The following is a 115,343-nucleotide window of genomic DNA, read 5'->3' as shown; positions in this document are numbered from 1 at the left end:
TTTTCGGGCATAAAAAAATCATGGAGTACCCGAAGCGGTTGACTAGACATGTGGGACAGTAGTTGCAGGCTTATCTCCCGGAGTTCTTCATAACGTTCCCTATGATACTCATCATCGGCATATACCAGACCAGTGTCTGCCAATGCTTTAATACGTTTGATCAATTCAAGATCCTGGTTATCTTTCATTGACCAATATTACATATTTTCCAGTAATTGGATGAGGGTTGGGTCACCCCCGCTTTTTGCATGGTCCAATGCGGTAAGACCCCGAGCATCCTTAAGAGAGACATCGGCACCATGCTCTATTAGTACCTTAGCAACATCGACCTTGCCAAAAGTTGCTGCATAGATAAGGCAGGTGGCCCCCACTGCATTTTGCTCATTGATATTTGCCCCCTTAGCTATCAATTTTTTAGCTACATCGGTATATCCTTTAAAACAAACCCCCAACAAGGCCGTATTACCCGATGCGTCCTTTGCATCGATTTTCGCTCCTTTTGCCAACAAGAGGTCGGTAATTTCCTGCTCATCGTAGTACGTAGCCATAATCAATGGTGTAGAACCTCGATCATCCTTACTATTCACAAGCATAGGATTCTTCTCTAACATGGCCTTTACAGCCTTAAAATCACCATTTCTAATTTCGCTAAAAAAGAATTCGTTCATAGTGTTTTCCAATGGTCATAATAAATGTATGAAAAAACCGTCACATCTTTTCATTTCAGATGTAACGGTTTGCAATGTTAACTGGTATTTTAATTTAGCAGTCGATCCAATACGTTGAAATCAACCCAAATCAAAACGATCCAGATCCATAACCTTATTCCAGGCTGCTACAAAATCCTTAACAAATTTTTCTTTATTATCATCTTGTGCATATACCTCGGCATAGGCTCTCAAAATAGAATTTGAACCAAAGACCAAGTCCATACGGGTAGCAGTCCATTTTAAATCCCCTGTTTTTCTATCCCTGATCTCATAGAGGTTTTTGTTCGTGGGTTTCCAAACATTGCCCATATCAGTGAGGTTTACGAAGAAATCATTGGTCAGCGCACCCTCATTATCGGTAAACACACCGTGTTTTGTGCCCCCGTGATTGGTTCCCATAACACGCATTCCGCCAACCAAAACGGTCATTTCCGGGGCTGTAAGTCCCATTAATTGTGTACGGTCTAACATCATTTCTTCTGGACTAACGACGTAGTCCTTTTTCATCCAATTGCGATACCCATCTGCCAATGGCTCAAGTGGGGCAAAAGAATCGGTATCGGTCATTTCATCTGTAGCATCGCCACGACCAGTACTAAAAGGAACTTTGATATTAAAGCCAGCTTCCTTAGCCGCTTGCTCTACTCCTAAATTTCCTGCCAAAACAATAGTATCTGCCACGCTTATGCCAAATTCCGCCGCAATGGGTTCCAGAACGGATAAAACACGTGCCAAACGCTTAGGTTCATTACCTGCCCAATCTTTTTGAGGGGCCAGTCTTATCCTTGCTCCGTTTGCCCCACCACGCATATCTGAACCTCGGAAGGTTCTAGTGCTATCCCAAGCGGTGGCCACCATATCTGAAATAGACAAACCGGTTGCTCTAATCTTTGCCTTTACAGCCTCTACATCATAACCCGTTTTTCCTGCAGGAACCGGGTCTTGCCAGATTAAATCTTCTTGAGGTGCATCTGGACCAATATAACGGGATTTAGGTCCCATGTCCCTATGTGTAAGTTTAAACCAAGCCCTAGCAAAAGTATCTGAGAAATAGTCTTGGTCTTCCATAAACTTTAAGCAGATTTTCTTGTAGATCGGATCCATTTTCATAGCCATATCCGCATCTGTCATAATTGGGTTTTGACGGATGGCTGGATCTTCCACATCTACAGGTCTATCCTCTTCCTTAATATTTACAGGTTCCCACTGCCAAGCCCCAGCCGGACTCTTACGGAGTTCCCAATCGTGATTAAATAGCATTTCAAAGTAACCCCCATCCCATTTTGTGGGATGCGTTGTCCAAGCACCTTCCAAACCAGAAGTTACGGTGTAGCGCCCTACTCCTGTTTTATGTGGATTAGCCCATCCCATGCCCTGAGCTTCTACTGGCGCGGCTTCTGGCTCTGGGCCTAAGATCGAAGCATCTCCATTGCCGTGGGTTTTACCAACCGTATGCCCACCTGCAGTCAATGCCGCTGTTTCTTCATCGTTCATGGCCATACGCGCGAAAGTTTCACGTACCTGAGCTGCGGTCTTTAATGGATCCGGCTTGCCGTTTACCCCTTCTGGGTTTACATAAATAAGTCCCATCTGTACGGCAGCCAATGGATTTTCCATAGTCTCTGGACTATCAACATCATCATAGCGTTCATCACTAGGTGCCAACCATTCTTTTTCTGCACCCCAGTACACGTCTTTCTCCGGGTGCCAAATATCTTTGCGCCCAAATGAAAAACCAAAGGTTTTAAGTCCCATACTTTCATAAGCAATGGTACCCGCCAGGATAATCAAATCTGCCCAGCTCACTTTATTGCCATATTTCTTTTTGATAGGCCAAAGTAAACGTCTCGCTTTATCCAAACTAACATTGTCTGGCCAGGAATTCAGTGGTGCAAAACGAAGGTTTCCTGTTCCTCCGCCCCCTCGACCATCCGATATTCTATAGGTTCCAGCAGCATGCCAAGACATACGGATCATAAGTCCACCGTAGTGTCCCCAATCTGCCGGCCACCAATCTTGGCTATGGGTCATCAATTCATGTAAATCTTTCTTTAGTGCCGCTACATCCAATTTCTTCAACTCTTCGTGATAATCAAAATCCTTTCCTAAAGGATTTGTTTTGGTATCATGCTGATGCAAAATATCCAAATTGAGTGCGTTTGGCCACCAATCCATTACCGATGTTCCGGTTACTGTGTTTCCCCCTTGGTGAAATGGGCATTTTCCACCTATTCCATTCTCATTGGGGGACGAATTTTGTTTGTTAGTATCCATAATTAATTTTTTTTAAGCTTTGCGAATGTGCAATAAACGGTTAGACTTATTCCTTTAAAGATACAAAATACAAAAGGTCTTGTTTTAGATTTATATCTATAATTATTATTAAATTATAGACTTTAATTATAATACCTCCAGTGCGTTATAGGGTCGATTACAAAATATCCCATTTTAAGTGTAAATTTCATGTAACTTGTACGTACTAAGGTATGTGAAACAACCATAAAAAAATATCAATTTAAATCTTTCGAAAATGAAAAAGTTTATTTTGCCTATTGTAGTCTTAGCAATTGTTGGTTTTGGTGTCGTAAACAAAGGGCTGACCGATGAAGAAAGGGAATTCGCGGCAAATCATATGCGCGACTCAAAAGAACATTTATTAACGGTTGTGAAAGGGCTTAGCGAGGCCCAACTCAATTTTAAAAGTTCACCTGAATCCTGGTCTATCGCTGAATGCGTGGAACATCTGGCTATTTCTGAGGAAATGATCGGAGGAATGCTTCAAGGTGCATTGAAAACCCCTGCAGATCCTTCAATGCGCGATTCCGTAAAAATATCCGACAACGATTTATTGGGGATCATCTCAAGTCGCGACAAAAAGGTTAAAACAGGGAAGGCTTTTGAACCTTCAGGTAAATTTGGCTCCTATGCCAATGCCTTGGTAGCCTTTATGACAAAACGTGCCGAACATATAGCGTATATCAGAACTACCAAGGACGATCTTAGAAACCATTATGGACAATTGCCATTTGGAACGATCGATGGGGTACAAATTCTATTATTCATGAGTGGTCATACCGAAAGGCATATACAGCAAATAGAGGAAGTCATGTCGCATACCGACTTCCCATAAACCTACATCCGGTAATTTAAGATCGTGCAAGCTGCTTTGGGCAGCCTGTACGATTTATACGCTTCTTGAACCTTTTTTTAACGCTTCGCTCCAGTGTTAAATCCGCTTGTATATGTGCATTGATTAGTGGTGTACAAAGCGCTCGTACAACATTAATTTCATAATCCATACCCATACACACGTCCCTCGAAGCCCTGTGCTAAATAAGGCATCCGTGAATCCAAGGATCTAGATTATAACATTCAGATAAACAATATTGGCTTATTGAACAAGGGCCCAAATTGAGTGTTCATATTTTAACTAATTTAGAGGCGATTCCTAAACAGAAAAATAGGTTACAGTTACTATACATTTGTTGTATCCCATTTATCAATGATTCCAGGAATCGACTAAACCCCAGATTACAAAGGAATAAAAAGCTATAAAAAAATGGATATTGGTGATTTCATTTCAAATATTTCAGCACATTTAAAAGTGGATAAAAATTCCTCCCCTTGGGAACTGACAACCAACTTAAAGGAAATTCTTGTGGGAATACTCCCGAATCTTGACGATAACTTCAAAATTTGCGATGGCATCGCCATTCATAAATCTACGGTCATCGAAAAGGGAGTTACCATTAAACCTCCGTTTATTGCCATGGAAAATTGCTATATCGGAGCGAACGCAAATTTTCGGGAAGGTGTGTTTTTAGACAAATCCGTTAAAATTGGACCCAGTTCTGAAATAAAAAGCAGCATTATTTGCTCTAGGACTGCAATTGCCCATTTAAACTATATCGGTAACAGTATAATAGGGCAGCATGTGAATTTTGAGGCAGGTTCAATTGCGGCCAACCATTACAACGAAAGAGTGGATAAAAGGATCTGGGTTAGATATAAGGATGAATTAATAGATACCGGAGTGGAAAAATTCGGGGCCTTGGTCGGTGATAATTCTAGAATTGGTGCAAATGGCGTTTTATCTCCCGGGACTATTCTGACAAAGAATTCCATAGTTAAAAGATTGGAATTAATTAACCAACAGCATGGAAATTAATACCCAAAATCGTATTGATTTTTAAGTGCGTCTGAAATAAATAGGCTTGCAAAACAAAGTTCTATATTGCACAACCATACCTCCAGTAAAAACCTTTGTTTAGTTCCCTTAATTTAATATAAGCGATTGAAATTTTGCTTAAATTAGGGGTGTTTTCTAGATAGAAAAATGGGATTTCGTTATCATACCTCGACCTTATACCCGCATGAAAAATGACTGGTGAAAAACTGAAAAATAATGAACTACATTTTGATCATTGGGATATTTCAGGCACTATTTCTAATTCTATTACTATTTAACAAAAAAGATAAGGTCAAATCTGACGTGTATTTGGGAATTATCATTGCATTGTATGCCCTAACCATTCTATTAGCATATATTGAATTACATAACATTCAAAACGATTTCCCCTTCCCACAAGCAATAAATCTAAATTGGCTCATATTGTTTTTACATGGGCCGGCATTATGGTTTTACATAAAATCATTAGGCAATCCAAAATTCACTTTTAAGCCTTTTTATATATTACATTTTTTGCCATTTATTATTTTTCTGGTAATACATTATATTCGCTTTATCAGCTTACCTGAAATTGAAAAAATAACTATTGTAAAAAATGAACTTTTCACAGATCAGGTTTTCTATAAAATTTCTATTCTGAGCATAGGGATTTCCACAATTACCTATAACCTGTGGGCCTTAAATCTGATTAAGACATATCAGCGAAAATTGAATGATTTTTTCTCAAAAACAGATAGTTTTGATTTAAAATGGTTGCGAATCCTTACTATAGCCTCATTATCGATCTACCTTGTGAATGTAGCTCTTTTCAATCTTGATATGATATTTCATATCGCACCTTATAAAACCTTAATGATTATTACTTACAGTTTTGCTTCTGTTTATGTTTTGATAATCGGATTTTTTGGTGTGCAGCAAAAAAGCATTTTTATCGGATTTCCGAATAAGGAACATCTTCTGCGTAATAATAAAAAATACGCCCACAATGATGAAAGGGGTTTTATTGAAAAATTACAACTCTTCATGAATGAAGAAAAACCGTTTTTAGAACCTGAGTTAAATCTATTAAAGCTTAGTAAATTATTAAATGTAAAAACTGAATACCTTTCCGAAATACTAAACTCGCATATGGATCAAACTTTTTTCGATTTTATCAACAAGTACCGGATAGAAGAGTTCAAAAAACAATGTATTTACGAAGAAAACAAACACTTTTCCATTATTGGAATTGCCTATAACTGTGGTTTCAATTCAAAAGCATCTTTCTACCGTGCCTTCAAAAAATTTGAAGGTGTATCCCCAAGCCTCTACATTCACAGTGTCTCATGAAAAAGTGAGACTTCATTTTTAGAAAACGAAACTACTGTACTTTTTAGTGAGACGTTATTCTTATGCCTTGCTATTAGGTTTGTATAAACTTTTAAAAATGAATAAATATGAAGTCTCGTGAATTAATAGTACTAGCAATGTGCGTACTGCTTTCGATAAGTAGTATCGCACAAGAAAACGAAAATCGCTTTGGTTTTGAATTAAGTAGTGGTTTATCTATCGCTACCGACAAACTCAGTGATGCAGAATTAAAGCTAGGTTTCGGGTATGAAGGTATTTTCCATTATCGCTTTATCCCACATTTAGGATTATATGGCGGTTGGGCTGGAACCAGTTCACTTCTGAAAATTCATTTGCTGGTAAAAATGTAAACTTTGAAGAAACAGGTTATGTATTCGGTTTACAATTCCAAGATGCGATAGGTAATTCTGCTATTTCCTATTACCTAAGGGGAGGCGGTTTATATAATCACATTGAAATTGAGGATGTCGACGGTGAGCTAATTAATGACAGTGGACATGGCTTCGGATGGCAGGCAGCTGGAGGAATCGACATCAAATTAGGTTCAAACTGGAGTCTGACACCCGGAGTAAAGTTCAATTCACTCTCTAGGGATACCGACTATGACAGTGTCGTAAGAAAGATGAACCTCGACTACTTTACACTTCGTATTGGAATTCTTAAATCTTTTTAGATGATATATGGATTTTGAGTGGGATACCTATGATAGCATTGTAACCAGCAACTATTTAAAACTATGTCGCTACTAAAGTTTTTTAATTCGAAAATCTATTGTTAAGTACCAATTCAATAAATAGTGAAAATGAAAGTCCTAATTGCCATACTGATCTTTATACACGGAAGTATTCACCTGTTTGGTTTCGCAAAAGCGTTTAAACTAACCCAGATTGAACAATTTAGTACTCATATATCAAAGCTCCAAGGGGTATTTTGGTTTATAACTTTCTTAATGTTCGCATACACAGGTGAGGCCCTCCTAGTAGAAAATGCTTTTTGGCCATGGACTGCATTTACCGCTGTTCTACTATCAACCCGTCTGATTTTCACCGTCTGGAAAGATGCAAAGTATGGGGTCATTCCGAATGTTATCATTCTTCTTGCAGCCTTGTTCCATTATTTATCATAAGGAAATTTTTACAAAATGAAACCAACACTTGATTATACAGCTAAAGTAACTTCAAAAGAACAGTTAAATAGTTTGCCATTTATAATGACACCTAGGCTAGATGTTTTTGATGATGCCATCGAAGAAATGCTACAAAATACCCCTGAGAAATTGGAAGCGGGTTTGGAAAATGAAGATAAAGACTGGTATGGATGCATTTGAAAATATAATAGAATAAATCAATCACTAAATAATTCGTATGAAAACGATAATAAATGGGGAAATGAAAAAGTGCATTCTTCTTTTCTGCTTGTTTTTTGCGGTAATAAATGTCCAATCGCAGGAAAAGATTGTTTTGACTTCCGATAATGTCGAACTGTACATAAACGTAAGGGGCAAAGGCCCGGCATGTTTGTATATTCATGGTGGGCCTGGCTCTGGTGGCTATTGGCTGGAAAAATTCATGGGTGACTCTCTCGAAAAACATTTTCAAATGATCTATCTGGATCAACGCGGTGTTGGCAGATCCTCAAGTCCGGTAGACAAAAATTATTCTATGGATAGAATAATCAAGGATTTTGAGGAGGTTCGTGAATCAATGGGGATAAAGCAATGGTTAACACTGGGGCATTCCGTTGGCGGCATTCTGCAAATGGGGTATGCAACAAATAATCCCAAGGCTATTTCTGGTATGATTTTTATTAATTGCACGCTATCCTATGAAGATAGTTTTGGAAAGAGTTGGTTGCCAAAGGCTATTGAATTGGCGAGCGATGAGGTACCGGCTATCTGTCTTGATACATCGGTATCATTGCATGAAAGAATGCTGGCCATTATGCCCATATTACAGAAGAAAGGGGTAATGTGGAAGCTATTCTTCGCTTCTGAGGAAGATAAAGATAAAATTAATGAAACATACAGCAATTTTGATAGTTGGAATAGCGATTATAGTGAAAATGCGATGGAGGTTTCCGACTACTGGAAAGATTTCAGTTTGCTCACTTCAAAAATTGAACAACCCGTTCTTTTTTACTACGGCACCAATGATTGGGCTATTGGACCTGAACATTATAAAAGAATGGCATTCCCCAATATCTTGCTATGGGGCAGTGATCTTGGGCATATGCCTTTTTTAGAGAATAAAGATGATTTAATGAAAGCAATACGCGCCTTTAAAAATAGATATCGCTCTATTTATTAAGGATGAAATGAAAATTCGAAAACTCGTGTATAATACTTTTAGATTATGAAAAAAATACTAATTAACCTTTTGAAAATTATACTGTTGACCATAATTTATGCTTTAACAGTTACATTAATATCGGGAATAATGATCTCAATTGGATTTGATTTTCCTGAAATGGAAATAGATGAGGGAAGTTCATTTATACAATTATTATTTGCAGGATTACTTAGCTCACTGTTCATTACATATGTATCACTTCGATATATTCAACTAAGCAAATCGCATTTCTTTATTATGGTTTTCTCTATACTGTTTTTATCGAATATATCTGTTGCCATTGAAGGAACGTTATTTACTCCAGAATTAATTACAAAAAGTGTCTTCTTAACGCTAAGTATTCAACAATTATTAATCAGCCTTGTATATTCCATGATAAGTTTATTTATGCTTAAAAGAAAAAATAGCATAAATCAAGCATCTTTTAGGCATTCGGAGAGGATAACAAATATTTCGAAATTGATTCCTAAATTGTTTTTGGGTGGATTGGTCTATATGATTATGTATTATACTTGGGGGTGGCTAAATTACAATTTGTTTACAAAGCCCTTCTATGATTCTGGGGTTGGTGGTCTTGATATACCGTCTACTTTTAAACTAATTGAAAGTATCTTATTTAGGGGAATTCTTATAACACTTTCAATAGTCCCATTTTTACTATTCGCCCTGCCAAACAACAGAACCAAAATGTACGAAGTTGGGATGATTCTATTTGTTTTTGGTGGACTCTTACCGCTTTCGCTTTTTGTTTCCGTTTTTCCTTTAGAGTTCATTGCTTATAGCTTAGTTGAAATATTTCTTCAAAACTTTATAACGGGTATGATTATCTACAGAATATATATTACGGATAAATTATTACTAACCACATAATGTTGAAAAAAATTGAGGTATAAAAGGGATTTCTGCCGTTACGTTTTCTTCAAACACCTTCAAGTGGTCAAGAACGTGTCGATGGAATGTTTGAATTAATAGATTAACGAATAAACCACATGAGCAGTTAAAAATTAAACCAAAACTCAACTATTGATCCGTTTTAGTACTTTAGAGCAAGACATTTTTTAAAAACAATGTGAAGTGGGAAAAGTCATAATTTTAGGAAGCGCGAGAAAAAATGGCGAAACGAAAAAAGTCGTTACCGAATTAATGCGAATATCCGATTGGGATTTGATCGACCTGAAAGATTATGATATCGGGCACTTTGATTACAAGCATTTGAATAGAAATGACGATTTCATTAAGCTAATAAAAAGAATAACCGACAATTATGATGTCTTGATTTTTGCAACGCCTGTGTATTGGTATTCGATGAGTGGTATCATGAAGGTCTTTTTTGATCGGCTGACCGACCTATTGCGTATAGAAAAAAAGTTGGGGCGAAAATTACGGAATAAATACATGGCCGTTATTAGTTGTTCTAATGGCGATAATCTAAAAGATGCTTTTTGGCTTCCCTTTAAAAAATCGGCTGAATATTTGGGAATGGAATACATTACCGATCTACATACGTTTCAGGATAAACTCGATATCGAAAAAATAGCCGAATTTGCCCAAATAATAGATAAAAAAACAACGCCATAAAAGGGTGTTTGGTAAAAAGCATTGGTCCAGGTCCTTTTAGTTGAAATAAACCATCACTTATCAATTAATTTATAACTTAGTTCTATACATGGGATAACATCATTGATGTTATCCTAATGTTGTATGCCATTTGCAAGCACAAACACCACTCTATACCCAAATAGACAACCTTTCCTTAAAAAGTATTCGCTTTCCCTTAAAATATATACATCTGAAAGTATTGGTTTTTAGAATTTTGCCCTATAATTTATTAAAAACCACAAAATGAACAATTCAAAAATTATAGTTATCACAGGCGCATCTTCCGGTATTGGTAAAGCAACAGCTCTTTATCTATTAGAAAAAGGACATAAAGTTTATGGCTTGGCCAGGAGAGTTGACAAAATGGGCGATATCATTAAAAAAGGTGGCGTTGCTAAAGAAATGGATGTAATCAAGCATCAACAAGTTAAAGAAGTAATCTCATCCATCATTAAAACAGAAGGTAGAATTGATGTTTTAATAAACAATGCAGGTTATTCCATTTACGGCCCAATAGAAGACACCAGTTATGAAATGGCAAAACAACAGTTTGAAGTAAACCTTTTTGGTTTAGTTGAAGTTACCAAAGCTGTACTTCCCATAATGAGAAAGCAAAAAGCAGGCATCATCTTTAATATGAGTTCTATGGGAGGAAAAATTTATATGCCACTTATGGGCTGGTATGGGGCTACAAAATGGGCCCTGGAAGGTTGGAGTGATGTATTGAGACTTGAAGTGAAACAATTTGGTATTAAAGTAGTCATCATTGAACCAGGCATGGTAAAAAGTGAACTTGCCGAAAACACCTTACTTCACGCGGCTGAGAGTAAAAACAGTGCGTATTCGGAACTTAAAAAAACAATTTTAGCCGGACTTGTTAATACATTTAACCCTGATGCATCGAGTGATCCTATTGTTGTGGCAAAAGTGATAGAAAAAGCTATGGATTCCGCAGATCCCGAAACTCGCTATCCGGTTGGAAATATGGCGAAAGAAAATATTGAAACCAGGGCTTCCATGAGTGATAAAGCATACGATGCGCTGGTAATGGAACAGTTGCAAACTGCGGCAAATCTATAAGGATCTAAGATTCAAAATATATTGAAATTCACGAAAAAGTATTCATTCTTCCTTAAAATGTGTACGTTAGAAAATACCTCTTTCTAGAATTTTGTACTATTAAAACAATATGAGACAGAAATGAATACAAATCAATTGGGCAATCAAGGGTGGACACCCGAAAGAATAGGGAATTTAAATGGCAAAACATACGTCATAACAGGTACTACAAGCGGAACAGGATTTGAAGCGGCGAAAATATTGTTGTCAAAGGGAGCAAAAGTGGTGATGCTTAATCGAAACCCAAAAAAAACAGCGGACACCATCGCTACTTTAAAGCAAGAGCTTAATAATAATATAAATGTATTGTCCATACAAATGGACTTGGCAGAACAAGCTTCTGTAAAAAGGGCCGCAGAAGAGGTTCTTAAGACAGTTCCTCAAATCGATGCGTTGCTATGTAATGCTGCCATTGCCCAAGTGCCAACACAAACGTTTACGGCTGATGGTTTTGAAAGTCAGCTGGGTGTAAACCACTACGGTAACTTTCTGCTACAGGGACTGCTCTACCCACTTATAGAAGAATCCAAAGGACGAATAGTAACCGTAGGTAGTATGGGCTATAATTTAGGTATTAAGACCATACAATTTGACGATATGAACTGGGATAAAAACTACAGTCCTAATAGTGTATATAGCCAGAGCAAATTGGCCCAGATCATGTGTGTCTATGAATTACAGGATAGACTAAAAAAGGAGGGCAAGGCCAATGTTAAAGTGTATGCTTGTCACCCTGGAGCTTCCTCAACATCGTTAATTAAGACCAGCGGGAGTTTAATGACCCGCTTCGTTTGGCAAATAATGAAGTTGACACCATTGGTGCAATCGGCTGAAAAAGGATCATACCCAGAATTGATGTGTGCCACAGAACCTGACTTAGATCAAAATGGATTCTATGGCCCTACAGGACGAAATTATTGGACTGGTCCAGTTGGCGAATGCAAATTAGAGCCACATGCAAAAGATAAACCTGTGATGGAGAGGTTGTGGGAAGTATCAGAAAAGGCTACTGGTTTTCAGTGGAATTTTTAAATTAGAAGATTCAAAATTAATAAGATATGGATATTTTAAAAACTGCAACAGAATGGGCAAGAGCCGAACTTTTTTCAACACCTTTCTTCATTCTGTTTGGAGTGCTATTTATGGCGGCAAGTCTAGGGTTTTGGCAATTGGGAAAAACTGATATGGCAAGAGCCTACATCATTCCCACCTTAGTGGCAGGAGCCTTACTAACAATCATTGGTCTTGGATTATTTTTTACCAATAAATCAAGAATAGCACAATTTGAAACGGCCTACAACACAGATTCCACGGCTTTTGTAATATCAGAAATTGAGCGTACAGAAGCAACATTAAAGGAATATAAAAACGTGGTTTTCACCGCCATTCCGTTGATTATCGTGGCATGTGCACTGGTTATTTTCTTTGTTAACACCCCAATTTGGCGGGCGAGCATGATTACAACTATTGCCATGCTTGTGGTTATTTTGTTGATAGACGGTACTGCCTATGCCAGAATTGAAGCCTATAATGAACAACTGCAATTAGCAGAAAAAAAGAACTGATTTTAAAATTATGAAAGACATCATTAACATAGATAGCATTAGTAGCATTCATAAAGCGCTTGGTTTATCAAGTCCTGCACACCCTTTAATCTCTGTTATTTCAACGAGGGAATTGAAGCAAAAACTACAAGTTTCTGCAGGCAAATTCAGTTTTGACTTATACATTATTAGCTTAAAAGAAATTGGTGTAGGCGCTTTTCAATATGGTCGAAAATCGTATGACTATCAAGACAGTAGCTTGATATTTACAGCACCAGGGCAGGTGATGCAATTTGAAGAGGACCAAAACCAACGAATACAAGATGGTGAAGGTTGGGATATTTTTTTTCACCCCGATTTTATAAGACACTCACCTTTGGCTAGTACAATTTCGGACTATTCTTTTTTTGAATATGAAAATAATGAAGCCTTACACGTTTCAGAAAAAGAAAAGAAAATTCTATTGGATTTTGTAACCAATATCGCCAACGAGATAGACCAAAATATTGATAAGCACACCCAAGAATTGATTATCATTAATTTGGAAAGTATTTTAAAATACAGCAAGCGATTTTATGACCGTCAATTCTATACGCGCAGTAACTATAACCATGACTATTTAGTTAAATTCGAGAAATTCTTAAAAAACTATTTTACTTCACATCTATTGGTCGAAAGCGGTTTGCCTACCGTGCAACAATGTGGGGAAGCACTGCATTTATCGGGCTATTATTTAAGTGATCTACTTAAGGTTGAAACAGGAAAAACGGCAAAAGAACATATTTTACTTCATATGGTTAAAGAAGCGAAAACCAAATTGTTGAACTCAAACTCTTCGGTAAGCGAAATTGCCTACGATTTTGGTTTTGAGTATCCGCAACACTTCAGTAAAGTGTTTAAATCAAAAACAGGGTTCAGTCCTTCTGAATACAGAAATTTAAATTAAAACTTTAATGAAAGTTATAATAACAGGATCAACGGGTATGGTTGGTAAAGGGGTGTTGTTGGAATGTATAGATGATGCAACCGTTGAAAATGTTTTACTAATCAATAGAAACCCAATTGATATTTCACATCCTAAAATAAAAGAGATTATACATCAAGATTTTACTGATTTTAGCCCTATCCAACATGAGTTTACAAATTATGACGCCTGTTTTCATTGTATGGGTGTAACATCGGCTGGTTTAAATGAGGAAGCCTACTACAAACTAACTTTTTCAATTTCAGAAGCCCTTGTAAATGCAACCTATAACGCAAATCCTAATATGCTTTTCACATACGTTTCAGGTGCGGGAACAGACGGCAGTGAACAAGGTAACTCGATGTGGGCACGAGTTAAAGGTAAAACCGAGAATATGATTTTAAACAAGGGGTTTAAAGATGCTTATGCTTTTAGACCAGGAGCTATTCTACCGGTACGTGGCGTAAAATCCAAAACCAAATTGTACAATTCCTTATATATCATAACCAAGCCGATTTTTCCTGTATTAAAAAGAATGAAATCGGTAACAACTACTTCAAACATAGGGCGTGCAATGATTAATTTGTACAGTAGCCCTCAACTCTTAAAACACCTTGCAGGAGCTGATATAAACAAGATTGCCCAATTATAAAGGATAAAAATGCGGATGCACAACAACGGCTCCTTTGTTAAGCCTTAGTCTAGTTCCTTAAAATTGTAATAATCGATGACCGGAATATTTTGGGTTTATAAAGTTTTGAGTTAGTTCCGAATTCCCGGCGTAAAATCAGCTGGGGCATTTTGGGGTTGGTTGATGGTTCCTGCAGCGCCCGTGTCATTATATAAAATCCATTCCTCGAAATTATAATTGGCATTTGCCTCAAAGATTTCTGGCTTTCTCAGCGCCCGCCCATCCTCGAATTCATGGTTGGTGCCCGAGCCATCTTCCCCTATAATCCCAAAAGTATCTATTACCGTACCAAAAGGATCTACCAGTTGTAGATTGTCATCCCCATTGGAATCTGCCGGACTATTGGTGCCAACAACAACATCAGGGGCAAACCCATAGACCGTTTCAAACTCAGTGGCATTGGGTGAAATAAGCAAGGTGCTTTCGGGCCCAATTTCAAAACCAGATAAATCGACTGTTGAGCTGATTTCCATATTATCGTTGGTGTATCGGTTCAAGTTCCAACCTTTTAGGGATACACCTTCCGTCCTGGCATTGTAAAGTTCTACAAATCGGGCGCCTGAATTGTTGTCGGGATCGGCCAATTCTGAAATGAACACTGCATTCGAGGTAAATTCATCGATAACCTCCGCACACCGCTCCTCTTGAAAATCGATATCGTTCAGGTCGCGAATGACGAGCATATATCGGCTAGTTTCCTTCAATAAAACGCCTACGACTGAACCACTCCCCTCTGGGAGTAGGGTGGATTGAAAATCGGAATACCCACTGTTCAACAATACGATTTCATTATCATCACAATCAATAAGGGTCCGCTCCGTTTCTTCCCGGACCTCGGCAAAAGGAAGCCCCAATTCATCGTCAATGATCTCTACATTCTTAAGTTCCACTATGGTGTTGACCATATGTTCTTCCAACGCATCTATACGTGCCTCTATAGGGGTTATGGAAACCGGATCGCTACACGATACATAGAGATGCTGGGAAACAACATTTGCAGGTAACCTGCCAACAGATAAGTTACCAAATGAGGTAAAAACCCCACCCAGTTTATAAACATCTTTTTGCTTTCCCAGATAGAGTCCTTTGAGTTTAACATAAATTTTACTGCCGATAGGATAGAACAAATGGGAGTCCCTTACGTCAAATTCCAATTGAAGTCCTTCTGCCGGATTTCCGGGATCATCTTGAAAGTGAAGGGTACTGAAAAAATTGCCTGCTTCATCCGATGAAATGACATACCCTTCTATAACCAGATCATCCTGTATCTGGACCGTACCATCTACATAAAGGTTCTTTACATCAGTAAATGTGGTATTGACCTCCAAATCCACCTCACAGCTTTTCTTGGGGGCATCAAAATTTTGGTCCTTGACGCAACCGATTAGGGCCGCCAATACAAAAATACCGGTTGTTGTTTTCAATGTAAAGGATGTTAAGGTCATTTCAATCTTTTTTCAGTAACCTGCAAGGAACCCAGCTTTCACCAGGATACCCTGTCGGATATTAAAAACTATAGGCCACATTCAAAAAATAGGTGCGCCCATAGCCATACCAATATTTTGGGGCAAAGGAAGGATTACCGCTAAGGTTGTCCTGTTTTAATTGTCCATAGTTTCCATTTCTGCTCTGTTCATATCCTCCCGTTCTAAAAACGGTATCGAATACATTATTGATGCTCGCAAAAACACTGATGTACTTCCCTTTTTTAAGCCAAGATTTACCCCCAACCAAATTCAATAGATAAAAATTATCCAACCGTTCCTGTTTTAATAATCGGGCCACGTTTTCTTCCGTAGCATCCGGAAATGCTTGTCCGGTTTCGGGGTCAATATAAAAACTTGGTGTTCTTGTGATCATTGAAATATTGGCGTAGTTATTGGCCAAATAATTCGCCGTACCACCTACCCACCAATATTTTGGGTCGCGATACTCAATCCCAACGGCAAATGCCTTTTGAGGGCCTTGGGCCAATTTATAGTCCTTGATTTTGGCTATTCCCAGGTCTTTAACGCCCTCAAGATTTATCAAATCTTCCTCGGCCCCTGCGGTATCGAAGTTGATGGTTACATTGGGGTCACTGGCATATAAATATTTGCCTAGGGCGGCCACAGCCGATAATTTTACCGACGATGATACTTCATATTCCAATCCCAGCTCTGTGCCCATATGCAGTTTATCGAGATCGGTGATAACCTCTTGCACAAAATCAGAGCCCACCCCGGCATCCACATAGAAATAATTTACATCGGTAGTATGTTGAAATCGGGTATAAAAACCGGTTAACCTACCTGTTAATTTCGGAAGACGAATAAAGTAGTTAATGTCTGTACTCGTAACGGTTTCACTTTGAAGGTTTGGAACAACATCATTATTTTCCCGAGGATTTACGAATGCGTTCTGTATAACCGCTGGCCTTTCGACCATGGCCCCATTTACGCTGAGCCAATGCCGTCCCGTAATTTGGTACGAGAGGCCCCCTTTATATCCAAAGTTGGAGAAAGTCAGGGATGCACTTTTGCCTTGCGAATTGTCGATATAACGTTCGTTTTTGAAAAGTCCGTTTCTTTGATATACCGAACTGGAAAATTGGGCAGCCATAAAAGCACGCCATTTCTTATGGGAATATTCAAGTTGGGAAAAAACATTCCAATAATCCGCAGTCAACGTATAATGATAATTGAAAATGTCATTTTCATATCGATCGGAACTTTCGTCCAGATTATTGGCGGTATTTGAGAATGGGTCTATATCTTCATGGAAATCAGCGCCAAATAGGTCTTTGATTTTGGCATAATTATCCGAACGTAATTGTTTAAAACTTAGACCAACATTCATTTTTATAGGGTCGGAGAATTTGATGTTCCCAACACTATTAACGGTCAATTGATCGTCTTCAACTACATCGTCGTATAATACATAGGCCGCCTTATCATTAAAATTGGCTGCATATATCGCCTCCCAACGCATTTGAGGGTTTTCCAAAAATCCCAGTCTGGCCATATCGGCGCTTATAAAATTTGCGCCGATGGGACTGTTGATATAAAAACTTGGCAAATATCGATAATAAACCGGATCCGGATTTGGGGCATTATAGTATCCTAATCTACTTTTTGAATGAATTCCTGATTGATAGGAAATTCCCGAATTCAAAGAGAACTTATCCGATTCAAAATAATGGTTCAACATGAACATCGGTTCCGCTATTTTGCGTTCCCTGGAATTTCGAATTTCCCCATTTTGGATTCCCCAGTAAGGGTTATAACCATTGCCGACCAGTTCCTGTACTTCTTCGGTAATGGCAGCTGAACGGCCACGTCGATTTGAAGCCCATATGGCCGTTGCCATTAAACTATTCTTAGCATCGATTTGATATTCCAATGCTCCAAAAACGGAATAGGCATCATAAAGCGTACCATCAATATAACCCTCCTTGGCCCATCTACGTGATGAGGAAATCGTATATTTTAATCCGTTACTTTTCGTTGGGGAGGTATAGGTAGCCATTAACCGACCTGCGTAGGTTCTATTGGAAGCCGAAGCCGAAAATCGAAATCCAGGCCTTAAACCAGAAGGTCTGGTATCTAAATTTGTGTTTCCTAAAATACCCCCAAAAGTATATCCCGAAGGGTCAAGTCCGTTCGAATATTCTTGGTTACGTGTTACATCGTTAAGTCCGCCCCAGTTGTTCCATTGTGGTCGGCCATCAAATAATTTATTCATTGGTAAGCCATTGATCATCACCGTCCCATTCCTAGAATCGTAACCCCTTACCCTAAAAAAGGCTTGGCCAAAATCGAAGGCCGCCCTTCTTAAAAATACATCCCTCGTAGCTTGCAACAATCCTGAGGTGACCATAGAACTTTCTTCATCAGAAAATTCGGCATCGGTAAGGGTGACGAGATTATCGGTCTGATCATACGCAATATCCCGTTCAAGTAAAATATTCCCTAAATCTATTCGGCTATCCTCCAAAAAAATAGGAATCCTTTTGACCAAATATCCTGAAGCTGTAATATTCAGTATAAAATTCCCAGAGTTAAAAATGGAAATCTCAAAAAAGCCCACTTGGTCCGTTTTTATGGAAGTAGCACTTCCTTCAAAGGTAATCAGTCCATCTGCTATAGGTTCTTTTGTATCGGATGTAAGCACGTATCCAGAAACCAAATTCGATTCCTGTCCATTGATAATCAGGCATATGCACATAGAGAAAAATGAAACTAAAAAAAATCGCATTACTAAGGCATGGTTGATGTACTTGTTAAATATATTAAGAATACTCTTTTTTTTGTAGCGTATTACCTATATTTTACTACTTTTTAGATGTATTACTAGGATTATCTATGAATAGGAGACTGTTTTTTCTGACCCTTTTTATTCCTTTTATCATATTTTCCCAGAAAGGAAACACTTATAAAATCAGGACAATAGCGTTTTACAATGTGGAGAATCTTTTTGACATTGAGAACGATTCCCTAACCTTTGACGATGACCGAACCCCGGAGGGCAAAGATCAGTGGACCAAAGAAAAGTATCATCGTAAAATTGAAAATATCGCCAAGGTCATTTCGGATATTGGCCGAACACATGTGCGAACATCACCCGATCTTATCGGTCTATGTGAAATAGAGAATATGACCGTTCTGGAGGATTTGATAAACCATCCCAGCCTACAAAAAATGGATTATCGCATAATACACTTTGATTCCCCGGATGAGCGAGGTATCGATGTAGCGTTAATTTATAAGCATTCAGCCTTTCTCCCAACAAGTTTTCAAAGCCGTAGATTACTTTTGCGGAATGAAGCTGGGGAACGTGACTATACCCGGGATCAATTGGTTGTCGGGGGTTTATTAGATGATGAACAGATCTATTGTATTGTGAACCATTGGCCATCGCGCAGTGGGGGTGAGCAAAGGAGTAAACCCAATCGTTTGGCAGCAGCAACCTTGAATAAAAAAATCATAGATTCGATTTTAAAACAGGATTCTTCGGCAAAGATCATTAGCATGGGCGATCTGAATGATGACCCGGTCGATGATAGTCTTAAAAAAATCCTGAATACCCAAGGGAAGAAAAGGAAATTAGAAGAAAATACCCTATTTAATCCTATGGAAAAACTATATAAAAAAGGTGTTGGATCTTTGGCCTATAGGGATAAATGGAATCTTTTTGACCAGCTATTTTTCACAGCCAACTTTTTGGACCAAAAACAAGAAGGCTACCGATTTTGGAAAGCGAATGTCTTTACAGCACCCTATCTATTTACCCAAAAGGGACCATACAAGGGCTATCCCTTTCGTACCTATGCGGGAGGCAATTATACGGGCGGGTATAGCGACCATTTTCCGGTGTACTTATTTCTAATTAAGCCCGTTCAATAATCGTTACTGGGGCAAGGCTACCTTGATGTTTCTCCATTTTACCTTTATACCGCCCCCATCATGTATTTGTAGGGCAATGGAGCCTTCACCTGCGCCTATTTTTTGATCGCGAATGGTGACCATCTCAACCCCATTGAGCCAAGAAGTAAGTTTGTCTCCGTAGACCCTTATTTTCATCTCGTTCCATTCACCCACTTTCAAGGCCTCGTCCTTTTCGGGATCCGGTTTTATCAACCAACCCCTACCGTACGATTCATAGACTCCACCTGTACTATGGCCCGCAGGGGCTACTTCTACTTGCCAACCACTTACTTTAGTGCCATCAACCGTAGAACGGATGAAAACTCCACTGTTGCCATCGGCCTCTTGTTTAAACTCTAGGGTTAGCGTAAAATCCTTATAGTGTTTATCGGTAGCCAGATACCCATATTGTTTGTCCGGTCCACTTTCACAAACCAACAGACCATCTTCTACATACCACTTTTCGGTGCCGTAGACGGTCCAACCCGTTAAATCGGTTCCATTGAATAAGGCTATTTCCTGGGCGAACGTTGCTGTGGTCGAAATTATCAGGATCGCAAGTGTCAACGTAAAAAGGTTTCTCATAATAAATTGTTATTGCTATTGTTTGTATTTTATAAAATCCATTGAGGGTTTATTCCATCGGGATACTTGCATAGGAATGTAAAACACCAATGTTTAATTAATTAAGCCATTGGCCCCAAGGGATCCTACTCAAGATAAGTACCAACCCAAGGCCATAAAAAATGGCGATACTTTTGAACTTTTTCTTCCCTTCCAAAAACTTCTTATGTCTTGACCACCCTACAGTAATAAGGATAACCGCAAGAATATTAACGAACGGATGCTCTACGGCCAATAAACGTGCTGCGGAATCCAATCCTCCCATGCCAAATTGCTGAATGGCATTCAACCCAGTCGGGGATAAAAAATAAAGGACAAGACCCGCCAATAACATCAAATGGGTCAAAATCAATGCGAAAAGACTAAGTCTATAATCTTTGCCTAGGGTAGCAAACATTTTATTACCGGCTAAACCCATAATCGCATTGGCGACCGCCAAGAATAGAACGGCCAATGCCACATAGGCTAAATACGAATGCAATTCCAAGGCCCACTGATAGGCTAGTCCAGCTTCTTCCATAGTTGTTTTGGTATTAGTGACTCAAAAATACTACTTTTTAACGATAAAAAAATAAGAACCGTGCCTGATGGTGCAAACCCTCAAAAACAGTAATTTTGCATTTCATTTCGCTTATCGATGAACGTCAAGGACAAGCTTAAACAAACCGCAGATCTTTTATTGGATATATCCTCCCTATTAATGGTGTCTGGAGCCAATACAAACAGGATTAATTTAAGTCTTACCCGATTTGCTTCAGCCTTAAATTGCCAAGCTTATAGTATGGTTACCCATATGTCCTTGGTTTTGACCGTTACGGATATTGAAACCGAGGAAACATTTACCAGGGTAAAGAAAATACCTAAGTACCAAATAAATTTTTCTACAATTTCCGCCATTAGCAAGGCGAGCTGGAGTGCATTGAGGGATGATTGGACCCTAACCCGGATTAAAGAAGAATTTGACGTTATAAAAACAAGAACCAGGTATCCCAAATATATTGTGCTTATAGCCGTGAGTTTTGCTGGAGCTGGGTTTTGCAATATTTTCGAGGGGGATTATATCAATATGCTCGTAGCATTTATTAGTACCTTATCTGGCCTATTTATTCTTCAAACTGCCCATGGCCGAAAAATCAATGGTCATATCGCGACTTTCCTGGCCTCTTTTTGTGCCTCCTTTTTAGCTTCAATAGGCGTGTTTTACAATTTAGGGGAGCACCCACAAGCTGCCTTGGCCACCTCAGTATTGTTTTTAGTGCCGGGTGTGGCCCTCATAAATTCTTTTACTGATTTTTTAGATAACAACATACTTAATGGGATGGTGAGATTCGCAAATGGGACGATGACCGTTCTATCTATTGCGCTAGGCCTTTTCGTTGCAATGTTACTATTTCAATTGAATTGATGGAAGAAGCTATAATTAAATTATTGGAAGTATCAATATGGTCGGGTATTGCGGCTGTTGGGTTTGGAATATTGTTCAATATTCCCCGAAAAACTATTTTAGTAGTGTTTTTCTTGGGTTTTGCTGCTGGACTAATAAAATTCCTGCTCATTGATTTTAAGGTCAATATCGTATTGTCAAGTTTAATAGCGGCCAGTTTTATTGGCATTATCAGTAGTCCATTGGCACATAAGGTGCATCATCCGCCTGTCGTTTTTTCGATTCCTCCTATTATCCCGATGATTCCGGGGTACTATGCCTATGAAACCATGTTGTCTATAATGAACTTTACTTTTATGGAAAAAGGGAATCCTGAAAGGGTTGTATTGATCGATGCCATATTCTTTAATGGTTTTACCATGTTGTTCATTCTTATTTCCATTACCATAGGCGTGTCTTTACCCCTTTTACTTTCAAGAAAGGAAACGGTTAAGAAAAACATTGGCAAATAATTCTTAGGTATCAGGTTATGATATTTAGATGAATTCTTTAAGCCTATCAAAAATCAGTGACTTTTAGGTATAAAAAAACCCCGACGATAACGTCGGGGTTCTTTCAAATCCTATATTTAATCTCTTACATTAGAAATCGTATCGTAAGGTAACATTCCAAGTTCTACCCCATCCAAAATAACCTTGATTGGAAACCGCAATGCCGTCATAAGTTTCATCGCCGGCTTCTACAAAATTAGCGGTAGTTAAATTTGAGAGATATTCCTTATCAAGAACGTTGTTCATATTAGCCCTAATTTTTAAGGATTTCATCTTGTTCGCACCCAAAGGAACCCTAAAGGTCACCCCTGCATCCAAAAGTCCATAAGAGGGTAATTCAAGATTTTCTTTAACCGCACCGACATCGGCATACAATTTATCATAGTATCTCCAATCGGAATCGACCGAAAACATATCATTGATCCTATAAGTGGCTCCAAGACCTCCTGAAAGTTGGGCAGCACCACCTACTTTACCACCATCAAAATCGTTGGTTTCGGTACTGAGTACATTACGGTCTTCATCGGTAACCTGGGTTACGGCTTCGCCTTTATATACCCAATCCCCAAGTGATGCAAAACCGTTAAAGGATAGCCCTGGTGCTGGTCTTAGTTTAAAGTCTAACTCAACACCGCTATGCAATTGCTCTGTTCCAAAATTAGTTTCAAAAGTAACCACATCATCAACAATATCAGAACTAGTAACAACCCTATCTTTCCATGAAGTCCTATATACATTGACATTCGCAGAGAAAATGGAGCTATTAAAACCATAACCGGCCTCTAAACCAAAAATCTTTTCATTTTCGGTTAAAGGATTAATTTGATTGGTAAAATTCAAATAGATGTTATCATGGTACGGTTGACGATCATAGTACCCCGTATTAAAATAAAAACTATGTGCCTCAGTGGGTTTGTAACTAAACCCTGCCTTGGCATTATAACCGAAATTATTCACTTTTTCAGAATCCACGCCGTCGGTAATTCCCGGAGGTAATGGTACCCCTGTATTTTGTGATGATGTACCATCGATTAAGGACTGATCGGCATATTGATAGAAATCGAATCTTTGATGATATTGGTTAGAAACCGAACCTTGGAAAAAAGCTGATACTTGATCCGTGGAATATTCCAATTGGGTAAATAACCCCCCATACGAAATTCGCTCATCGTTACTATAGGCAATTTTCTGATCTTCTGGGTAAGTATCAAAAGCAGCAGCCCAACCTGATGGTCTAAAACTTTCTGTCGCGGTTACAAATTTATACTCCCCGAAACCGCCGTAAGTGTCATGGTTATTGTTTTGATCTCTTAAACGGATATCCTCTGTCCATGAATTCAACCCATGAAAATCAGAGACCACCCTAAAGTGTTTGCCATAGTAGGTCCTTAAATCGAACCCTACATTCCAACTAAGATTATCAGTAAGCTGCTTTTCAAAATTGGTGATTAAACCGTACCAGCTATGTAGGTTCATTGAGGCACGTGTTACATAGGCGTCTTCTGATCCAAAATAAACACCGGCACCATCGGTTACTGCGGCATTTTGGGCGTAAATAGCGTCATAATCGATACGTCCTTCGTCGGTTCTAATCCTAACTCCACGATTCCCTGTTCCTCCACCATTACCCCATGAGGCATAAAGAACTGTTGATAAATCTGTAGTTTCATTGATGTTCCAATCCCAGTTCAAATTAGCCACAGGTTTATGGTAAAAGTTTCTTCGTTCCGTTTTATATTGACCATTATAAGTACCCCAGTTATTATTATAACGCAGACCATACTCTAAATAGTCGGAAATTGATTTCGTAAAGTTTTGATCATGGAACTGTGGGGCTCCAGTGATCAAGAAATTGAAATTGTGCTGATCGTTAGGTCTAAACCCTGCAGATATAAAATAGGTCTGACCTTCACCAAAATTCCCTTCATTATAACCATCCCCTTGCCAGTGAGAAAGCATAACGCTTAGACCCCATCCTTTTTCAGAAATACCTGTATTGTAGCCCGCTGAAGTTTTAATATAGTTGTCATTTGCTATGGTAGTGTAAGCAAACCCACCTTGATTCATGTCCGTGGCCTTGGTAACAAAGTTAACGGTACCTCCAACAGAGGAAATTGCTAATTTCGAAGAACCCAGACCCCTTTGAATCTGAACCCCGCTCGCGATATCGTTTAATCCCGACCAGTTAGACCAGTACATTAAACCATCTTCCATACCGTTAATTGGCTGACCGTTCAATAGGTATGCCGTATTATCCTGATCAAATCCCCTAACTCTCATGTTAGTGTCTCCGAACCCACCTGATTGCCCAGACACATATACAGAAGGCGTGTTCACCAAGGTCATCGTAACATCTTGGGTACCGATCTTTTCCTGAATGATCTTAATAGGTACAGAGGAAACAGCGATAGGTGTTCTTCTATCGCTGGCAAGGTCAATAATCCCTGAACCTACTACGACAACTTCTCCCAATTGTTCAGCATCCGGCTGCAACGAAATTGTTCCGACGCTTCCAGGACCTGTAAACTTAACATTGGTGCTAACATAACCGATATATGAAATAACCAATGTGCCTGAACTTTGAGATATGTTCACGGAAAAATTCCCGTCAAAATCCGTAGTTGCTCCTGTAGTTGTTCCTCTGACAACAATACTTGCACCCGGTAATGGAGTGCTAGTTTCACCGTCCACAATTGTACCGGTAATGGTTCCTTGGGAAAATGCCAGAATAGTCATTAAAAATGCCGCTAAGGCCATGTACATTTTTTTCATTTTTTGAGTGTTTAATTTGGATTAATACAAAGTGCAAATGTGATCTTTTTTAATGGACCTTACATTAAGCCTATGTTAAATTTAATTTGTTAAAATTAACATAAAAAAACACTAATGCCAGCTGATAAACAAGAAGTTATCAACCTTTATTAAGAAATGAAAACTAGATGGATTATTTCTTAAATAATTGCAAAAGTCGCAATGTAGAGGAGTCGTGATCAGTCAATCCTGAATCGTCTATGTCCTTGAGTATATTCGTTGCCAATTGTTTCCCGAGCTCAACACCCCATTGGTCATAACTGAAGATGTTCCAAACAACACCTTGGACAAATATCTTGTGTTCATAGGCCGCGATCAAAGCACCTAGACTTTTGGGCGTTAGTTGATCTATCAAAAAAGTATTTGTGGGTTTATTTCCCGTGAAAATCTTAAAAGGAAGTAAATTTGATATTTCAGCTTGGGACAGGTTTTTCTTTTTGAGTTCATAGAGCACCTCATCCCCAGTTTTACCATTCATAAGGGCTTCGGTCTGTGCAAAAAAATTGGCCATTAACTTGTTGTGGTGATCGGTATCGCCATGTAGCGATTTCTTGAAACCAATAAAATCAGCCGGTATCAATTTTGTTCCCTGATGGATCAATTGAAAAAAGGCATGTTGGGCATTGGTTCCAGGTTCGCCCCAGATTATCGTACCTGTTTGGTAATCGACAGGATTGCCATTACGATCAACACGCTTGCCATTACTCTCCATAATACCTTGTTGTAAATAGGCTGAAAACCTGCTTAAATATTGGGTGTAGGGAATAATAGCCTCGGTTTCGGCCTTATGGAAATTGTTGTACCAGATGCTCAACAATGCCATAATCACTGGAATATTACTATCGAATTCAGTGGTTTTGAAATGGTCATCCATGCTATTGGCTCCTTTTAAAAGAGCATCGAAATTCTCATAGCCCACGGCCAAAGCAATGGTAATACCCACGGCACTCCATAATGAAAATCGACCACCTACCCAATCCCACATAGGAAAGACATTATCGGCCGCAATTCCGAACTCCGCTATTTTTTCGGTATTCGTGGAAACGGCGGCAAAGTGTTTGGCTACATCTTCTTGTTTTGCGGTTTTAAGAAACCATTTCTTTATTGTTGTGGCATTACTCAAGGTTTCCTGGGTGGTAAATGTCTTCGAAACTACTACGAACAAGGTCGTTTCCGGATCCAGCTCTTTTAAAATTTCATGCACATGGTCACCATCGACATTACTTACAAAATGGGTTTTTAGATGATTCTTATAAAAACGCAAAGCCTCCACTACCATAGCCGGCCCAAGATCAGAACCTCCAATTCCAATATTGACAACATCGGTAAAAGCTTTACCGGTATATCCTTTTTTTGTGCCTGAAATAATGGCCTTTGAAAATGATTTGATATGTTCTTTTACCTTGTAGACCTCAGGGATCGCGTTTACACCATCTACAATAACCGAGTCGGTTTTCTTCGCCCGTAATGCAGTGTGTAATACTGCCCTATTTTCAGTTTGGTTAATGGCTTCCCCTCCAAAATATTTTGTGATGGCATCTTTTAAGTTCACCTCATCGGCCAACTCCAACAATAAGGAAAGGGTATCTTTTGTTACCCTGTTTTTGGAAAAATCAAACAAGAAATCATCCCAATGTATGCTTAAATCCTTGGCCCTTTCGCCATCCTCTGCGAACAACGCCTTTAAATGTACATCCTTCGTGGTCTTATAATGTTGTTCAAGTTTTTTCCAAGCTTGTGTTTTTGTGGGGTTAGTGCTCTCTAATGCCATATTACTCGTTAAGTGTTAACAATTCTTCTTCTTTTGGCTTCTCTATATATTCAATACAATCCAATTGTTCCTTTAAAGGGGAAATGAATTCAAAATAATCGGGCCTTAATGTTTCTGCCAATGGTTCTGCTTGCGGCAATTCTTCCCGTAGTGGATCAACCTGCCGTCCATTCTTCCAAAAACGGTAGCATACATGTGGGCCTCCCGTATTTCCGGTCATGCCCACCCAACCAATGACATCGCCCTGACGAACAAATTCACCTCTTTTCACATTTTGCTTTTTCATGTGAAGGTATTGGGTCGAATAGGTACCATTGTGCCTTATTTTTACGTATTTACCATTACCGCCCTTTCGTGTTGATTCTGTAACCGTACCATCGGCCGTTGCCATAATGGGTGTGCCGATAGGTGCGGCATAGTCGGTGCCTTTATGCGGACGTAATTTGTATCCGTAATACCGAATGCGTCTTTTAAGATTGTACCTTGAGGATATTCTACTGAATTTAACCGGTGCCCTAAGAAATGTTCTCCTTAGGTTATTGGCCTCTTCATCAAAATAATCAACGATGTTCTTTAGGGAGTCATTTTCATAGGCAAAGGCATATATGGGTTTCCCGTTATGCTCAAAGTAAGCTGCCTCTATAGGTTCTGCCCCGGCATAAATAGAATCATTGATATATTTTTCCTTATAAATAACCTTGAATTTATCACCTTTTTGAAGCCTGAAGAAATCGATAGTCCAAGCATAGATCTCAGATAGATTATTGGTGACATTATAATCGATACCTTGTTCGAGTATTGCCTCTGACAAAGAGGTTTCTATAATTCCGGAGGCTTCCCTCTCCACATATTTCACTTCTTTTTTATTCTTGTAGGCCACTACGCTGTCGCGTAAATCGACAACCGTATAGTTTATGGCATCATTTTCATATATAAAAACTTGGGCCTGTTGTGTGGTGTCTTTTGATTTCAGGATAACATAGGGTTTGCCTACGCGAATTTTCCTTACATCAAAGGTGTCTCTAAAGTCTTGGGAGATCTTGGCTATTTTCGGGTAGTCGACCTTGTTGTTCAGCATTAGTTCGCCAAAGCTATCACCATATCTTACGGTGTCGTGCTGTACCGTAAAATCATCAAAATTAAAACCATACCGTTTTACGATAATAGGTTCTAACACAACTGCCAAATCATCCTTGTTTTCTTCGTTTGAAGGTTTTGCATTATCCTCCTTGCAGGATGCGAGTAGGATCAATGCCATAAAAATGCCCCAATATTTATGCATTGCCTTTATTTATTTTATCTGGATTAAACATATGGTCAACCCATTGTTTCCCCCAGTCGTTCAACTCTTCTTTTGAATAGATTTCTGGAAAAAATACGACTTTTTGAAAACTTGGCGGCAAATATTCCTTCCAATTCGTGCCCCCTGTGGCCGCAACCTGCCCGCTTTCCCTTCCTAAATACCTATGGGCAGAACCCATATGTACCAACGGCCAATTTATGTTCGCATTGATATCCAATGTTCTTAACGCTTGGATGAGTATTTTATTATTCCTTTTATCTTCCGGTAACCCTAAATATTTATGGTATATAGTGTTGTTTTTCACTTGTTTTGCAATTCGAATTAATCTGGGTGTGTACCTATACTCAAATTGTTTTAGGGTCAAGGTTTTTTCCCCTGTGGAAATATCTGTGGCTCCTTTTTTCCAATAGATATGTTCGTAGAGCTCCTCAATGGCATTTTTTGATGAAAATTGTTTGCGCTCATCAAAGTGCACCAAATTCTCAAGTGGTGTTGCATATACTTCGATCATCCGGTACTGGACCGATTGAAATCCGCTTGCAGGCAACAGCGCCATCCTGTACTTTAGAAACTGTTCACGCTCCATACCCTTAATCATTATACTAAAGGAAGAAATCAAGGTTTCAAAATAACTATTGATGCGCCTGGCCTTTTCAATATAGAATTCGACCTCCTGTGCTTTATGGTCCACGAATTGCTTTAGTTCATGAAGTATGAGCTTAAAGTACAATTCGGTTATTTGGTGGTACATGATAAAGATTTCCTCATCGGGGAAATAGGTACGTGGTACTTGAAGGCTTAATAGTGTATCTAGGTGAATATAATCCCAATAGGTAAGATAACGTTGATAAAGCAATCCGTCTAAATAGGAGCTTAGATCTTGGCCAGAATCCTTATATTTTTCTTGTAGTTTTACTATCTGGGATTCAATCTGATCTTTATTCTCCATGGTGAAGTCAATCCATTAGTATTTTAAACTGGTGCTTTAGTCCATTAAACCCATCCAAATCGGCCTTTATTGAGCCTACGGCCAAGTCGGCCTTAATACGTATAGGTATCCTATTTTTATCTTTGGAAACCCATAGTGTAAGGCTTTCCTGTTCCTTGAACACCCTTCCGGATTGCACCAATGGTCTAAATTTATAACATTCAACCATACCATATTTGGTCTTGATTACCTCAGCGCCCAAATACTTGAGTTTAAAATTGAAAATACCATCATCATCGTATAGTAATTTCAAAGTTATGGCTTCCCCTTTCACCAAATCCTCAGGTTCATAATTGTTCCTTAGATAATAAAAGGCGGAAATAAGGTCCTGAATGCTATCTTGCAGTGCAAAATTAATCTTTTTCTTGTTTTTTTTGTCATTAAGGACGGCTTTATCCTTTTCATGGTAAAAATTGATTTCAACGTCCTTGGTATAACCTCCTTCATCTATTTTACGTACAAATCGATAAGGCTTTCCATCTTTTTTATCAAAATAACTCTCATACCTATCATCAACCTTAAAAAAGATACTTGCAAAGCCAGTGGTCTTGCCTGTACCTACGACATGATATACCTGTTTTCCATCAATATTGGCCGAATTTACTTGTAAGGTGGCATAGCTCGCATTCAACCAACCATAGTGCATTCGAAACTTCAACCATTCGCCTGGTTCAAAGACCGAATCACCGTTTTGGGCATTAACGCCAAGCACCATGATCAGAAACAATGTTGTAATCGATAACCTCATACCTAAGAGTAAAACTAATAAAAGAGAATCAATCTATTTTAAAATTTACAATTACTTAAACAATTTTTATTCCAAAGTATTGTGTAAAAAAAAAGCCCAGTCTAACAACTGGGCTTTTCCTAAATAACCAACCAAACTTTAAATTATGAAAAACCAATACTTAAAGTTGTAAGGGAACCACCCCTTACTTGAGTAAATTTAATACATACCAATGGTCTGGAAAACCCTTTTAACGTACTTTAACTAAACCCTTAACACTTATTAAGGGATGCCTAGTGAAAATTAGCAAATCCTTAAGAAAAAATGCCCCATGTTTAAAGCGTTCCCCGTGATTCCTGTTCTCTTTCTATGGCTTCGAATAATGCTTTAAAATTTCCTTTCCCAAATGACTTGGCCCCTTTTCTTTGTATAATTTCGATGAACATCGTAGGTCGATCCAATATGGGTTTTGTGAATATTTGCAGTAAATACCCCTCATCATCCCTATCTATAAGTATACTCAACTCTTTTAAGGGCATAAGATCTTCGTCGATTTCGCCGACCCGATCCAACACATCTTCATAATAACTGGCCGGTACGGTTAAGAATTCAATTCCCCGATTTTTAAGCGCGGTAACGGTTTCGATTATATTATCGGTAGCCATTGCCATATGTTGAACTCCTGCCCCATTATAAAATTCTATATATTCCTCTATTTGCGACTTTTTTCTGCCTTCTGCCGGTTCATTTATGGGAAACTTGATCCTTCCATTGCCATTGCTCATAACTTTACTCATCAATGCCGTGTATTCGGTCGAAATATCCTTATCATCGAAAGAGATTAATTGGGCAAAGCCCATTACCTTTTCATAAAACCGACACCATTTGTCCATTTCGTTCCACCCTACATTCCCGACCATATGGTCAATATATTTTAGGCCTACCTCAGGCGCTTTATAATGTGGGTTCCAACTAATGTATCCGGGCAAAAAGACGCCATTGTAATTACTTCTTTCGACAAAAATATGCACGGTTTCCCCATAGGTGTGAATGCCGGATAAAACCACTTCGCCATCTTTGTCCTTTAGCGTCTTGGGTTCCAAATAACTATCTGCGCCCCGTTTGGTGGTTTCATGATGGCTTTTTGTGGCATCATCAACCCAAAGGGCAATCGCCTTTACCCCATCGCCATGTGCATCGATATGTTTATTGATGGGTCCTCCCGATCGTAAGGGCGATGTAAGTACCAACCGTATTTTATCTTGTTGTAAAACGTAGGAAACCTTGTCCTTTAAACCAGTTTCCAAGCCTGCGTAGGCCAAGGGTTGAAAACCCCATGCGGATATATAATAATGAGCGGCCTGTTTGGCATTACCCACATACAGTTCTACATGATCCGTTCCCAACAGCGGTAAGAAATCTTCAGCTCCAGGGTTTTCTTTTGGTAATTGTAAGGAGGTATTATCTAAGATAGCCATGATGTTGTTTGTTAAGTTAAAAATTGAAATTGATATCGAAAGAGAGCTTTTCGTGAACTGAACATTTATAAAAACCTTACCACATTGCCCTATCGTGGGCAGTTATATCAATTCTTGATTTTATCATGTGCTTTGCTTTATAACAAATATCGTAAAAACCTATCTAAAAAACTGTTAAGACCTTCAAAACCAATAGCCTAAACTAATAAAGAACCTTCCTGATCCTTCTGGGGACCACGAATACATCATCTGTAATGGACCCATAAACGACTCTAGTCCGTATCCAATACCATAACCAGAATAATCGGGAGTGGTAAACCATTCGCCAGTCCTAAAAATATCATCATCGACATTTGCAATATTCGCGGTCAAGAGTAGATGGTTTTTAGGTGCAATCTCTAGGTCAAGTCGCCCGTATGCCTTTACATAACTGTTGCCTGGAAGTGACAAAAAATCATATCCGATAAAAGGGGTGAAATTATTGATCAGGTTATTACCATATCCTCCTAGCACAAAATCGAAGGTCGTTACGCCCGAAGTACCTAATTTGAACCCCCCTTCGGTCTCAAGATTCAACGATAGATTTTTTGCCAAGTGAAAAGCTGTGCCCATTCTCGCTTTCGCAATTGAAAACTCCTTGAAATTATCATTAAAATCGGAGGAAAACAGGTAAAAGTGAAAATCCCCATCAAAATACAATCCCCGGGTAGGAAAGTATTTGTCGTCATAGGTATCGAGCTTCAAGGTGCCATATGTACTGTAAAAATTACTTTTTTCAAAATAGGTGCGTTCATCAGTCGAATTATCATCGGCCAATGCCCCTAAAGTTCTAGTGCTATATCTCAAATACTTATGTTCAAGACCTATGCCAAAGGCGAACTCCTCTTGCAGAACGGTCTGTATATAGATTTGATTGGTCACGTCCAAAATATCCATATTTAAATTATTGATGTTGATCTCAGGTGGAAGTGGAAAATTACTTTCAATTAAATCATAATTTATTTCCTTTTCAAAAGCATTGAACCTTGAATCAAAACCGAAACTCCAATACGAACCTTTATCGATATAATATTGCATATTATAACGCACTTGATCCCCTAAAATCAAATCAAAAGAAGCCACATCATCGCGAAAAAACATGTTTTTACGGGTAAGATTTATTATAGCTGCACTTTTGTATAGATCATCATAATGGGCTCCTATTTTTAAAAACGTTTTATTTTGGGTTTCATTCAAATTTAGTATAAGATCTTCCCCATCACCGTCGGACAAAAGTTCATATCGTATCGTTTTGAAATTTCCGGTTGCTGCTAAATTACTAATGCCCCGTTGCAATTTTTCGAAACTGGTTTTATCGCCTAGTTTAAACCTCAATTTCCCTTTGACGTACCCTCGCGTGTAGTTTTCACTTTCCCCCCTAAGAATCAATCTTGTGATCAACAGGCTATCAACCGGTGTAATTGTTTTTTGTTGTTTGAAAACCTGGTTTTGTTTCAAGGCAATTTTTTCCAATTCCCCATATTTCTCCTCAGCCGCAGTTTTACCTTTTTGGATTATTTGATCTCCAAAAGAAAAATCCATAACAGAAAAGTCGGCCATATCAGGTTTAATATAGATATCGGTCATTAAAGATTTCTCGGTCATATCCTTAACCGTCCTGAAATTATTGATCTGTAATAAAATACCCGTGGCTGAGAGAAGTTCATTCCTATCCCTAAGTCCATGTTGTACATCAACACCAATGATAATATCGGCACCCATATTCCTAACCTCTTCTATGGGGTAATTATTTACAACCCCTCCATCTATCAACACCATACCATTGATTGTCGAAGGTTCAAATAAAGAGGGTAGGGTTCCCGAAGCCATAATGGCCTCTGGCAAATAGCCGCTTTCGAGTTTAACCTGTTTTCCTGTCTCTACATTGGTGGCTATACATACAAAAGGTATGGGCAGTTTGTTAAAATCTTCGATATCCTTAACATGATATAAGTGCTTCACCAGTTCGTGATAAATGTTCTGACCTCCAGAAAATCCTTGTGGTATGGAAATCCGGAAATTGTCAAAAGGAAGATTCAATGCGTATCTTTCGGAATCTTCTTTTTCATAAAAGGTCTTTGTCCCCCTGGGAAGAACATCCCCTATGAGTCTATTAAAGTTGATGTTTTTGAATATTGAATCGAGCTGGCTGGCCGAATAGCCCGAGGCATAAAGTGCCCCGACAATGGCTCCCATACTTGTGCCTCCAATATAATCGATTTTGACACCGGCCTCTTCAATAACCTTAAGCGCCCCAATATGGGCCATGCCCTTAGCACCACCCCCACTAAGCACCAATCCCACCTTTACCTCTTTTTCCTGCTCTGGATCTTGGGCATTGACCTGAACTACAAGGAATAGTACTAGAAGGAAAGGAATAATTCTCATAGTTATAATACGTCGTGATTTTCAATGAAAAGTTTCATATATTTTTTTTGCCTTTGCAATTCCTACCACCGCGCTCAAATTTTCAAGGGATGCTTCCTTGATCCTTTTCACCGATTTGAATTTTTTCAACAGTTCACCCGCAGTTTTTTCACCTATCCCATCGATATTCTCCAATTCTGAATTTATAGCCGCCTTGCTCCTCTTGTTCCTATGGAAGGTAATGCCAAATCGATGGGCCTCATTCCTAAGTTGTTGGATAATCTTAAGACTTTCGGATTTCTTATCCAAATATAAGGGTATGGAATCTTCCGGGAAATAAATCTCCTCTAATCTTTTGGCAATACCCACAATGGCAATCTTGCCCCTTAACCCAAGAAAATCCAAACTTTTCAAGGCAGAGGATAACTGACCCTTCCCCCCATCTATGATGATCAATTGTGGTAAAGGTTGCTCTTCGTTCAATAATCTTTTATAACGTCTTAGGACCACCTCCTCCATAGAGGCAAAATCATCAGGTCCTTCCACTGTTTTTATATTATAATGACGATACTCTTTCTTTGAAGGTTTTCCGTTCTTGAATACAACACAGGCAGCTACCGGGTTACTACCTTGCATATTACTGTTATCGAAGCATTCGATATGTCTGGGTTCTTCGGATAGCCGAAGGTCTTTTTTCATTTGGGCCATTATCCTTTTCGTATGCCGCTCAGGGTCTACGATCTTGATTTGATTGAATCTTTCCTGTCTAAAGTATTTGGCATTGCGAATGGAAAGATCAAGGATCTTACGTTTATCCCCTAGTTTTGGAACGGTAACTTTTATATCGGGCCCTACAGTTACCTTAAAGGGGAGATATACCTCCTTTGATTCCGAATTGAACCGTTGACGTAATTCAATAATCGCCAATTGCAACAAATCCCCGTCCTTTTCATCCAACTTCTTTTTTATTTCCATGGTATGTGACCTTATAATAGATCCATGCGAAAGTTGTAAGAAGTTGACATAAGCAAAAGTATCATCGGTAAGGATAGAGAAGACATCGACATTATTGATTTTCGGATTTACTATGGTCGTTTTCGATTGATAATTTTCAAGGATCTCGACCTTGTCCTTGATTTGTTGAGCCTCTTCAAAACGCATATCGTTAGCGAGGGCCTTCATCTGGTCCTTAAAGGATTGCAAGGACGATTTGAAATTACCTTTAAGGATCTCACGAATATCATTCACTTGTGTGTCATATGAAGTACTGCTTTGCAGCCCCTCACAAGGCCCTAAACAGTTCCCTAAATGATATTCAAGACATACCTTATATTTTCCTGCCTCGATCTTTTCCCGGGACAAATCGTAATTACAGGTTCGTATGGGATAGATATTACGGATAAGATCCAATAAGGTTTTGACCGTTCCCATACTTGTATAGGGGCCGAAATATTCAGAACCGTCCTTGATCATTTTACGGGTTGGGAATATTCTTGGGAAACGTTCTTTCTTGATACAGATCCATGGGTATGATTTATCATCTTTGAGCAGTACATTATAGCGGGGCCTGTATTTTTTTATCAGATTATTCTCCAACAATAGGGCGTCAGACTCCGTTGACACCACAATATGCCTTATACTTACTATTTTCTTAACCAGCATACGGGTTTTACCGTATTCATGGTTCTTGGTAAAATACGATGAGACCCGTTTTCTAAGGTTCTTGGCTTTGCCAACATATAAGATCTTATCCTCAGCATCATAAAACTGATAAACCCCGGGGCTGTTCGGCAATGTACTGATCTGTATTTTTAAAGGCAATTGGGGCATTGATGAAGTATGGGAATTTAACGGCTTATGCTCCCTGTTAAATTACTATGTTTTTGATCAAATGTAAGCAGTTTTCCATATTTTTTGCTTCCCTGTACGACTATTCGGCAATCGTAATGGCAAAGTTCATGCTAATAAGTTCAAGGAAATGAAATAATACTTATATTTAGGAAATTCATTTTATATTTTTCATTATATTTAGCCATATCCAGAGTAAATTGGGTTACTGCATCAACCAAAGTTTCCTTCCTAGTGACATACGTACTGTTACGTATTCCAAAGCAAAATTTCAACTTCTTATCGTTATCAAATTGTTAAAATTTCAATAAAAAGTGTATTTCATCGATAAAAAAGTGCACTTTATAGATTTTGTAATATTTTTTTCGTTACATTTAGAGCATCAAAATCGCATTACGCATGGACAATTATATTATAACCCTCGGCACCTACTTGATATTAATGTTGTTTTTTAAGATTTATATCGCAGTAGCTGCGAAAGAATAAGAATCACTTAGTATCTTTAATCGTAAATGTTCAACCTCCCCTCATGTTGAAGGCTGATTTACGATTGCTTTATTCCCAGCGAAGGAATCAAATACCCCCGGAAAAGATTTCTGATGCCAGTTTATTGATATCCAATAAAATATTGGATATACCTATTTGGGATTACGATTATTACCATATTTTCTTGCCAATTCTCCACAAAAAAGAAATCGACACAGTTTTTTTATTATCGATACTTCAAGGAAGGGATAAACATGTCATAATTCCAAAAATGGACGGGGATTCATTATCCCATTTTTTACTTACTGACAACACAAAGTTCAAAACCAACAAATGGGGGGTACCCGAGCCCGTTGATGGCATTGAGGTACAACCCGATAAGATTGACGTTGTGTTCGTTCCTTTACTTGCTTATGATAAAAGCGGAAACAGGGTAGGTTACGGCAAGGGATACTACGACAAATTTCTTTTGCAATGTAAGCCCGAGGTAATCAAAATAGGCCTTTCCTTATTTGATGCCGAAGAAGAAATCGAGGATGTCCTTGAAAGTGATATTCCTTTGGATTATTGTATCACACCAAATCAAATCTATAGGTTTTCCAAATCCTGATTTTCCCCTAATGGGTCTTCATCGGATTTTTGGCCAAATGCCTTTTTATTGAAAACCAATAATATACCTACACCGGTGCTTATGGCCGTGTCGGCTATATTGAAAACTGGATCGAAAAAACTAAAACTCTTTCCCCCAAAATAAGGTATCCACGCAGGCAAAATCGTATCGATCAAAGGGAAATAAAGCATGTCAACAACCTTACCGAAAAATAAACCTCCATAAGGTTCATCTGAAAAAAGGGTGGCAATCTCATTTATACTTTCATTGAATATCATCCCATAAAATACAGAATCGATGATATTGCCCAATGCGCCGGCAAAAATCAAAGAGACCGCAATTACCAATGTCCTGGACGCATGCTTTTTTATACTGTCATACAGCCAATACCCAATTCCCGCAACAGCAAACAAACGGAATATGGTCAATATGATTTTGCCCGTATTTTCTGAAATCGGTAAGAAATCATTCAACTTTGCGCCCCATGCAGCGCCGGAGTTCTCAATGAAATGTATTTTAAACCACTCAAAAACCTCATACGACTCCCCAAGGACAAAATGGGTTTTGATATAGATCTTACTGACTTGATCAACAAGCAATACCAAGACAATAAGCAATACAGATTTTTTTATACTCATTTTTTATTTACTATAGATGGGCAAAAATAGGGATATTATTCGGATGAAAGCACACACTTATTTCGAGTGAATTCCCCTAAATGCCGAATTTGGCCAATAGATCATTTGGATATTCACCATCAATATGGACCTGGAATACAACGCCCTTTGTTCCCAAAGTTGAAAGCTCGACTTATTAATAGTTCTGAGCATCTATTATACTATATGTTTAAGGGTAAGGAACTGATTTTTTAATTACTCTAAGGGCACTCAACAAACCAAACCGATTACGAATAAGACAATAAGTAGCCTTCTTCCCATGTGCATAAAAAAACGCCCTTTCGGGCGTTTGGTTTATTTTTGCATATTTTTCGCCTCTATGCTCAGCGTTGCATGGGGAACCAATTTTAATCGTTCCTTATTGATCAGTTTACCGGTTACCCGGCATATGCCATAGGTTTTGTTCTCTATGCGCAATAAAGCATTCTTTAAATCGCGAATGAACTTTTCTTGTCTGATCGCCAGTTGGGTATTGGCTTCCTTACTCATGGTTTGGGACCCTTCTTCAAAGGCCTTGAACGTAGGTGAAGTATCATCCGTTCCATTATTCCCGTCGTTCATATAGGAGCTCCTGAGCAAATCCAAATCACTTTTCGCTTTAACGATCTTGGCCTCTATCAAAGATTTGAATTCTGCCAAATCCTTATCCGAATATCTTACTTTTAAATCTTCTGCCATTTTTTTAATGTTTTTCAATAAATAATTTAGTGTTCACTTGGTCAAAGGCAATTGCCGTGCCATTTTCCAATATATCCTCAAAAACAAGTTCTGCTGTCAACGTTTCATCCTTAATATATGTAAGGTTGCTCTCAACGGCATTTTCCACGAGTCCGTCTTTTAGGATTTTTATGTCAATTTTATCGGTTACTTCATAACCTGATTCCTTTCTAATGTTCTGAATCCTGTTTACGAGTTCTCGAGCTATCCCTTCCTTTTTTAGATCTTCGCTTATAGTTACGTCCAAGGCGACTGTCAATGGCCCTTGGCTGGCGACCAACCACCCTTCAATGTCTTGGGAAGTGATCTCTACATCCTGTAACTGTAATTTAATAATTTTATTTTCGATGGGGAAAGAAATTTCGCCCTCTTGCTCAATTTTTTGGATATCTTCCTGTCCTAAGGCACTTACTCGCTGTGCTATCATTTTCATATCCTTACCAAATTTTGGGCCTAAAACCTTGAAATTCGGTTTAATTTGCTTCACTAGTATTCCCGAAGCATCATCCAATAATTCAATTTCCTTTACATTCACTTCTGTTTTGATCAGATCGGCAACAGCTTCGATTTCTTTCCGTTGTACTTCATCCAATACTGGGATCATTATCCTTTGCAAGGGTTGGCGCACCTTGATTTTTTCTTTTTGGCGTATGGACAATACCAAAGAGGAAATCGTTTGAGCTTTGGCCATCTTACTTTGCAAAGCCGAATCGATCATCGATTCGTCATACTTCGGAAAATGTGATAAATGCACACTTTCAAATTTGTCGATAGACGTCGTATTGGTCATATCCTTATACAAACGGTCCATAAAGAAAGGTGCAACCGGGGCCGATAATTTCGCTACGGTAATCAAACATGTGTACAATGTTTGATAGGCCGAAATCTTATCCCTTTGATAATCCCCTTTCCAGAAACGTCTTCTACACAATCGAACATACCAGTTACTCAGGTTTTCCTGAACATAATCGGAAATAGCCCGCGTGGCCTTGGTAGGTTCATAATCGGCATAGGCCTCATCGACTAATTTGATCAATGTATGTAATTCCGATAAGATCCAACGGTCAATTTCTGGCCGTTCATTTAAAGGAATATTTTCCTCGGCATAAGAGAATTCGTCTATATTCGCGTACAAAGCGAAAAACGAATAGGTATTATAGAGTGTCCCAAAAAACTTTCGTTTTACCTCAACGATTCCTTCGATGTCAAATTTGAGATTGTCCCATGGGTTGGCATTTGAAATCATGTACCAACGTGTGGCATCTGGCCCATGCTGGTCCATAGTCTCAAAAGGATCAACAGCATTCCCAAGGCGTTTCGACATTTTCTTACCATCCTTATCGAGTACCAGTCCATTCGAAACCACATTTTTATAGGCTACAGAATCAAATACCATGGTTGCAATGGCGTGTAAGGTATAAAACCAACCACGTGTTTGGTCAACACCCTCTGCAATAAAATCTGCAGGGAAACTCTCGCCCTTATCTATCAAATCCCGATTTTCAAAAGGATAGTGCCATTGGGCATAGGGCATGGACCCACTATCGAACCAAACATCTATCAAATCACTTTCCCGTTTCATCGGCTTTCCTGACGCTGATACCAAGATAATTTGATCCACGATGTTTTTATGAAGGTCTATTTTTTCATAATTCCCTTCACTCATATCGCCAACGACAAAATCGTTGAAAATATCCGCTTTCAAAACCCCAGCTTCAACAGCCTTGGCCATTTCTGCTTTTAGTTCCCCGACTGAACCGATGATCATTTCTTCAGAGCCATCCTCTGTACGCCAAATCGGTAATGGGACGCCCCAATATCGTGAACGGGAGAGGTTCCAATCATTGGCATTCGCCAACCAGTTCCCAAACCGACCCTCCCCTGTGGCCTTGGGCTTCCAGTTTATGGTCTGGTTCAATTCGAACATACGATCCTTAATGTCGGTAATCTTTATGAACCAAGAATCCAAAGGGTAATACAAAATAGGCTTATCTGTGCGCCAACAGTTGGGATAACTATGAACGTATTTTTCAACCTTAAAGGCCTTATTCTCTTCTTTTAGTTTAATCGCGATTTCAACATCGACAGAACGTTCGGGAGCCTCTCCATCTTCGTAATATTCGTTCTTAACGTATTTACCGCCCAACTCCTTCATTTCGGGCCTAAACCTGCCTTGCAAATCAACCAAGGGTACTGGGTTTTTATTCTCATCCAACACCAACATGGGTGGTACTTCCGGTTTCGCCTGTTTGGCTACCATGGCATCATCAGCACCAAAGGTTGGTGCCGTATGTACGATACCGGTACCGTCTTCCGTAGTAACAAAATCACCTGCGATGACCCTAAAGGCATTTTCTGGATTTTGATAAGGTAAGGTATAAGGCAGTAGTTGCTCGTACCGAATTCCGATCAGATCTTTCCCAGCTACTTTTTTGATGATCTTATATGGGATTTTCTTGTCATCACTGGAATAATTTAAAAAATCACTCTCCTCATTTGACTCAAAGAACTTTCCACTAAACTGTTTGGCCACCAGGTTTTTGGCCAATACCACATGTGTAGGCTCAAAGGTATATTGATTGAATGTCCTTACCAGAACATAATCGATTTTGGGGCCTATTGTCAAGGCGGTGTTTGAAGGAAGTGTCCAAGGTGTAGTGGTCCACGCCAATATATGGATATCACCTATTACATCATCCCATATGCCAGGCAAAGTCTCTTTGATTACCTTGAACTGGGCGGTCACGGTCGTATCGGTAATATCTTGGTAGGTGCCGGGTTGATTCAGTTCATGCGAACTTAATCCTGTTCCTGCCTTGGGGGAATATGGCTGTATGGTATATCCCTTATAAATCAAGCCTTTGTCATAGATCTGCTTTAAGAGCCACCAGACAGATTCCATATATTTGGACTTATAGGTAATATAGGGGTCTTCCATGTCTACCCAATAGCCAATTCGTTCGGTCATTTCGTTCCAAACATCGGTATATCGCATCACGGCTTTTTTACAGGCCTCATTATAGGCTTCCACAGAAATCTTTACTCCGATATCCTCTTTGGTGATACCCAATTCTTTCTCTACTCCCAATTCAATGGGAAGGCCATGGGTGTCCCAACCCGCTTTTCGTTTTACTTGGAAACCCTTCATGGTCTTATAGCGTGGAAAGATGTCCTTTATCGTTCTAGCGATCACATGATGAATACCGGGCATGCCATTTGCCGAAGGTGGTCCTTCATAAAATACATAGTTAGGATTACCTGCCCTACTGGATACACTTTTTTCGAAAATGGAGTGTTCTTTCCAGTATTGGAGTTCTTCCTTTGCGACTCTTGGTAGATCCAAACTTTTGTATCCTTCAAACTTCATCTTATCTCTAATATTGCATTTTTAATAAGGCTGCAAAATTATAAATTTAGATTGAATTAACTCCATATTATACCAAATGAAATACAGGTAGTTAGGGTGTTATGCGGCAAATGTTAAAATAAAGCATCCAAAAGTCACTATCGTACGTATATCTTAAGAATTGAAATTAAATACATAAAATCCAAAACAAAATGAAAAAATTAGTTTTAAGTGCAATTTTAATGATCGCCATGAGTGTATCATTCGTATCATGTAGGGAAACCGCTGAAAAAGCGCAGGATGCTACCGAAGAGGCTGGTGAGGCCATGGGTGAAGCTGCTGACGATATAATGGATAAAGCTGGTGAAGCTGCCGACGATGTTATGGAAGCCGGTGAAAATGCAGCTGAAGAGGTTAAGGACGCTGCCGATGAAGCCGCTGACAAAGTAAAAGCAGCTGGTGAGGACGTAAAAGACGCCGCTAACGAAGCTGCCGATAAAGTCAAAGAAACGGCTAAAGAAGTAAAAAAAGAGATTAAAAACTAGGTGTATAACCTAATCGTACAAAACCCTGACGTTACCGTCAGGGTTTTTTTTGTTAAAAACTATAGCTAACACCAATGATAAGATTGGTGCCCGGAGCTGCTATCCCCGAGGAATAGGATCTATATCGTTGATTGGTTATATTCTCTAGACTACAGCCGATACGCCATTCCTTGTTCAGCTCGTATTGGGTACGAAAATTCAAAGTGTACCATGACGGGGCATAGGGCAAGCCGTTAGCATCCTTGGCATAGATATAGGTTTTTTCCTGTTCAGAGGTAGCCAAATCATCATTCGTTATTTCACCATTATAATTCAAAAACAAATCTGTTTTTAGATTTTGATTTCTAAAAATAAGATGAACATCACCAAATGTAGGGGGCACATGCCTTGCAGGTGAATCGGTGCCATCCGCTTCCTCTTCGACACCTTCGGTCAATGTAAGGTTTGACACCAGGGATATATTTTCGGTCAAAACGGCTTCCAAACCAAATTCGAAACCATATACATACGCCTTGGCTGCATTTTGCATGGCCTGAACATTGCTCAATTCGCCATTGTACTCAATTTGGGGTTCCCCATTGAATAGGTAATCCCTTCTTACCAAGGCATCTACCAAATAGGTGTAAAATGCTGCCCCTTTAAAAACCAATTTGTCTTTATAATTCTTCTTTATTCCAAGCTCCATATTATAGGCATATTCGGGCTCCAAATCTGGGTTGGGAACCACAACAGAGCCCGGTTCAGAGTCGAAGACCTTTCCTATATCATCGATATTTGGGGACCGAAAACCAGTTGCCCCATTTAGCGTTATCTGCAAATTGGCCCTAGGAAACCAGCTAAAACCTATACTTCCTGTAAGAGCCCCTGTACTTAGATCGGCATCATCAAAAGGAAAAGGATAAAAGGTTTTGTCAAATTCGGCATCGATCCAAACATGGCTGTATCTCAATCCTGAAAGTAGGGAGAAATTGGGCATTGCCTTATATTCCCCAGTCAAATAAGCCGCAGCCGTTTGCCATGACGAACCATCGGGATAGCGGGAAGGTGCATCAGAAACCACATTCGTGCTAATGTCTTTCTGGCTCCCACCTGAATTCACATTGTTATAAATATAAGATGCTCCATAGTACAATCGAAGGTCACCTATTTTCTTGTTCTCAAAATCGACATTGGTCGAAAGGGCATTGACCATTTCCTTCGTAGAATATAAAATGGGGTCTTGAAATCCTCGATTGTTTCTGCTTTCCTCAAAATATTGATACGCAGTGGTAATTCTAAGTCCGTCATAAAACTTGCCCTTTCCTTTTTTGTTCAACTGTACATTTCCCATAAACCATTTCTGGGGTCCGTAGTACCATTCAGCAGAGTGGAGGCCATTGCCTTCACTGTTCGGTCCGATCAATCTGTCGTAGCGTGAATAGTCGGAAGTTTCAGAATAGAACAATCCTATATCCAGATCCCAATAATTGTTGGGCTTATGCGTGATTTTCTGCATAAGGTTCCACTGATCATATCCTGTAGGTACCTGTTTTTGAGGGTTGTTGTTTGTTACCAGGGCATCGACCCCGTCCTGGGTGCTAACATAAGCGTTTCTTAGATAAGCCTCCGGGCCATGGGATCCCATCTTCAAATCATCAAAAGTACTATAGGAAAAACTGGTTAAATAAGCCCATTTTCTTTTTCCTAAATTGAAATCTATATGTGTGGTTTTTTCATTATTGGCCGATGAATATCTTAAGTTGGTATTCCCTGTGAACAAAAGACTGTCTTTCGTGGATAGTGTTGCTTCTTTTGAATAAAAGTTCATGACCCCACCCAAGGCATCGCTTCCATAAATAACCGAACCGGGACCAAAAATAACTTCGGTTTTCTTTATAGTAAAGGGATCTATAGAGATGACATTTTGAAGATTTCCGCCACGGAAAATGGCATTGTTCATGCGCACACCATCGACGGTCAACAACAATCTATTGGTCGCAAAGCCCCTGATCATTGGGCTCCCCCCCCCTAGTTGGCTTTTCTGCACAAATACCTTTCCGCTATTCTGGAGTAAATCCGCAGAGGTTTGTGGGTTGGTAAATGCTATGGCCCTAGCATTTAAAGAAACTATTTTATGGGGAATGTCCTTTTTCTGCTGTTCCCATTTCGAAATTGACATGACTACTTCATCTAGCTGCTCAGGTTTTAAAACCATCAATACAAGGGAATTGTTCTTTAAAATCTGTGATTTGGTGACCTTATAAACCTCATAACTCAAATGTTTGAAGGTAATTCGTTCATTGGTGTCGAAATGTGAAATATCACATTTGCCATCAAGGTCTGAAAGTGCTGTTTTGGACTTGTCATTATTGAATACGGCAACGTTCACAATTGCCTCCTTGGAATAATAATCCAGAATCTCGACCTCTTGTGCTGAAACGGTAGTAAAAATCAAGAAAAACAAGATGTATACTACTTTGTTCATGCTAACTGAAAACTTGATTTAAAATAGCGAGTGACTTGGGTTTTCGAAAACCCTGCAAATGTAGTTCAAAATAAAGGACTATAGTCTGCAGTAACTGCTGTCTGTTGGCCTTCTTCATCTTTACTTTATGAATATCCTCAAAATTTATGCCTAAAAACCTTTTGAAGAAAATTAAATTTTCGCCAGTGATCATTGGGTTTAAGGTAGTGGTATCGGTGAATTCCCCCTCCAACAGGTCAAAATGAATCTTGGATAGGTTTGTAACATCAGGATAGAAGCCCAAATACTTCGTGAGATCTATCAAGAAATAAATGTGGAAGTTGGTGATTTCGATATTAGCATCAAGCCATTGAAGGGCACTTTCCACATAATGGAAAAGTCCCTCGTTACATTCTTCTTCCTGTATGCTGTTTGTCAACATTTCTGCTAAAAAAAGGGTTATGGCATTCTTTGAAATCTCGGAATGCAAGGTTTGATAGTGATAGGATACCCTAACTTCCCTTATCGATTCCAAAGTACCTTTGTTCTTATGGTTAGCGACTAATTCCAACTGCGTCAAGGGTTGAAAATAGGCCGATTTTAATTTTCCTCTTTTGGTTGTAAGCACCCCTTTGAGCAAGTATGTTTTTAGTCCATCGGATAGTGTAAAGGCCTTGACGATCAGGCTCGTGTCACCATATTTTAAGACCGATAAAACAATAGCTTTTGTAGTTACCTGCATGATGGGTTATTAGCAAAACCCAAAGATAAAGTTATCTAAATGAAATAGACATAAAAAAGACCTTCCAAAAATCACCATAGCAGGGATATGTAATATTATACTTAAAAATGTATTTCAAATAAAAAAGGGAAGTATCCTCACGGAAACTTCCCTTTTATCAATTGTTTTGGACTATGATTTAAATCACTCCTTGGGCTAGCATGGCATCGGCTACCTTAACGAAACCGGCGATGTTCGCTCCTTTGACGTAATTGCAATAACCATCGTCCTCTTTTCCGTATTCGATACAGGAATCGTGAATGTCTGACATAATCCCTTTTAAACGTTCATCGACCTCTTCGCGGGTCCAGCTGATACGCAATGAATTCTGTGACATTTCCAAACCTGAAGTAGCCACCCCGCCCGCATTGGAAGCTTTCCCTGGGGCAAATAAGATCTTGGCATCATGGAAGGCGTGGATCGCTTCGGCCGTTGAGGGCATATTGGCCCCTTCGGCAACACAGCGACATCCATTTTTCATGAGTTCTTTCGCGTGCTCAAGATTCAATTCGTTTTGGGTAGCACAAGGCAATGCGATATCGCATTTTACACTCCATGGTTTTTTACCCTTATGGAAGGTTGCCGATGAATATTTCTCAGTATATTCTGAGATACGTCCACGTCTGTTATTTTTTAAATCCATTATAAAGGCCAACTTATCCGCATCAATGCCCTCTTTATCATGAATATAACCACTAGAATCTGACATTGTAAGAACTTTACCTCCCAATTGTATCACTTTTTCAGCAGCATATTGGGCCACATTTCCAGAACCGGAAATAACTACGGTTTTTCCCTTTATATCATCATTCTTGGTATTTAACATACTTTGAGCAAAGTAAACCGTACCATAGCCTGTGGCCTCGGGACGAATTCTTGAACCTCCCCATGAAAGACCTTTGCCCGTCAATACACCAGTAAACTCATTTCTTATTTTCTTGTACATCCCGAAAAGGTATCCGACTTCCCTTGCGCCTACACCAATATCACCTGCAGGTACATCTGTGTTAGGGCCAATATGCCTATTCAATTCTAACATAAAGGCATGGCAAAAGCGCATTACCTCATCATCTGATTTTCCTTTAGGGTCAAAGTCAGAGCCTCCTTTACCTCCACCCATCGGAAGGGTGGTCAAACTGTTTTTGAAAACCTGTTCAAAGGCCAAAAACTTCAGGATACTTGCATTTACCGTTGGATGAAAACGCAACCCGCCCTTATATGGTCCGATTGCAGAGTTCATTTGAATTCGGTATCCCCTATTCACGTGGATTTCACCTTTATCGTCTACCCAAGCAACCCTAAAAGAAATCAGTCGTTCTGGTTCGACCATTCGCAAAAGAATGTTTTTACCGTGGTAAATCTCGTTATTCACGATGTACGGAATCACTGTTTCAGCAACTTCCTGAACAGCTTGTATGAACTCTGGTTCATGACCATTTCGGGTCTTTACCTCGTCCATGAATGTTTTGATTATTGCCTCCATATAGAATCAATTATACTTTTAGTTTTATTGAATTTAGAATATAACGGCAAAATTATAATATTCCTATAATTTAAACCCTGTTTTTTTAAAAATACTGTAAAAATGTTTTAGTTTGTCGGATGCCAATTGTATAATGTTCAATCCTTCTGGTTAATGAACGGTCTGTCGGTGTCTGAAAATTTATTAATACGTTACATCAAAGCCTGTTCTAGATCGGCTAAAAGGTCATCCTTGTCCTCAATACCCACACTCAAACGGATCAACTCATCTAAAACCCCAACTTTTTCACGTTCCTCCTTGGGAATACCGGCATGCGACATGCTAGCGGGATGACCGACCAGGCTTTCGACCCCTCCCAATGATTCTGCCAAGGTGAACAATTTCAATTTTTCCACAATTCTTATGGTTTCATCAATATTGCTTCCTTTGGGAATAAAGGAAATCATACCACCGAACTCCTTCATTTGTTCTTTGGCGATATCGTGGTTTTGATGATCTTTGAATCCGGGCCAGTAGACATGCTGAATTTTAGGATGCTTGTTTAGATAATTAGCAACATAACTGGCATTTTCACAATGTCTTTGCATACGAACATGCAATGTCTTTATTCCTCTCAGCACCAAAAAACTATCCATGGGGCCACAAACCGCTCCACTCGCATTTTGAATAAAATAAAGCCGATCTGCCAGAGCCTTCCCTTTTACTATAAGTCCCCCTGCAACAACATCACTATGCCCGCCAAGATACTTGGTTGCGGAGTGCATTACAATATCGGCTCCTAAGTCCAAAGGTTGCTGTAAATAGGGAGTAGCAAAGGTATTATCGACCACAAAGAGCATTTGGTATTTTTTCGCAATTGCCGCGACCGCCTTAATGTCTATGATTTTCATCATAGGGTTGGTCGGGGTTTCAACCCAAATCAGTTTTGTTCTTTTATTGATATAATGCTCCAAATTCCCAGGCACTTGCATATCCACAAAATGAAACACAATACCGTACTTCGAGAATATCCGTTTAAAAAGACGATAACTGCCTCCATAAAGATCATTTGTACACACTACTTCGTCCCCCGGATTTAGTAATTTAATTACGGCATCAATAGCAGCCAAGCCACTAGCAAAGGCAAGTCCGTATTGTCCGTTTTCAATACTGGCCAATGCGTTCTCCAATGCCGAACGGGTAGGATTTGCACTACGGGAATATACAAATCCTTTATGCCCTCCAGGCGTAGTTTGGGCATAGGTCGAAGTTTGGTATATCGGAGGCATTACCGCACCATAAGCCTTATCGGGGTATTGGCCCCCATGAATGGTTTTGCTATTGAATTTTAAATCTTTTGTTCCCATAGGTAATAATTTACTATATAAAAGTATCGTTATCTTTTGGAGATTGCAATGAAGCTGTAATTTAGCACCTTGAAACCCAAGACACTTATGAAAACCTCAATATCCTTAATACTTTGTATACTCCTTTTTCTAGGGTGCAAAGAGGAAAGTAAACTTACTTTCGAACCTTTGACAATTTCGGACGCTGCGTGCGAAAAATGCCCCCAGATAGTCATCGAGATTCCAAAAGCCATAGATCGTACGAGGCTTGCAGAAACCATAAATACGGCACTAGAGGAGGAATTGATTACCCTTTTGGTCTATGATGACGAAATCAAAGCATCAACCGTACCCGAAGCCATTCAATCCTTTAAAAACGGGTTTGACGAGTTGCAAAATTTATACCCGGATGAAACGGCGAAATGGGAGACCAAAATTACAGGTACTGTTTCCTATGAGGACAAAAATATTCTAACGGTTGCACTTAATTCATACCTATTCACCGGAGGTGCCCACGGGTATACGACCCGACGGTTCTTGAATTTCAACAAACGTAAGGGTTCTGAAATCGAAAATTGGGAACTTTTCAAAGACCGAAAGCACTTTGAACATTTTGCCGAGACTAAATTTAGAATCCAAGAAGCTATTCCCCAAGACGATGCCATAAACAGTACTGGATTTATGTTTGAGCAAGATACGTTTTACCTCCCCGAAAATATTGGTTTTACCCAAGAGGGTTTGGTTTTGCTATACAACCAATATGAAGTTGCTTCCTATGCCGATGGAGCCATTGAACTGATCTTGCCCTTTAACGAGGTGAAAAGCTATTTGACCACAAGAATCAAATCGTAATCCTAGGCCCCACCCAGCAGCATCTTTTCTAGCGATAGGATCACCCCTAAATGCAATCCTTCATGGAACATATTGAAGGCTATAGCATCGTCAATATCTTTTAAGGTGACATTCGCACTGGTAGTATACTCCGTGAAATTCTTGAAAATGCCTTTTTCATAATCTTCCTGTGCCCATTCGATGGTGGAAAACAAGAATCCTTTGATCAGATCCAATTCCTCTTTGGTAGCAGTACCATCGGGTACGGTACCCTTCCTGAATTTATCGACCAACACTTTCGGCACCTTCATAGGTAAACCACTCAAAGCATAGACCAATAGTTGTTGGGTTACCAAGACATGGGCAATATTCCACCAGATATTGTTCCGGTATCCGCTAGGGATTTTCAATAATTGCTCTTCAGGTGTATTGGTGAGGACCTTATATAATATTTTTCGATTCTCAAGCGTAATGTTGAATAACTTTTCCAATAGTAGATTTTTATATGGGCATAAAAATAGAACTTTTAAAGCGGAATGGGAATCCCATTTAATTGAATAATCAGTACTCGATTGCCTAAAGTAACCCAGCTTCAGCTACTTTTACAACTATCGTTACTTTTATCGTGTGGACCTGAAAAATTATAGACCCTTGAAACAAAGTCGTACGTCAAATTTGTTGTATTTTTCTACATATAAAAGTATAAAGCCCTTGAAAAGATTTTTTTTATTTACCGCGCCAATGGCCATGATGTTTTTCTTATTTCATTCATGTTCCAACGATACTACAATTGAAGTTGTAGGTGAAGTGGCCAATTGCTCCGATGGCATTCAGAATGGCAATGAAACGGGGATTGATTGTGGTTGGGCCTGTTCCAATACATGTGAAGCCAAAAACGGATTGGAAGGTCATATTGTTTCAAGGGTCATTCTTGACAATACGGTGGAATACAAGCTAATCGGCCCCTTGATCATTCGCGATGGTGGCGAGCTTGAAATAAGGGAAGGAACGGTAATTAAGGCCCATAAAGATGTTAACGCCTATATCGCGGTAGCACAAGGAGGTAAAATCTTTGTTTACGGAAAACCCAATGCACCCGTTGTCATTACTTCGGATGCCGATACTCCGGCCCCTGGGGATTGGGGAGGTCTTATTCTTTGCGGAAAGGCGCCAACCAATAAGGGAGGGAATGCGAGATCAGAATTAGGGGACCTGTTTTATGGGGGTAATGAAATTGAAGATTCTTCGGGTACCATCCAATACCTAAGGGTGGAATATACAGGGTCATCCTTTGAGGAAACAATGACTTTCAATGGGATTACCCTCTTTGGTACAGGAGCCTTAACGAGTCTGGAATATATACAGTCATTCAAGGGTAAGGGCAATGGTTTTGTTTTTTATGGTGGAAACGTGAATCCTGAACGGCTTATTGCCAGCGGGCACCAGGGGCATGGGGTTACCGTATCGGATGGATGGATGGGGAATGCAGATTCATTCCACCTATATAACAACGCGAAATCAGGTATTAAAACTTCCAATAATGCAACTGACGGATTAGTTGCTCCCATTACTGCGGGAACTATCAAAAATGTCTCCATCTTAGGCCCGGTAAGTGAAGGGGCATTGCTCTTTGACCATGGTGGCGGTATCGGGACTATCTACAGCCTATATACCAATAGCCTACCCTTGGGAATCAACATTGATGGCCCAGTGGCTACTTCAAGAATCGATAATGGGGAATGGCAGGTAAACACCATTCAATTTGATTCTATGGACGAAGGTTTTTCCGAGACAAACTATACAGGTCCCAATACTTCTTTCTATACCGAGGGTATAACATCGGGCTCGGGAAACAGGGCAGATTTTCCCGATTGGGCGAATGGTTGGGCCAGGGAAGAATAGTTTTGGGTCATTCCACAAAAAAAGTTTCCCGTATTGAAACCGGTTTACCACTATTCAAGAACCCCTCTAGGCATATTTCGAATTCGCCGGTAACATCCGAGGTGAAAAATTCAATGGTATTTGCATTTCCATTCATTATCATTTCGGGCATCCAAAGTAATTGCAACCGGTCATCGGGTAAACTGAACGCTGTCGAATCGCTTTCCGCGTTATACCGCTGTGTAAAATAATGCTTTCGTAGCTGAGGTTTGAGCATTTGAAACCGCTCAATGTATGGGTCATTGACATCTTGGGTATAATTCGATTTCTTGGTCTCGAAAACAAGGGCCCCTTGGAAGATTTGTGGTCCAAAAACATATTTATCCCTAAAGACCCGAATGGAACTCAAGTTTCTGGCATCATACTCCAATAACCTGCCATGATCCTGGACAATAAGTCCATCGACGATTACCAAAGGTAAAAGGTCAGGGTTAGAAACCAAATCCATACTCTTCACTTCGATCTCTTCCTCATTTTCGGTGTTTCGACGAACCCATGCAGCCTTGATAATCTCCAATAGCGCCTCCCGAACTGATTTAAAATCGGTATATTCAACCATATCATAGTTTCGAACATTTTGATCGGCAAATGGCAGAACATGGGTGGCAGGCAAAATCGAATCTGGCTTAAATTTAAAATAGGCACTCTCAATCTGATTATGAATACTTCTTTCTTGAATACTTGCGGCATTACCTTGATCTATTTTCAATTTTTTAAATTCCAATTGTGAATAATCCGGCGAACTAGGTTGGTACCACTCAACATCAAGCCCAAACCGGTCTTTGCCCAAAGCTTGGACAATCACCTGTTCACCAGGATAGGCTTTGTCAAGATTGATATAGAAAGCTCCAGTGGAATTTGTCTGGGCAATCTTGAATTGATAGTCCTTACCCGGTAAAGAGATGGCCACTTTTTGATTGGCAATCGATATTCCTTCCTTAGTAGCAATTACCCGACCGGAAATCAGTTCACCTCTTAATTCGGGCAAATGCAATTGCAATCGCCCGTCTAAGGAACCTGCAATGTCAGAGGTTGAAAACAACCCGGTATTCATATATATCCTGTCGTGCTGGGGTAAGTTTCCTATTTGTCGTACCGAAAGGGAATAATCCCCTGAGGCCATATCAATATTTTTATCCGTATTTAATACCAAGGTCACTTTTGAACGTTTGGTGTAAGTACGTTTCCCAAGCCTCAATTTTATTGGTCCGACTTTATTATGGACTGTATTGGAAAGATTCATGACACTCGTTTCTTCGATTGCTAATGAATTCTTCAAACTATCGATTTGTTTGACCGGTGGGGCCAAAATCGCTTTTTGATCCGATTGATAGGGATTGATGATGCTTATATCATTTTCGAAGAAATGCCCATTCCCAAAGTTTTTCATCCAGTTCGTATAGGCAATCAGTTTATAATTGCCCGATGGGAGTGAGACCGGGACAAAGAAATCACCTTGTCCAGCACCATTATGCAACCTCACCTTATGCTTAAAAACTGCCTTTTTATCTTCCCCAATCAGCTCAACATAAGCTACTTTACTTATCTCGCTTAACCGTTTCCTATCCAAATCAAAACAATAGACCTTATAGTACATGTATTCGGCCGGGAATAAGAGGGTGGTATTAAAATGGACATAAAGGTTTTCAGGGGCGATGTCAGCAAAACCCTGAGCCTCTTTCTTGCTTTTTGGAATAGACTGCCCATTGACCGGCAGACCGATCATATACAACAAAAACACTAAGGACACTACGCTCTTCATAATCTTATTATTCCTCCCAAAAATCAGGCACTTTATTACTTCCTAAAACGGTACAGTCGCCACATTCTGGACGAACCATTAGAAACGGACCCGAACCTATGGCCGGTGTCGGATTGCGATTGTAATCATAAAACCGTAACCGGTCTTCGTAAATGGCATTGAGCAATTCCCTTTCCCCCAACCTACCTGAAGTGGTGGGGGCTGCAAAAAGACATGCTGTTTTATGGGGTGGTTTTTCCTCCTCCAAATAAAAATCCTCATAATCAAAGAAAATCCGTTTCTGATTCACCGTAGATACCTCGAAAAAGCCTGCCACATTCTCCCCAGACCCATCGGTAGCTGAAATATTGCCCCCTAAAAAACCCGGTTGATCTTCTGAAAAAATATTCTCAGCTGATTTTGAGAGCCCTCTTAAGGTCTCATAATAAGCAAAAGACTCCGGATTCTGGACATGCTGCCTTACCAATATGCTATATCTATGTGATATGATATAATTATCACTTTTAATGAACCGTACATTGAAGCGTGTTATTCGATCTTCAGCTAAGCCTAATGTACTTTGGATCAATATTTCCTTGGCTGAGTCGGTTCCGTAACACACCTGCTCCTCACGCTCCCTTAGAATCACATTCAAAGAGAACGTATCCTCACCTTCACTAACGACTACGGCATCAAAAGGGCTCCAAAATGGAACTATGATCTTGTAGGTCTCCTCAAATTCAAACCGATAGAATTTCGACTGGGATCCGGGGTCGTAACTATCTACGAATATTCCAATGCCATCCTCCCCATCGTCATTGGTGGTAAGCTCGGCATACAAATTTTCTATGGTTGTCATGCTTGGTAATTGCATGGCATCAGAAGCATATGAATTTCCGTTTTCAGTCTCAATGGAAAGCGAATAGGCAATATCGGGTTGGGCCGCAAAAGTTTCCAAAGTAAGATAAGTTCCGGGGTCGGTTTCCTCAAAAGCAAACAGACTACCATCATCACCAATAATCATTACATTGGCATTGGATTCGGCACGGGGTCCGTCTTCCTCGAAACGATATGATCTAGTTAATCGCACTTCATGTCGAGTGAATTCATTCGTAAGGTTCGCATTTACCACCAGCACATCCTCATAATCGGCAACTTCCCCTTCATAAGGTTCAACACAGCCAATCAAGAACAGCAAAAATGAGAACAATATAATCTTGCTACTTAATTTACATGGGCGATATGTTGCGATCTTGGTCAATTGTGTATCAAAATTTAAAATTGTAGGTTATTGAAGGTACGGGAATGGCGAAAATAGAGCTTTGCAAAGCTTTGATCTCACCCGAATCCGAAACAAAAAATACCGAATACGGATTATTCCTGCCCAAGACATTATACACTGAAATATTCCAGAAACTATGTCCTGCCTTTTTAGCTTTGTGGTTTCCTTCTATGTTCAATCCAATATCCAACCGATAATAATCCGAGATACGGTATCGGTTGCGGTCGCTATATAGCACATACTCCGCCCCGTCAAAAGTATAATTGCCTACCGGAAACGTAACCGGCCGTCCGGTTTGGTACAGAAAGTTGGTCGATATGCTATAGCGTTTGGTAAACTTGTAGTTGAGCACAAGACTAAAATCATGAGGTTTATCAAAGTTGGAGGGAAAATACCGGCCATCGTTTACACGTTCTTCCCCAAATTCACTATCCAATTTCAATAAGGAACGTGAATACGTATACCCTAACCAACCGTTGAGCTTGCCTGCATTTTTACGAATAAAGAACTCCAAACCGTAGGCCTTACCTTTGCCTTGAAGTACTTCGGTTTCTATAGACTCGTTTAAAATCAACTTGGCCCCTGTCTTAAAGTCGAGTAGGTTTTTCTGTCTCTTATAAAACCCTTCCAAGCTCAGCTCATAGGTGTTGTTATCCAAGTTTTTATAGATTCCCAAGGCCCACTGATTGGCTTGTTGGGGTTTGATATTATAATCGGACAACTTCCATGTATCGATGGGCGAAACCGTAGTCGTATTTGATAAGGTATGAATGAATTGATAGGTATTATTATAACTGGCCTTTAGGGAGAAATCCTCCCCCAAGAAATAACGTGCCGAAACCCGTACTTCAGGTCCGCCGTAGGTCTTTATCGCTTCATTTTTATCAAATGTCAAGGTGTCGATTACCGTACCCGCACTTTTCGGCGATCCATCTTCATATACCCTTTGAGTACTTGCCCCCAAAGCGGTATAGAAAGAATACCGCAAACCGATATCGAGTAAAAGTCTCTTGTTTATCGTATAACTATCAGTAACAAAAATTGCCGATTCCAGACCCCTTTCCTTGGGAATACTCAAGGGTAAGATAATATCCTGGGAGCCTTTGGGTTCTATCTGTCCCGGAAGTACACCGTATAGCTTACCGGAAATTCCATAATCAATATTATGTTGCTCATTGAACAGATACTTCATGCGAACCTTCAGTTCGGTTTCATCGATTTGATATTGCTGTAAAAAATTGTCGTTTACACTCCCATCAAAATCAATATCGAATTTGTACTGGCTATTGGTCAAGATTAAACTTCCCGCATTTTTTTCATTGAACTTATGGTCATATTTTAATGAGAACAATCGATTACTATAACCGTAAAGCGAATCGGAGGTAATACTAAAGGCATCCTTGCTATAATATCCGGAGGCACTAACACTGTTATTTTCGTCGATCTGATGGTTGTATTTCATCATCACGTCATAAAAATTAGCACTACTATTTTTTAGTGAAACATCTTTCAATGAACGCAGCACCCAATCGGAATAGGCCCCTCGACCACCCAGCATAAGACCAGATTTTGTCTTGATTATTGGTATCTCGACCACAGCATTTGCCGTGACAGGGCCCAAAGAGACTTCCCCTTTAAATTTCTCGGTATCCGGATTTTTCGTACTGATATCGAAAACAGACGACAATCGCCCGCCAAATTGAGCCGGTATGGCACCTTTATAGATATTGACATCACTAATGGCAAATGGGTTCAAGGCCTGAAAAATTCCAAAAAAATGCGATGGATTATAAACAACAGCATTATCCAAAAGAATCAAGTTTTGGTCTGTTTTTCCGCCCCTGACATTAAAGCCCGCAGCCCCCTCACCGGCAGTGGTGACCCCTGGTAAAGTGGTCGCTACTTTCAAGAGATCACGTTCGCCCAAAACTAAAGGAATATTCTTCGATTCCTCGGCCCCTATTTTGGTATTTCCTGTGGTCGCATCATCAATATTGCTTATCGCATTGGCCTTTAGGACTACCTCATCCAAAAGCTCGTAATTCTCCTCCACGCTGAAATCATACGTACCATTGTTATAGATGATAATATTGGTCATGGTATTTTCATACCCTAGGGAACTGGTTTCTAAAACACTGAGGCCTATGGGTAGGTTTAATGTATACCTTCCTAAATTGTCGGTAGTTGTTCCGATTCCCAAGGCACGTACGATAAGTGCCATATTCGCTACCGGTTCGTTATTGGCTGCGTTTTTTATGGTTCCCGAAAGTTTAAACCTTTTTTGGGAATAGCTCTTTTGCTCCTTTCCGATACGAACGGTCTCCACCTTTATATTAGTTTCAGAAGCCTTATCCGATAAAAATATGTTCGGCCCGGTATCCGTTTCCTCAGGGTCACCCGAGATAATCTCTGTTTCCCCAAAATAGGTTTCAGGTAATTCTGGGTAAATTCGATTATTCTGGGTAATGATAATACGATCATCGGCGGAAATGAAAAAATTAAGTTGGGTATTGGCCAAAAGATCTGAAAGTATATCCTCAAGTAAAGTGTTCGAATACTGCTTGGTAACCTTTTTACCCTGTAGCCACTCATTAGCCACATATATCGAATGACTTGTTGATGCCTGTACTTGTTCCAATGCCTCCTCCAAACTTATATTCTGAAAATCAAATGAAAAGTTCTTTGCGTTTTCTTGTCCGTAGACAAGAAAGAGGGATAATAATGCAAGGATGTTCAGGCTACCCTTCATAGGTCTTTTTCCTTTTTGGGGTCAACCATCATATCCAAATCAGACAATACCGCGGTAAAATAATACTCTAGATCACTCTTTTTCAATTCCTTATATTTCACTGCAATATCATTCAACTGCTTTCTATACTCTGGAAAAAGTGCAACTATATGGACAAGCGACTTCACTTGGGTCAATTCATTATCCAAACTTATATAGTACGCACTGCGATCCTTGAACTCGTGATACAATAGTTTACGATCTGATTTTTTAAGAATCCTTTTTCTGTGCTTTTTATAAAAAGTGAAATGGTCCCCGACCAAGAGCACTTCCAAAAATCCTGAAACGGGCAATTCGTTACCCGTCTGCTTGGGAAGGTTCACAAACCTATGGCTTTCAATCTTAAAACTCGTCACCCTTTCCTTGATCAATTGAACAGCTTGAGAACCGTTTACCATAGGATGATACAGTAAAAGTTCGTCCCCATAGACATCATATTTCATTTCATAACCGAAATATGACTGTCCGTCATAGATTACCGAACCGAGGAGAAAATCGGGACTATAAAAGAACTTATGTTTGTGACCCAAAACCCTAAATTCCTCTTTATAAGCAAATCCGGCAAAAATCCCGGAATTGATAGGCCCTATGCTCATATCGAACTGGGAATATATGATGGCTTCTTCTGGTTCCTGACCTCTTAAACCACCTATACAGAAAATGCCCAAAACCAAGGCAGGAAATACAAGATATAGGCCTACTGAACGTCTTTTCAAAAGGAAGTTGTTTTACAAGTCTAACGTGTCGATTATAAATAACAAGATAGCTAAAAATAGCACAATTAAAAGGAATTGGGTTTCTTTGTAAGACAATCCATTATGGAACCTGAAACCTGCGTCCTATGAAAAAAATATATTATCTAAGCACCTGCGATACCTGCAAAAGGATTCTGAAAGAATTGGATCCGTTAGAGGATTTTCACCTACAGGATATTAAATCGGAACCGATCACAACTGCCCAACTTAAGGAAATGAAAGATTTGGCCGGCAGTCATGAATCCCTTTTTAGTAAAAGGGCTCGACTTTATAAAGAAAGAGGACTGGCCCTTAAAAAACTAGGCGAAGAGGATTTTAAAACGTTGATTCTAGAACATTACACCTTTTTAAAACGACCGGTAATACTGTTCAATGATAAGATCTTTATAGGCAATAGTAAAAAGGTGGTTGAAGCAGCGAAAGAAACAATCCACCCTTGAGCAAACGAACCTTAGCTATTCTTGCAGCCATTGGGGCGACCACCATATATGGACTAAACCATACCATCGCCAAAGGTGTTATGCCCAATTATGTAGGCGCTTTTGGCTTTGTGTTACTAAGGGTCTTGGGTGCATCGGCACTTTTTTGGCTTATTTCTCTTTGGGGACCCAAAGAGAAAATCGAAAAGAAAGATTATCTGCGGATATTCGTATGCGCAATCTTCGGTATGGGGGTAAATATGCTCGTGTTCTTTAAAGGTTTATCCCTTTCAACACCTATAAATAGTGCCGTACTAATAACCACCACCCCCATCATCGTCTTGATATTGTCTTCCGTATTGATCAAGGAAAAAATAGTTGGAAGAAAAGTATTTGGGATTTTTATCGGGCTTCTTGGGGCTTTGGGTTTGATTTTATTCAGTAATGAACTACGGCAGGATGCCCCGAATATTCCCCTCGGGAATTTTCTGATTTTATTAAATTCCTTTTTCTATGGCACCTATTTGATACTGGCCAAAATATTGATATCGAAATACCACCCATTCACATTTATGAAATGGTTGTTTTCATTAGGTATTCTTATTTGCCTCCCTTTTGGTTACCAGGAGTTTTTAGAAATCGAATGGTTGCTTTTACCCTTTGAAATCATTTGGCGTATTGCCTTTGTGGTTATCGGGACAACCTTTTTTACTTACCTGTTCAATGTGTTTGCACTAACCCAATTAAAGGCCTCTACCTTGAGCGCTTTTGTTTATCTGCAACCACTCATTGGCATTCTTTATGCGCTCGCTACGGGTAAGGATACGTTGACCACGATAAAAATTGTTGCAGCTTCATTGGTATTTATCGGAGTGTATTTGTCAAGTAGAAAAGTGAGGCAATAAAGCCTAGTTGTTTGTCATTCCGAGGCACGAGGAATCTAAACAATAACTTGCCAGAATTCTAATGATTGTTTGGGAAAGGAAATAGATACTCTAAAAAGTTTAAATTGGGGTTAATAGTTTTGATTAAATCCAATTTCTTTTGCCTACGCCACCCTTTAATTTCTTTCTCCCTGGCAATTGCATCTTGAATCCATGTAAATTTTTCATAATAGAGCAGATGTTTACATTTATATTTTGAGGCAAAAGATTCTCTTTTCAAAGTAATATTCTCTTTGTGCTGATAAAGTCTTTTTGCCAAATAATTGGTTACTCCAGTATACAACACGGATTTTGTAGAATTGGTAATTATATAAATATGATAAACATGATATCCCTCAGTATCCATCCTCAAAAATTACGAAAGATTCCTCGTGCCTCGGAATGACAAGCTATAAATCATTTGGTCTTTTCGCAAACTTACGAGTATCATCCTTGGTTAGAACACGAAAGCCTTCAGGCTTATCAACTTGTTTAAAGCGCTGTAACAACTCCTTCGAAAGGGGTATAAGCTGTCTTGACTCCAGACTGATCCATGCGCCCATCATTTCACAATGGGCGACGTTTTTGCCATTACTGTCATAAAAATTATGATGGAATTCGAAGAAACAACCATCCTCGCTCATCCCCTTAACCTCCAAGGATACCCTGATGGGTTTCCCAAGAAAAACCTCCTTGAAATAGTACATATGTTCATAAAAAACCACAGGCCCTATTTTGTTTTTGACCAGAACCCCAAGTCCTAAACCAAGTTCCATCAAAAAGGCCATTCTGGTATGACTCATAAAATTAGTATAAGCCGAATTGCCCAAATGGCCATTGGCATCAATATCGTTCCAACGTACTTCGAACTCTTTTAAAAACATCTTACAAAATTTAGTTCGGCAAAAATACCAATTCCGATAAACAAAGAGGGGAATCAATGAAATACTTCAACCTAAATCATTATGATCTGGATACCGAAAAAAATTAGGTAGAATTCTAAACAGTCTTTTAGGATAACATTACTTTTTTACCGGTTTCTGCAGATTCATTGATGGCTTCCAACAAAACGATATCTTTCATTCCCTCTTCACCGGGGACCATCATAGGGCGGTTTTCCATTATCGCCAGGGCATCGTCATCCATTTGTCGGGCTTGTTGGTTTTCAATATAAGTGTTTAATAAGGTCCCATCGGATGATCTTCCCTGCACCCCATTATATGCTTGAAAAGGCTCAAGCTCATACCATCCTTTCTCACAATCGGCGTGTAAAAGGTTCACACTTTGCGTTGCCGTTGTTTTGCCATCCCCTATACTTCCATTTGGAAAATCGAATTCGAAGATACTGGTTTCAGGGACTTCTTTATAAACTTCGGGCCTGGTGTTTTCATGCTTGCCCATTACGGCAATGGGTTCTTCCCCGAAGGTATATCGTAACGCATTTATGCAGTAGACGCCGACATCGTATAAAAGTCCACCCCCCAATTCCTTATCCATTCGCCAAGTATTTCCAGGATTAGTGATTTTAAACCCTACATGGGCCTTTACCTTCTTTATTTTCCCGTAAGGTAGTGTCTTGGACCATTCGATGATCTTTTTAGTATTGGGTTCATGTTGCATGCGATACCCAATTGAAAGGGTAACATTGTTTTGGATGCAGGCATCAATGATCGCCTGGCATTCCTTGGCCGATTTTGCCATAGGCTTTTCACACCATACGTGTTTGCCCGTATTAGCCGCTTTAATGGCATACAGCGCATGAAGTCCTGTCGGAAGAACAATATAAATTATATCAATATCGGGATTGTCGGCCATACGATCCATATTCTGGTAATTGTAGACGTTTTTGTCCGGAATACCATATCTTTTTTGCCATATTGGAATTTTTGAAGGGGTCCCCGTAACTATTCCCCTGAGTTCGCAGTACTGCGTCAGTTGTAGGGCCGGGGCTAAAAGGTTAGTGCTATAATTTCCAAGTCCAACCAAACAAACCCCTAACTTTTCCTTTAATGGCCTTTTCTTAAAGGCGTAATGTGGCCATAAACCGATACCCGCAAGTAATATCCCAGTCTGTTTTATAAAGGTTCTTCTTTTTTGCATAGAATTAATTTTTTCGATTTCGTGTAGGTTCCTTACAATATAGTTATAATTTAAAGCCCTCTATTGAACTTTAAGAGTTCCTTATGGATCAATTGCGTATCCCAGGAATACACTGTAGTTTTATGGATTGATATCCTATCCTTGAACTTAAAAAATATACTATGTCGCAAAAAGCACCATTTATAAATGACCTTTCCTTACCCGTAATAGCTGCCCCTATGTTCCTTATCTCTGGTCCCCAATTGGTGATTGAGTGTTGTAAAAACGGAATTGTGGGCACTTTTCCTGCCTTGAACCAACGCACCAGTGATGGGTTTGAGGAATGGCTCATTGAAATTAAAACCGCCCTAACCAAGTTCGAGAGCGAGACAGGGAAAAAGGCCGCCCCATTCGGAGTAAACCTCATCGTGCACCCCACTAATCCACGGCTTGAAGCCGATATAAAATTATGTGTAAAACATAAGGTACCCCTGATCATTACCTCCCTAGGTGCCGTTTCACAAGTAGTTGATGCTATTCACAGTTATGGGGGTCTTGTTTTTCACGATGTGATTAAAAAAAGACATGCCCAAAAGGCAGCTGGAGCCGGAGTAGACGGACTCATATTGGTAGCCGCCGGGGCAGGTGGTCATGCAGGGACTATAAATCCGATGACTCTGGTAGCCGAAATAAAGAAATTCTATGACAAGACCATTATTCTATCGGGTTGTATAAGTACTGGAAGGGATATCGCATCGGCCCTTCAAATGGGGGCAGATCTGGCCTATATGGGAACGCGATTCATTAATGTCCAAGAAAGCAAGGCTACCGATGCCTATAAAAAAATGATCATGGAAGCCGGTGCCAGCGATGTGGTCTATACAGCTGCCATTTCAGGAGTACATGCAAATTTCTTGGGGGCCAGTCTTAAAGCTGCTGGTATCACCGAGGAAGATCTGAAAAAAGATAGGAAGGTTGATTTCGGCAAAGAACTGGATACCGAAGCCAAGGCCTGGAAGACCATTTGGTCTGCGGGACAAGGGGTTGCGACCATCGAAAATGTATTGCCTGTTTCAGAATTGGTAAATTCGTTAAAATCGGAATTCAAATCGGCCATAGAGGAGCAAATCAAGGTGTTGAACATTTTTCCCAAATAGTTTTTTTTGAATTTTTCATGGAACAAAAATGCCAATTCTAGCATCGAATTATAATCCCCCAATCCCATTTAAGAATGGGCATTTTTCGACCCTTTATGCGGGTTTGGTACGAACCGTATCGGGCCTAACCCAAGAACGGGAAAGAATTTCACTGCCCGATGGGGATTTTCTGGATTTGGATTGGAGTTATACACCCCAACAAACCCGTAAAGTCATCATTCTTTTGCATGGACTGGAAGGTAATGCCCAAAGGCCCTATATCACCGGAAGTGCAAAACTGTCCAATGCTTATGGCTATGATGCTTGTGCCGTGAATTTTAGAAGCTGTAGTGGCGAGCCCAATGCTTTTTATCGTTCCTATCATTCAGGCGCAACGGAAGATCTGGAAGCTATTCTGCTACATATTCTGAATACGCGAAAATATGATGAAATCTTTTTGAAAGGTTTCAGTTTGGGCGGTAATCTCGCCCTAAAATATCTAGGCGAGGAACGAACTGTTCCCAAAGAAATCAGAGGGGTTGTAACTGTCTCCGTTCCCTGTAGCTTGTATAGTTCCTTAAAACAGCTCTTGCAACCCAAGAACTATTTATATGCCAAACGTTTCAAAAATCATTTAAAAGCCAAAATGAAAGAGAAACAACAATTGTTTCCTACAAAAATATCGGATGCCGATATCGACAAGGTAAAAACATTGAAAGACTTTGATGATATCTATACCAGCCGAGCACATGGTTTTAAAGATGCCTTGGACTATTACGAAAAGTGCAGTTCATTACAGTTCTTACCCCATATCACGATTCCTGCGCTCATTATGAATGCCAAAAACGATTCATTTTTAGGTCCAGAATGTTATCCTTACAAGGAAGCCGAGGAAAACAGTTCAGTCTTTTTGGAAGTGCCCAACTCCGGCGGACATGTAGGTTTTTATGGAAGAAATAATACCACCTATACCGAAAAGAGGGCTTTAAAGTTTTTTGATGGGGTATAAACCTTAAAGATTCCATTCATTATCCTAAGGGCTTAAAAATTAAAAACATGAAAAAAATAGTTGCTTTTTTAACCATCGCCGGACTTAATCTTGGTTGTGGCGAAAAAAAAGAGGAAAAGAAAAGTGGTTTTGAAATGAACCGCACAAAAAAGGAGGTCAAGGCAGAAACAATGGCCGAAGAAGTTCCCATTGACCTGAACAACAAAGGCGTAGGACCAATTACCTCTGTTGATTTTGGTGCTGAAATAGACGCTGAAATGGCCGCCCAAGGGGAAAAGACCTTTTGGACCATTTGTGTTGCTTGACATATAGCGGAACAACGTATGATCGGGCCAGCCTTGAAAGGAGTTTACGATCGCAGAAGTCCAGAATGGGTAATGAATATGATTTTGAATCCTGATGGCATGCTCAAGGAAGATCCAATAGCCAAAGCCCTGTTGAAAGAATATAATAATGCGGTAATGCTCAACCAAAATCTGAGCGAGGAAGATGCTAGGGCGATTGTAGAATATCTGCGAACACTATAAATTTATAAAACGAAGTATTCCATCGCTGTGATTCAATATTTTTAACTGGGATTACGGTATTTTTTGAAAGGAATAAGCATGTAACAGAACATTAATAAGTAATTCTGAGATTGATTGTGTTATTAATTGAAAAAAGACAATATTCGGTTTACCTCTTGTATAAGTTGTTTGGGATTTCCTTATTTTGGATACGGACATGTTAATCGTTGCTTTAAATAAGGACTCAAAACAGTGAAGGATAATTGGGCTGACCTGCCTAAATTTATATACGGATTGGAGGTCGACTTGTTAGAAATTAAAGTGATAAACGGAAGAATTGGATAAAAAATACCACGCTACAACAGAACCAAAAATCCGTTACATCCGATTTTTTAAACGGAAATTCGGTGTAAAAAGCTAACTTTAATTTCGGCTGGACTATGCTTTGCGAGAATTAAGGCAACCGACCAATGCCAGACCCATGGGTAAATTTCGAATTTCATGAAAAATAAGACTTTTAAAAAATACTTAGCTGAAGGTTTTCTTATTGTATTTAGCGTTTTATTTGCGCTCCTTATCAATAAACTATTTGATGATTACAAAACGCTGCAAAAAAAAGAAGTTGCAATAGAAAGTATTAAAAAGGAATTGAATAGAAACGCATTGATCATTCAGGATTGGAAAACGAAACACGTCATTATCAGGGATAAATTAGTGTCGATAAATAACGGAGATAATGACAGTATTAAAAGTGAGTTGCTAAAAAATAAAATTTTTGATCTAGGAATATTAACCAATCAAGAAGGTCTTATTGACAATACGCTTACAAAAACAGCATGGGAATCTGCTAAATCGACTGGAATAGTGGCAGAATTCGATTTCGAAACTACTGAAATTCTGACTCAGGTTTATTCCTTACAAGACTTAATCATCGATAAAACCATTAGCGAATTATTGAACTTTTATTTCGAAACAGAAACGCATAATTTGAATAATTTGGAGCAGACACTTATTCAATTTCAATTGCGCTTTTGGGAGCTAACAGGTCAAGAGGAACTTATGATCTATTTATACGCTGATAGTATTAAAAAAATAAAATAAAACCGAATCTGGCAAAGGGAAACCTTCCTCAAAAGACAAACTATAATCTGCGTAAATTTGCGCCAATCCCTGTCGTCTATAGCATAAAATGAATACGATATACCATGTCGCGCAACAATGAGCAATTAGAAATAGCAAAACTCTTCTTTAAGTTGGGCTGTATTTCTTTTGGTGGTCCAGCGGCCCATATTGCCATGATGGAAGACGAGGTCGTCACCAAAAGAAAATGGATGACCCAAGCCCATTTTTTGGACCTCATCGGGGCTACCAATTTAATTCCAGGTCCTAATTCTACCGAAATGACCATGCATTGCGGATATGAGCGCGGAGGGTGGAAAGGACTTTTTATAGCAGGTTTCAGCTTTATATTCCCCGCCGTGGTCATCACCTCCGTCTTTGCGTGGTTGTATGTAAAATATGGGCAATTGCCCGAAGTAGATCCCTTTATTTATGGAATAAAACCCGCCGTAATCTCCATCATTATCATGGCTGCCTATCGACTTGGTAAAAAAGCGGTGAAAAGTAATGAAATGGCCCTATTAGGGGTCAGCACCTTAGTGGCCTGTTTATGGGGATTAAATGAGATCATTGCACTTTTCGGTTGTGGTATACTAGGATTGATACTCTATTTGATTAAGAAGAGGGTCAAAACCATTCATAGTATTTTACCTCTAATAATTCTACAGGCCAGTGACCCACTAAAAATTGGTACTCTAAAAATATTCCTGACCTTTTTAAAAGTAGGGGCAATTCTTTATGGAAGCGGTTATGTATTATTTGCGTTTTTGGATTCGGAATTGGTGGCTAATGGTTGGTTAACACGACAAGCCTTGATCGATGCCGTAGCCGTAGGTCAGATGACCCCAGGGCCTGTTTTATCTACGGCAACTTTTATTGGCTGGCAAATGAATGGGGTAACCGGGGCATTGGCAGCAACTATAGGTATATTTCTCCCATCGTTTCTGTTCGTTCTGATATTGAACCCGTTATTCCCCAAAATGCGCAAGTCACAAATGATAGGTGCGCTTTTAGACGCCGTAAATGTGGCGGCCGTTGCCTTAATCATTGCTGTTTGTATAGTGATGGGGAAAGACACTTTGACCGATTGGCGCACCATCCTAATCGCTGTTGTAAGTTTGATAATCGTTTTCTATTTCAAAAAACTGAACAGTGCTTTTATTGTAATGGGGGGTGCATTTCTAGGGTATGTCCTGACTTTCATTTGATAGTGAAGCGACAAATCGATTCCTAAATCCATTTACACCCATCAAAACTTGTTGCCTTAACCATATTTGTTAGATCTTCAAGTTGGCTCCTTGGTTCAAAACAAGTATTATTTTTAACCACAAATAATAAACTCCTGAAAATTAAGTTTTTATAAATATCATGTTACAAAACCTTATAGTAATCGTCTTCATTACCAAACCACTTAATAGGTATAAAAAATTCTGTTTTGATCAATAAACACGATTAGGACCCCATAAATAGCTATTATACAAAAATAAACAGCCATGAGTTTACTCCCTTTCCAAAGAAGAATCGCAAATACGGTAGCACTTGTGATTTTTACCTTCATTTCTATGGGCGGATGTGTAACCCCTAAACCAGCAGGTGAAAGCCAAACCCAAACACCAATTGCAGCACCAACACACAATTCCATGGTCCATACCAAGGGTCTTCAAATCGTTGACGGCAACAACAAACCGATTAAATTGCGAGGTGTATTGTTGGAAGGTTGGTTAATGTGGAACGGTCCCCTTTGGGGAGCTGGATTGACTTCTGAAACCAAGATTGCAAGTCGTTTGGAAGAAATGGCGGGAAAAGCCAATGCCGAAAAGTTCCGTACGGCCGTTTATGATAATTTCATCACCGAAAAAGACATAGAAATGATTGCCGAATTAGGGCTTAATGTCGTGCGTGTACCCTTTAACCATACCATCTTGGAAGATGAAAATCCTTTGGGGAACTATTCTGCAAGAGGATGGAAATACATAGATAATTTACTTGATTGGTGCGAACGACACAAGGTCTATGTGGTACTGGATTTTCATTCAGTGCCCGGTGGGCAAGGTGCATTTGTTTCTGATCCCGAACTTATAAACGTATGGCATACCCCTAAGTATCAGCAAAGAACCGTAGAAATTTGGGGAGCCATTGCAAAACGCTATGCGAACCGAAAAATCATTGCCGGCTATGACCTGATCAATGAACCGGATCCACCAAAAGGAGAGAACCTGGTAGATTTACATCGTCGTATCATACAAGAAATACGTAAAGTTGATCCCTTACATATGATCATCCTTGAAGGAAGTCAATTTTCAAGTGATTTCAGTATGTACACTTCGCCCTTGGATGCCAACCAGGTATACAGTTTTCATTCTTATAACTTTTTCACAAATGATACCGATCAGGCCAATTTGCTCAAACTGGCCAATATTGCAAAAGCTCATAACGTTCCCCTTTGGAATGGCGAGTTTGGGGCACATAACGCTAAATGGATAAAAGAAGAAGTGGCATTGTATGAAAGCCCCCAATATCATGTCAATGGGTGGATTTTTTGGCCATGGAAACGAGTTTCCGAAAATAGTGAACGCTTTCGGGATTTAGCAGCAATCCGCCCTAGTGAGGAATGGAAACAACTGGCACTGAGTATCGCAGATTTGTTCGGGCCCAATAAAAAAATTACACAGGAAATGGCCATAAAGGCCATGAATGGCTTTATTGAATCATTAAAAGGAGAAAATCTTGTGATTGATGAGGAAATAAAACAAATACTTACCACGGGCTGGAACGATGAATCATCCTATGAGCCAATCGATACCTCAAATGAAGAAACCCATGTAAACCTCGAAATTACAACAGAACCTTTAGATTCGGTCACCGTAAATTATGAGACAAAACAACTGTTATACCTGCATAATTCTCCGGGGGCATGTATCGATAAAGAAGGAGAGATCTTTGAATATTGCAAAAGGGAATCAGGTAATCTCGTATTGCATAAGACACAGACCATAAATCATAACCTATGGGTATCTAAAGGAGGGGTGCAGAAAATACAATATAAACTAGAACCTACACGGGATGATTTGTCTGTAGATTTAACCAGTGAGATCAGGTCAAGTGATGGTGATTTGAAAAGCTTTATTAAAATCACCTGTCAGTTTGGCTCAATATGCAAAGCAGAAACCAGTGAAAAGGTAACCTTAGCCAAAGGAACGTACTATTTGGTAAATTCAAGTGCGAAGGCCAATGAAAAATGGATGGGCCCGATGGGAATATCAGGAAAAATAAGCATTGAATCCAGTATTGAAAGAATCAATAAATAAATAGGATACCCTTGATATAGCTTCAATCTTATCATCCATGCTGATATAGGCAGATGCTTTTAAAGCTCATCAACCACAACCTTATAGGTAGGATCTTCCAACACGTTCACATCGATAATATCATCGGCATTCTTTAAGAGTCGAATACAGTCTTTACTTAAATGTTTTAAATGCACTTTTTTACCGGCTTTGGCGTAGCGCTCGGTAAGTTTGTTCAAGGCTTCTATACCCGACATATCGGCTACACGGCTTTCTTGAAAATCGATGATGACTTCATCCGGATCACCTTGCACATCGAACTTTTCATTGAATAAGGTTGTAGAACCAAAGAACAAGGGTCCGAATATTTCATAATGCTTTACCCCATCTTCATCGATATATTTTCTGGCCCGAATCCGCTTTGCGTTCTCCCAAGAATAGGCCAAGGCGGAGATAATGACCCCGAACAGCACGGCGATGGCCAAATTATGGGTAATAGCAGTAATCAAGGTAACCAAGACCATGACGATAACATCGGAGTTCGGCATTTTCCTAAAGGTTTTAAAACTCGCCCATTCAAAAGTCCCTATCGCCACCATGAACATTAAGCCTACCAAAGCTGCCATAGGCAATTGTTCGATCAAGCTACTTCCAAACATGATGAACACTAAAAGCATAACCGCGGCAGTTATTCCAGACAGCCGCGCACGGGCTCCTGAAGAAGTGTTTATCAAACTCTGGCCTATCATGGCGCAGCCTCCCATTCCTGATAAGAATCCGGAAAGAATATTGGCCGTTCCTTGGGCTACACATTCCTTGTTACCACTACCCCGAGTGTCGGTGATTTCATCTATTATATTCAAGGTAAGTAAGCTTTCTGTTAAACCTACCACAGCTACGATCAATGCAAACGGAAAGATGATTTTCAGGTTTTCCCATGTAAAGGGTATTTCAGGAATTGACAGTGGTGGAAAGCCCCCTTGAATGGTTTGTCCTTCTTTCATAGTATCCGCTACGGTAAGCGTATCAACCCCAAAACCGATAACGATTGCCGAAACGACTACAATGGCCAATAAGGAAGACGGAATGGCCTTCGTCAGTTTTGGAAATCCCCAAATGATCAGCATGGTCAGCAAAGTAAGTCCGAGCATAGTATACATGGAAGCACCTGTCAAAAGTTCATCGGTTCCCTTTTGGTAAAAATTGGGAAACTGGGCCATAAAAATGATAATGGCCAATCCGTTTACAAATCCGAACATCACGGGATGCGGTACCAATCGAATGAATTTACCCAAACGCAAAACTCCTGCGATTATTTGTAAAAGTCCGGCTAAGATTACCGTGGCAAATACATAATGCAAAATGGTTTCCGGTTCAATTCCGGGGAAGGTAGTCTTAAGCTGCAATATCAATCCCACAAAAATCACGGCAACGGCCCCTGTGGCACCGGATATCATTCCTGGCCTACCCCCAAAAATAGAAGTGATCAATGCCAGTACAAAGGCAGCATATAACCCAGTCAAGGGTGAAAAGCCTGGAATCAAGGCAAATGCGATGGCTTCTGGCACTAATGCCAAAGCAACAGTAAGACCTGATAAAATCTCGGTTTTATAATCTACCTTCTGTTTAAAATCGAAAATATTTAAATACTTCTTCACGCCCTAGGATTTTAAGGGCGCAAAAATACTGTTTTTAAGTTGGTATGATCTTAAAACGCCTAATTATTAGGGAATTGGCAACTTACCACGGCTTTAAACCCAATAATTTCTCACCGAGGGGCGATAATTTGGCGGTTTCATATTTCTCTTGTTCCCAATTTCTAGGATCTCCAGGAAAAGCATAGCCTTCAGGAGCTATTCTGTTCTTCCAGGAATTAATACGCCAATTCTTTAAGGCCTTATTATCTTCTTCAGCAGGCATCATGGAAATGTACTGGGCAATGCGCACTTTATCCTTCGATTTGTTGGGCCGAATTCCATGGGGTTCGGTACTGTTGAATATCAACAAATCCCCAGCTTCCAATTTTACCTTTACGATTTTATCCTCGAGACCGGTAATATCGGGTTGAAAACGATCTCGGTCGTCGGGTTGGGTCAATTTCCAAGAATCATAATTTCTATACAACCAAGGAATACACTGAAACCCACCCATGTTTTCATCGGTCTGATCCGCAAGGGCCAAAACCCCTTGAACATTCTGTGGTCTGGTCTCTGGATCATAATCCCAATGAATAAATCCTTTTTGCTCATGACCCGGTCTGTTCGGAAAATTCAGATTGGCACGGTCAATGGTTACCCACAATTTATCTGTACCCCAGACATCTGAAAAGGCCTCATAAACGCGCTGCATTTGACGATTGTTCCATAGATGTTGGTGATTATAGACCTCAACCATTCCCGTTCCCGTTAACTCCTTCATTTTCATTTCTGCCCTTGGGGGTGCATACCAGGTCTCGGGATCATTGGGGTCTTTTTCCTCAAATTCCCATAAAAAATCAGCTGTTTTTTGTGCTTGGTCTTTTGCAACAGCATTCTTTATGACGATATACCCATTATGCCCCCAGAACTTCCAATCATCTTCACTCAAGACCTTTAACGGCTTCCCATTGGAACGGTCATTCAATTTTACTTTACTACTGGTGGCCGTTGACGGATTGCCAGGAATATCCTCATGCGCCTTATTGGCCATCTCCAACTTTGTGTTTGTATTTTTCATTCCCTAAAGTCTTTTAAAATGGTGTTCATGAATCTTTGATTTCGGATGCTTAATAAAAAATAAATTATCGATGTACCCAGTACAACTGGATATAATGATGAAAACTAGATTATAAAACTATACATCCAAACCGTACGGCTCTACCTTAATATTGATATTAATTTGAACTTTATTGATATATTTGTAGTTTTTTAATCCATATTGGGATAATTTTGTATTCCCAAAGGCAATGAAAATTCAACTTGAAACCTTCGACCAACAATCCAAAAGTCCATTTAGACTTTTGCATGACCCTAAGTTGAACCATCTTTTTTATTGGCATTTCCATCCTGAGATTGAATTGGTCTACATAGAAGGAGCTAGTGCCACCCGGCATGTGGGCGACCATATCTCCAATTATACGAACAGCGATCTTGTGCTCATTGGTTCGAATATTCCGCATCTAAATTTTGATTATGGTGTACATACTTTGTACCAGAAAGAGGTATTGCATATCAAACCATTCTTTAGAACGGATATTATTCAGAAAACGCCCGAACTACAATCCTTGGAACACCTGTTGGAACTCTCCAAATACGGAATCGCCTTCTCCGGGACAACGAAAACCGAGGTGGGCCAACTTTTAAAAACCCTGCATACCCTTCCGCCGTTTGATTTTTTTATGCAGGTCATCCATATCCTGAAAAGGCTTTCGCATAGCAAGGACTTTAAATTACTTCATAAAAAGCCCTTTGTCAACAAATACAGTAAAAAAGAACAAGACCGTATTCGTAAGATATATGCTTTGATCGATGAGCGATATCAAGAAAAGATTACGGTCGATGAGGTGGCATACCTATGCAACTTGACCAAACCCGCATTTTGTCGTTACTTTAAAAAAGCTACGGGTAGTACTTTTATCGGATTCCTGAACCAATATCGCATCAGTCAGGCCAAAAGACTGTTGTTGACTGGCAAGAACATCAGTGAGACCTGTTATGAATGTGGATTCGAAAGTTTGTCCTATTTTAATAGGACCTTCAAAAAGATTACAAATGAAAATCCTTCTGAATTTAAAAAGAAATTGACGCCAAATTTGATATGAAATTATTCGTACCAAAATCCAAACATGAGGGGATGAAACGTTCCCAATAAAATAATGGCCGAAAAGAAGGGTTCTTTTCGATGCTAATTTTTAACTTGGAGGGTAATCTTATTAAACGAAAGTTTTTTTTTCAGGCTAGGCTACTAACAAATATTGATACTTAATAAAAATCGTAATGCGTAATTTCTATATTTTTTTGCTTCTTTTTATTATCGGATATTCCTATCAAGGTTTGGCCCAAGATTCGAATAAGCCCAAGTTGGTTGTTGGGGTGATTATCGACCAAATGGGTTTTGACCAATTGTATAAATATCACGACAGATATGGCGAGACCGGATTTAAAAGACTGATAAGGGATGGATTCAATTTTAAAAACGCAAATGTCAATTATATTCCATCGGAAACTGCCCCTGGACATGCTTCAATTTACACGGGGACCACTCCTGCATATCATGGCATTATCGGCAATAGTTGGTATGACCGGGATTTAGGGAATTATGTGGGCAATGTAATCGATTCCAATGAAAAAATAGTTGGGTCAATAAATGAGAATCCAAACGGCACCTCTCCCAAAAATTTAGCAGCCACCACAATAACGGACGAGTTAAGGCTAAGGAGTAAATTTAAATCAAAAGTAATCAGTGTTTCCATAAAGGACAGAGCTGCTATACTCCCAGGAGGAAAGTCTGCAAATGCAGCTTATTGGTTCGATTGGGAATCCAGTCCTGGCTATTTTGTAAGTAGTTCTTTCTACATGAAAAAAGTACCTAAATGGGTTTCCAAGTTTAATGAATTAGGAAAATCCAACATTTATCTCAACCATTCCTGGAACACCTTATATCCTCTTTCTACGTACACAGCCAGCTCTCCTGATAACAATAAATATGAGCCTTCCCTAGGGGGCAAGTCGAGCCCTACCTTTCCGTACGACTTTAAAACCATGCGTGAAAAATATGTAAAAAGTGGATTGGAATATCAATTGCTTTTGGTATCTCCGGGAGGTAACTCTTTATTGACCGAGTTTGCCATTGCCGCGATTGAAAACGAAGAATTAGGTATGGATGAATATCCTGACATATTGAATGTGAGCTATTCAATTACCGACGTAATCGGGCACACTTTTGGGCCACAATCGGTTGAAATGGAAGATATTTATCTGCGTTTGGACAAAAACCTGGGGGAACTTTTTGCTACCCTAGATTCTAAGGTAGGAAAAGATGATTATTTGCTCTTTTTAACTTCTGACCATGCCGCGATACCTGTGGTTTCCTATCTAAGGGATAACAAACTTGATGGTGATATTGCAAGGATAGTAGAGTATAACAATCAACTAAAGTCATTTTTGGAAGCAAAATATGGTGCAGGTTCTTGGATCGATAATTTTGACGGGGACCAAGTTTACCTTAATAAGAATACAGTAGATGAAAAAAAATTAGTCTTACCAGTTATACAGCAGGAAGTAGCTGATTTTTTAATGACCCAGAAAGGGGTGTACTTGGCCCTTACCGCACATGAACTTCAAACCAAAACCTATGAAGAAGGCTTAAGAAAAACCATACAAAATGGATATCATCCCAAGAGGTCGGGCGATGTCTTGATTTCCTATAACTCCGGGACCATTCTAAACCCAGATCCACAAATGGTGGTTGAAAGGGTAAAAGGTACCGTGCATGGTTCAGGATATAGTTATGATACACATGTTCCCTTATTGTGGATGGGATCAGGAATTCCAAAGGGAGAGTCGGTTCGAAGTGTAAATCCGATAGACATTACCCCGAGCCTAGCAATGTTCTTGAACCTACAACTGCCAAGTGCTGTTCAAGGGAAGCCTTTAAGTGAATTATTTGATTAAATCTTTACCCAATCTGAAGATTTACTTCGTTCTAGCCCGATTTAAAATTTCTATTTCAAATTTTGAATCATTGGCAAGTACATCGAAAAAATCATTAATATATGTCGTACAGCGTGCGTATTCCTTTGGGTTCTCAAAATGACCCTTAAAAGCCTCAATAAGTGCCAACATTTTTGATTTATTCTCTAAAAACTGATTTCTTACCTCGAACATCACTTCGTTGTCCCTTTTGAACCCCCTATACATTCTTTGGGTTACTTCGGTAATCGGCAAAACATCGTTGCCAACCTGCGAGACTACTGAATAGCTCGTGTCGCATAATCCAGACATATCAAAATCATAGGGCACTGGAATGGAAGTATTATTCACAAACAATAACTTTTCATTATGTTGATAGGCCGTTGAAAAGTCGGTATTCCCAATCATAAACTGAAAAAATGCATTTTGAACAGAACAAATTGCGTCCTGTTGCATTGGGTGCACATTTCTTTTTAAGACATTCCCTCCATGTCGATTGGCCACTTTCTTGATGTCTTCTATAAAAAAACCTTTCATGTTATGCTCTCTGATATTCTTACCTTTTGGTTCCGAAAGCGTAATATTCAAAAGCCTAGTTTTAAAATGGTACGGGGAAACTAGCTCATATAACTTATAGGCCAGTAATTCCTTTAACAAATAATCGTCTCCAGCCTTTTCGGTAAGACAAGGCAATACCAGTTTCAGTTCCTTATTCCCTTTAAATAAACTTTCTTTGGTATCTTCTTTTTTCAATTTAATTTTTAAAGGGGCAAAATAGCAGTTCTTTAACCTGTTATTCCCTCGGGCACGTACTCTAACAGGGAGGTTTTTCCATGTATCACCTTCAACTTGATAGTTTAAATCAAGATTTAAATATGTACTGTCATTTGTGCTTTTCCTGATAACCTTGTTGGCATAATTCATTTTAATATGAACAATGGTATCGCTCGAGAATAGCTTAGATACCTTACCAATTTTCTTATTTACATTCTTTTCCTGGGAAAAACAGGATAAGGTGCACAAAAAATATAAAATAAGGAGATTGCTATTTATTTGATTATTACCCATATTCGGTTAACTTTATAATGTAATGTATTAAAAATCTAGTTATTAAGCTCTACCTGACCACATTAAATTATAGAACATTAGTGGTGATCCTTATATCGGGATTATCGGTTTTTGTATGTTATCGGTACCAAATATTTTTCAATGTTGATCTCACCTTATTAAGTATAGCTATAATATTCCCACTGGTTTTTACCATTAGAGGTTCATTCAGAAGAAGGGAAAAAGCCCTTGAACACCTAAGCCAATTTAGGAGTGCCATGAAAACCCTTTATTATTTTACTACCACCAGTAATTTAACGTTGGAAGAAAAAAATAAGTTGGAAATTATCCTTGAGGATGTGGGGAATAAAACCATGGAACGTCTTAAAAATCAGAATGAGGAAATTAAGGATTTGGATGATGAAATAGAAAAGGTTTATGATTTTATTCTTTCGAAGAACGGAATGATTTCCACAAAATTGAAAGATCGGGTTTTCAAGTACCTGAATGATCTACATGAAGCCATTGACAATCTTCACGCTATTCACGTGCATAGGACCCCTTTGAGCCTTAAAGCCTATTGTAAGGTGTTTATCTATATTTTCCCTTTTATGTATACCCCCACAATAATTTTCAACATTGGACAAAATTATAATCATGCAGCTGTATATTTTGTTGTAATTCTTACGGAATTTATACTTATTTCCCTTTACAACATACAGGATCATTTAGAATACCCATTTGATGACAAAGGGCTCGATGACATAAAACTGGATCATTTTAAAATAAAAAGAAAGTAATTGTACCTGGCCGTAATAAAAAACCGCCCCACTCTTAGCTGGTAGGGCGGTTCCTAACTAAATAACCAACCAAAAAAATACTTTTCAACTGTGTTTACGCCACCTCAGGTAATAAAGCGTACCTCAGTTTTGTATTATTATTTTTTACTTCGTTTTACCTGCATTACAGGGTTAGAAGTCTTTCTTCTCTTTTTAGAGACCGAGCCCTTGCCCGATTTCAAGTACTGCTGGTATCCCCTTCCTTTAAACTCATAGATCGTTTCACTACTAGGGTGATACAACTCAATGGTACTATCATTAATAACGTATAGTTCAAAGTAATCATTGCCCATAAAATCATACGCCAATGTTAAAGTTTTGAGCGTTTCATCGTTTTCTACATCATAGACCGTATAATCCCCTTCAAAATCCCATTGTAGGTAATTTACCGATGTTCCTATGGGATCGATTGATGATCTAAAAAAGTCGCCATCTCCACCTGAAATAAATTGGAGGAAATTCTCATCATCAAAATCATTCAATGCCCCTTGTTCACTGGTATAGGTTTTCTCCCATGCATCATACTCCTGCAAGAAATAATGTATGTTATCATAAAAGACCATATCAAAATCGAACCGGTTTAATTGAAACCCTTTTAGGAAATAAGAGGTGTTTGAATTGGAATCGTACAATTCCAAGGTATTTCCATTGACCGCAAATACATCTAAAAGCCAACGACCGTCCACATCATGATCTATTTCGATCGCTCCAGGGAAAACATCAAAATACCCTACATCTATACCATATCCATTTCCCGTTTTACCCAAACCCACCATATTATTGTTCGCATAGACCCTACCGTTCTCAAATGAAATTGTGAAAGCCCGCTCCAAGAAAGGCACCTCACCATTTCCTTTGGTCGCTTGTATGTCTATATACCAAAGATCAAAGGATTGTAATACTTGGGCCGTATTAAAACCTGATTCCTCTATAAATTCATCATCAAGAATCACTTCGGTATAACATGAAGTCATCAATAGACCTATAAGTAAAAATCCAAGGAGTAGTTTTGTTGCTTTCATAATTCAATGCTTTCGATTCGGTAGAAACAAAACAAGCACCATGCCATGATTTATAATTGCCTGTATATCAGCTATTAATGTGTTATGGTATTTTTATTTACATTTGATGTGAATTAATTTTCCGAATGGACAAGGAACTACGTTTTGCGGTATTGGGTGGAGGAAGTTGGGCAACGGCCATTGTTAAAATGCTAACCGAAAACCTGCAGAAGATTACCTGGTATATGCGAAACGAGGATGCGATTGCCCATATACGAAAGCAAAGACACAATCCCAATTACCTAAGTTCGGTTGAATTCGATACCTCTCAATTGGTCCTTACCGCTGATATTGATGAGGCCGTAAAAAACAATACTATTCTCATCTTTGCCATCCCCTCTGTATTTCTAGAATCTGAACTGAAAAAATTGACCGTTTCCTTAGAGGGTAAAATCATTTTTTCTGCAATAAAAGGTATCGTTCCCGAAACAGGGCTGATCGTTGGTGAGCATTTTCATGAGATCTACAATATACCTTTTGAGAACATAGGAGTCATTACGGGGCCTTGTCATGCAGAAGAAGTTGCCTTAGAACGACTTTCTTATCTAACCATTGCATGTGCCGACAAAACGAATGCCGTAAAAGTCGCAAATTCCTTAAAAAGCGACTACATCAAAACCAAAATTTCCGATGATATCATTGGAACGGAATATGCGGCCATGTTGAAGAATATTTACGCCATTGCCGCAGGTATATACCATGGCTTGGGTTATGGCGATAATTTTCAAAGTGTACTGATGAGCAATAGCATTCGCGAGATGAAGCGCTATATAAAACGAGTTCACAAAATGAAACGGAACATCAATAATTCCGCTTATCTAGGGGACTTATTGGTAACGGGATATTCCACTTTCAGCCGGAACCGTATGTTCGGAAATATGATCGGGAAAGGGTATACCGTAAAAAGTGCCATGATGGAAATGAGCATGGTGGCCGAAGGGTATTATGCCACCAAAAGCGCCTATGAACTAAAAACGAATTTTAAAAGCAAGGTTCGTACACCTATAATCGATGCCGTTTACGATGTGCTATATTTAGGTAAAAATGCCAAACATACTTTTGCTGCATTGACAAACAAGATAGATTAGTCATACCTCATAGACCTACAAGGTCTTGTAGACCCTTGCAGGATTTCAACCCAAACCATTCAACCCCTATCCAAAGAAAAATTCGAATGTGCTTCAATTTCGGCATGCAACCCATCTCTCCAAGCTGCGATTTGGGAATCATTAATGGCATAGACCTTCTTAAACACCAATAAAACAGGCTCCATAAGTTGACGGACACTTTCTATATCAAAATAAAGACGGCCTGTACGCCGAATGAAGAAATCCATAGGGTTTTGAACCATTTCAAATTCGATACCGAAATGAAGTTCGGCCAATGCCAACCGTATTTCGTTTGTATCCCCTTTCTGTTTCGAATAGTACCCTAGAATGGTTTCGGTCTGAATACCATAATTAGTCACCAGGAACCAAGCATTATACCTTTTAAAACCATCACCTTTGATACGCCCGTAAATCTCGCCAATGTACTTGTTAACGTGTTTGGCATTTTTAAAACCATTGCCACATAGGGGAATTTCAGCTGTAGTACATTCCCCTACCTCTTGGTCATAATCCTCCTCCATTTTCTTGGCAATTCGGTTTACGACCCGTTCGGCCATTTTTCGATACCCTGTAAGCTTGCCCCCTGCGATACTTATTAGACCTGAGTCTGAAACAAAAATTTCATCCTTTCTTGATAGTTCCGAGGCAGACTTTCCTTCTTCATGGATCAATGGGCGTAGTCCCGCCCAGGAAGATACAATATCATCCATTTCCAAGTTGATGCTCGGAAACATATTGTTGACGGCCGATATCAAATAAATGGCATCGGCGAGATCGGTTTCAACATGGTCTTTATCGTTCAGGTAATTTGTATCGGTGGTTCCTATATAGGTCACTTTGCCCCTTGGGATTGCGAACATCATACGACCATCTGGAATATCAAAATAAACGGATTGCTTTACCGGTAATTTTTCATAGGGGAACACCAAATGTACCCCCTTGGTCAAATGCAAGCGCTTGCCTTTTTTGGAATTGTTCAAACTTCGAAGATCATCGACCCAAGGCCCTGTCGCACTGATTACGTATTTCGATTTTATTTTGAATTCGGTTCCAGAGACTACATCTTTTACAATAACCCCGGCAACTTTTTCCTTATCATAGCTAAAATCTGTGACCTCGGCATAATTCAATGCTTTTGCTCCGAATTTCAAACTCGTTTTAATAATTTCAATGGTCAACCGGGCATCATCGGTTCTATACTCTGCATAATACCCAGCACCATTCAAAATCTTTTTTGGTAAAAGTGGTTCCAATTTCAACGCTTCCTTCTTCTCCAGCATTTTGCGTTTATCATCCCCCGTTACCTGTGCCAAAACATCATAGACCTTTAGTCCAATCGATGTTAACCATTTGCCATACGAACCATTTTCAATTAGGGGTAGGAGCATTTTTTCAGGTAGCACCAAATGGGGCGCCAAATTATGAACAATGGCACGTTCCGAACCTACTTCTTTGACCAACCAAAAATCAAATTGCTTTAAATACCGTAATCCCCCATGGATCAGTTTGGTCGACTTGCTACTGGTGCCCGAGGCGAAATCCCCTTTTTCAACCATTGCTACCTTTAATCCTCTTGAAGCGGCATCCAAAATTATACCCCCACCTGTAATTCCTCCACCGATGACCACAAGATCATAGTGCTCTTCGGATAATTCCTTAATGATTTTGGTTCTTTCAAGATTTGAGAACCGAATATTTTTTATCATACCTTATTATATTCTTTGATCTAGGAATTCTATACGCGAGGTTAGAACCATGACGCAGATCATATTTCATGCATCTTTTAACAACATCCTATTAATCAGGTAGTTTATCTTCCCATCCTTTGGTCCGATCAACTGCTTTTTGCCACCGGTCATATAAATGCTTTCGTTTAATACGATCGAATGTCGGTTTAAAAATTCGGTCCATGGGTCTATTTTGATTAATATCTTGCTGTGTCCATATTCCCACTTGAATACCAGCCAAAAATGCGGCACCCATGGCCGTAGACTCGATTACTGTAGGGCGATGGACCTCTGTTCCCAAAATATCGGCCTGAAACTGCATTAAATAGTTGTTCGCACAGGCACCTCCATCAACTTTTAAGTTCTGAAGTTCCACCCCGGAATCCTCTTCCATGGCGTCCAGGATATCTTTGGTTTGGTAGGCCAGTGATTCTAGGGTCGCTTTGGCCAAATGGGCCTTTCCTGTATCGCGGGTCAGTCCAAAAATAGCACCCCGGGCATACATATCCCAATAAGGTGCCCCCAATCCCGCGAAGGCAGGAACAACCACAACAGAGCTATCCTCTTCAATTGAGTTCGCTAGGGCTTCGGTTTCTTTGGCCTCCTTAATTAGTCCGAGTCCGTCACGTAACCATTGTATCGCGGCCCCGGCTATGAAAATGCTTCCTTCAAAGGCATAATTCACCTTTCCGTTCAATCCGTAAGCAATCGTTGTTAAGAGACCATTATCCGAAAACTGGGGGTTTTCGCCCGTGTTCATCAACATAAAACAACCCGTACCATAGGTATTCTTTGCTGTCCCTTTTTTAAAACAACCCTGGCCGAAAAGTGCTGCTTGTTGATCGCCGGCAATACCGGCGATCGGAATAGTCTTTCCATTTAATTCATAATCCCCAAAATGATAGGCCGATGGTTGAACCGTGGGCAACATTTGTTTTGGCACACCCAGTGTTTTTAATAATCGATCATCCCATTTAAGATTCACGATATCGTACATCATAGTTCTTGAAGCATTGGTATAATCGGTTACATGATTCTGGCCTCTGGTCATATTCCATACCAACCAAGTATCGACCGTTCCCATTATAAGATCTCCTTTCTCGGCTTTATTCCTCGCACCTTCCACGTTATCCAAAATCCATTTTACCTTGGTCCCTGAGAAATAGGAATCTATAACCAAGCCCGTCGTCATTTTTACGTAATCGACCAAGCCTTTGCGCTTTAGATCTTCACAGGTATTCGCCGTACGCCTATCTTGCCAAACGATGGCATTATAAACCGGTACTCCAGTATTTTTATCCCACACCAGGGTTGTTTCACGTTGATTGGTAATACCAATACCCTTAATAGAATCGATATTTATTTTTGATTCTTCCACCAATTGGTGCATGACACTCAACTGGGATTCCAGAATTTCTTTAGGATCATGCTCTACCCAACCTGGCTTAGGGAAAATCTGTTGGAATTCTTGTTGCACCATATGCACTATGACGCCATCTTGATCAACCAATAGGGCTCTAGAACTTGTAGTGCCTTGATCTAGGGAAATTATATATTGCTTCGACATGCCTATTATTGGGATTAGATATTAAAGATAGCCTTTACCCTTTCGAAATCAAAACACTTTCCTATTCTACCTGTATCGTAATATTTGCCTCGTTACCTACGGCGTCTACTGCGGTTATTCGATGTTGGCCTAGTGAAGGCAAAATCCCCATTTCATGAAAATTGGAGGTTTGACCCAAGTACCTATCATCTAAGTACCAATAGACCGGGGTGCGAGGTTCAATATGGGCCAATTTAAGTATCAATTCATTATAGTTGCCCGCAAAATTCTTGGTTAGACCAATCCGGTTGCCATTTTTAGGATAGATAAACTCCAAGGAAGGTTCTAACGGATTTTTGCAATTCGCTTTAAAAGAGGGTAAGGTTTTATACGTTGCATGGTTCTTTTTATAATAGAATTCCATCAATGGTGGCAGTACAAACCAAGATTCGGTATGGGCTTGGGATAAATCGGCACATGATGAATTGACCCTGAACTGCCTCTGTGGATCCAAAAGAATAGTCCTATGATATGCACATGCCTTTACATAATTGTTCTTTTTGGGAACACTAATGGTTTTTGTGGGACAACGATCCGTTGCCAAAAACCCACTGATTTGGCAAACTTCCATGGCAGCGAATTCATCCAAGGGTTTAGTGAACCATTTCGATCGTGGTAATACATCGAATACATCAAAAAGTATAGGGGCGGCACTCGATAATCCGGTTACATTGGGTCGACCTTCCCCATCGGCATTACCCACCCATATACCAACCACATGGTCTTTTGTTGTACCGATGGCCCAAGCGTCCTTATTTCCGAAGCTTGTCCCGGTTTTCCAGGCTATTTCCTTACTGCTGTCAAAGAACTCCCAAGATTCATTGCCTTCCGGACGGTTTACATCTTTCATGGCTTCGAAAGTGAGATAGATACTCCCCGCATCAAAAATGGTTTTTTCAATGGATTTTATTCCAAAATCGACCAACTTATCCTTAATCACGATCGGATTTGTAAATTCTTGCTTAAAATACTCGCTGGAAGTGGTATTGAAATGATTGATAGTCGATGCCATGGATGCATAGGTTTTAGAAAGATCCCAAAGACTGCTTTCGGCTCCACCAAGAATAAGGGTCAACCCATAATGATCGGCGGGTTTATCGATGCCCTCAAGTTGAAAGGCATTTAATTGATTACGGAATTTCTCCAATCCATATTCCTGTAATAACCTTACTGCGGGTATATTTAGGGAACGGGCCAATGCCTTATTTGCTTCGATAGCCCCAGTATAGTCCTCATTGAAATTTTCCGGAGTGTATCCGGCGATTTGAGTCGGCACATCGGGCACCAACATTTCTGGCAGTAATTCACCAGCATCCAACATAGCGGTATAAAGTAATGGTTTTAGGATACTTCCTGTACTTCGATTCGCCTGTACCATATCCACATCCTTCTGATGGTTCCGATCTGTTGGCGTATTACCCACATAAGCCAAAACCGCTCTAGTCTTTACATCCAATACCAATACGGCAGCATTATAGACTTGATTTTGTTTTAGATCCGTATAATGCTTCTTCAATATGGAATTCACATTGGCCTGCAAATTTTCATCAATGGTCGAGGTTATTCGCTTCCCTTTTTGCTCCTTAGCCAAAAACTGAACTGCATGAGGTGCCAATTGTGGTAGACGATACGGTTTTTGAGGTAATTTTTCCAATAGTGCCAATTCATAGGTCGTACGATCCAAAATACCCTTTTGGAATAACTTAAGTAATAAACGATTCCGTTTTTGAAGTAACTTTTCCTGGTTCTTCCCAGGATATATAAGACTTGGCGCATTAGGCAGTACAGCTAAGGTAGCTGATTCGGCCCAGGATAACTGATACGGTTGCAACCCAAAATAACGCCAAGCCGCGACATCAAGACCTACCACATTGCCCCCGAACGGGGCATAACTTGCATAATATTTTAGAATTTCCGCTTTGGAATGGCGAAGTTCTAGTCGTGTGGCCAATAATAATTCGATGGCCTTTTCCCAATAAGTACGTCTTTTTCCTTTTCGGGATAGTCGAATCACCTGTTGGGTCAGTGTACTTCCCCCACGAACCGATTTACCAGCCTTAATATTGGTGCCTATGGCCTTGATCATCGAAACAGGATTAAAACCCGGATGTTTTTGAAAGTAAGCATCCTCAAACTGTATAATACAGGTCTTGAACTTTTTAGGCACACTATCAACCAGAGGAAATCGCCATTGTCCATCATCGGCGATAATAGCGCCCAATAGTCTCCCGTTTCTACTTTCAACAACCGTAGCAGTGGGTGCTACGAAAAGATGTTTAGGCAAACAGAAGTAATAGGCTATCAGTAATCCCAAGAGAACAAATAGGGTTATGGGGTGGGATTTGCCCCATAGTTTTATTTTCAAAAGAATGCGCTCCCTTTTTGATTGGGGATTTTCATTTACTGAACCCATATTCCCTTTCTACAAAACAAATTCTCACCTTATACCATGCATACCATTCTGATTTCCCTTTTTCCTGGGCGAATAAGCGGTCGGTATTTGCCTTCCAATCGGCAATGTCTTGCAGGCTTTTCCAATAACTGACCGAGATACCTATTTCTCCCCTTGCTCTTTCAAAATCCACGAACCCAGGTTGTTGTCGTGCCAAGTCTTCCATTTTTCGGGCCATTTCAGAATATCCATGGTCTTCCTCGGTTCTTTGATTCGTGAAAATAACAGCATAATAAGGTGCTTTCATATTTTTTTCCATCATTCCAGTAAGGTCTGGAATCCTAGTGATGCAAATGGATTACTTCTTTCGCAAAAAAAATTATTACCCATTAATTTATATATTCCTTCTCCAAAAAATACCCTACGATCGCCTCTTTCATCAACACGGATTGCTCCCCTGACTTTAAAGCTGGCAATTCCTCTTTTATCGTATAATGTGGCCAACCTTCTTCATCGAAAAAATCGAATTCGTAATATCCATAAGGTTCCAATAATCTACAAATGGCAATATGCATAAGATTCAATTTCTCTTCTTTTTTAAAGGTCCTGTGATATTGCCCCAATTCCTGAACCCCGACCAAATATATAATGGCATCCAACTCCATGGGGTCACCATCGGCGAATTGTACCGATAGCTTTTTAACCAAAAGCTCCCAGCGTTCCTTTAGTAGTAGGTCTCTAGACATAGTCCTGTTTTCTGTTCCAAAGGTACAAATCAATGTTCTATCTTTGTTCAGTTATTTGTTTTGGTAATTTGACCCCATACCAACACTGAGCGTAGCGTTAATCCCAAGTTTTTCTTGGGACATCATTTTAAAATGTAAGAAAATGGGAATTTTGGATATTGTTTTAGGTCTTTTGCTTTTGTATGGCCTTTACACCGGTTTTAAAAATGGATTATTTGTTGAAATCGCCTCAATTATTGCCTTGATAGCCGGACTATATGGGGCCATCCACTTTTCTTATATCGCAGGGGAATACCTCTCACAAAACATGCAGTGGAACGAGCGTTATATAAATATTACGGCATTCATCATTACCTTTGCTATCATCGTTCTTGTAGTGCAATTAGCCGCAAAATTCTTAACTAAAATAGCCGACTTTGCTATGTTGGGCCTGTTGAATAAATTAGCGGGAGCCATTTTTGGGACCCTTAAAGTGGCCGTGATTATCGGTGCTCTTTTGATTTTCTTTGAACGAGCCAATTCTTCGGTGAATTTGGTACATAGTGATACGCTTGAAAAATCTATTCTTTACGAACCTATAAAAGAGATTGGGGCATTGGTATTTTCCAAGGTCCTTAAAGGGACGGATAAGGATAATAAGAACGAAGAAGAGTAATTAGAACATCATTTTAAAACGCTTTCTTAAATACAGGTTTTTTTAATCATACAGTATTAAACGAATTCCATCAAAGACAAGCCAATACCTAGACCTTTCGACCTTACTACATACCAACACCCGATTTCTTAAAATAGGTGTTCACTGATCGTCATCTATAAATACCCTAAGTTATAGTCTAGGAAAACCTTATTTTAATTCAAGAATCGACCCAGAAAAAATAGTATTTGCAGCACTGTTTATTTCAACGAATAGAATTAAATTGGTCATAAGCCAAGTAATCTGGGAATCGTAGAGGCGAAAAATAATCATTCTTGAGGATTGGTTCAATTGGCTCAAAAAATGTAATCCGATTCGCATAACAACTTGTAGAACAATAACTTGTAAAGTATTGATTCGGCATTTTAGAGATTAAAACGGCTATTTAACGATTTATGACCTGCAATTGTATTGGTTTTTATTCTTTTGTAGGTGAGAACGAGAAAATGAGGGCGCATTGAAAAAGTTGAGGGATACACCATATTATTACAGGGCAATTCACGAAATCAATTATAGTTTCGGTGATTTCTATCTATTCGATACTTTTATTGTGGGCGAATTCCATGAGGATGTCCATATTTCGTGGAATGAGCATGGAAAGACGATTGCTGAGGAGTTATCTAACCTTTATGATAATAATGGAAAGGACTTAGTCTATATATCCAATAGGGTGAACGATTACTCATTGGTCCCAACAGATTGGAAGAAATTCTTTAAACTAAGTTACAACCTTAAAGCCTATGGCATCGTAAGCTATACCAAGACAGGGTATTTTAATGCCATGCTCGAAAGAATGTTCGTAAATACGAAGTTACGATGGTTCAATTCCTTGGAAGACGCCATTGCTTGGGTCGACCACATTTCTAACACAGAAGTTTTGGTTCTTAAAGCCAAAAAGGCTTCGCTTTAACGTTTACCTACCCTAATAGTTTTCGATTATTGTACCACTTCTACCCATCTTCCTTTGGTTCGTACTGCATAGTCATTGTCATACATGGCCTCTGCCTGTACTCCTGGCAAATAGTACGTGCCCAAATAAGATGCATTCAGTAACAATCTTAAAGTCTTAGTCTCATTCTTCTTCAACGTAAAATAGAAATTAACACGGTCGTCCCGAAGGTCGGTGTGGTCAACTTCATTTTGTGCGAAGTCGCCGAAATCGGTAAATCGAGTGTTGACAATTTCCCATCCGCTAGGGAAAATTTCGGTCAATGCCACATTTTCAATTTTGTTACCCGACGTATTGGTCAATGTAACCTCAGCAACAAAATCGGTACCTTGCATCACTTTGGCCACATCCATTGATGATCCATCCCTACTTTTGAATACGGAACTGACCTTAAGGTTTCTTTGAAACTCCTTCTCTTTCCCAACAGGCAATATTCCACTGTTGACAATCGTCACATAAAGCGTATTCTGTTCCATATTGCTTAAAGTAATACGATTGTTACCTGCCTTGATTCCGAGCTCATGATTTGCCAATGTTTTGGGTGTATTTACATCAAACGAAGTACCATTTAGGATAACTTTCGCCTTGATTCCTTTTCCGCCCACCATTTCAGCAAATTTGGCCATCGCCAAAAGACAATAGGCCGTGCTCTGGGTACTCATCCATTGCTTTTCGCCCAATTGCCGGGCTACAGTCTTGGCCATTTCTTGAGCTTTGACCTTGTCTTGCATCAAAATCAATGTTTCAAGGGCCATCGCCCTATTTCTAGCTTCCGAACCATAGGTATAGTAATTATGTTCATTGTCGTCAAAATCGTACGTAGTAGTCGACAGCAACTGATCTGCAACACGTTTTTGACCTATTAAAGCATAGGTGGCCGCTAAGCGGAATTTGGATTCATTGGATAGGTTATTGATCTCCCTTAATCTATTCATAGAAGCCACGTCGGCATTCCCCGACACCGCTAATGTATATAAGCGATAGGCCTGTGCCAAATCAGAATTTCCAGAACCGCTTCGCCACTGTTTCGCAATCTGTTGCTGATAACTTACCCAACTCGATTTAAACCCGATAGGTAGTACATAACCCTTATTTTCGGCTTCCAACAAGAAATGTCCGGCATAAGAAGTGCCCCAATCGTTGACGCTACCTTGACCTGGCCAATAGGAGAATCCTCCATTTGGCAATTGATAACCTCCCAACCGTTGAATGGCATTTTCCACGTGTTTTTGAATCTGTTTTTTTTGATTGCCATCCAAATCAAAGATATCGGACAAATATAGTTGAGGAAAGGCGGCAGAAGTTGCCTGTTCTATACATCCATGGGGGTAACGGATCAAATATTTCATACGGCCATTGAAATTCATGGGGGGTAAGGTTGAAAATTCGACTTGGGCCGAATTGCTGCCGGTAATTCCAAAAGTTTGTAGGTCTATGGTTTGGCTTCCTTGGGCGTCAAGAACCAAATCTTCAACAGTGGATGTCATAGGATTGGGATTCACCACGTCTATAGGGATCTCAAAAGAAGCTTTTTCACCATTCCCAGAGGCTTCTACAATTACTTTTCCTATGCCTATGAAATCGGTCACATTCAAATTGAAATAGACCATTTTCTCATCGGGTTGGGTAAACGAAATCGTCTGTGAATTAGCACCATCGATGGTAAAAGCTTGATTTTCCTTGATTTTAACTGTGACACTCTTCACTTTATTTTCCATGGCAAATACCGTAACAGGAAGGGTTACTTTTTCACCAGGCGTAATCTTTCGTGGTAAGGATGCCAATACCATTAATGGCTTGCGAACAGGAGTGGTCTTTTCGGCACTTCCATAGGCCCCGCTCGTGTTTTCCCCGGCTATGATCATAGTCCGGACCGAACCTACGTATTTGGGTATTTTAATTTGGTGTGTTCGGGATTGACCTTCCTTCAATTCAAATGGTCCCAAATAAATGACCATGGGTTCAAAACGATTTGCTTTTTTGTTTTTTGCACCTGCCAATTCACTATCACCCCCTATAGCAAACACCTGATCAATACGCCCGCCGAAGGCACCGATTACATCATCATAGACATCCCATGTCTTTACCCCTAAAGCCTCCCGTGCATAGAAGGTATTCCATGGGTCTGGGGTTTTGAATCGCGTCAGGTCCAATAGCCCTTCATCGACTATGGCGACACTATAGGTCATCGCTTTCCCTTTTGCCTCACTTACCTTTAGGTTTATGATTTCCTCGGGTTGCAACACCTCTGGCATCGTAATAACAGGTTGCAATTTCGTTTTTGGATTTTCAACCGCAATCGGAATTACCCCATACAAGCGAATAGGAGAATCATTGAGCGTTGAAGCGTGTGGTTGCAGAAGTGAAATATGAATATAGACATTTGGTGTATAAAGTGCCTTTATAGGCAGTTCGAATTGGGTTTCTCCCTTTGTGGTCGAAACCCAAAGAGATTCTAGCACTTCACTTCCATTTTCCACAGTGACCAAAGCACTTCCGCCCTCGGAACTAGGGAAGGTCACTTTGGCCGTTTCCCCTACCTTATAATTTTCCTTGTCTGCCGTAAAAACAAGCATCGTAGCTGCTGAGGGATCATTTTTTCTGGATTTTCCTGCCCAACCCGGCCAATCTATATAAATGGTCTCTCCTGTGGCATGGCCTCCATTTGGATCCTCAACAAGTACCAAGTACCGGCCCCAATCAGGATATTTCAATTCAAAATCAAAAGTTGCTTTTCCATTGGCATTCGTACTCAAGTTGACATCGAATACCTTCTCGCGGTAATTGCTACCGCTAAAGTTACTGAGGTTATCGGCAGACGTATCCCACCACCACCTCCAATTGACTTTATATATGGCCGCCTTTAGGTTTTTAACCGCTTTGGGATTTCCTTTTTCATCCACGGAAACCACCTCAAAACGATGTTGGGTATCGGTCAACAACATCCCTCTGGTTTTATCGCCTTTAGGGGTGTTCAACCCTATATATGTTTTATAGGGGGAATACGGTTTAACAAATACATCCGTGCTAAAATCGCCACCATTTTCATATACTTTTGTAATAAACGCAGCATTGAGCATCCCGGGTGCCCTGTTAGTAAGTTGTGGCTTCATACTAAAATCGACCTTACCTTCGGTATTCAATCTACCTTCAAGAACACGCTGTTCCTCAGCGGTGAAAGTCCTAGTCGGGTCATCAAAAACAAAACCCGGGAAGGACTCAAAACTTGTTTTGTGGGCATTAAACTTCGCTGTGAGGTCAACTTTCAAGTTTTTTGCAGTGGCTCCATGAAGCCATTTCACTTCCAAAGACCCATTGATCGGATTGGAACCCGAAAGAACTTCCTGTTCAAACTCCGTTTTTATTTTCAATCGATTGGGTTTGATGGTTTCTATCTTAATGGTTTTGGTAAATGAAGCCCCACCGACCGATACTTTTGCCAACCAATTGCCCGTAGGGGCATTCTCCTCGGTCTTAATGGCAAAGTGATAAAAATTATTCAATCCTGCCTTTTGAATTTCACGTAAGACGACTTTATTGTAGGGATCCAACAATTCAAGTTTCACGGGATGGTCTGGGGGAAGTTTGTTAGCGTTATCATTTAATAAAAAGGAAAGAAAGATTTGATCACCTGGACGCCAAACACCACGTTCCCCAAAGAGGAAACCTTTGATCCCTTTTTGCAGTTGTACCCCTGCAACATTGAATTTGCTTACCGAAAGCGCATTGCCATCGTTGAGTTTAACATAGGTCTTTTGTCCGTTATTCTCCACTATGGCGAAGTATGCCACCTTTTGGGCATCAAAAATCGACGTGCCTTCGACATTCGTAGTGACATTGCCTATGGCTTGTTGTTGGTAATTATAGAACGTAACCTTTGCACCGGCAACGGGATTCGTGTTCAAAATATCATTTACAGCGATAAAATAGCTATTGTTCACCCCTTTCTTTATGGTGACACCAAGGTCGCTGGCCAATACATTAATGCCGATTACCTTGTTATAGTAATAGGAAGTATGGCAAGGATTCTCACGCTCGTTCCAATCATAATTATAATAATAATCCTCATAATAGGTTTCCATGTCGTCCCAAGAACTATCTTCCTGGTCCTCATCAAAATTTTCTTCGATATCGGTCACAGTCCCAAAATTTGTCGCCTCACATTGATAGGAACTGAAAGAAGGGTCAATATCGAATTCTACCCTATAAATGGCTCCAACATCAGGGGTAATCAAGGTTTTGAGATCCAAAGCGTGTGCCGACCATTTACCGTTGGTGTTAGACAATCGATTCTCTAAGACGATTCTTTTTTTGGCAATTGGTCGGGCAACGGAACGCAAATTATAATTGCCGTCGATTGTATTACCTTGAAGGAATTGTAGGATATTATTTTCATATATCTTCAAAACAGAAACATTAACTGCTTTTAGATTTACGGTTTCGAAATTAATCTTCAAGTTGTTTGAAGAGGGTAAAATCGTACCATTGGATAAAAGCCGAACCTCGGGTTTTATCTGTTCAAAGGCCATGCGTTCCTCGAATTTCGATTTTAATTTATAGCCATCTACACTTTCAATTCCTTCAAAAACCTCTAGTTGGGCAGTACCTTTCATATCAGTGTTAGGATATACCTTCAAAGTATTCCCATCAATTGAGAATTTAGGACTATCAACACCTTCCAAAACAACCAATCCCTTAAAATTTTGGCCTTTCTTAATAGGATCTGAAAAATTAATCAATACCAGTTGCTCTTCCCCAGTTTGCACCAAGGCTTCCAAAACCGTGAAATTGTTCTTTCCCGGTATTTTGATTACATTCTTTCCAAAACTGTCAATATTATACTTAGATCCGTCCCAAGAAATTTCAAGTTCGGTATCGTCTTCATACCGTTGTATGCTATCGATCTTAAAAAAAAACTGGTTGCCTTCGCTCACGGCAGCGTCAAACTGCAGTTCGAGGATTTTTCCGTTTCGCTTGACAACAATAAGCTCCTTCAATATAGACAATGACATTACATCAGAACTTCGCACTTGCCCATTGATATACTGCAGGTTTTTTGAATGCGATTGCACAGGTTCGGTATAGACATTATACTGTTGTTTTTGGGTTCGTACACCAAAGACCATCGTTCTAAGGTCTTTGGGAATATCGTCTATGATGTTCTTTAAAACCAATGTAAACGTATAATCGGTATCCTGTCTAAAACTTTTTTCCGGAACAAATGCAATGGTCCTATTATTCAAGGCGACCACCTTTCCTTTTACCTTTGGCTCGACCACAAGTAGATCACTATCAAGCTCATCGCCATTATTCCAGGATTCAATGGGTTGATTGAGCACTACCCGAACATCGCTTTTTGCCGAAATAATACCGTGACTCACTTCTGAAATATATTCTTGGTATTTGTTCAATTCGTCAAATTTTCCAATTGAAGATTCTTTTTTTGAAGTACATCCGATAAGAAATATGAAGATGAAAGACAGGCGCAATATTTGGATAATTTTCATGGACGAATAATTTGATTATAAAAGTAGTGGAGATTGTTCAAAAATCCATTCTGGTATAGCATGAAATTGAAATTCCAAAATACCTTTCTTTTTAGGGCTGGGATATAAAATCGATGATGTATCGTTGGTTTAAGCCACTTAAATAAGAAAAATAAAGGGTTCTTATTGCTGATTTTGAAATGTTGGATGCATTTCATCGAAAAAAAAGTATCTTTCATATGATTATACGGCAAATTTCTCTATCATTACAGCAGTTGAACAACCCCATTCAACTTTTAATCAGAGACTCCCAATTCTCCTCCTACTTATTTTATAGTCTACCTACTTGCAATTTAGAACATTGTATGAAGATGAGATTGCCACATGCATTCCTCATTTTATTTGTTGCTATTTTAGGTTCATGTTCAAAGGAATCATTGGATAAGACAAATATAATAGAGGCCAAGAATGCCCTCGAAGTTGAGAATGAACTGTTGGACATTGTTAATGTCCATCGCGTTTCATTGGGCTACACTTCTTTGGAATTGAGCCTTGTTGCCTATGAATATGCGAATGACCATAATGACTATATGATCACTACCGGTAATATCAGCCATGATGGATTTAGTTCAAGGGCCTCGAGCATAGCTTCTGCGGTCAATGCCGAATTTGTCGCCGAAAATGTTGCCAAGGATTATGTCTCCGCGGTGGAAGCTTTTGAAAATTGGCTGGCAAGTTCCGATCATAAGAAAACAATGGAAGGCAATTTTACCCACACTGCGGTTAGCGTTAAGAAAGACCCCCAGGGAAATTTGTACTTTACGCAGCTCTTCTATCGTTAAATCCGAAGTCCCGCTTTCTTTTCTTACATTTGAATCACTGGCCATATAAAAAGGCTAGAATCGGTTGTTTTACCAAACTGTAAACATTCAAATAGTTACTATGTCTATATCACCCCCTTTTAATTTAAATAAATGGATCGAGGAAAACAGGGAATTGTTGAAGCCCCCTGTAGGCAATAAAAACCTATATAAAGAATCTGGGGATTATATCGTTATGATCGTGGCAGGGCCCAATGCCCGCAAGGATTATCATTATAATGAGACCGAAGAACTTTTTTACCAGTTGGAAGGTAATATCGAAGTCCATATCCAGGAAAATCGTCAGAAGAAGACGATGAAACTTGGCCCTGGCGACATGTATCTGCACCCCGCCAAGGTACCCCATTCGCCGGTTCGTCACAAAGGGTCTATTGGGTTAGTCATCGAGCGAAAAAGATCTGATATGAAAGTTGATGATGGGCTCCTTTGGTTTTGTGATAATTGTAATCACAAACTATATGAGGTGTATTTTACCTTGAATGATATTGAAAAAGATTTTTTAAGCCATTTTAAACATTTTTACGGGTCTGAAGACTTGCGAACCTGTGATAATTGTGGAACGGTTATGCCAGTTGACGAACGCTTTACAACAGATGACTAGCTTATGCAAATTACCATCGATATACTTATAGGCTTGGTTGCAATATTGCACCTTTATTTTTTATGGTTCGAAATGTTCGCTTGGACCACTAGAGGCCGAAAGGTGTTCAAGAACTTTCCGCCAGAACTATTCGAACCTACCAAACCACTAGCTGCCAATCAAGGCCTTTACAATGGGTTTTTGGCTGCCGGACTTATTTGGACCTTTTTTATCACAGACCCTTACTGGAAATCGAATATTGCACTTTTCTTTTTAGGCTGTGTGGCCATTGCCGGAATCTATGGTGCCCTTTCAGCAGATAAGAAAATATTCTTCGTTCAGGCTTTGCCGGCGATTATTGCGATTATACTGCTTTTTTTACGATAGTTAATTTTATTTACTTATTTGAAACCCTAGACAAACCAAAGCCCGATTATTTGTAGCTTTGTCTAAAATTTAACAATAAACGCCCTAAAAGTTATAAAATGTCAAAAATAGCAACGGATTTCGGCATCATGGATGCCTTAAAAAAATTAGGAATAGAAGAAGTCAACAAGGGCACCTCAACAGGCAGTCAATGCTTTGGCTCTGGAGAAACCATTGCTTCGTATTCCCCAGTAGATGGGACATTGATCGGAAAGGTCAACAGTACTACCAAAGCCGATTATGAAAAGTTGATGTCAACGGCTACCCAAGCTTTTAATACGTGGAGAACCACACCTGCACCCCAACGCGGTGAAATTGTACGACAATTTGGTGACAAACTTCGTGAATTAAAAGAACCTTTAGGAAAATTGGTTTCGTATGAAATGGGTAAAAGTTACCAAGAGGGCTTGGGTGAGGTTCAAGAGATGATCGATATCTGTGATTTCGCCGTTGGTCTTTCAAGACAACTCCACGGACTTACTATGCACTCCGAACGTCCAGGGCACCGAATGTACGAGCAATACCATCCTCTAGGTGTAGTAGGTATCATTTCAGCTTTTAACTTCCCTGTAGCTGTATGGGCATGGAATACCGCTTTGGCATGGGTTTGTGGGGATGTCTGTGTTTGGAAACCATCGGAAAAAACACCTTTATGTGGCATAGCCTGTCAGAATATTGCAGCTGAGGTTTTTAAAGCCAATAATTTACCCGAAGGCATTTCTTGCTTGATCAATGGTGATTACAAAGTCGGTGAATTGATGACCAATGATAAACGAGTGCCATTGATTTCGGCAACAGGGTCAATACGAATGGGTAAAATAGTTGCCCAAGCTGTAGCGGCCAGATTGGGAAAATCATTATTGGAACTTGGTGGCAATAATGCCATAATAGTCACACCCGACGCCGATATTAAAATGACGGTGATTGGCGCCGTTTTCGGCGCTGTAGGTACTGCAGGACAACGTTGTACATCAACTAGAAGGCTAATCATTCACGAATCGATTTATGATACCGTTAAAGATGCTGTAGTAAATGCTTACGAACAATTACGAATTGGTAATCCTCTGGATGAAAACAATCACGTTGGTCCATTAATTGACACTGATGCCGTTAAAATGTACCAAGGTGCATTGAGAAAGGTTGTTGAAGAAGGTGGGAAAATTATTGTGGAAGGCGGGGTATTAGAAGGAAACGGATATGAAAGTGATTGTTATGTAAAACCGGCAATAGCCGAAGCAAAGAATGAATATGAAATTGTACAACATGAAACCTTTGCGCCTATCCTGTATTTGCTTAAATATTCGGGTGATGTCCAAAACGCCATAGCACTTCAAAACGGGGTGGTTCAAGGACTTTCCTCTGCCATTATGACCAACAATCTGCGAGAGGCGGAACAATTCCTTTCCTGTGCAGGTAGCGACTGTGGCATTGCCAATGTAAACATTGGGACTTCAGGTGCTGAAATCGGTGGCGCTTTTGGAGGGGAAAAGGAAACTGGTGGCGGACGTGAATCAGGTTCTGATGCTTGGAAAATCTATATGCGAAGACAAACGAACACGATTAACTATACTACTGAATTGCCATTGGCACAAGGTATTAAATTTGATTTCTAATCCAAAAAGAAACCCGCTGACCCTTTAGCTCCTTCGTCATGCCAAAAGCTTGACTGGCTCAAACGGTCAGCGGGTTTACCCTACCAACTAATCTAACTAACTAACTCAAACTATAAAGAAATTACTGTCTTCCATCCCTTTGAATGCCCTGTTAAAAATCAAGCCTTTACCCTTTTGCTTTTAGAAGGTTCTACTTTCCAACTACCTTCTAGCAAAGCTTGGGTGCCCAGAACAATGACCATACAACAAAACATCAACAAATTTTTAATTTTCGCTTTCATACGATTGGGTTCTATTATGTTCTTGAATAATTAAACTTACATCATATTTCAGGTGAAATCAAGTTTTTCTGTACCACTGGTCTTAACTAGTGTATAGATGTACATATTTACCCTTTTTATAGCAATGCTTCAAGGCAAACTACTTATTTCCTTTCCTAAAGGTTATACTTAGAACCATTACCTCTCTTATTGAACTAGGTTCAAAACGACTTGGGTGTACACTTCTTCTTTCGTCTTTTTATTGAAATAGCATACATGTACTCAAATATTAAAGATCGCGTGGAAAAAGGGTTCGAACAGCAAAACGAGCAATACTATACCGTCTTGATTTAGAGGATTTAAAAGGTAGTTTTTAACAAAATATAAGTTTTTTTTAATACATTGTAAACTCAACACTAAATCATTATAGTCTATGACAAAAAAAACAACCAACCTGCTTGGAATAATCATAACCATCCTGGCGGGGACTTATTTCTTCATCACATGTTGCAGTGAATGTGGGATGTGATCAAAGAAGGAGCCCGAAAAGAAGTTATGGCTCTTATAGCGCTTGAATCCGTCTCGTAAAATTTTCTTTTTTACGTTAGGGAATTTATCTACAACGCAAACTTAAAAAGGTCCTGATAAACCCATGACAAGTAATGCAACGAAAAAGGGTAGGGACCAAAACAGACGAACCGTAATCACTTTAAATTAAATAACTAATATAATAAAACGTATAAAAAATGGATTTTTCAACAATGAATATTTGGTGCTGGTTAATTCCGCTATTAGTAGGTTTACTTTGTGCGTATTTCGGATACCTTATAGGGAAAGGTAAAAGCAAGACCATAGACAATTCTGGCGATTTGAAACTCTTACAAGATAAGAATGCGAAACTTCAGGCCGATTTGGATGCCTGTAAAGGCAAGCTATCCACGGGCGCTGCCGTAACCGGTGTAAGTAGTGCAGTTGCGGCCACTTCCTTTACAAAAGAAGAAAAGGTAATTTCGTTTGATGCGGAAGCGGCGAAAGCTGCCTTGGGTAAGGCGATTAAAAAGGATGATTTAAAGGTTGTTGAGGGAATTGGTCCTAAAATTGCCGGAATGTTCAATGACGCTGGGATAAAGACTTGGAAAGCCCTTTCTGAAACCGCAGTCTCCGATTGTCAAAAAATACTTGATAGCGGTGGCAATCGTTATAAAGTTCATGATCCAGCCTCATGGCCTATGCAAGCCAAAATGTGCTACGAAAACAAATGGAAGGAACTTGCAAAATGGCAAGACAAACATGACCATGGAAAGTTATAATCCATTCATATAATAAAAAACCGGTTTAAAAATGAACCGGTTTTTTATTATAATGTTCCATTGGCCTCTACCCATTTAAAATGGTATTGATCTTTTGGAAAGGACATCCGATCAGAAATGCGGTGTAATCTGTCTGGAAGTTTCATTAAATAATCACGTGCCTTTTCGGCTTCGTCAGTAAGATTTCGCACCGTATCCAATTCCCAATAGGAATTCAATTTCTTAAGAATATCAATATAATCATTAGCCGTATAAACGCCCAGGCGCTGCGCACAGTTAGAAAAATTCTCAAAGGCGGTCCCTATAGTTCCACCTGATTCCCGTAAAAAATGTGCAGGCATTACGATTTTTTTCTTCATCATATCGGCAAAAGCCAACATCATCCCAGAGGGATCTTCCCCGAATATGGATTTCACAAACTCCCGATACGCCAAATGATGCCTCATTTCATCCCCAGCAATGATCGTACACATTTTTCCCAAGAGGGCATTGCCTTTCTTTTTGGCCATTTGCCCAACCCGTTTGTGGGAAATATTCGTAGCCAATTCCTGGAATGAAGTATAAACAAAATTCTTGTAGGGATCCCTATCTGTCCCAATATCAAATCCGTCGGCAATCAAATGCTGTGTAGTGATTTCAACTTCACGCATATTAACCCTCCCGGATAAATATAAATACTTGTTTAGGACATCGCCATGTCGGTTTTCTTCCGCTGTCCATGCCCGTACCCATTTAGACCAACCATTATCCTTGCCCTCATGCTGATTTATTCCCTCTACATCCATTAACCATGCCTCATAAGTTGGTAACGCTTCCTCGGTAATAGTATCCGCCACCATAGTCACCCAAAAGTCATAGCCCAATTCCTTCGATTCTTCCCGTAATTGTTCAATGTCATTTAAAAACCCATTACTATCAGGGTCGGGAAGAAAATCAGAGGGTTGCCAAATATCTTCAATGGGTATCAAATAGGAGTCCATAAATTCCCCCACTTTTGGCTCAATGGCCTGCATAACCTCTAATCGTATATTCTTCTTAACCATACACTTGTTTTTATTAAAGTACAATTATATCCATAAAATTTAGATAAAGTTGTGCTAAATTTTAGTTTCTGCCCTTTTCACCGGGATAGAAGGTATGAACCGGGTCACTTTGCCAAATCTCCTTTGAATGCACATCCATTATTGATAGCGGGCCTAAAAATGCAGCTCCTGTATCCATGTTCCAAACGTTGGCAGCCTTTTGTGGGGTGATTTTGCCTATGCGGGTAACAGGGGTATGGCCGATGAATATCTCATTATAATGTAAAAGCCTTTTCGGAAAATGTTCATGGTCTTCCTGTAAGCTAGGATTCAATGATAGGGCTAATTCCCATAGCGTTCTGTCCCAATAAAAAGTTTTAGGGAAGTATTCATGTTCAACACCCTTAACATTGGTGAAACCCGCATGAAGATATAATCGATTGTCGGAATCCTTGTGATAATTTATCAATGCATTGTAAAATCGAATGTGTTTTTCAATGGTCGAAGTATCTGCTTTTTTATATGAACGCACACTTGATACCCCGCCATGTTGAAGCCACATTGGGTTATCCTCCCCTGTAAGTAGCCAATTGGAACAGAGTTCGTCATGGTTGCCGCGTAAAAATAGACAATTGTGGGTTTGTTCGAGTTCGATCAAAAAATCCACGGTTTCCACCGCAGTACTCCAACCGTCTACATAATCGCCAAGAAAAATCAGTCTGTCACTCTGTGAAACCCCAGCTTTGTGCATAACCTGTTCAAGTGCTTTCAAACCTGCATGAATATCGCCTATGACCAATGTTCTACTTGTAATCATTTTGCAAAAATCGATATTAGGGCAATTATAACCACAATAAAAAGCACAAAAAAGAAAATTTTCCAGAAAGAATAAGGTCTTGTACCGCTCAACACCCCTGTTTGCCCATTGATATAAAAGAGGTATTCCTTTCCGCCGTACCTATATGCACTAATATATACCGGGAGTAAAATATGCTTAAACGTTTCATCTGATAATTTAATATCGGCATGGTTGATACGCTGGGTGTCCCCTCCGATATCCCTCCGGATCCAAGTATAAGCTATATGTTTGGCTTCTTGAAAAGATTGATGGTGCCCCTCTTTCAAGGATATGGTATATTTTTCAGTCACAAAACCTGCTAAGTATTTTGAATTGAAAACAACCAATTCCTTTAAATTCCAATGGGCTATTTTATTCGGAATCTCCCTTCGTTTTTTTTCCGATGCGTTGATCAGGATATCATCGACAAAACCTTCGACCGTTCCAGAGGCGGGTGACCATCTTGTTTTGCGAACCTGTCGGGTCTGCATCCCATTTTTGGTACGTACCCTTTGGGTTTCATAATAATAATCCCCACGTTGCCCTTGATATGTCGCGAATAAATTGGAATCAAACGTCCAGTAAGGTACATACAAACCATGGAGGCCTTCCGGATCCAAAGCTGCCCGTTTTAAATTATTTGGGGCAAACCAAATACTTCGGACCCAATTCTTAAAGATCGTTCTTGCTTTTTTGGCATCCAATTTAAATGGAACCAAAGCCCCTGGCAAGATCCACCCCTCTTTCTCAATATCTTCACGAATCAAAGGTTCCCCGCAGTAGACACAATCAAGGGATTTATAATTCTCCTCAACATGTTGATTTGCCCCACAGTTTTTACAGTGGAGTAGATCTATGGTTTCCGTATAGGCATTTTCCCCAACGATTTTAAGGTAGTGTTGCAGTTCAAGCTCCTCAAAACTGCTTTTGGCCTGTTCAATAAATTCCTCGTAACCGCAATATGCACATATAAGTTGGTGCGAACCTGGTTTGAATTTAAGTTCGGCACCGCAATTGGCACAGGGCTTATTTACTTCTGAATTAAGGGTTTCTTCCATACACAAATGATGCCTTTTCCAAATTGAAGTGGAAATTCAAAAAACAGTTATATGGTCACTTATGCCGATGGTAATGGTGGTGGTGTGCTACCCCCAAGGAATACCTTTAATTCTTCAATATCCTTTAGAGCTGTCCAATTGGCCATGCCTTGTTTCCATATTAGGGAATCCCTATTGATGGTTCTACTTGCGAATAGCTCTTTTAATTTATCGAAAGTCACCGGTCCGGCTTGTTGCCCGTTAACCGCATAATGATAGTATACCTGTGCGGGCATTGGCGGAGGTACAGCTGCCACTTGTTGCGGTTGCCCACCAAAAGGCTGTTGGGTTCCTGGTTGGCTCATCATATTACCCATTTGTTGGGCTAGAACAAAGCCCATACCCATACCCATGCCTGCACCAGCAGTTCCTCCCTCGTTTTTGGCCGCTGCCTCCATGGCCTTTGCGGCTTTGAACTGAGAAAGCTTGGTCATATCCAATTTATCAAGTCGACTATATTCAAATATTTCTTTTTTAAGCTCTTCGGGCATGGAAACATTCTCGATATAGAATTTTTCCAATTCGATACCCACACGACCAAATTCAGGTTGCATAACCTCTTGACAGGTTTCAGAAAGCTCACTGGTATTGGCCGCATACAATTCGATAGGTAAATTGGCCTCCCCTACAGTATCGGTAAACCGGGTCACAATCAAACTCTTTAAGTGCTCATTAATTTCATAGTTCGTAAAATTACCATCGGTTCCCACGACATCGACCACAAATTTACCAGGATCATTAATCCGAAAACTATAGGTGCCGAATGCCCTAATCTCAACCAAGCCAAAACGTTCATCGCTCAGCATAAACGGGTTTTTAGTCCCCCATTTCTCATCGGTGAACAAACGTGTGCTCACAAAATAAACTTCTGCTTTAAAGGGGCTGTCGAAACCATATTTCCATCCTTTTAAGGTTGTAAGTATAGGTAGGTTTTTCGTATTCAAGGTATAAGTGCCCGGTTTAAAGACATCCGCCAATTGTCCTTCATTGACAAATACGGCCGTTTGCCCTTCTCGAACGATCAATTTCGCGTTGTTCTTGATCTCATTCTGATATCTTTCAAACCTATGGACAATGGTATCATTTGAAGTGTCCAACCATTCGATAATATCAATAAATTCGTGACTCAGTTTGTTTTTTATTTCATCAAATAAGTTCATGTTGCCAATTTTTTAATTTGTTAAAAGGTAAGGAATTCTTTATATGTTCCAAAGTGGAAAACCCAATAAATTATTGGTCTGACCATGATTTGGATTGTTACGGAATCAAAATGAACACTTAAATAAATTTGTTAACTTTATTTTGTTGATAATTTTTTATTTACCTGATTATCTGTGTTTTAAGTATATTTTCTTGTATACTTTATGACATTTGTCATAAATCAATTCTTTTCTTTTTGTCTACTTTTATACTTTCTTACTAAGCACTTAAAACCATATTATTCACAAATGCAATTAAAAACAATCCAATCCCAAAGGAAAACATTTTCCCAAGAAGAAGCTTATCAATCCAGTTTGGCCTATTTCAAAGGCGACGATTTAGCGGCCCAAGTATGGGTAAACAAATATGCCCTTAAAGATTCTGAAGGGAATATCTATGAACTCAACCCCGATGATATGCATCATCGGATAGCAAAGGAAATTGCCCGCGTTGAGCAAAAATACCCCAATCCCCTATCTGAAAAGGAGATATATGATTTGATCAAGTACTTTAAATATATTGTACCCCAAGGCAGCCCTATGGCAGGTATAGGCAACCCCTATCAGATAGCCTCGTTATCCAATTGTTTTGTCATAGGAAATGACGGTAATTCAGATTCTTATGGGGGAATCATGAAAATAGATCAAGAGCAAGTACAATTAATGAAACGTCGTGGTGGTGTAGGCCATGACCTTTCCCATATACGACCAAAAGGCTCGCCCGTAAAAAATTCGGCATTGACCTCGACAGGTCTTGTGCCCTTTATGGAACGCTATTCAAATTCGACTAGGGAAGTGGCCCAAGATGGTCGCCGTGGAGCTTTAATGTTATCAGTTTCCATCAATCATCCCGACGCCGAGGATTTTATTGATGCCAAAATGGAACAAGGTAAGGTTACGGGAGCCAACGTTTCTGTGCGAATAGATGATGACTTCATGAAGTCGGTGGAGAACAATACCAATTACACCCAAAAGTTTCCCATACATAGTGCTGATCCAAGATTTTCGAAGGAAATCGAAGCGAATAAATTATGGAGTAAGATTGTACACAATGCTTGGCAATCCGCAGAACCTGGGATTTTGTTCTGGGATACGATTATCAATGAATCAGTGCCCGATTGCTATGCTGATCTTGGTTACAAAACGGTATCGACCAACCCCTGCGGTGAAATTCCCTTATGCCCCTACGATTCCTGTAGATTATTGGCCATAAACCTATTCTCCTATGTGGAAGAACCGTTCACTGAAAAAGCAGCATTCAACTTCCCACTATTTAAAAAACATATTGCAGCAGCCCAGCGCATTATGGATGATATTATCGACTTGGAATTGGAAAAGGTCGATGGTATTCTAGCGAAGATCATTGCTGATCCGGAATTGGAAGAAACCAAGGCCGTGGAAATACGGTTATGGCAAAAAATAAAGGAAAAGGCCATTAATGGTCGGCGAACCGGAATCGGTATAACTGCCGAAGGTGATATGTTGGCGGCTTTAGGATTACGGTACGGTAGTGAAAAAGCCAACGAATTTTCGGTCGAAGTACATAAAACAATTGCCCTGGAAGCTTACCGAGCTTCAGTGCATGCTGCCAAGGATCGCGGAGCGTTCGAGATTTTTGATGCCGAAAGGGAAAAGGATAATCCTTTTATTCTGCGACTCAAAGAAGCCGATGAAAAATTATATTACGAAATGTTGGAATACGGTCGTCGTAATATTGCATTATTGACCATTGCCCCGACCGGTACAACAAGCCTAATGACACAGACCACATCGGGGATAGAACCTGTTTTTCTTCCCATTTATAAACGTAGGCGAAAAGTTAATCCCAACGATAAGAATGCGAAAGTGACTTTCGTTGACGAAGTTGGCGATTCATGGGAGGAATATGTGGTTTTCCACCATGGATTCAAACAATGGATGGAGGCCAATAACCTGGACACGGAAAAATCGTACAGCCAAGCCGCTCTTGATAAAATCGTAAAGAAATCCCCTTATTTCAAGGCAACCTCCAATGATGTTGATTGGTTGAGCAAGGTACGTTTACAGGGGGCGGTACAAAAATGGGTAGACCACTCTATCAGTGTCACCATTAACTTGCCTAATGATGCCCCGGAAGAATTAGTGGGTACCTTATATTTGGAAGCTTGGAAAGCGGGTTGTAAAGGGGTGACGGTTTACCGTGATGGTTCTCGATCTGGGGTATTGCTTTCCAATGAACCCGAGGCCGAAGAAAAATTGACCTTATTCCCAACAAAACGACCTGAAGTATTGGAGGCCGATGTTGTTCGTTTTCAAAACAATAAGGAAAAGTGGATTGCCTTTATTGGTCTAATTGATGATAAACCCTACGAAATCTTCACCGGATTGGCCGATGATGAGGACGGTATCTTAATACCTCGTTGGGTCGAAGGAGGCTTGATCATTAAAAATAGGAATGAAGATGGTACCTCACGCTACGATTTTCAATACGAGAACAAAAGGGGATACAAGACGACCATCGAAGGACTTTCACATAAATTCAATCCAGAATTTTGGAATTACGCTAAACTGATTTCGAGCACCTTACGCCACGGGATGCCGATTGAAAAAATAGTGGATTTGATCAATAGCCTTCAATTGGAAGGTGAATCGATAAATACCTGGAAAAATGGGGTAGCACGAGCTTTAAAACGGTTCGTTGAAGATGGTACCATGGCCAAAGGACAAAAATGTGACAATTGCAAATCAACCAATTTAATCTACCAAGAAGGCTGTCTTACCTGTACGGATTGCGGTTCGTCCAAGTGTGGTTAAAAATGTAAGGGGTTTCAGATAGTAATGCGCCAAAGCGTGTTGGAATATAGTAGTGTCTTCAGCCACTATGCTATATTTTAATGCGCTTTTTGCATTCCATTAATTTTATAATGATGGATGCGATAAATCGTGGATTGAATTGCTCGACCAAAACAAAATTCGAATGTAACAAAAGTAGCCTCTTCCGAAGTATAAAACGAAACAATTACCACACCACAACAAAGAATTCATCCAGGAGAGATTGCCAATAAAGCAAGAATTTTGGACATCTACGATTCAACCAACAATATGTGCGGTATGTCAAGCTAAAATGTCATCCTGATAGAAGTCTGCGAAATAGTAAAAAGGTGTACTGCCTTTTGACCGAATGGTGAGACGCCTTTCAGACTTACTTCACTAGAAATTCATATAAAATTTTGGAATAAGTCCCATTTTGTAATTACCTTGGGCTCTACAAGTACATAAAATAATGAAGAAAGTTTATTGTATTGGGGAATTATTGATCGATTTTGTAGCTGAAAATCAAGGGAACGATCTCGCGAAAGCTGAAGTGTTCACAAAAAAACCAGGTGGAGCCCCTGCAAATGTGGCCTGCGCTATTGCCAAACTGGGCGGCTTAAGCAAATTCATCGGTTGTGTGGGAGAAGATCAATTCGGATCCTTTTTACTAGGTGTTTTAGAGGACAACCATGTTGATATTAGCCTGGCACAACGCTCTAAAAACTTTACAACACTTGCTTTTGTTTCTATCGCGGAAGATGGGGAACGTGATTTTGTGTTTAGTCGTGGAGCGGATAAGAAATTGAAATATGATTCTAAGATTAAAAAATCGTTCCAAAACAATATAGTGCATCTTGGTGCCGCCACGGCCCTATTAGGTGGGGATTTGGAAGATGCTTATGGGCGGTACTTTTTTGATGCCCTGACCCAAAATGCCTTTATTAGTTTTGATCCCAATTTTCGAAGTGACCTTTGGAAGGGTGATGAAAATATCTTTGTAAAAAAATGCATGCCTTTTGTGCAGAAAGCGCATTTATGCAAATTTAGTTTGGAAGAGGCCCGTCTAATATCGGGCAAGGTAAATTTAGAGGAATGTTGTGAGTTTTTGCACGAAGTAGGTACGAAGGTCATAACCATAACCCTAGGTGGTGAAGGTACTTTACTAAGCACCGAAACCACCAAACACACCATCCCAAGCATACCGGTAAATCCGGTAGATACAACAGGGGCTGGGGATGCCTTTATCGGTTGCTTACTCTACCAAATAGCCGGTTTACATGACCCTTTGGAAATTCTTGAAAATATTGATTTGTTAATTGATTTTGTTAAGATAGCCAATAAGGCCGGTGCATTGACAACCACTAACTTTGGCGCAATTCCGTCCTTGCCCAATCTGGAACAACTTCTTGCCATCGAATGAATCAAGCATCCCTTCATAAATATCTCGCTTTTGAAACCAAAAAAAAGCGAACTAGCGATGTAGAAGCACTCTTTGAACAGAGGATGGCCACCAATCTCACTTTGATCAAGGATTTGTTTTTTTCGCTTTATCCAGAAAAAGAATTCGAGAACTCATTTAAGCAACTTTTGGACACGCTTCCTGTTCTGTTTAAGCAAAGGCCTTCTTCGCTTAAATCACTTGACATAATGCGTTTGAAGCAGGAAAATTGGTATCAGTCCGAACAGTTGGTCGGTATGCAGTTATACGTTGATCATTTCAATGAAAACCTAAAGGGGTTGGAAAACAAACTAGGGTATCTTGAAAAATTAGGGGTGAATTTTATTCACCTGATGCCCATTACACCGCGCCCCAAGGGTGAGAATGACGGAGGATATGCAGTAAACAGTTACTACGAGGTAGACCAAAAGTTTGGCACAAAAAATGACCTTTTAAGGCTTACCGAAAAAATGCGCGACAAGAATATGTTCCTAATGTTGGATTTTGTCGCCAATCATACTTCCAACGAATTCCCTTGGGCAAAAAAAGCCATGGCGGGCGAGAAAAAATACCAAGGATATTACCATATTTACCCAGACCGTACCCTTCCCGATGCATATGAGAATACGCTTCCTGAAATATTCCCAATGACCTCCCCAGGTAATTTCACCTTCAACCCCGAAATGCAAAAATGGGTTATGACCGTCTTTAACCAATACCAATGGGATCTTAATTATTCGAATCCCTTGGTCTTTATCGAAATGTTGGCCAATTTGGTAAAGCTGGTGAATCTTGGTGTGGATGTGGTGCGTTTGGATGCCCTGGCGTTTATGTGGAAAAAACTGGATACCCTGTCCCAAAACCTGCCCGAGGCACATATATTGATTTCGTTGTTCAGGATGTGCCTGCAGGTAATCGCTCCAGGAGTCGTTTTTTTGGCAGAGGCCATCGTCGCCCCGAAAGAAATCATAAAATATTTCGGTACGGGGAATTTGAAGGGAAACGAGTGTGAAATTGCCTACAATGCTACCCTAATGGCCTTGTTATGGGATGCTATCGCCACAAAAAAAACGGTATTACTGTATAAAAACATACTTAATCTGCCGAAAAAGCCTAAGGAAACCACCTGGATCAATTATATACGATGCCATGATGATATAGGTCTTGGGTTCGAAGATCATCATATCCACGATATTGGCTGGGATGCCCAATCGCACCGCAAATTTCTTTTGGATTATTATTGTCAAAATATCGATTGGTCTCCAGCGAAAGGTCAAATGTTCATGTACAATCCGAAAACAGGTGATGGAAGGATAACCGGAAGCGCTGCCTCCTTATTGGGATTGGAAAAGGCCCTTGAACAAAAGAACCAGGCTAAAATAGACCAAGCCATTGATAAAATAATCATGATGCATGGTCTTGTGCTATCCTATGGTGGCATACCCCTAATTTATGCAGGGGATGAAATAGGAACCTTGAACGACTATACGTATACAACGGATTCGGATAAAAAAGAAGATAGTCGATGGATCAACCGGCCCCACCAAGATTGGAGGACTATTGACCAACTCGATGTTTTAAAAAACCATCAATCCAAGATATTCTTTACTCTGCAGCATTTGATTCGCATACGCAAAGAACACGAAGTGTTCGCTGATAATAATAACTTGGTTTTGTACGATACCAACAATGCGCACATTTTGGTCTACGAAAGACCCTCAGTCAATGACAAAGGTGTACTGGTGGTATGTAATTTTGACGAAGTTCCTCAGACCGTAGATGAAATTTCCCTTAAGTCCTATGGGTCAAAATCGAACCCCATTAATCTTATTTCGGGGTCAAAGGTGAAGTTCGTAAATGGCAAATTGGTAGTAAGGCCTTACGAATTGTTCTGGTTATCGAAAACCAGCTAAACATCGACATAACATTAATTCCGTAGTAGATATTATAGATAAGACTCCAAGGCTTGTCACACCACCAAAAAGGGTATGATGGCACTCCTATTCCTTATCATTCTATCCGTTTTCCTTGTGTGGCGAACGAAAGTCCTTGCTGTCCCATGGTCGAATTCATTATCCCTTCAAATAAAGGTTCCGAACAACCCTTTGGGATTTTCCATTCAAAAATAAAATTTGAACCCGTTCCTCCTGAAACATCGATTTCATCGATGATTATTTCCGCAGTTTCCAAGGGCCTCAAATAAATCGGGGTATTAAAATAAGTTCTAACGTGTTCGCCATGGGTATCATAATAATTGGCCTTTAGCACATAAATAGTATCCTTATCGCTGGTATTCCTTAAACTTATCATGGAAGTAAGGTTGTGGGTTTTGTGCTCAGAAATACTGTATATCTGCGAATAGATCGAAAGATATGTTTTACCATATTCCAAACTATCCTTTTTACTAATGTCAATGCCTCGTTTTGACCAGTTTTCAGGATTGATGGAACTGATCTCTTTTTCCTCATGACAACTGAGAAGAACCAATGTGCCTAAAATCATTACTAAAGATAGTCTCATATCGGTTGAATTTATTGATTAAAGCGAATTTCCTTTTTCATACGGATTTTTCAAGTCAACATTTGTTACAAAATACGCATTTTGTTTGATTGCTTTTCAAACAAGTGGTTATCTTTTTAATGTACATTAAAAAATACAGGTAATTAGTCAATGTATTCCAATCTAACCCCCTAATTAACCTTTCGAACAAGAGTATTGCTTTTCTACTTCGAAAAACTCTAGCAAGTATGGCTAATTGTACTTTACCTTCCTTAAAATACGCAAGGTTTCCTTTAGTGAATTATAAATTTTTTGGTCTGTTCTTTTTAAAAATGTACGTGCTTTTTCCATTTGGTCCTTCGCCTCTTCAAAACCATTAAAGAAACAAATAAGATAGGTGGCCGGTAACTGGGCCAAATCCGTCTTTTCGGCAGCCCTTAATACAAGACCTTTCTCCAGCTTCATGAGTAAGGCGTTGTTCGTATTGAAAATATGGTGCAAAGTTTTGGTATCGTACTTGGGGGGGTCAAAAATCATCTGCCCTTGGATCTGATAGGTACCTTTATCTTCAAAAATGATCTTTACCTCCTCTAATGGATAATATTTTTGGCTTTTACCAAGGCCTAACCGAACATACTCGGTGATGGTGAAGCTGTCTTCATTGTAATCGACTATGACCTCATCCAAGGTGGAATAAAACAGTTTTACTTGTTCGTTGATCAGTTCAATATCAACCCTTGATAAATAGGTCTTGGATTTCACCTTTTTGGCAAGGCCTGCCCAACAAACCACAAATTGTTCTTTAAACACCTTATAATTACTCTCCAGGTCTTTATGCCTATTATTGATAAAGTCGATGACCCCATCCAATGTTAACTCAATATTGTTTCGAGCATGTTGTTCAATAGTGGCAACGACCTCAGAGTTAATGTCCTTCAACTCAATATCATAGGCCTTGGGCATACTTATACTCCCCTCCCTGAAAAAAACGGAACCACCATAATATTTCCAGATATTCTTTTTCAAGGAACACACACGCCCATTAGACTTTATCGTGACCAAGCCTATAACCTTACCCTCTGGCAGATGCGGAAAGGGAATATTCTCATAGGATATCAAGGGTGGGTTCTCCAAATAGGCATTGACGAGATTCTGGATTTTGCTGTCATCGAAAAAATCAACTCCAACAAGGGCGTTGTCCCCATCCTCAACACCGATTACAATGAACGAATGGTTTTTTGGATTACTGTTGGCCAAGGCACATACATGTTTAAGGAATTTGGCCTTGCCTTCTTTATGACCAATAGCGATAAAACGCTTTTTATCGTAAAAGCTATTCTCGTCGTTATGTGCGAGAAGATTTTTTACCAATAAGCGTTTGTTGATCATAGCTCTTTTTTGACAATTGTGGAAGATGCTTGGGCCGTCGGCATTACCACTAAATCGGCAATGTTCACATGATAGGGCCGGGTAACAACAAAAAGAATAATATCGGCAATGTCTTCGGGCCGCAAGGGTTGAAATCCTTCATAGACCTTTGACGCCTTACTATTATCCCCTTTAAAGCGCACCTGGCTAAATTCGGTCTCTACTAGTCCTGGGTTCACCGCCCCTACCCGTATGCCATATTGGTTGAGATCTATACGCATGCCTTGGTTAATGGCATCAACGGCATGTTTACTGGCACAATACACATTACCCCTCGGATACACTTCCTTGCCTGCGGTTGATCCGATATTAATGATATGCCCGGCCTTCTTCGAGACCATGATGGGCAATGCCGCCTTTGATACATAGAGCAACCCTTTTACATTGATGTCGATCATGGCATCCCAATCATCAAGGCTGCCCTCCTCAATGGGATCCAACCCATGGGCATTCCCTGCATTGTTTACCAAAACATCAATATCCGAAAATTCAGGAGGTAATGAACTGATCTGTCGGGAGACATCTTCCTTGTTCCTGATATCAAATTTTAGGATATGTACTTTGGTCAATGTCCCAAGTTCTTTCTGTAACTCGCCCAAGCGTTTTTGGCGTCTCCCACAGAGGACCAAGTTGAAATTATTTTTAGCGAAAAGTTGTGCGGTTGCACGACCTATGCCGCTAGTTGCTCCAGTTATTAAAGCTATTTTGCCCATAATGTTAGTGTCTCTAGAACTATGAACTTCTTTGCCCATATTTCACTTGAAAATTAGTTTTTACTCTTGGGAACTAATATCAGTTCATAGGATATATTTAAAAAAAGAAGTTATGTTTGCCACAAGTGTGTGAATTTAAAAAGAAATCACTTAAAAACTTCATAAAAATAAGGGCTTTCGTGAATTTTTAACCAATCATTAACAGCGATACAGTGAATTAATTTTCAATTTGCACCCCTGTTTGGATCAAAGATGGCCAATACCCAAAAATGCAATTAAATATATGGAAGAAAATACTTTAGTAGACATAAGCGCGGTGAATGAAAAAATTGCCAAAGACAGCGCTTTTATAGACTTATTGATGTTGGAAATGAACAAAGTGATCGTAGGCCAAAAACACATGGTCGAAAGGTTGCTAATCGGTCTGTTGGGACAAGGGCATATTTTATTGGAAGGAGTTCCCGGACTGGCAAAAACACTTGCGATCAACACCTTGGCCAAAGCAGTAAAAGGAAGTTTTAGCAGAATACAGTTTACACCCGATCTTTTACCTGCCGATGTGGTGGGTACTATGATCTACAATATCAAAGAAAACGACTTTTCCATAAAAAAAGGCCCCATATTCGCCAACTTCGTCTTGGCCGACGAAATCAATAGGGCCCCGGCAAAAGTACAATCGGCCCTTTTGGAAGCTATGCAAGAAAGGCAAGTGACCATTGGCGATGAAACCTTTATACTGGATCAACCTTTTTTGGTTATGGCTACCCAAAACCCAGTGGAACAAGAAGGTACATATCCTCTGCCAGAGGCCCAGGTCGATCGATTTATGCTGAAGACCGTGATCGATTATCCTAAAATGAACGAAGAACAACTAATCATGCGCCAGAATTTAATGGGAGCATACGATCAGGTAAATCCCGTTATTACCACCAAACAGATCTTAAGTGCCCAAAAGGCGGTAAGAGAGGTCTATATGGATGAAAAAATAGAAAAATATATATTGGATATCGTTTTTGCCACACGCTATCCTGAAAAGTACAATCTGGCAAATCTAAAACCCCTGATCAGCTTTGGAGCTTCCCCTCGTGGTAGTATAAATCTTGGGAATGCAGCCAAATGTTATGCTTTCATTAAACGTCGGGGCTATGTAGTTCCTGAGGACGTAAGAGCTGTGGTTCACGATGTACTGCGACATAGGATAGGCCTTACTTACGAGGCCGAGGCAGAGAATATTACTTCTGAGGAAATCATAAATAAAATTGTGAATGAGGTTGAAGTACCATAAAAAAGGTCGGTAGTAAACAGTAAGCAGTAACCAGTGTACTGCACAAAAGTGATACTGAATACTGAATTCTGTTTACTTAAAAAGATGGACACCAAAGAATTACTAAAGAAAGTTCGTAAGATCGAGATCAAGACCCGTCGTCTTTCCGATCATATTTTTGGAGGGGAGTATCATTCTACTTTCAAAGGTAGGGGTATGACTTTCAGTGAGGTACGGCAGTACCAGTTCGGCGATGATGTACGCAGTATCGATTGGAATGTTACGGCTCGTTACAACGAACCTTATGTAAAGGTCTTTGAAGAAGAAAGGGAACTTACAATGATGTTGATGGTCGATGTGAGTGGCTCTGAACTTTTTGGCACCACCAATCAATTTAAAAAAGAAATTATCACCGAAATTTCTGCAACATTGGCATTCTCTGCCATGCAAAACAATGATAAAGTAGGACTCTTATTATTTTCAGATAAGGCCGAGCTTTATATTCCACCTAAAAAAGGAAAATCGCACGTTTTACTGATTATTAGGGAATTATTGGAGTTTAAGCCCAAAAGCAATCAAACGAATATTGCCGAAGCACTGAAATACCTAACCAATATAATGAAGAAGAAAGCCATTGTCTTTGTGCTTTCCGATTTCATTGACGAGGGGTATGAAAAAACCCTTAAGATTACGGGAAACAAACATGATGTAACCGGTATTCGTGTCTATGATGAACGTGAGGAAAATATTCCTAACCTAGGAATGGTGCAGATGCAGGATTCAGAAACCGGAACCTTGCGGTTGGTGAACACCCAATCGAAGAAGGTGCGTATGGCATATGGGGAACATCATCGCCAAAGGGTCAAATATTTTCAGGAAACCTTTACCAAATCCGGGTGTGGGGTTTTAAGTTGCAGGGTTGATGAGAGTTATGTAAAAAAGCTATTGGGCTATTTTAAAAGAAGAGGGTAATGAAATTCAGTTTTAACGAAATACGAATTTGGAGTTCGCGCACAATTTTTATGTGCGGTCTTTTCCTATCTTCGTTTTGTATTTCTAGTATCGGGTTTGCCCAAACCCTCCCGAGTGTGTCCTCGGAGGTTGACACCACCTTTATTAAAATAGGCGATCAACTGAATTTCAAGGTAACAGTGGAAGTTGATTCTACTGATAACGTCATCTTTCCAGAGGGACAAACATTCTCTCCCTTAGAAACTGTGGAGGCCTTTGCTACGGACACCACACGTAAAAAGGATAGGATTATGCTAATGAAAACCTATGCCTTGACCCAATTTGACTCCGGTTCTTACACATTGCCGACCCAACGTATCGAAATCAACGGAAAAGGATATTTTACAGACTCTTTACGTATTGATGTGGCCACCGTTCCCGTCGATACCATGGCCCAAAAGATGTACGATATAAAACCATTGATCCAGGTAGAGAAAAGCAACTCTGGATGGTGGAAAATTCTATTGGGCGTCTTAGTAATCTTGGCTATTGTTGCAGGACTAGTGTACTGGTTCGTATTTCGAAAAAAAAACCTGTCCGAAGCGGAAAAGGAAGCCTTACTGCCCCCTTATGACCGTGCGTTATTGGAATTAAAAAAATTGGACAATTCAAAATACCTCATCCAAGATGAATACAAACAATACTATTCCGAACTCACCGATATTGTACGTTCTTACTTAGAGGAAGATGTCAATGTTTCGGCCCTTGAAAGTACGACCGATGAATTGATCCTTAAGTTGGAGATGATGAAGGATGCTGGGGAGCTTAATCTCGACAGGGACACAATAAATCAATTTAAAAGTATTTTACAGACCGCCGATTTGGTTAAATTCGCCAAATCAAAACCGGCTACCAATGTTGCCCTGCAGGATAGAAAAGCAGTGGAACAAATTGTAGTAAAAACCCATGAGGCTATTCCTGAACCTACCCTTGAGGAACTAATGGCCCAAGAGGAATACCAAGAAGAGTTGACCCAAAAACTTCAACGTAAAAAATGGGTAATGGCAGGCTCCGCTGCTCTAGGTGCAATTTTGATTTCCGCAATCGCCCTTATAAGTTATTATGGTGTTACCCAAGTTTGGGATACGGTTACAGGACACCCCACCAAAAATCTTCTGGATAGTGATTGGGTGGCTAGTTCCTATGGGTATCCGCCCATACATTTGGAATCGCCAGAGGTCTTGGTTCGCCAGAAAGTGAATATCCCTGCAGAGGCCAAAGCGAATATAAAGGAACTTCAATCCTTTATGTTCAGGGATGACAAATCCTTGTTGACCTTGGCAACGACCTCAACCACATTTACACAGCCTGCCGAACCTGAATTCGAAAAGACCATAGATCAACTCTTAAAAGGATTTGAAGCAAAAGGGGCCAAAAATATAGTTACGAAACAAGAGGAGTTTGTAACGGTAACAGGAGTTAAGGGAATAAAAACCTATGGCAACGGAAAATTCAAAATCCCCGAATCCGAAGAACTTGTCAGAGGAAAATATGTTATCCTTAGTTTCGGTGGTAAAGGGTTTCAACAACAAGTATTACTAACCTGGCAAGATGGGGATCCCTATGCGGAAGAAATCATAAATCGCGTATTAAGTACTATAGAGGTTAAAACAGAAGTTTAAATGTTAGAGAATATATCATTTGCGAATCCAGAATTTTTTTGGTTGCTTTTATTGCTTCCACTGGCAATCCTATGGTATTTTTTTAAGCGCAATGAATTATCGGCTTCCCTTAAAATATCGAGTATAAATGGTTTTTCGGATCGTGGATTCCTCCCTAAGTTAAAACCGGTATTGTACGCTTTCAGACTATTGGCCTTGGCCGCGATTATCGTTGCCATGGCACGACCACAGACCGAGGATATCTCCACCAGGACCAAAACAACAAAAGGGATCGATATAGTCATGGCAATCGATGTTTCCTCGAGTATGTTGGCAAGGGATTTAAAACCAAATCGATTGTCGGCGCTTAAAGAGGTGGCCTCTGATTTTATCAAAGAACGGCCAAACGATAGGATCGGTCTTGTCGCATATGCCGGGGAAGCCTATACCAAAACCCCAATTACCAGCGATAAAGCGATAATATTGAATTCGCTTCGTGAAATTACCTATGGGCAATTGAACGATGGTACGGCGATTGGTATGGGATTGGCGACTTCGGTCAACCGATTGAAAGAAAGCAAGGCGATCAGCAAGATAATTATTCTCTTGACCGATGGTGTAAATAATTCCGGTTTTATTGAACCCCAAACTGCCGCGGACCTAGCCGTGGAATATGGCATAAAAACCTATACCATTGGGCTTGGCACAAATGGCAATGCCCTATCTCCCATCGCCTATAATGCAGATGGTTCTTTTAGATACGGTATGCGGCAAGTAGAGATCGATGAGAAGTTGTTACAGGATATTGCAAAGGCCACTGGAGGGCAGTACTTTAGGGCTACTGACAATGAGAAATTGGAGGCCATTTATGAGGAAATCAATAAATTGGAAAAAACAGAAATAGAGGAATTCAAATATTACAAATACGAAGAAAAATTTCGGCCATGGGTACTCTTTGCAGGCGCTTTACTATTGCTGGAATGGTTACTGCGCAATACTCTTTTTAGAAGTTTTATATAGCTTATGATCCAATTAGACGAAAAAATATATTTTTATCTTCTTGCCATTATTCCTGTAATGGTGGTACTGTTCATATTCCAACACATCTGGAAAAAACGAACCCAGAAAAAATTTGCCGAATCCGCCCTGTTTCAACGTTTGACCCCTTCAAAATCGAACTTCAAATCGGTTCTTAAGTTACTGTTCTTCCTATTGGGATTAACATTCTTAACCCTAGGGCTCGTGAATCCTAAAATCGGCACCAAATTAGAGACCGTAAAACGGGAAGGGGTCGATATTGTATTTGCGGTTGATGTTTCGAAAAGCATGTTGGCCGAGGACATAGCGCCAAACCGATTGGAAAAAGCCAAGCGATTGGTTTCAGAAATCATAAACCAACTCGCCAGTGATCGTATCGGTATCATCGCTTATGCCGGTCAGGCATTTCCCCAATTACCCATAACCACGGATTATGGTGCCGCCAAAATGTTCTTACAAAATATGAATACCGATATGCTTACTTCCCAAGGAACAGCCATAAATGAAGCTTTGGAATTGGCTACAACTTATTATGATGATGAAGAGCAGACCAATCGGGTGCTGTTCATTGTTTCTGACGGGGAAGACCATTCGGAAGATACCACTTTAAAAGCCGTTGATGATGCCGTGGAAGCAGGTATACGAATTTTCACCATTGGTGTGGGTAAAAGCAAAGGTTCCCCTATACCTATAAAAAGAAATGGTATCGTCGAAAGCCTCAAAAAAGATGCACAAGGTGAAGTCGTGATCACCAAACTCAATGAGGCCGTATTGCTTGAAATTGCCAGTGAGGGCAATGGGGAATATATAGACGGGGCCAATACAGGTGATGCCGTAGAACGCATAAAGGAAATCCTTTTGCAAATGGATAAAACCGAATTTGAAGCCAAACAATTTGCCGAATTTAAAGATCAATTTCAATGGTTTTTAGGAGCAGGGCTTTTATTTCTTTTTTTAGACATTTTTAT

General features: G+C 39.8%; 95 protein-coding genes and 1 pseudogene (2 of these 96 running past the window's edge). 49 read left to right on the top strand and 47 right to left on the bottom strand.

All coding sequences use genetic code 11. The annotated features are described in order from the left end of the window. From HPE63_RS12195 to katG, 3 genes are all read right to left on the bottom strand, one after another. Positions 1-188 carry the 5' end (the start) of an NUDIX hydrolase gene (locus HPE63_RS12195; RefSeq protein WP_188314554.1) on the bottom strand. It extends 436 nt beyond the left edge of the window, so the window shows 188 of its 624 coding nt (coding positions 1-188); the start codon lies at positions 186-188; the stop codon falls past the left edge of the window. 9 nt (positions 189-197) lie between these two features. After that, on the bottom strand, positions 198-668 hold the full coding sequence (locus HPE63_RS12190; RefSeq protein ID WP_188314553.1) for an ankyrin repeat domain-containing protein: 471 nt from the start codon (positions 666-668) through the stop codon (positions 198-200). 120 nt (positions 669-788) lie between these two features. Further along, positions 789-2,984 carry a catalase/peroxidase HPI gene (katG, locus tag HPE63_RS12185; protein ID WP_188314552.1) on the bottom strand — a complete coding sequence of 732 codons (2,196 nt, stop codon included), beginning with the start codon at positions 2,982-2,984 and terminating at the stop codon, positions 789-791. Positions 2,985-3,240: 256 nt separating this feature from the next. Between katG and HPE63_RS12180 the strand changes: the two genes are divergently transcribed. The 15 genes from HPE63_RS12180 (at position 3,241) to HPE63_RS12110 (ending at position 14,475) form a co-directional block, all read left to right on the top strand. Beyond that, positions 3,241-3,840 (top strand): DinB family protein, encoded by a 600-nt coding sequence (locus tag HPE63_RS12180; protein ID WP_188314551.1) that lies wholly within the window; start codon positions 3,241-3,243, stop codon positions 3,838-3,840. 429 nt (positions 3,841-4,269) lie between these two features. Beyond that, positions 4,270-4,878 carry an LbetaH domain-containing protein gene (locus HPE63_RS12175; RefSeq protein WP_188314550.1) on the top strand — a complete coding sequence of 203 codons (609 nt, stop codon included), beginning with the start codon at positions 4,270-4,272 and terminating at the stop codon, positions 4,876-4,878. Between the two features lie 237 nt (positions 4,879-5,115). Next, entirely contained in the window at positions 5,116-6,228 is a 1,113-nt protein-coding gene (locus tag HPE63_RS12170; RefSeq protein WP_188314549.1) for a helix-turn-helix domain-containing protein, read from the top strand. Between the two features lie 107 nt (positions 6,229-6,335). Further along, positions 6,336-6,599: a porin family protein gene (locus HPE63_RS12165; RefSeq protein ID WP_188314548.1), complete on the top strand. Its 264-nt coding sequence runs from the start codon at positions 6,336-6,338 to the stop codon at positions 6,597-6,599. Beyond that, positions 6,548-6,922, top strand: coding sequence for an outer membrane protein (locus tag HPE63_RS12160; RefSeq protein ID WP_188314547.1), 375 nt, complete (start codon positions 6,548-6,550; stop codon positions 6,920-6,922). Before HPE63_RS12165 ends, HPE63_RS12160 begins: the two co-directional genes overlap by 52 nt. A gap of 129 nt (positions 6,923-7,051) precedes the next feature. Next, positions 7,052-7,375: a hypothetical protein gene (locus HPE63_RS12155; protein WP_188314546.1), complete on the top strand. Its 324-nt coding sequence runs from the start codon at positions 7,052-7,054 to the stop codon at positions 7,373-7,375. 15 nt (positions 7,376-7,390) lie between these two features. Next, the gene (locus HPE63_RS12150; protein ID WP_188314545.1) at positions 7,391-7,576 is read left to right on the top strand and encodes a hypothetical protein; all 186 of its coding nucleotides are present in this window, start codon (positions 7,391-7,393) and stop codon (positions 7,574-7,576) included. Between the two features lie 37 nt (positions 7,577-7,613). Further along, positions 7,614-8,555 carry an alpha/beta fold hydrolase gene (locus HPE63_RS12145; RefSeq protein WP_188314544.1) on the top strand — a complete coding sequence of 314 codons (942 nt, stop codon included), beginning with the start codon at positions 7,614-7,616 and terminating at the stop codon, positions 8,553-8,555. Positions 8,556-8,600: 45 nt separating this feature from the next. Next, positions 8,601-9,467 carry a hypothetical protein gene (locus HPE63_RS12140; protein WP_188314543.1) on the top strand — a complete coding sequence of 289 codons (867 nt, stop codon included), beginning with the start codon at positions 8,601-8,603 and terminating at the stop codon, positions 9,465-9,467. Between the two features lie 204 nt (positions 9,468-9,671). Further along, complete coding sequence (locus HPE63_RS12135; protein WP_188314542.1) at positions 9,672-10,175, top strand: flavodoxin family protein; 504 nt, start codon at positions 9,672-9,674, stop codon at positions 10,173-10,175. 264 nt (positions 10,176-10,439) lie between these two features. Further along, on the top strand, positions 10,440-11,276 hold the full coding sequence (locus tag HPE63_RS12130; RefSeq protein ID WP_188314541.1) for an oxidoreductase: 837 nt from the start codon (positions 10,440-10,442) through the stop codon (positions 11,274-11,276). A gap of 120 nt (positions 11,277-11,396) precedes the next feature. Continuing rightward, a complete protein-coding gene (locus HPE63_RS12125; RefSeq protein ID WP_188314540.1) occupies positions 11,397-12,347 on the top strand; it encodes an SDR family oxidoreductase in 951 nt (316 codons plus the stop codon). 26 nt (positions 12,348-12,373) lie between these two features. Then, complete coding sequence (locus HPE63_RS12120) at positions 12,374-12,880, top strand: hypothetical protein (protein ID WP_188314539.1); 507 nt, start codon at positions 12,374-12,376, stop codon at positions 12,878-12,880. Between the two features lie 10 nt (positions 12,881-12,890). Continuing rightward, positions 12,891-13,805, top strand: a complete 915-nt coding sequence (locus HPE63_RS12115; RefSeq protein ID WP_188314538.1) for a helix-turn-helix domain-containing protein — start codon at positions 12,891-12,893, stop codon at positions 13,803-13,805. A gap of 7 nt (positions 13,806-13,812) precedes the next feature. Continuing rightward, positions 13,813-14,475, top strand: a complete 663-nt coding sequence (locus HPE63_RS12110) for an NAD-dependent epimerase/dehydratase family protein (RefSeq protein ID WP_188314537.1) — start codon at positions 13,813-13,815, stop codon at positions 14,473-14,475. 110 nt (positions 14,476-14,585) lie between these two features. On the opposite strand, the gene HPE63_RS12105 is transcribed toward HPE63_RS12110, so the two are convergent. Then, the gene (locus tag HPE63_RS12105; protein ID WP_188314536.1) at positions 14,586-15,959 is read right to left on the bottom strand and encodes a DUF5689 domain-containing protein; all 1,374 of its coding nucleotides are present in this window, start codon (positions 15,957-15,959) and stop codon (positions 14,586-14,588) included. A 61-nt stretch (positions 15,960-16,020) separates the two neighbouring features. After that, positions 16,021-18,750 (bottom strand): peptidase associated domain and porin domain-containing protein, encoded by a 2,730-nt coding sequence (locus HPE63_RS12100; protein WP_188314535.1) that lies wholly within the window; start codon positions 18,748-18,750, stop codon positions 16,021-16,023. Between the two features lie 107 nt (positions 18,751-18,857). On the opposite strand from HPE63_RS12100, the gene HPE63_RS12095 reads away from it, so the two are divergent. Continuing rightward, entirely contained in the window at positions 18,858-19,898 is a 1,041-nt protein-coding gene (locus HPE63_RS12095; protein ID WP_188314534.1) for an endonuclease/exonuclease/phosphatase family protein, read from the top strand. Between the two features lie 3 nt (positions 19,899-19,901). Here the strand turns inward: HPE63_RS12095 and HPE63_RS12090 are convergent, their stop codons facing one another. Continuing rightward, positions 19,902-20,504, bottom strand: a complete 603-nt coding sequence (locus tag HPE63_RS12090) for a 3-keto-disaccharide hydrolase (RefSeq protein ID WP_188314533.1) — start codon at positions 20,502-20,504, stop codon at positions 19,902-19,904. Between the two features lie 97 nt (positions 20,505-20,601). Continuing rightward, a complete protein-coding gene (locus HPE63_RS12085; protein ID WP_188314532.1) occupies positions 20,602-21,063 on the bottom strand; it encodes a hypothetical protein in 462 nt (153 codons plus the stop codon). 117 nt (positions 21,064-21,180) lie between these two features. Between HPE63_RS12085 and HPE63_RS12080 the strand changes: the two genes are divergently transcribed. Together HPE63_RS12080 and HPE63_RS12075 are read left to right on the top strand one after the other, a co-directional pair. Next, on the top strand, positions 21,181-21,948 hold the full coding sequence (locus HPE63_RS12080; protein ID WP_188314531.1) for a threonine/serine exporter family protein: 768 nt from the start codon (positions 21,181-21,183) through the stop codon (positions 21,946-21,948). Then, positions 21,948-22,439 carry a threonine/serine exporter family protein gene (locus HPE63_RS12075; protein ID WP_188314530.1) on the top strand — a complete coding sequence of 164 codons (492 nt, stop codon included), beginning with the start codon at positions 21,948-21,950 and terminating at the stop codon, positions 22,437-22,439. Before HPE63_RS12080 ends, HPE63_RS12075 begins: the two co-directional genes overlap by 1 nt. A 129-nt stretch (positions 22,440-22,568) precedes the next feature. On the opposite strand, the gene HPE63_RS12070 is transcribed toward HPE63_RS12075, so the two are convergent. From HPE63_RS12070 to uvrC, 8 genes are all read right to left on the bottom strand, one after another. Next, on the bottom strand, positions 22,569-25,250 hold the full coding sequence (locus tag HPE63_RS12070; protein ID WP_188314529.1) for a TonB-dependent receptor: 2,682 nt from the start codon (positions 25,248-25,250) through the stop codon (positions 22,569-22,571). A 172-nt stretch (positions 25,251-25,422) separates the two neighbouring features. After that, on the bottom strand, positions 25,423-27,060 hold the full coding sequence (pgi, locus tag HPE63_RS12065) for a glucose-6-phosphate isomerase (RefSeq protein WP_188314528.1): 1,638 nt from the start codon (positions 27,058-27,060) through the stop codon (positions 25,423-25,425). A 1-nt stretch (position 27,061) separates the two neighbouring features. Further along, positions 27,062-28,342 carry a peptidoglycan DD-metalloendopeptidase family protein gene (locus HPE63_RS12060; RefSeq protein ID WP_188314527.1) on the bottom strand — a complete coding sequence of 427 codons (1,281 nt, stop codon included), beginning with the start codon at positions 28,340-28,342 and terminating at the stop codon, positions 27,062-27,064. Next, positions 28,335-29,312 carry a tryptophan 2,3-dioxygenase family protein gene (locus tag HPE63_RS12055; RefSeq protein ID WP_188314526.1) on the bottom strand — a complete coding sequence of 326 codons (978 nt, stop codon included), beginning with the start codon at positions 29,310-29,312 and terminating at the stop codon, positions 28,335-28,337. Before HPE63_RS12055 ends, HPE63_RS12060 begins: the two co-directional genes overlap by 8 nt. Positions 29,313-29,319: 7 nt before the next feature. Beyond that, on the bottom strand, positions 29,320-30,099 hold the full coding sequence (locus HPE63_RS12050; protein ID WP_394355020.1) for a DUF3108 domain-containing protein: 780 nt from the start codon (positions 30,097-30,099) through the stop codon (positions 29,320-29,322). Between the two features lie 314 nt (positions 30,100-30,413). Continuing rightward, entirely contained in the window at positions 30,414-31,556 is a 1,143-nt protein-coding gene (hppD, locus tag HPE63_RS12045) for a 4-hydroxyphenylpyruvate dioxygenase (protein WP_188314525.1), read from the bottom strand. A 183-nt stretch (positions 31,557-31,739) separates the two neighbouring features. Next, positions 31,740-33,983, bottom strand: a complete 2,244-nt coding sequence (locus HPE63_RS12040; protein WP_188314524.1) for a patatin-like phospholipase family protein — start codon at positions 33,981-33,983, stop codon at positions 31,740-31,742. 21 nt (positions 33,984-34,004) lie between these two features. Further along, positions 34,005-35,792: an excinuclease ABC subunit UvrC gene (gene uvrC, locus HPE63_RS12035; RefSeq protein WP_188314523.1), complete on the bottom strand. Its 1,788-nt coding sequence runs from the start codon at positions 35,790-35,792 to the stop codon at positions 34,005-34,007. 547 nt (positions 35,793-36,339) lie between these two features. On the opposite strand from uvrC, the gene HPE63_RS12030 reads away from it, so the two are divergent. Then, a complete protein-coding gene (locus tag HPE63_RS12030; RefSeq protein WP_188314522.1) occupies positions 36,340-36,906 on the top strand; it encodes a 5-formyltetrahydrofolate cyclo-ligase in 567 nt (188 codons plus the stop codon). Here the strand turns inward: HPE63_RS12030 and HPE63_RS12025 are convergent. From HPE63_RS12025 to ileS, 3 genes are all read right to left on the bottom strand, one after another. Beyond that, a complete protein-coding gene (locus HPE63_RS12025) occupies positions 36,885-37,544 on the bottom strand; it encodes a lipoprotein signal peptidase (protein WP_188314521.1) in 660 nt (219 codons plus the stop codon). The two genes, HPE63_RS12030 and HPE63_RS12025, sit on opposite strands and share 22 nt — an antisense overlap. 333 nt (positions 37,545-37,877) lie before the next feature. Continuing rightward, positions 37,878-38,261: a TraR/DksA family transcriptional regulator gene (locus tag HPE63_RS12020; RefSeq protein ID WP_188314520.1), complete on the bottom strand. Its 384-nt coding sequence runs from the start codon at positions 38,259-38,261 to the stop codon at positions 37,878-37,880. Positions 38,262-38,265: 4 nt separating this feature from the next. Continuing rightward, on the bottom strand, positions 38,266-41,667 hold the full coding sequence (ileS, locus tag HPE63_RS12015) for an isoleucine--tRNA ligase (protein WP_188314519.1): 3,402 nt from the start codon (positions 41,665-41,667) through the stop codon (positions 38,266-38,268). A 230-nt stretch (positions 41,668-41,897) separates the two neighbouring features. On the opposite strand from ileS, the gene HPE63_RS12010 reads away from it, so the two are divergent. Continuing rightward, positions 41,898-42,191: a hypothetical protein gene (locus HPE63_RS12010; RefSeq protein ID WP_223198139.1), complete on the top strand. Its 294-nt coding sequence runs from the start codon at positions 41,898-41,900 to the stop codon at positions 42,189-42,191. A gap of 52 nt (positions 42,192-42,243) precedes the next feature. Here the strand turns inward: HPE63_RS12010 and HPE63_RS12005 are convergent, their stop codons facing one another. The 4 genes from HPE63_RS12005 to HPE63_RS11990 form a co-directional block, all read right to left on the bottom strand. Continuing rightward, positions 42,244-44,655 (bottom strand): TonB-dependent receptor, encoded by a 2,412-nt coding sequence (locus HPE63_RS12005; RefSeq protein WP_188314517.1) that lies wholly within the window; start codon positions 44,653-44,655, stop codon positions 42,244-42,246. 1 nt (position 44,656) lies between these two features. After that, complete coding sequence (gene recO, locus HPE63_RS12000) at positions 44,657-45,376, bottom strand: DNA repair protein RecO (RefSeq protein WP_188314516.1); 720 nt, start codon at positions 45,374-45,376, stop codon at positions 44,657-44,659. A 178-nt stretch (positions 45,377-45,554) separates the two neighbouring features. Further along, positions 45,555-46,898, bottom strand: a complete 1,344-nt coding sequence (gene gdhA, locus HPE63_RS11995; RefSeq protein WP_188314515.1) for an NADP-specific glutamate dehydrogenase — start codon at positions 46,896-46,898, stop codon at positions 45,555-45,557. A 191-nt stretch (positions 46,899-47,089) separates the two neighbouring features. After that, entirely contained in the window at positions 47,090-48,244 is a 1,155-nt protein-coding gene (locus tag HPE63_RS11990) for a cystathionine gamma-synthase (RefSeq protein ID WP_188314514.1), read from the bottom strand. An 87-nt stretch (positions 48,245-48,331) separates the two neighbouring features. Between HPE63_RS11990 and HPE63_RS11985 the strand changes: the two genes are divergently transcribed. After that, positions 48,332-49,075: a DUF3298 and DUF4163 domain-containing protein gene (locus HPE63_RS11985; protein WP_188314513.1), complete on the top strand. Its 744-nt coding sequence runs from the start codon at positions 48,332-48,334 to the stop codon at positions 49,073-49,075. Positions 49,076-49,077: 2 nt separating this feature from the next. Here HPE63_RS11985 and HPE63_RS11980 read toward each other — a convergent pair whose 3' ends face one another. Further along, entirely contained in the window at positions 49,078-49,545 is a 468-nt protein-coding gene (locus HPE63_RS11980) for a DinB family protein (protein WP_188314512.1), read from the bottom strand. A gap of 220 nt (positions 49,546-49,765) precedes the next feature. On the opposite strand from HPE63_RS11980, the gene HPE63_RS11975 reads away from it, so the two are divergent. Next, positions 49,766-50,956: a hypothetical protein gene (locus HPE63_RS11975; protein ID WP_188314511.1), complete on the top strand. Its 1,191-nt coding sequence runs from the start codon at positions 49,766-49,768 to the stop codon at positions 50,954-50,956. A 7-nt stretch (positions 50,957-50,963) separates the two neighbouring features. Here the strand turns inward: HPE63_RS11975 and HPE63_RS11970 are convergent, their stop codons facing one another. From HPE63_RS11970 to HPE63_RS11955, 4 genes are read right to left on the bottom strand one after another with little or no spacing between them, the layout of a single operon-like run. Beyond that, on the bottom strand, positions 50,964-52,757 hold the full coding sequence (locus tag HPE63_RS11970) for a hypothetical protein (protein WP_188314510.1): 1,794 nt from the start codon (positions 52,755-52,757) through the stop codon (positions 50,964-50,966). 7 nt (positions 52,758-52,764) lie between these two features. Then, positions 52,765-53,997, bottom strand: a complete 1,233-nt coding sequence (locus HPE63_RS11965; RefSeq protein ID WP_188314509.1) for a DUF4249 domain-containing protein — start codon at positions 53,995-53,997, stop codon at positions 52,765-52,767. Between the two features lie 7 nt (positions 53,998-54,004). Continuing rightward, positions 54,005-56,767, bottom strand: coding sequence for a TonB-dependent receptor (locus HPE63_RS11960; RefSeq protein ID WP_188314508.1), 2,763 nt, complete (start codon positions 56,765-56,767; stop codon positions 54,005-54,007). Then, a complete protein-coding gene (locus HPE63_RS11955; RefSeq protein ID WP_188314507.1) occupies positions 56,764-57,522 on the bottom strand; it encodes a hypothetical protein in 759 nt (252 codons plus the stop codon). The genes HPE63_RS11960 and HPE63_RS11955 overlap by 4 nt, the downstream gene beginning before the upstream one ends. A gap of 125 nt (positions 57,523-57,647) precedes the next feature. Here HPE63_RS11955 and HPE63_RS11950 point away from each other — a divergent pair, with 125 nt between their 5' ends. Next, positions 57,648-58,001, top strand: coding sequence for an arsenate reductase family protein (locus tag HPE63_RS11950; protein ID WP_188314506.1), 354 nt, complete (start codon positions 57,648-57,650; stop codon positions 57,999-58,001). Beyond that, on the top strand, positions 57,998-58,885 hold the full coding sequence (locus HPE63_RS11945; RefSeq protein WP_188314505.1) for a DMT family transporter: 888 nt from the start codon (positions 57,998-58,000) through the stop codon (positions 58,883-58,885). Before HPE63_RS11950 ends, HPE63_RS11945 begins: the two co-directional genes overlap by 4 nt. A gap of 58 nt (positions 58,886-58,943) precedes the next feature. Here HPE63_RS11945 and HPE63_RS11940 read toward each other — a convergent pair whose 3' ends face one another. From HPE63_RS11940 to HPE63_RS11930, 3 genes are all read right to left on the bottom strand, one after another. Further along, positions 58,944-59,270 carry a GIY-YIG nuclease family protein gene (locus HPE63_RS11940; protein ID WP_188314504.1) on the bottom strand — a complete coding sequence of 109 codons (327 nt, stop codon included), beginning with the start codon at positions 59,268-59,270 and terminating at the stop codon, positions 58,944-58,946. A gap of 43 nt (positions 59,271-59,313) precedes the next feature. Then, the gene (locus HPE63_RS11935; RefSeq protein ID WP_188314503.1) at positions 59,314-59,787 is read right to left on the bottom strand and encodes an acyl-CoA thioesterase; all 474 of its coding nucleotides are present in this window, start codon (positions 59,785-59,787) and stop codon (positions 59,314-59,316) included. Between the two features lie 127 nt (positions 59,788-59,914). Continuing rightward, complete coding sequence (locus HPE63_RS11930) at positions 59,915-61,003, bottom strand: Gfo/Idh/MocA family protein (RefSeq protein ID WP_188314502.1); 1,089 nt, start codon at positions 61,001-61,003, stop codon at positions 59,915-59,917. Between the two features lie 161 nt (positions 61,004-61,164). Between HPE63_RS11930 and HPE63_RS11925 the strand changes: the two genes are divergently transcribed. The 6 genes and pseudogenes from HPE63_RS11925 to HPE63_RS11900 all read left to right on the top strand — a co-directional run bounded on the left by HPE63_RS11925 (position 61,165) and on the right by HPE63_RS11900 (position 68,060). Next, positions 61,165-62,139 carry an NAD(P)H-dependent flavin oxidoreductase gene (locus HPE63_RS11925; protein ID WP_188314501.1) on the top strand — a complete coding sequence of 325 codons (975 nt, stop codon included), beginning with the start codon at positions 61,165-61,167 and terminating at the stop codon, positions 62,137-62,139. 28 nt (positions 62,140-62,167) lie between these two features. Further along, on the top strand, positions 62,168-63,127 hold the full coding sequence (locus HPE63_RS11920; protein WP_188314500.1) for a YheT family hydrolase: 960 nt from the start codon (positions 62,168-62,170) through the stop codon (positions 63,125-63,127). 47 nt (positions 63,128-63,174) lie between these two features. Next, positions 63,175-63,654, top strand: a pseudogene (locus HPE63_RS11915) (c-type cytochrome). Positions 63,655-64,134: 480 nt separating this feature from the next. Beyond that, positions 64,135-64,734 carry a hypothetical protein gene (locus HPE63_RS11910; RefSeq protein WP_188314499.1) on the top strand — a complete coding sequence of 200 codons (600 nt, stop codon included), beginning with the start codon at positions 64,135-64,137 and terminating at the stop codon, positions 64,732-64,734. Positions 64,735-64,838: 104 nt separating this feature from the next. Then, positions 64,839-65,960, top strand: coding sequence for a chromate efflux transporter (chrA, locus tag HPE63_RS11905; RefSeq protein ID WP_188314498.1), 1,122 nt, complete (start codon positions 64,839-64,841; stop codon positions 65,958-65,960). Between the two features lie 285 nt (positions 65,961-66,245). Continuing rightward, complete coding sequence (locus tag HPE63_RS11900; RefSeq protein ID WP_188314497.1) at positions 66,246-68,060, top strand: glycoside hydrolase family 5 protein; 1,815 nt, start codon at positions 66,246-66,248, stop codon at positions 68,058-68,060. Between the two features lie 59 nt (positions 68,061-68,119). On the opposite strand, the gene HPE63_RS11895 is transcribed toward HPE63_RS11900, so the two are convergent. Together HPE63_RS11895 and HPE63_RS11890 are read right to left on the bottom strand one after the other, a co-directional pair. Continuing rightward, positions 68,120-69,697: a SulP family inorganic anion transporter gene (locus HPE63_RS11895; RefSeq protein WP_188314496.1), complete on the bottom strand. Its 1,578-nt coding sequence runs from the start codon at positions 69,695-69,697 to the stop codon at positions 68,120-68,122. 82 nt (positions 69,698-69,779) lie between these two features. Beyond that, positions 69,780-70,754, bottom strand: coding sequence for a phytanoyl-CoA dioxygenase family protein (locus HPE63_RS11890; RefSeq protein WP_188314495.1), 975 nt, complete (start codon positions 70,752-70,754; stop codon positions 69,780-69,782). 229 nt (positions 70,755-70,983) lie between these two features. Here HPE63_RS11890 and HPE63_RS11885 point away from each other — a divergent pair, with 229 nt between their 5' ends. After that, positions 70,984-71,838 (top strand): helix-turn-helix domain-containing protein, encoded by an 855-nt coding sequence (locus tag HPE63_RS11885; protein WP_188314494.1) that lies wholly within the window; start codon positions 70,984-70,986, stop codon positions 71,836-71,838. Positions 71,839-72,013: 175 nt separating this feature from the next. After that, the gene (gene pafA, locus HPE63_RS11880; RefSeq protein ID WP_188314493.1) at positions 72,014-73,690 is read left to right on the top strand and encodes an alkaline phosphatase PafA; all 1,677 of its coding nucleotides are present in this window, start codon (positions 72,014-72,016) and stop codon (positions 73,688-73,690) included. Between the two features lie 21 nt (positions 73,691-73,711). Here the strand turns inward: pafA and HPE63_RS11875 are convergent, their stop codons facing one another. Continuing rightward, a complete protein-coding gene (locus HPE63_RS11875; protein ID WP_188314492.1) occupies positions 73,712-74,776 on the bottom strand; it encodes a hypothetical protein in 1,065 nt (354 codons plus the stop codon). Positions 74,777-75,033: 257 nt separating this feature from the next. On the opposite strand from HPE63_RS11875, the gene HPE63_RS11870 reads away from it, so the two are divergent. Beyond that, on the top strand, positions 75,034-75,555 hold the full coding sequence (locus HPE63_RS11870; RefSeq protein ID WP_223198138.1) for a hypothetical protein: 522 nt from the start codon (positions 75,034-75,036) through the stop codon (positions 75,553-75,555). A gap of 137 nt (positions 75,556-75,692) precedes the next feature. On the opposite strand, the gene HPE63_RS11865 is transcribed toward HPE63_RS11870, so the two are convergent. Then, on the bottom strand, positions 75,693-76,616 hold the full coding sequence (locus HPE63_RS11865; RefSeq protein WP_188314490.1) for a nicotinic acid mononucleotide adenyltransferase: 924 nt from the start codon (positions 76,614-76,616) through the stop codon (positions 75,693-75,695). A gap of 125 nt (positions 76,617-76,741) precedes the next feature. On the opposite strand from HPE63_RS11865, the gene HPE63_RS11860 reads away from it, so the two are divergent. Further along, positions 76,742-77,743, top strand: coding sequence for an NAD(P)H-dependent glycerol-3-phosphate dehydrogenase (locus HPE63_RS11860; protein WP_188314489.1), 1,002 nt, complete (start codon positions 76,742-76,744; stop codon positions 77,741-77,743). A 59-nt stretch (positions 77,744-77,802) separates the two neighbouring features. Here the strand turns inward: HPE63_RS11860 and HPE63_RS11855 are convergent, their stop codons facing one another. From HPE63_RS11855 to HPE63_RS11835, 5 genes are all read right to left on the bottom strand, one after another. Then, the gene (locus HPE63_RS11855; RefSeq protein ID WP_188314488.1) at positions 77,803-79,470 is read right to left on the bottom strand and encodes a glycerol-3-phosphate dehydrogenase/oxidase; all 1,668 of its coding nucleotides are present in this window, start codon (positions 79,468-79,470) and stop codon (positions 77,803-77,805) included. A gap of 91 nt (positions 79,471-79,561) precedes the next feature. Beyond that, the gene (glpK, locus tag HPE63_RS11850) at positions 79,562-81,058 is read right to left on the bottom strand and encodes a glycerol kinase GlpK (protein ID WP_188314487.1); all 1,497 of its coding nucleotides are present in this window, start codon (positions 81,056-81,058) and stop codon (positions 79,562-79,564) included. 61 nt (positions 81,059-81,119) lie between these two features. Then, a complete protein-coding gene (gene pbpC, locus HPE63_RS11845; RefSeq protein WP_188314486.1) occupies positions 81,120-83,510 on the bottom strand; it encodes a penicillin-binding protein 1C in 2,391 nt (796 codons plus the stop codon). After that, positions 83,494-83,811 (bottom strand): antibiotic biosynthesis monooxygenase family protein, encoded by a 318-nt coding sequence (locus HPE63_RS11840; RefSeq protein ID WP_223198137.1) that lies wholly within the window; start codon positions 83,809-83,811, stop codon positions 83,494-83,496. The genes pbpC and HPE63_RS11840 overlap by 17 nt, the downstream gene beginning before the upstream one ends. A 67-nt stretch (positions 83,812-83,878) precedes the next feature. Continuing rightward, positions 83,879-84,235, bottom strand: coding sequence for a hypothetical protein (locus HPE63_RS11835; protein WP_188314485.1), 357 nt, complete (start codon positions 84,233-84,235; stop codon positions 83,879-83,881). 142 nt (positions 84,236-84,377) lie between these two features. On the opposite strand from HPE63_RS11835, the gene HPE63_RS11830 reads away from it, so the two are divergent. Next, complete coding sequence (locus HPE63_RS11830) at positions 84,378-84,890, top strand: CvpA family protein (protein WP_188314484.1); 513 nt, start codon at positions 84,378-84,380, stop codon at positions 84,888-84,890. A gap of 496 nt (positions 84,891-85,386) precedes the next feature. Next, a complete protein-coding gene (locus HPE63_RS11825; protein WP_188314483.1) occupies positions 85,387-85,839 on the top strand; it encodes a hypothetical protein in 453 nt (150 codons plus the stop codon). A 26-nt stretch (positions 85,840-85,865) separates the two neighbouring features. On the opposite strand, the gene HPE63_RS11820 is transcribed toward HPE63_RS11825, so the two are convergent. Continuing rightward, positions 85,866-91,385, bottom strand: a complete 5,520-nt coding sequence (locus tag HPE63_RS11820) for an alpha-2-macroglobulin family protein (RefSeq protein WP_188314482.1) — start codon at positions 91,383-91,385, stop codon at positions 85,866-85,868. A gap of 344 nt (positions 91,386-91,729) precedes the next feature. Between HPE63_RS11820 and HPE63_RS11815 the strand changes: the two genes are divergently transcribed. The 5 genes from HPE63_RS11815 (at position 91,730) to HPE63_RS11795 (ending at position 96,434) form a co-directional block, all read left to right on the top strand. Then, a complete protein-coding gene (locus tag HPE63_RS11815; RefSeq protein ID WP_188314481.1) occupies positions 91,730-92,206 on the top strand; it encodes a CAP domain-containing protein in 477 nt (158 codons plus the stop codon). 100 nt (positions 92,207-92,306) lie between these two features. Then, positions 92,307-92,846: a 3-hydroxyanthranilate 3,4-dioxygenase gene (locus HPE63_RS11810; RefSeq protein ID WP_188314480.1), complete on the top strand. Its 540-nt coding sequence runs from the start codon at positions 92,307-92,309 to the stop codon at positions 92,844-92,846. A 3-nt stretch (positions 92,847-92,849) separates the two neighbouring features. Further along, on the top strand, positions 92,850-93,212 hold the full coding sequence (locus tag HPE63_RS11805) for a DUF1304 domain-containing protein (protein WP_188314479.1): 363 nt from the start codon (positions 92,850-92,852) through the stop codon (positions 93,210-93,212). 98 nt (positions 93,213-93,310) lie between these two features. Continuing rightward, positions 93,311-94,864: an L-piperidine-6-carboxylate dehydrogenase gene (gene amaB, locus HPE63_RS11800; RefSeq protein WP_188314478.1), complete on the top strand. Its 1,554-nt coding sequence runs from the start codon at positions 93,311-93,313 to the stop codon at positions 94,862-94,864. Between the two features lie 1,006 nt (positions 94,865-95,870). Further along, on the top strand, positions 95,871-96,434 hold the full coding sequence (locus tag HPE63_RS11795; RefSeq protein ID WP_188314477.1) for a hypothetical protein: 564 nt from the start codon (positions 95,871-95,873) through the stop codon (positions 96,432-96,434). A gap of 47 nt (positions 96,435-96,481) precedes the next feature. Here the strand turns inward: HPE63_RS11795 and HPE63_RS11790 are convergent, their stop codons facing one another. The 4 genes from HPE63_RS11790 to HPE63_RS11775 form a co-directional block, all read right to left on the bottom strand. Continuing rightward, a complete protein-coding gene (locus tag HPE63_RS11790; RefSeq protein WP_188314476.1) occupies positions 96,482-97,477 on the bottom strand; it encodes an acyl-ACP desaturase in 996 nt (331 codons plus the stop codon). 61 nt (positions 97,478-97,538) lie between these two features. Continuing rightward, complete coding sequence (locus tag HPE63_RS11785) at positions 97,539-98,273, bottom strand: metallophosphoesterase (protein ID WP_188314475.1); 735 nt, start codon at positions 98,271-98,273, stop codon at positions 97,539-97,541. Further along, positions 98,270-99,352, bottom strand: a complete 1,083-nt coding sequence (locus HPE63_RS11780; protein ID WP_188314474.1) for a DNA helicase PriA — start codon at positions 99,350-99,352, stop codon at positions 98,270-98,272. The genes HPE63_RS11785 and HPE63_RS11780 overlap by 4 nt, the downstream gene beginning before the upstream one ends. 59 nt (positions 99,353-99,411) lie before the next feature. Continuing rightward, positions 99,412-100,551, bottom strand: coding sequence for an SPFH domain-containing protein (locus tag HPE63_RS11775; RefSeq protein ID WP_188314473.1), 1,140 nt, complete (start codon positions 100,549-100,551; stop codon positions 99,412-99,414). 288 nt (positions 100,552-100,839) lie between these two features. Between HPE63_RS11775 and HPE63_RS11770 the strand changes: the two genes are divergently transcribed. The 3 genes from HPE63_RS11770 to HPE63_RS11760 all read left to right on the top strand — a co-directional run bounded on the left by HPE63_RS11770 (position 100,840) and on the right by HPE63_RS11760 (position 106,734). Beyond that, positions 100,840-103,383: an adenosylcobalamin-dependent ribonucleoside-diphosphate reductase gene (locus HPE63_RS11770; protein WP_188314472.1), complete on the top strand. Its 2,544-nt coding sequence runs from the start codon at positions 100,840-100,842 to the stop codon at positions 103,381-103,383. Positions 103,384-103,852: 469 nt separating this feature from the next. Then, complete coding sequence (locus HPE63_RS11765; RefSeq protein WP_188314471.1) at positions 103,853-104,803, top strand: carbohydrate kinase family protein; 951 nt, start codon at positions 103,853-103,855, stop codon at positions 104,801-104,803. Continuing rightward, positions 104,800-106,734 carry an amylosucrase gene (locus HPE63_RS11760; RefSeq protein ID WP_188314470.1) on the top strand — a complete coding sequence of 645 codons (1,935 nt, stop codon included), beginning with the start codon at positions 104,800-104,802 and terminating at the stop codon, positions 106,732-106,734. Before HPE63_RS11765 ends, HPE63_RS11760 begins: the two co-directional genes overlap by 4 nt. A gap of 97 nt (positions 106,735-106,831) precedes the next feature. Here HPE63_RS11760 and HPE63_RS11755 read toward each other — a convergent pair whose 3' ends face one another. From HPE63_RS11755 to HPE63_RS11745, 3 genes are all read right to left on the bottom strand, one after another. Next, positions 106,832-107,341: a DUF3124 domain-containing protein gene (locus tag HPE63_RS11755; protein WP_188314469.1), complete on the bottom strand. Its 510-nt coding sequence runs from the start codon at positions 107,339-107,341 to the stop codon at positions 106,832-106,834. 231 nt (positions 107,342-107,572) lie between these two features. Beyond that, the gene (locus HPE63_RS11750; RefSeq protein ID WP_188314468.1) at positions 107,573-108,709 is read right to left on the bottom strand and encodes an ATP-binding protein; all 1,137 of its coding nucleotides are present in this window, start codon (positions 108,707-108,709) and stop codon (positions 107,573-107,575) included. Further along, positions 108,706-109,461, bottom strand: coding sequence for an SDR family NAD(P)-dependent oxidoreductase (locus HPE63_RS11745; protein ID WP_188314839.1), 756 nt, complete (start codon positions 109,459-109,461; stop codon positions 108,706-108,708). The genes HPE63_RS11750 and HPE63_RS11745 overlap by 4 nt, the downstream gene beginning before the upstream one ends. Positions 109,462-109,744: 283 nt before the next feature. On the opposite strand from HPE63_RS11745, the gene HPE63_RS11740 reads away from it, so the two are divergent. The 5 genes from HPE63_RS11740 to HPE63_RS11720 form a co-directional block, all read left to right on the top strand. Then, positions 109,745-110,746 (top strand): AAA family ATPase, encoded by a 1,002-nt coding sequence (locus HPE63_RS11740; RefSeq protein WP_188314467.1) that lies wholly within the window; start codon positions 109,745-109,747, stop codon positions 110,744-110,746. An 84-nt stretch (positions 110,747-110,830) separates the two neighbouring features. Further along, positions 110,831-111,697 (top strand): DUF58 domain-containing protein, encoded by an 867-nt coding sequence (locus HPE63_RS11735; RefSeq protein ID WP_188314466.1) that lies wholly within the window; start codon positions 110,831-110,833, stop codon positions 111,695-111,697. Beyond that, complete coding sequence (locus HPE63_RS11730) at positions 111,697-113,358, top strand: BatD family protein (protein WP_223198136.1); 1,662 nt, start codon at positions 111,697-111,699, stop codon at positions 113,356-113,358. The genes HPE63_RS11735 and HPE63_RS11730 overlap by 1 nt, the downstream gene beginning before the upstream one ends. Next, a complete protein-coding gene (locus HPE63_RS11725) occupies positions 113,359-114,357 on the top strand; it encodes a vWA domain-containing protein (RefSeq protein ID WP_188314465.1) in 999 nt (332 codons plus the stop codon). Between the two features lie 3 nt (positions 114,358-114,360). Continuing rightward, on the top strand, positions 114,361-115,343 hold the 5' portion of the coding sequence (locus HPE63_RS11720; protein WP_188314464.1) for a VWA domain-containing protein. The gene runs 70 nt beyond the window's last position; only the first 983 of its 1,053 coding nucleotides appear in the window; its start codon is at positions 114,361-114,363; the stop codon falls past the right edge of the window.

The organism is Maribacter arenosus, assembly GCF_014610845.1.
In the GTDB taxonomy this organism is placed as follows: domain Bacteria; phylum Bacteroidota; class Bacteroidia; order Flavobacteriales; family Flavobacteriaceae; genus Maribacter_A; species Maribacter_A arenosus.
This window is presented reverse-complemented; position numbering and strand designations above follow the sequence as displayed.

What these genes read in the sequence shown, in the direction of transcription:
- HPE63_RS12020 (WP_188314520.1), bottom strand. Translation starts at nt 38,261, where the DNA reads ATGGCAGAAGATTTAAAAGTAAGATATTCGGATAAGGATTTGGCAGAA.
- HPE63_RS11795 (WP_188314477.1), top strand. Translation starts at nt 95,871, where the DNA reads ATGGATTTTTCAACAATGAATATTTGGTGCTGGTTAATTCCGCTATTA.
- HPE63_RS11900 (WP_188314497.1), top strand. Translation starts at nt 66,246, where the DNA reads ATGAGTTTACTCCCTTTCCAAAGAAGAATCGCAAATACGGTAGCACTT.
- HPE63_RS12005 (WP_188314517.1), bottom strand. Translation starts at nt 44,655, where the DNA reads ATGAACAAAGTAGTATACATCTTGTTTTTCTTGATTTTTACTACCGTT.
- uvrC (WP_188314523.1), bottom strand. Translation starts at nt 35,792, where the DNA reads ATGCCCCAATTGCCTTTAAAAATACAGATCAGTACATTGCCGAACAGC.
- HPE63_RS11860 (WP_188314489.1), top strand. Translation starts at nt 76,742, where the DNA reads ATGGACAAGGAACTACGTTTTGCGGTATTGGGTGGAGGAAGTTGGGCA.
- HPE63_RS12130 (WP_188314541.1), top strand. Translation starts at nt 10,440, where the DNA reads ATGAACAATTCAAAAATTATAGTTATCACAGGCGCATCTTCCGGTATT.
- HPE63_RS11750 (WP_188314468.1), bottom strand. Translation starts at nt 108,709, where the DNA reads ATGATCAACAAACGCTTATTGGTAAAAAATCTTCTCGCACATAACGAC.
- HPE63_RS11985 (WP_188314513.1), top strand. Translation starts at nt 48,332, where the DNA reads ATGAAAACCTCAATATCCTTAATACTTTGTATACTCCTTTTTCTAGGG.
- HPE63_RS11830 (WP_188314484.1), top strand. Translation starts at nt 84,378, where the DNA reads ATGGGAATTTTGGATATTGTTTTAGGTCTTTTGCTTTTGTATGGCCTT.
- HPE63_RS12080 (WP_188314531.1), top strand. Translation starts at nt 21,181, where the DNA reads ATGAACGTCAAGGACAAGCTTAAACAAACCGCAGATCTTTTATTGGAT.
- HPE63_RS11725 (WP_188314465.1), top strand. Translation starts at nt 113,359, where the DNA reads ATGTTAGAGAATATATCATTTGCGAATCCAGAATTTTTTTGGTTGCTT.
- HPE63_RS12120 (WP_188314539.1), top strand. Translation starts at nt 12,374, where the DNA reads ATGGATATTTTAAAAACTGCAACAGAATGGGCAAGAGCCGAACTTTTT.
- HPE63_RS12025 (WP_188314521.1), bottom strand. Translation starts at nt 37,544, where the DNA reads ATGAGTATAAAAAAATCTGTATTGCTTATTGTCTTGGTATTGCTTGTT.
- HPE63_RS11840 (WP_223198137.1), bottom strand. Translation starts at nt 83,811, where the DNA reads ATGATGGAAAAAAATATGAAAGCACCTTATTATGCTGTTATTTTCACG.
- HPE63_RS11960 (WP_188314508.1), bottom strand. Translation starts at nt 56,767, where the DNA reads ATGAAGGGTAGCCTGAACATCCTTGCATTATTATCCCTCTTTCTTGTC.
- HPE63_RS12010 (WP_223198139.1), top strand. Translation starts at nt 41,898, where the DNA reads ATGAGTGTATCATTCGTATCATGTAGGGAAACCGCTGAAAAAGCGCAG.
- HPE63_RS12140 (WP_188314543.1), top strand. Translation starts at nt 8,601, where the DNA reads ATGAAAAAAATACTAATTAACCTTTTGAAAATTATACTGTTGACCATA.
- HPE63_RS12075 (WP_188314530.1), top strand. Translation starts at nt 21,948, where the DNA reads ATGGAAGAAGCTATAATTAAATTATTGGAAGTATCAATATGGTCGGGT.
- HPE63_RS12175 (WP_188314550.1), top strand. Translation starts at nt 4,270, where the DNA reads ATGGATATTGGTGATTTCATTTCAAATATTTCAGCACATTTAAAAGTG.
- HPE63_RS12190 (WP_188314553.1), bottom strand. Translation starts at nt 668, where the DNA reads ATGAACGAATTCTTTTTTAGCGAAATTAGAAATGGTGATTTTAAGGCT.
- HPE63_RS12105 (WP_188314536.1), bottom strand. Translation starts at nt 15,959, where the DNA reads ATGACCTTAACATCCTTTACATTGAAAACAACAACCGGTATTTTTGTA.
- HPE63_RS12085 (WP_188314532.1), bottom strand. Translation starts at nt 21,063, where the DNA reads ATGGAAGAAGCTGGACTAGCCTATCAGTGGGCCTTGGAATTGCATTCG.
- HPE63_RS11925 (WP_188314501.1), top strand. Translation starts at nt 61,165, where the DNA reads ATGTCGCAAAAAGCACCATTTATAAATGACCTTTCCTTACCCGTAATA.
- HPE63_RS11730 (WP_223198136.1), top strand. Translation starts at nt 111,697, where the DNA reads ATGAAATTCAGTTTTAACGAAATACGAATTTGGAGTTCGCGCACAATT.
- HPE63_RS11870 (WP_223198138.1), top strand. Translation starts at nt 75,034, where the DNA reads ATGAAAACCCTTTATTATTTTACTACCACCAGTAATTTAACGTTGGAA.
- HPE63_RS11950 (WP_188314506.1), top strand. Translation starts at nt 57,648, where the DNA reads ATGAAAAAAATATATTATCTAAGCACCTGCGATACCTGCAAAAGGATT.
- HPE63_RS11780 (WP_188314474.1), bottom strand. Translation starts at nt 99,352, where the DNA reads ATGGAAGAAACCCTTAATTCAGAAGTAAATAAGCCCTGTGCCAATTGC.
- HPE63_RS11760 (WP_188314470.1), top strand. Translation starts at nt 104,800, where the DNA reads ATGAATCAAGCATCCCTTCATAAATATCTCGCTTTTGAAACCAAAAAA.
- HPE63_RS11875 (WP_188314492.1), bottom strand. Translation starts at nt 74,776, where the DNA reads ATGGGTAATAATCAAATAAATAGCAATCTCCTTATTTTATATTTTTTG.
- HPE63_RS12030 (WP_188314522.1), top strand. Translation starts at nt 36,340, where the DNA reads ATGTTGAAGGCTGATTTACGATTGCTTTATTCCCAGCGAAGGAATCAA.
- HPE63_RS12060 (WP_188314527.1), bottom strand. Translation starts at nt 28,342, where the DNA reads ATGCATAAATATTGGGGCATTTTTATGGCATTGATCCTACTCGCATCC.
- HPE63_RS11935 (WP_188314503.1), bottom strand. Translation starts at nt 59,787, where the DNA reads ATGTTTTTAAAAGAGTTCGAAGTACGTTGGAACGATATTGATGCCAAT.
- pafA (WP_188314493.1), top strand. Translation starts at nt 72,014, where the DNA reads ATGCGTAATTTCTATATTTTTTTGCTTCTTTTTATTATCGGATATTCC.
- pgi (WP_188314528.1), bottom strand. Translation starts at nt 27,060, where the DNA reads ATGGCATTAGAGAGCACTAACCCCACAAAAACACAAGCTTGGAAAAAA.
- HPE63_RS11910 (WP_188314499.1), top strand. Translation starts at nt 64,135, where the DNA reads ATGAAAAATAAGACTTTTAAAAAATACTTAGCTGAAGGTTTTCTTATT.
- gdhA (WP_188314515.1), bottom strand. Translation starts at nt 46,898, where the DNA reads ATGGAGGCAATAATCAAAACATTCATGGACGAGGTAAAGACCCGAAAT.
- HPE63_RS11855 (WP_188314488.1), bottom strand. Translation starts at nt 79,470, where the DNA reads ATGATAAAAAATATTCGGTTCTCAAATCTTGAAAGAACCAAAATCATT.
- HPE63_RS11930 (WP_188314502.1), bottom strand. Translation starts at nt 61,003, where the DNA reads ATGCAAAAAAGAAGAACCTTTATAAAACAGACTGGGATATTACTTGCG.
- katG (WP_188314552.1), bottom strand. Translation starts at nt 2,984, where the DNA reads ATGGATACTAACAAACAAAATTCGTCCCCCAATGAGAATGGAATAGGT.
- HPE63_RS11820 (WP_188314482.1), bottom strand. Translation starts at nt 91,385, where the DNA reads ATGAAAATTATCCAAATATTGCGCCTGTCTTTCATCTTCATATTTCTT.
- pbpC (WP_188314486.1), bottom strand. Translation starts at nt 83,510, where the DNA reads ATGGGTTCAGTAAATGAAAATCCCCAATCAAAAAGGGAGCGCATTCTT.
- HPE63_RS12090 (WP_188314533.1), bottom strand. Translation starts at nt 20,504, where the DNA reads ATGAGAAACCTTTTTACGTTGACACTTGCGATCCTGATAATTTCGACC.
- HPE63_RS11785 (WP_188314475.1), bottom strand. Translation starts at nt 98,273, where the DNA reads ATGATTACAAGTAGAACATTGGTCATAGGCGATATTCATGCAGGTTTG.
- HPE63_RS12170 (WP_188314549.1), top strand. Translation starts at nt 5,116, where the DNA reads ATGAACTACATTTTGATCATTGGGATATTTCAGGCACTATTTCTAATT.
- hppD (WP_188314525.1), bottom strand. Translation starts at nt 31,556, where the DNA reads ATGGCTATCTTAGATAATACCTCCTTACAATTACCAAAAGAAAACCCT.
- HPE63_RS12125 (WP_188314540.1), top strand. Translation starts at nt 11,397, where the DNA reads ATGAATACAAATCAATTGGGCAATCAAGGGTGGACACCCGAAAGAATA.
- HPE63_RS11990 (WP_188314514.1), bottom strand. Translation starts at nt 48,244, where the DNA reads ATGGGAACAAAAGATTTAAAATTCAATAGCAAAACCATTCATGGGGGC.
- HPE63_RS11970 (WP_188314510.1), bottom strand. Translation starts at nt 52,757, where the DNA reads ATGAAGAGCGTAGTGTCCTTAGTGTTTTTGTTGTATATGATCGGTCTG.
- HPE63_RS11940 (WP_188314504.1), bottom strand. Translation starts at nt 59,270, where the DNA reads ATGGATACTGAGGGATATCATGTTTATCATATTTATATAATTACCAAT.
- HPE63_RS12050 (WP_394355020.1), bottom strand. Translation starts at nt 30,099, where the DNA reads ATGAGGTTATCGATTACAACATTGTTTCTGATCATGGTGCTTGGCGTT.
- HPE63_RS12155 (WP_188314546.1), top strand. Translation starts at nt 7,052, where the DNA reads ATGAAAGTCCTAATTGCCATACTGATCTTTATACACGGAAGTATTCAC.
- HPE63_RS12165 (WP_188314548.1), top strand. Translation starts at nt 6,336, where the DNA reads ATGAAGTCTCGTGAATTAATAGTACTAGCAATGTGCGTACTGCTTTCG.
- HPE63_RS11745 (WP_188314839.1), bottom strand. Translation starts at nt 109,461, where the DNA reads ATGGGCAAAATAGCTTTAATAACTGGAGCAACTAGCGGCATAGGTCGT.
- HPE63_RS12100 (WP_188314535.1), bottom strand. Translation starts at nt 18,750, where the DNA reads ATGCGATTTTTTTTAGTTTCATTTTTCTCTATGTGCATATGCCTGATT.
- recO (WP_188314516.1), bottom strand. Translation starts at nt 45,376, where the DNA reads ATGCAGGTAACTACAAAAGCTATTGTTTTATCGGTCTTAAAATATGGT.
- chrA (WP_188314498.1), top strand. Translation starts at nt 64,839, where the DNA reads ATGTCGCGCAACAATGAGCAATTAGAAATAGCAAAACTCTTCTTTAAG.
- amaB (WP_188314478.1), top strand. Translation starts at nt 93,311, where the DNA reads ATGTCAAAAATAGCAACGGATTTCGGCATCATGGATGCCTTAAAAAAA.
- HPE63_RS11815 (WP_188314481.1), top strand. Translation starts at nt 91,730, where the DNA reads ATGAAGATGAGATTGCCACATGCATTCCTCATTTTATTTGTTGCTATT.
- HPE63_RS11735 (WP_188314466.1), top strand. Translation starts at nt 110,831, where the DNA reads ATGGACACCAAAGAATTACTAAAGAAAGTTCGTAAGATCGAGATCAAG.
- HPE63_RS12055 (WP_188314526.1), bottom strand. Translation starts at nt 29,312, where the DNA reads ATGGAGAATAAAGATCAGATTGAATCCCAGATAGTAAAACTACAAGAA.
- HPE63_RS11920 (WP_188314500.1), top strand. Translation starts at nt 62,168, where the DNA reads ATGCCAATTCTAGCATCGAATTATAATCCCCCAATCCCATTTAAGAAT.
- HPE63_RS11805 (WP_188314479.1), top strand. Translation starts at nt 92,850, where the DNA reads ATGCAAATTACCATCGATATACTTATAGGCTTGGTTGCAATATTGCAC.
- HPE63_RS11775 (WP_188314473.1), bottom strand. Translation starts at nt 100,551, where the DNA reads ATGAACTTATTTGATGAAATAAAAAACAAACTGAGTCACGAATTTATT.
- HPE63_RS12150 (WP_188314545.1), top strand. Translation starts at nt 7,391, where the DNA reads ATGAAACCAACACTTGATTATACAGCTAAAGTAACTTCAAAAGAACAG.
- HPE63_RS11770 (WP_188314472.1), top strand. Translation starts at nt 100,840, where the DNA reads ATGCAATTAAAAACAATCCAATCCCAAAGGAAAACATTTTCCCAAGAA.
- HPE63_RS12070 (WP_188314529.1), bottom strand. Translation starts at nt 25,250, where the DNA reads ATGAAAAAAATGTACATGGCCTTAGCGGCATTTTTAATGACTATTCTG.
- HPE63_RS11790 (WP_188314476.1), bottom strand. Translation starts at nt 97,477, where the DNA reads ATGGTTAAGAAGAATATACGATTAGAGGTTATGCAGGCCATTGAGCCA.
- HPE63_RS12110 (WP_188314537.1), top strand. Translation starts at nt 13,813, where the DNA reads ATGAAAGTTATAATAACAGGATCAACGGGTATGGTTGGTAAAGGGGTG.
- HPE63_RS12040 (WP_188314524.1), bottom strand. Translation starts at nt 33,983, where the DNA reads ATGAGAATTATTCCTTTCCTTCTAGTACTATTCCTTGTAGTTCAGGTC.
- HPE63_RS11740 (WP_188314467.1), top strand. Translation starts at nt 109,745, where the DNA reads ATGGAAGAAAATACTTTAGTAGACATAAGCGCGGTGAATGAAAAAATT.
- HPE63_RS11835 (WP_188314485.1), bottom strand. Translation starts at nt 84,235, where the DNA reads ATGTCTAGAGACCTACTACTAAAGGAACGCTGGGAGCTTTTGGTTAAA.
- HPE63_RS11885 (WP_188314494.1), top strand. Translation starts at nt 70,984, where the DNA reads ATGAAAATTCAACTTGAAACCTTCGACCAACAATCCAAAAGTCCATTT.
- ileS (WP_188314519.1), bottom strand. Translation starts at nt 41,667, where the DNA reads ATGAAGTTTGAAGGATACAAAAGTTTGGATCTACCAAGAGTCGCAAAG.
- HPE63_RS12180 (WP_188314551.1), top strand. Translation starts at nt 3,241, where the DNA reads ATGAAAAAGTTTATTTTGCCTATTGTAGTCTTAGCAATTGTTGGTTTT.
- HPE63_RS12115 (WP_188314538.1), top strand. Translation starts at nt 12,891, where the DNA reads ATGAAAGACATCATTAACATAGATAGCATTAGTAGCATTCATAAAGCG.
- HPE63_RS12095 (WP_188314534.1), top strand. Translation starts at nt 18,858, where the DNA reads ATGAATAGGAGACTGTTTTTTCTGACCCTTTTTATTCCTTTTATCATA.
- HPE63_RS11865 (WP_188314490.1), bottom strand. Translation starts at nt 76,616, where the DNA reads ATGAAAGCAACAAAACTACTCCTTGGATTTTTACTTATAGGTCTATTG.
- HPE63_RS11755 (WP_188314469.1), bottom strand. Translation starts at nt 107,341, where the DNA reads ATGAGACTATCTTTAGTAATGATTTTAGGCACATTGGTTCTTCTCAGT.
- glpK (WP_188314487.1), bottom strand. Translation starts at nt 81,058, where the DNA reads ATGTCGAAGCAATATATAATTTCCCTAGATCAAGGCACTACAAGTTCT.
- HPE63_RS11890 (WP_188314495.1), bottom strand. Translation starts at nt 70,754, where the DNA reads ATGAAAAATACAAACACAAAGTTGGAGATGGCCAATAAGGCGCATGAG.
- HPE63_RS11765 (WP_188314471.1), top strand. Translation starts at nt 103,853, where the DNA reads ATGAAGAAAGTTTATTGTATTGGGGAATTATTGATCGATTTTGTAGCT.
- HPE63_RS12145 (WP_188314544.1), top strand. Translation starts at nt 7,614, where the DNA reads ATGAAAACGATAATAAATGGGGAAATGAAAAAGTGCATTCTTCTTTTC.
- HPE63_RS11810 (WP_188314480.1), top strand. Translation starts at nt 92,307, where the DNA reads ATGTCTATATCACCCCCTTTTAATTTAAATAAATGGATCGAGGAAAAC.